Here is an 84082-nt window from a genome sequence, read left to right on the forward strand (position 1 = left end):
AACCGACGAGACCACCCTGCCCACCGAACTCACCGCATAGCCTCAAAACGAGATCACCGAGTGGCCGTCGATACACCACTCCAGCGGACGTGACCGTGACGGCTGGCAGTTACACGACAAGCCAGCGGGCTGCTCGGCGCGCTGCTACGCTCCACCCTTGCTTGATCGTTTGCAGACCGTCCACCGGGGGAGGCGGCGCGTCGCCTCAACACCCCCATGATGTAAGGAACTAGGGGCGTAGAGCATGAGGACCGGGACGACGGTGACGTCCGTACTGCTGGCAGGTGCGCTGCTCTGCACCCTTTCCGGCTGCACTTCGGACGGCGGCGCCACCGACGGCGACGACGCGCATGGCGGTGGTACCGGAAGTGCGGGCGGCGCTCCGCTTTCGAGCAAGATCACTGCCCCGGCCGCCTTCGACGCCGCCAAGGGCTGGGAGATCCAGGCTGCATGGCTTCCCCAGGGTCAGCCCCTGCCCTACGCGGTCTCGCACAAGGCCGGCACGGTCGCGTATCTCGACAAGACCGGGCAGGGCTATGTCCTGAACGTCCGCGAGGCGTCGTCCGGCAAGGTGCTGTCGACGAGCAAGCCGTGGAGGGGCCCCAAGCTCACCGAGGAGCAGGCCGACGAGCAGTCCGGCAAGCTGGCGGTCCCGCAGATCGCTCTGGTCCCCGGCCAGGACCGCGAGTACTTTGCGGTGTGGGCGCGGGGCGAGGCGCGCAAGGACAAGCTCCACGAGTACAAGGAGGTCGTCTCCGTGGCCTTCTACCCGGCCGATGCCTCCGGACAGGGCATCGCTCCGGCCGGGACGGGCAACGCGGAGGCGCCGGACGGCAAGTTCGACCGGCCCATCATCCTCCCCGGACCGGGAGGCATGGTCGTCACCTCGTACGGAGGCGACAGCATCCTGGTGTCCCCCGACGGCAAGGCCACCGACACCAGCGACGCGAAGGTCACCATCAACGGCAAGGCGGTCGACCCCGACTACCTGATGTCGTTCCAGGGCCCGAAGGGACTGGTGACCAACGGCGAAGAGGGCACCGGGGGTGACGGCGGCTTCGGCGCCGACGGCGGCTGGCAGAGCACGAAGGTGGCTCCGCCCGGGGTTGAAGCCATCCGCAAGTACGAGAACGTCGGCTTCGGCATGGAGGAGACACCGAACGGCCGCATCGTCGGTGCCGCCGGCAACTACGTGATCGCCAACTGGCTCAAGGCGAAGGACGACATCTCCGCCGTGCACGACCTTTCAACCGGCGCTGTCCGGGCCACCGCCGCTTGCCGTACCAGGGACACCGAGTACGCCATCCGCATTCCGAGCCCGAAGGCGGAGACGAAGCCGGCCCTGTCCCCCAACGGCCGCTTCCTGGTCAAGGGCGGGAACGTCTTCGACCTGAAGACGGGCAAGGGCACGTGCACCGACAGCGGTAAGGGAGCCAAGAAGATCAACCTCGCGTCCGTCGGCGACGACGGCACCGCCTACGGCTCGGCCGGCGAGGACGCGCCGCGGACCCCGGTCTCCGTCTCCGCCACCACGGGCGCCGCCACCCCCCTGCCGGGGAAGACCATCACCCCTGACGCCATGGCCAAGGGCGCGGGCGTGTTCGTCACATACGCCGGCACAGACACCATGCGCCTGATCATCCTCAACCTGAAGAACTGAACGGACGAATCGCACCCTTGTAGGGGCTGACGCCGCGCGCGGTTGCCCCCTCGTTGAATCAATGCCGTGCTGGCCTGGCGGCCTGCTTCCAGTGAGGCGGCCACTGAACTTGATCGGGTGATGTCGGCCCTGTTCGTCGGATCTCGGCCCCCGCTCATCCGGCCCGGCCATGGTCGGCAGCGGGGGCCGCGGCGGCCATCTCAAGGCCCTCCAGTAGGTACCCTGCGTCGACTCGAATACCCTCATCCTGATCAGAGTTTCGAATTTCCTCTGCGATTTCCCGCAACTCTGTGCTGACTGTCGCGTAGCCAATGCCCACAAGCACGGCGCGTCGAACTTCCCGATCCGGATGTCGAATTGCTGACCGAAAGGCCTCCGAGACGACAGGGACATCCCTCCGCGTCGCAGAGAGTGCGCCGACATAGATGCCTTGAATAATGGCGTCGCTGTCGCTTCCGGTGGAAATGAGACGCATGCTGTCCTGGAACGTCCAGGTAGCCAGGCCCGTGCGGACCGCTTCGCTTAGGTGGGCGATCCTCTCGCCTCTGATCGTGATGTAACTGACGCCTAGGGTCGGATCTTCAAGATAATCGAGACTCGTGGTTTCGTCGCAGGTTTCCCAGCCGAACCTGGTCGGGGTCTCATCCTCTCGGGTTGCCTCCACGATATTCAAGTTTTGATTCCATGCAAAAGCCTGGACATCTCGCAGACTTGCATATGCCTTCAGAGCAATCCTTGTCCCGACACTCATTGCGCCATCCTCTCCCCTTGGTCAACCCGTGATCAATACCAGGCGACGAACGACTACTCGGCGTGGACGCACCCGGCAGCCGGAGTCCGTGGGCGTCAGGCCACGGCGGGTGTGTAGTGGCCGGCGCCACCGCCTTCGATGGCGCGGCTGGAGGCGCCGTCGACGCCCACTGGAGCGTCCCCCGCGACGGTCACCCGGTGCAGCAGGCGCGGCAGGTCGCCGTAGTCGTCGGGGGCGTAGTGCTGGGTGACGCGGTTGTCGAACAGGACGAGGTCACCCGGTGTCCGGGCCACCCGGACGATGTTCTCCGGCCGCGTCACGTACGACTGGAAGATGCGCAGCAGGTCCCGGGACTCGGACGGGCCGAGGCCCACGATGGTCTGCGCGAAGCCGCCGATGAAAAGACCGCGTTCCCCCGTCTCGGGGTGCACCCGTACCGCCGGGTGCGCGGTGCGGTACGTGCGTGAGACGAACTGCTTACGGTGCTCGGCCTCCTTGTCGTTCTTCGGGGCGGCGTAGTCGTAGTCGTTGGTGTGCACCGCCCACGGTTCGTCCGCCAGTTCGCGCAGCGGCTCGGGCAGGTCCTGGTAGGCCCCGGCCGAGTTGGCGATCAGAGTGTTGCGGCCGTAGGGCGGGACGACGATGCTGCGCAGGGTCGACGCCTTCGGGGGCGTGCGGACGAAGGTGACGTCGGTGTGCCAGCGGTTGGCGCGGATGCCCTCGTCACCGTCGACGGGCAGGATGTTGGGCTGGCCGTTCACGGACCGGACGGTGGGGGGTGGTCACCAGTCCGTGGGCGATCTGGGCGACCAGCACCGGCACGATCGCCGTGGCGATCCAACGGCCGGGTCTGCGCAGCGGCAGCACCCGCTGTGCCGCCAGTGGCCGCGGTGCGGTGTCGTCACCCGGCCGTTCGGCCTCGCCAGTACGTGCGGTACGAGGCTCGGGGGAGGGGTCGGGGGTTGCCTCGGCAGGAGGCGTTGAGGCGAGCAATGCAGCAGCGCCAGGGGGTTCACTCATGGAGGACTCCAGCGAATTCGGACACCCCGGACCGCCGGATGCCGCAGCGGGACGGCCCAGCCGGGGGCCCTGTGTGACGATGCGTACGGGGACGCGTGGAACGGCGCGAGGGCAAGGAGGGCGCGCACCGCGACGGCGGTGGCGTCAGAGATTCAGAAGACCGTCAGCCTTCAGCCTTGGCAGACGGCACGGCAGGTGCCGGTACACAGAGCGCTGTTGACGCGGAGCAGGTCGACTGACCGGTTCGCGCACAGCAGCAGGCAGCCACGGCGCCGCCGTCACCGTCTCTGTTCCGGCCCAACTGGCCTCGCGCTTACCGAAAGTCTTCCGGTCCGGTCGTCACCTGGGGCACCCCACCGCGGCGCGAGGGTTGCCGGTCAGCAAGCCAGGGCTTGTCGCTGACACTCATGACCGATCTGCGGCGTAGGTTAGACAGACCTCGGACATGTTTGTCAAAGCCTGCCCGGCCTCTGGGACGACGAAACGAGTCCGAACAGACCTGGCGGAAGGCGCGGCGACGGCGCCCAGCGGAACTCCTCGATGCACCCGGGAACGACAACGGCAAGCCCCCGCCTCTGCCCGCTGGGCAGAGGTCGAGGGCAGAGTCCCGACGCCCGAGACAGGCGTCGCAACGACGGTGGCCAGCCGGTGGCCGGACGCCACCGCAGGTGTAGCGCGGCAAAAGGCGGGAATGCGGGCGGTCCGGTTGTGCACAGGCGACGGCAGCATCAGTGCCGACGGACGCCGAGCCAGGGGCGATCAGCCCGTTGGCTGTCCATCGTCGGGACTGTGCCGGCGTATGACTTCGGCTGCGAGTTGGACGCGCGAGGTCATGTCGAGTTTCTTGAGGATGTTGGACACGTGCGTGCTGACCGTGCGTCGGGAAATGGTCATGAGGGTGCCTATCTGGGGGTTGGAGTGGCCGCGGGCGACGTGACCGGCGACGATGTGTTCGGTGGTGGTCAGGGCGTCCCAGCCGCAGCGGGCGTCATCGTGCGCCCTCCGTGGGCTTCGGGTGATGGAGCGGAGGCGGAACAGAGCGCGAGCGCTGTCCCGACTGGCACCCAGGGAGTCGTATATCTCCAGGGCTTGGCTGAGGCGTGCGCGGGCCTCGGCCGGCCGTTGGATGTGGGCGAGAAGTTCTGCGGCGTCGGCGTACGCGTGTGCCTCGTGCAGGGGACGTGAGGCGGTGTGGTAGTGGCGGGCGGCTTCCAGGAGCAGGTGAGGGTCCCGAGCCACGAGCCCTTGGCATCTGTAGACGTCACCGAGGTGATTGGGCGCGTTGCTGTGGTCGGCTCTCCTCTGGGCGGCTGTGGTGACGCGGTGGGCGGTGGTGGTGTCTCCGTGGGCCAGGGCGAGTTGGACGATGTCGGGTGCGAGGAAGCCGAGGATGAGTTGGCCGGGCAGGTGGCCTATGCCCTGGTCGAAGGCGGTTGCGAGTTGGGAGTATGCGTCCTTGGTGTTGTTGTGTGCCTCGTCGAGGCGAACGCTTGCGGAGAGCGGTAGGTACTCGTAGAACCGGGCGATCGATCCGGGGTCCTGCGTGGACGCGGTGGCGTTGAGGTGCGTTTGGGCGATGTCGTGTTGGCCGCGGTGGAGTGCGATGAGTGCGGCGATTGCCCGCAGGGGTCGGCTCATCGCATACGGCTGTGCGAGATCCAGTCCTGCCTCGACGTCCGCCAGGGCGTCGTCCCATCGGCCCGTGTTGAAGGCCAGGAGTGCGCAGGAGAGGTGGTACCAGGGCGAGAAGAGACCGCCGATGTGTTCTGTGGTCGTGCGGGCGGCGGCCAGTGTGTGGTGGGCTTCCTGGCTTCGGTCGAGTTCTGTGTAGAAGTTGGCCAGGGCCAATTGAAGTCCGAGGTGCTGAGCCGGGTGGATGGAGTGCGGAGGCAGCCGGACTGCCTGCCGAGCCAGCTCCAGTGCTTCGGCGCCCGGTGCTTCGAGGAAGCCTTTGGCCGCCAGAATCTGCAACGCGTAAGCCAAGGCATGGGGATCGCCGGCATCTTCAGCGGTGCGCCGGGCGGCCATCGCGCGCGCCCCGGCCTGTTGCACCTCGCCCATCGCGAACAGGCACACCGCGCTGAACGCGTGGAACCGGTTCCTCTCGATGGCGGGCAGCCTGGCGCTTGCGCGGGCGGCTCGCGACTCGATCAGCGCCACGTCCGGCCGGTCGCTGGCGAGGGCGGCCTGAACGATGACCCACCGCATGGCGCATTCCATGCCGGGGTCCTGAGTTCGGGCCAGTACGTGGCGGGCCTCGTCGTCCGCTTCGGCCAAGTGGCCGCAGGACAGGTGGGCTATGACGTGATGCAGCCGCAGATCACCGTAGTGCGGGTCGGCCGGGTCGGCGATGTCCAAGGCCCTGTCGAGCAGACGCAGGAGGAGCGCGGGGGAGCGCGTGGTGAGGCGCGGCGCCGACTCCACCAGCCATGCGATCAGGAACTCACCTTGTGGCGCTGCGTAGAGCAGGTGCTCGGCGACTCGTTCGGGGGCGGTACCCGCGCCCGCGAGCACCTGCGCCGCTTTCAAATGCACCATGGAGCGGACGGGGCCGGTGACCGCGTCGGCCAGGGTGTGCCGGATGAGGTCATGGCGGAAAGCCAGTCGATCGCCGGTGTCTCGCAGGACTCCAGCCGCTTGGGCTTCCGTGATGATGCCCAGCACCTCATGGGGTGGTCTGCCGATGACCGCACCGAATTCGCCGAGCGTGCAGTTGTCGCCCACCACGGCGGCGACACGCAAAGCGTGCAGCGCGTCATCGCTGAGGCAAGCCAGCCGGTGCTTGATCAGGTTGGGCAGTGACGGCGAACACCGCGCGGTGGTCTCCGCGGTCCCACCTCTTATGTCGATCGCCCGTTCGCGCGCCAGCGCGTCGACCAGCTCTCTGAGGTACAAGGGGTTTCCTGCTGCCCCCTCGGCCATGCGACGTAGGCGTGGGCCGGGTCGGCCGCCGGACAAGGCCGCCAGCATCTGTGAGACGTCGGGTGGGCTGAGCGGCGTCAGTTCCACAACGGTGTGGTTGCGTACGCCGATGCTATGGACGAGCAGGTCCACCTCCCTGACCCTGGGCACCGGCCGACAGGCGCCGATGATCAGCAAGGGCAGCTGATGCACCGAAGCCATCAATCGCCGCAGCACCAGCAGACTCGCCGGATCCGCCCACTGCAAGTCATCTAGGATGAGCGCCGCTGGTCCTCGCGCGCACAACTCCTCGACCAGACCCAGCATCGCCTCAACCGTCGCCGCGTCCGCAGCACCGATTGCGCCCGGTAGCCCGTACCGAACCTCGCCCCGCAGGATCTCGGCAACGCGAGCTCGATCCGGGTCGGTTGGCGCCGCGTCGACCGCCAGGCAGGCCGACATGACAGCGAACGGATGCTGCCGCTCCACCTCCTGCCCGGCATGACACAGCACCTGCATGCCCAGGCTCTCGGCGTGCGCGGCCATCTGCTCCACCAGGGCCGTCTTGCCCACCCCCGCCTCACCGACGACGAACGCAGTCTCCCCTTCACCCGCTACGGAACGGGCCGCCAACCGGGTAAGCGTCGCTGTCTCTTTTTCACGCCCCAGAAGGCGGTTTGGATGCGTCATGCCCTGTACCTCTGTTCTGGTCAGCGACCCAGGGCGACTTCGCCGCCCGCCATGGGGCGAGCAAATCGAAGGTACCAGGGGTCTTCTGACCTTTGGAACCGATCTATTTGCGTGTTGGCGCCTTCCAAGCTACGGAGGGTCAGCCCTGTCGTCACCATTACGTGACCGTGTCGCAGATCACATCCGCGCGTGTCGAGTGCACCGCCGCTGCATTCAGGTGTATCCGCGATGTCAGCCCGATTCAGGCAGTCACGGTTCTGATCGCCCGAACAGGCACGGGTGTGCAAGGGGGCAGGACCTATGAGGGCCGTAGAGGCCGGCTGGCCCCGAAATTGCCAGCAGAGTTCCCTCCGGGTTCCGGAGCGAAGCCCCTAAGGGCGTGGGGGTGGAATCATTCCGTCTTAATGGAGCCGAGGAGGTCCAGATTCGCCGCCCTCCGTGCGGGCCAGCTCGCCGCCAGTACGCCCACCAGGGCCGCCAGCGGGAGGAAGAGCGCGATTCGCGGCCACGGAATGACCATGACATACCCCTGAACGTCCGGGGTGATCGCATGGCCTGCCGCCCAGGCGATGAACAGGCCAAGCACTACACCGGTCACCGCACCGAAGAGCGAGATGACCACCGACTCCAGCCGGATCATCCGCTTCACCGCGCCGCGGTCGAGGCCGACCGCGCGGAGCATGCCGATTTCGCTGCGCCGCTCGAAGACGGACATGGCCAGGGTGTTGATGACACCGAGCACCGCGATGATCAGGGACATGCCCAGCAGCCCGTACATGATGTTGAGCGTGGTGTCGGTCCGGCCGCCGAAGGCGTCTCGGATGCCCTGCTGGTCCATGACCGAGATGGCGGGGTTGTCGCCGAGGCCGTCGGTGATGGCCTGGGCGGTCTTGGCGTCGGCCCCACCGGAGACGGTGACCAGAAGCCGGTGGATCTCGGGCCTGCCCAGGTGCGGTGTCACCATCTGGTCCGGCATGACCACCGACGAAAGCACGAGGTTGTCGGCGAAGGTCCCGCCGACCGTCATGCGGGCCTTCGTACCGTCGGGGTAGTTGACGTGGAGTGGTGCGCCCACCTTCCAACCGTGCTTCCTGGCGACCTGGTCGTCGACCAGGAGCTTGCCGTCGCCCAGCGCGTTTTGCGAGCCGTGGACCGTCTTGATCTTGACCGTCTTGGCCAACCCGTCAGGGTCTGCCGCGGTGACCGACCGCCGGTCGCCGCCCACATCAACCTGAGCCTGTCGCAAGGCGGTTGCCGCGGTGACGCCTGGCACCTTGGAGATCTGGCTGGCCGCCGATTCCTCGATCGACGTGCCGTTGAGTGCCTGAACCATGTAGTCGGCCGACAGGTTGTCCACCGTCCTGTGGTCGACGACCCGGCCGACGGAGACACCCAGCACCGTAAGACCGGTGACCAAGGTCAGTCCGATGGTCAGCGCCGAGGCGGTGGCGCCGGTACGGCGCGGGTTGCGCCGGGCGTTGGCGGCGGCGAGGTTGCCGCAGACCCCGAACATCCGCGTCGACGGCGGCCGAGCGGCGGCGATGGCCGGCTGCGACAGCAGCGGTGCCAGCGTGATCACACCGACGAGCAGCAGGAATGACCCGGCACCGATGAGGTACGCGGTGCCGTTCCTGAGGGTCGACGCACTGCCTGCGGCGATCAGCGCGGCACCGGCCACAGCCAAGAACGCTCCGACCGCATTTCGTATCGCAAGGGACTTGGTTGGTGCGGGCAGGGAGGAGCTGTTCATCGCCGCCACCGGCGGGATCTTCGCGGCCCGGCGGGCGGGCAGCCAGGCGGCCGACATGGTGATCAGCACACCCACCGCGAACGTCGCGACCACCGTCGTCGGCGCGACCACCAGCGGACCCGAAGGCACCTTGAAGCCCAAGGAACCAATAGCCGAGCGCAGTGCCACGGCGATCCCGACGCCGCCCCCGAAGCCGGCTGCCGACGCGGTGGCTCCCACGATCAGCGCCTCGGTGAGCACCGAGCGGCTCACCTGGTGGCGGCTCGCGCCCAGCGCCCGCAGCAGTGCCAGCTCCTTGGCGCGCTGCGCCACCAGCATGGTGAAGGTGTTGGCGATCAGGAAGATCCCGACGAACACCGCGATGGCGGCGAAGACCAGCAGGACGATGCCCATCAGGCTGAACTGCTGCTCGATGTGCTGGGCCTGCTGGTCGGCGAGCTGCTTGCCGGTCTGTGCGGTGGTACTGCCGTCCTTGGGCAGCAACGGGGTGACCTCGTCGAGGATCTTCTGTTGTGAGACGCCCTTGTCGGCGGTGACGGTTACGTCCGAGAAGTGACCGGGGGCCAGGTAGAGCGACTGGGCGCTGGCGGTGTCGAACAGCGCCAGTGACCCGCCGGCGCTGACCGCGCTGTCGTCGGTGGTGAAGACGCCGGTGACGGTGTACGTCTTGACCGGCCCGTTGGTGGCGATCCGCGCCGGGTCGCCGACGTGGAGGCCGCCCGTGTCGGCGGTGTCCTTGTCCAGCGCGACCTCACCGGTGCGCGCCGGGCCGCGGCCGGAGACGAACGCGTAGCGCGGGTCCCTGCCGTTCGTGCCGGGCGCGAAGTTGGTACCGGAGTTGACCGAGGTGGTTCCGATCAACTTGCCCTTGGTGTCGGCGACTCCGGCGAACCCGGAGACCTGCCCGGTGGCGGAGGCGACGCCGGGCAGCTTGCCGATCCGGTCGACGGTCTGTTGGCTGATGCCCTCGTCGTGCTTCTTGCCGCGCGGCGGGCCGGAGGGGCTGCCGGAGGAGGTGATGGCGGCGGCCACGTTGTCGTACGACTTGGCCGACTGGTTCTTGTAGGCGTTGCCGAGGGTGTCGGTGAAGACCAGGGTGCCGGAGACGAAGGCGACGCCGAGCAACACGGCGAGCACCGTCATCAGCAGCCTGGCCTTGTGCGCGAGCACATTGCGCAGGGCGGTGCGGAACATGGTTCAGTCCTGGGAGTACGGGAGCGGATCGGTGGTGCCGGCGGTCCGGCGTGCTCAGCCGGTGCCGTCCTCGGCATCGAAGCGCCTCATGCGGTCCAGGACGTCGTCCGCCGTCGGGTTCCGCAGCTCGTCGACGATGCGGCCGTCGACGAGGAAGACCACACGATCGGCGTAGGAGGCGGCCACCGGGTCGTGGGTGGCCATCACCACGGTCTGCCCCAGCTCGCGAACGGACTCCCGCAGAAAGCCTAGGATCTCGGCTCCCGAGCGGGAGTCGAGGTTGCCGGTCGGCTCGTCCGCGAAGATGATCTCCGGTCGGCTTGCCAGCACGCGAGCCACGGCGAGCCTTTGTTGCTGGCCACCGGAGAGCTGGGAGGGGCGGTGCCGAAGCCGTTCGGAGAGGCCGACGGTCCGCACGACCAGGTCCAGCCACTGCTGATCGGGCTTGCGGCCGGCGATGTCCATGGGCAGCGTGATGTTCTCGACGGCGTTCAGCGTGGGGAGCAGATTGAACGCCTGGAAGATGAAGCCGATCTTGTCCCGGCGGAGCTCGGTGAGCCGTCGGTCGTTGAGGCCGGACAGCTCGGTGTCACCGATCCGGGCAGATCCGGTGGAGAAGGTGTCGAGCCCGGCCATGCAGTGCATCAGCGTCGACTTGCCGGAGCCGGACGGTCCCATGATCGCGGTGAACCGGCCGCGCGCGAACTCCACGGACACCGAGTCGAGGGCGACGACGCGAGTCTCGCCCCGGCCGTAGACCTTGCTCAGATCCGTGGCGCGCGCGGCCACGCCGGAGGGGGCCCGGTGGGTTGTGAGGGTAGCTGCTGCCTGCGACATCAGGGCTCCTGGAGAGGGCGGTCAACTCCCTTCCAGCGTGGCCGCGCAGGCGCCACGGATCCGTCCCTCTGATGGAGGGAATGAGTGGCCTACCGAAGGACATAGCGGCAGCGGGGCGTACGCCTCGCGGACCACAGGGCCTCTACCTTTGGGAAGAGATGTCCGAGACCTTCCCCGAGGCGGCCTTCCGACTCTGGTCGCCACCTGGGAGCTCTTGCGGAGGCTGCCCAAGGGCCAGCGGCGCCCCGGGCGCGGCGGTGCCGCACCTCGGACACGGTCCGAGGCAGGGGCCTTCAGCCCATGAGGCCGGCCTGGTGGGCCAGGAGGGCCGCCTGGACCCGGCTGCCCGACCCCGTCTTCTCCAGGATCGAGCGGACGTGCGTCTTGACCGTCCCCACACCGATACCGAGGCGCTGCCCGATCTCCAGGTTGGACAGCCCCTGCCCCAGCATGACCAGTACCTCGCGCTCCCGGTCGGTCAGTCCCGCGAGCCGAAGGTCCGGTGCTGCGGCCCCAGCCTCTGCGGCGGCCCCGCCGCGCAACATCCGCTGGATGACAGCTCCGGTGACGCCGGGCGAGAGGACCGCGTCCCCCGCCGCCGCGGCCCGTACCGCGCTGATCAGCTCCTGCGGCCCGTCGTCCTTGAGGAGGAAGCCAGTGGCACCGGCCCGCAGAGCCCGGATGACGTTCTCCTCCTCGCCGAAGGTGGTGAGTATGACGACCTGCGGCTTGGGGGCGAGGGTGACCAGCCGCTCGATGGCCGCGAGCCCGTCGAGTACGGGCATATGGATGTCGAGGAGTACCACGTCGGGCCGGTGCTCGGCGGCGAGCCGAGCGGCGTCGGCGCCGTTGGTAGCCTCGTCCACCACCTCGATGCCGTCGGCATGCCGCAGGATCAGCCGGACACTGTGACGGATCATCTCCTCGTCGTCGGCGACCAACACCCGGACCGTGGAACCCGTTCCGGGACTCGCCACGAAATCGTCACCGTCGGTGCGGTCAGTCATGCGCCCTGCTCTCGTGGGGCCTCTCGGCCACCGTAGGCACCGTAAAGCGGTCGATCGCGATCAGCGTGTCGGAGCGGAAACAGTAGCGGACGATCGCGAGCCGCCCGCCCTGCGGCTTGCTCCGAACGTACGGATAGAGGCAGTCGGTGGCGGACTCGGGTCGTTCGGGCTCATGGCCAAATGCAAGCGCGCGCACTGCGCTGTCGTCTCCGGTCAGGAAGTGCTCCACCTGCTGCTTCGACATCCCTACCTGAGGTGACGTGAGGTGGTGTCCGAGTCCGGGCTGGGCCGCGTGCACCATCACCACCCCGAACAGCATCATCAGGCTCACGCACACCAGGCCGAGCAGGCCGGTGACGGCGCTGGTGAACCGCCGCTGGACGCGGGAGAGCCCGCTGGCGGGCCCAACGGTGCCGACCGCCGCCGCCTCGTACGGTGCCGCGTCGGCCGAGACCCCACTGCTCCCCGGATCCGCGGGGATCTCCGCCGCGACGGTGAACCCGCCGCCCGGCATCGAGCCCGCCTCAAAAGTGCCACCGAGCAGCGTCACCCGCTCCCGCAGGCCGATCAGCCCGCGCCCGGAACCCAGACCCGTAGGGGCGGCGGGATCCTGGTCCGCAACGCCGTTGCGGACCAGGATCCCCACCCGCTCGTCGGCGTGCGTGACCGCGACGGTCACATGGGCCCCGGCCGCATACCGGTGGACGTTGGTCAGCGACTCGCGCACCACCCGGTGCACCGCCCGCCGCACACGGGCCGGCCGCGCGTCGAGATCCTCCCCCTGCCACGAGAACTCGACGGGAATGCCGCCGCCGCGTGAATCCTCAACCAGTGCCTCGATGTCCGAGCGGGTGCCCGTCGCGTCGGTCAGCACGTCGGTGCCGGTGTCCCGCCCCAGCGGGCCGAGAACCCGCAACGTCTGGCGCAGCTCCTGCATCGCCTCACGGGTAGCCCGGCGCACCATCGAGGCCTCCTCCCGCAGCTGCGGCGACTGCTCGCGCAGCGCCATCTCCAGACCGCCCACATGCAGCGAGATCAGGCTCAGCCGGTGTCCGACCAGATCGTGCATCTCCGCGGCGATGCGCGACCGCTCGTGCATGCGCGACTCGCTGTCCGCAAGCCGCCGCGCCTCCTCGGCGGCGGCCGCACGCTCGCGCAGCGCCTGCAACAACCGGTCCTGCTGCCCGCCCGCCGTGCCAACCAGGCCCGGCACGAGGACCGTGGTCGCGGCGAGCACCGCACCGAGCGCGAGCCCGGACGACCTGCTGCCGATACCGGTGTCAGGAGCTGATGCAAAGCAGGCCAGCATGGCCAGCGCGACTGCCGCGAGCAGCAGCCCGGCGCGTCTCCGCGGCGCCTCCGTCTGCCGGGCAAATGTGTACGCGGCCACCGCAGTCAGCAGCCCCATGGGGGGTTGCGCCATAAGCGGCTGGAGGCCCATCAGCGCGGACAACCCGAGCATGCTCACTGCCGGAAACCGGCGCCGTACCACCATCAGCCCGACGCCGATGAACGCCAGGAACACCGCGTACCCGCTCAACCGGACCGTCAACATCAACGCCTCAGCCACAAATGTGAGCAGCACCAGCAGGCCGGCTGCAACCGCCTCACCCGCGGCCCGCCACAGCCACCACCGCCGACCTCCGGGCCCGGCGAAGGGGCCCCGAGCGACCAGACGGTGTGCGAGGACCGACGGAGCACGGGAGGACATATCGCCGATTATGCATCCCACCCGAATCGGGCTGTGCGCCGTGCCGAGGACCGTCCCCCACCGCAAGAGGCAGGGCTGACCCGGTCCAACATCTGCCGATCACGCTCCAAGACCTCATCTAAGGCAGCCAGATCGGTCTGCGCGCGTCGATGCCCCGTCCATGAAGGATGCTCGCTCGCGTGTTCGATGCGATCGATGGCGGGATGAGTGAATGGTGAGGGGCGATAGAGAGGAAACCCGGCGAGCACGGTGACGCCGGGCCCGCATTCTGGTCATGCGCGGTGCCGGTCCATCGCGACCTTCTGGCGGCGAAGGCACTGGCGTACGACCCGGGTGGCTTCACCTGCTCGCAACCAGTTCCGGAAGCGGAGAGCGCGGAGTATGCGGCGTACGTGCTTAGTCTGGACGGCCGTGATCTCAGGTTCCGTGCCGCGGAGACCGCGCCGACAAAGGTCGGTCAGTTCGTAATGGCGTGGCAGAGGTCCCCGGAAGGGCTGATGCGTCCGTTCGACACCGAGGACCGCGTTGAGCTGTTCGTCATCAGCACCCGTGACGATCAGCATTTCGGGCAGTTCGTCTTCCCTGGGGCGTCCTCCGAGAACGCGGCATCGCGGCAACCAACGCTCCGGCGGAAAACGGGCGTTCCGCGGCTATCCGCCGTGGGGGAGGGATCAGTCGATCGCGTCCGCGCCAAGGCGCCCTATCGCCCTTGAGTGACCTACTGGCAACGTGTTGAGGAGACCAGGAACCGGGACTTGGTGAGTAGGGCAATTGCTAGGGGAAACAAGGAAGGGACCTGCCAACCGATCCGGCCGCCTCCCAGGCTGACTTACACTTCGTACTTCGTTCAACTTCAAGCACCCTCGCCCCCCGCCGCCGCACCGCGCGCTTTCACGCGCTGTGTGCAGCCGCCGCATGACCCCGCCAACATCACCAACAGGGTCATGGTGTTGCAGCTGGAGTACTAGCCGAAAGGCCTGTACGTCAGATGACGGATGCATAGCTCCAGGCGCCGACATACTGTTTCGCTGCGTGGTGGACCATGAGTCGCATTCGTGGATTGACTGGATACTCGCAATGCAACCCAAAACTAGCCCCGGTAAGCCTTTCGAGGCGAGACATAGGATGTTCCCAGATTCGCTGGACAGGGCGAAGTGACACAGCTCCACGAGCTCAAGAAGCGTTCCGAATAAAACTGCGGGCACGTAGTGCAGCTCGTTGGACAGTTGTGGCCAACCTGGCAGCCGTGGCTGGGGCTACTTGCCCGGTCGCTGGCCAAGCGCATCGCCCGAGGCCAACAGCGGTTGAGCAGTTGTGAACCCCGGCGGGGTTCTTGCACGCCAGCCGAATACCGTAGCCGAATACCAGCGGCCGAATACGAGTAGCCGAATGGACTGGACCACTTTTGGCTGACCCATACGCCGACCACATGCCCAGATCCTCAAGACCCCTTTCCGCCCACCGGCATACGGTGGGAAAAGCAACCCCCACATCAGCTGAGGAGAAGTCACACATGGCTGAGCTGTTCTACGACGACGCCGCCGACCTGTCCATCATCCAGGGCCGCAGGGTCGCGGTTCTCGGCTACGGCAGCCAGGGCCACGCCCACGCGCTCTCGCTGCGCGACTCCGGTGTGGACGTGCGGGTCGGGCTGCCCGAGGGCTCCAAGTCCCGCGTGAAGGCCGAAGAGCAGGGGCTGCGCGTGGTCACGCCGGCCGAGGCCGCTGCCGAGTCGGACGTCATCATGGTCCTGGTGCCGGACCCGATTCAGGGCAAGGTCTACCGGGAGTCCATCGAGGACAACCTCAAGGACGGCGACGCGCTGTTCTTCGCGCACGGCTTCAACATCCGCTTCGACCTGATCAAGCCCCCGGCGAACGTGGACGTGTGCATGGTCGCCCCCAAGGGCCCGGGCCACCTTGTGCGCCGCCAGTACCAAGAGGGCCGCGGTGTGCCGTGCATCGTCGCGGTCGAGCAGGACGCGAGCGGCAATGCGTTCGCACTCGCGCTGTCGTACGCGATGGGCATCGGCGGCACCCGGGCGGGCGTCATCAAGACCACTTTCACCGAGGAGACCGAGACCGACCTCTTCGGGGAGCAGGCCGTCCTCGCCGGGGGCGTGTCCGCGCTGGTCAAGGCGGGCTTCGAGACCCTGGTCGAGGCGGGCTACCAGCCGGAGATCGCCTACTTCGAGTGCCTGCACGAGCTGAAGCTGGTCGTCGACCTGATGTACGAGGGCGGTCTGGAGAAGATGCGCTGGTCGATCTCGGAGACCGCCGAGTGGGGCGACTACGTCACCGGCCCGCGGATCATCACCGACGCCACCAAGGCCGAGATGAGGAAGGTCCTCGACGAGATCCAGGACGGCACCTTCGCCCGGAACTGGATCAACGAGTACAACGCGGGCCTGCCCAATTACAACGAGTACAAGAAGACCGACGAGAACCACCCCTTGGAGACGACCGGCAAGAAGCTGCGCAAGCTGATGAGTTGGGTGCACGACGAGGTGTGACGCGACCGGCGCGGTTGGGCTAGCTGGATGATTGAGTCCGCCACCTCAGAAGCCGTTCCTGGCACCAGCGCACCCCACGGGCCCCGGTCCAGGCGGGAGCTCGAAGGGCTCGGGCGATTCAAGAGGTCACCGCGCGGCGGGTTCGCAACACGGAGATCAACGAGCGAGTAACGCAGCACGTGGTGGTCACCAGGGCGCCGAACGTCACCGTTCTTGCAGTGGGCTTCATGCACCGGGCGTGGGAAAGGCATCCGTCCGGCGCCCACGCGACCACCATCATCAGCACCAGGACCGCGTACCGCTCTGACGGAAGGCTTCAGAACCCGGCTCGGCGAAGGCATCACGGTCCCAGCACTCGAACAGCCCCTTCAGCGAACCCACGCTGGAGGCTGTCCTCCCGACAACATGCGGATCCAGTCCGGGAGATGAACAACAGAGTCCCCCTGCTAGGGTGCGCCGATATCATCGATCAAGCAGTTCCAAGTCACCTTCGACTGCGCAGAACCTGCGCGCCTCGCCGGTTTTTGGTGCGAGGTGTTGGGGTACGTCGTACCGCCGATCCCGAAGGGGTTTGCCACTTGGGAGGACTACCACCGCTCGCTGCCGCCTGAGGATCAGGTCACCCACTTCGCATGCAGTGATCCCTCGGGTGTGGGCCCGCGCCTGCTCTTCCAGCGCGTTCCCGAAGGGAAGATCGTCAAGAATCGGGTGCATCTTTGCGTGCGGGCCGGCACCGGACTCGTGGGTGAAGAGCGCCTCGCCACACTGGAGGCCGAATGCGCACGGCTGGTGGCGCTTGGTGCGGTACACGTGCGAACGCTGCTTGCCGATGACGACAACGAGTCGTGCATCGTGATGCAGGACATCGAGGGCAACGAGTTCTGTCTCGACTGAGCCCCCTCCGCGACGGCGAGATCGGGGGAACCGTCTCCCTCGGGTTTCGGGACACCGACGGTGGGGTGCAAGGTCTGCCGGTGTTCCATAACGCCCATCCCGGCTCATGGGACGCTGCCACTATGGCCGACCGCTCCTCGCGGAACCGCGGACCGGCGGGCGTCTAGCGATCTGCGTGCTGCCCGTGCGAGGTCTCGGGCTGCCGTATCCATGTGGCCAGTAGCCGAAGCGCCTCTTCGGAGCTGGAGCCTGCCTCGGCGGTGTAGACACTCAGCCGCTGGTCCGGGTCGGCGGGCAGGGTGAGGGACTCGTAATTGAGGGTGAGCGGGCCGACGATCGGGTGGTGGAAGTGTTTGCTGCCATGCGTGTGCCGATACACGTTCTGGTCGGCCCACCAGCGGCGGAAGTCCTCATCCATGATCGAGAGTTCGCCGACGAGTTCGGCCAGCAGTGGATCGTGGGGATGGCGTCCGGCGTAGAGCCGGAGCGAGGCGACGATGTCCTGGGCGTGGGTGTCCCAGTGGGTGTACAGCGAGCGGGCGGTCTCGTCGCAGAACATGAACCGCACCAGGTTCCGCCCGCGGTGCGGCAGCGCGTCGAAGTCGGTGAGCAGCGCACGTGCCATCTGGTTGGACGCAAGTACGTCCAGTCGCCGCCCCAGCACAAGGGCGGGGGTGTGCTCGAGGATCCGGAGCAGGTCGCGCAGCCCCGGACGGACCGGCTGTGGACGCGTCGCCGTGCGGCGGGGCCCGCCTGCGGCGGGCTTGGCGAGCTGGAACAGATGGGTGCGTTCGACGGGATCGAGGCGTAGCGCGCGGGAGATGGCGTCCAGCACGGTCTCGGAGACGTTCAGTCGGCGTCCGCGTTCCAGGCGTACGTAGTAGTCGACGCTCACGCCCGCCAGTTGCGCGATCTCTTCGCGGCGCAGTCCTGGCACTCGCCGAGAGCCGCCGTCGTCGGGCAGGCCCGCCTGGCGCGGGGTGATCCGTGCCCGCCGAGAGCGGAGGAACTCACCGAGATCTGTGTTGCGGTCCATGCCGTTCACGATAGGGCCCAAGATCGCCCCGACGGCCCGCGAAAGGGGGACTGGCAGTGCCCCGGTCCGGCTGTCCCCGGGGCGAAGCGGACCCCCCGGAAGTCGATCAGCAGCCGATTCCGGTGCTGAAGTGGAACGTGTCGAGACCGACCGGACCCTGACCGCCCCGGTCGGCCTCTGTTCGCATCGCACGAAGGGACCTCCAGTGTCGGACACCAAGACATTCCTGATCACCGGCGTCAGCACCGGCCTGGGCCGCGCACTCGCGCGCGCGGCGTTGGCCGCGGGCCACCGGGTGGTGGGCACGGTGCGCACGCACGCCGACGCACGGGCCTTCGAGGCGCTCGCCGGCGACGCGCACGGCCGCATCCTGGACGTGACCGACCATGATGCGGTGGACACGGTCGTGGACGAGACCGAGCGCGACCTGGGCCCGGTCGACGTACTCGTCGCCAACGCCGGGTACGGCCATGACGGACTCTTCGAGGAGTCGTCGATGGATGACCTTCGCCGTCAGTTCGAGGTGAACGTCTACGGAACCGTGGCGGTGATCAAGGCCGTGCTGCCGCACATGCGGGAGCGCCGTTCGGGCCACATCATCGCCGTCACCTCGATGGGCGGGCTGATCACCATGCCGGGCCTCAGCTTCTACCACGGCAGCAAGTTCGCGGTGGAGGGCATCCTCGAAACGCTCGGCAAGGAGGTCGCCGATTTCGGCATCCATGTCACCGCCGTCGAGCCGGGCAGTTTCCGGACGGACTGGGCCGGCCGCTCGATGATCCGCGCACCCCGTGTGATCGCCGACTACGACGAGCTGTTCGAGCCGCTGCGCGCCCGGCGCATCCACGGCAGCGGGCACCAGCCGGGCGACCCGGACAAGGCCGCGGCCGCGGTGCTGCGCATCGTGGCGGCTGACCAGCCGCCGACGCGGCTGCTGCTCGGCACCGACGCGCTTCGGCTCGTCCGGGCCGGACGCGACGCCTTCGAGCGCGACATGCTGGCATGGGCCGAGCTGTCGGCCTCCACCGACTTCGACGACGTCAGCCGGTCCGCCTGACGTCACTCGCTGTCGGGCCCCCAGCGCGGAGCCTCGACGGCGGCCGTCATCACCAAACTGGCCAAATCGAACTTCCTGGTTGGGACTGACCTTATCGGAATCGGCTACGTGCACCGCGCTGGCCTGTGCGACACACGACCTGGCACCTCATCAGGAAGGGCGTCAGATGAGCGTCGAGACAATGTCGAGAGCGTCATTTCGGCGTCACGATATCGGCGCCATACCGCATACCGCATACCGCATACCGCATCCGCATACCGCATACCGCATCCGCATCCGCATCCGCATACGGTGCACATTATGCACACCTATCAAAATCGCAGGACAGTGGCGCTTTCAGTGAGTTCGAAGACCGCCATACACTCCATATGATGGATGATCCGGAAAGTCGGACCTTTTGGAACGTCTATTCCCGGCCGCTTTGGTAGTCCGAGGCGGCCGGGAACGAAAGGTCCAGCTAGGCGTAAACGGTCTAGATCAGGCCATCAGTGACACTTACCCTCATCGCCACGTGTAGGGAAGTGAGTCGCTTCATGATTCACAGCCATGAGATGAGTAGACGAGCTTCGCCTTACGCGGTTATGGCGATTCCGTTGACTAGACGCCGGCAGGCCTGGTCGACGTACACATGGCATCCGTGGATGCGGTGTCGCACTGAGTGAGGATCTCGGTGTAGGTCTTGCCGGACGCCGGATCCGTCACGCTTGACATCGGCATGTTGACGGTTGCCTGATGCTGCCACTGAACCCCGATGTCACTGGTGAAGGTCCATGTTCCGGTGCTCGACTGTATGGGCAGAGACCGAACTACCCAAGCGGTCCTACCGGGGGGAACGGTCAGGTTGTAGCTGGAGCCGGATGTCGTAGTGGTGGTAGAAGTCGTCGAGAATCCGAGTTGGGCGGAGACGTCGGCCTTTACTGGGCTGTCGACAACGGAGCCCGGGCCGAGCGTCAGGCTGAGGCCGGCGGACTCAGTGACGGCGTCCGCCGTGGACTGTGACCATGACATGCTGCACGAAAAGTTCCCGCCGCCAGCTCCGGCGCTGTTCTGGCACACCGCCCCTTGATTCGAATTTCCACCTTGATTGGAGACGAGCGTGAAAGGCCCCTGAGAGGGGCTGGGCTGCGGGTCTGACTTCGTGTATGAAGCCGAGCTGATGACGCCGGATCGGTTGTTGTACTGATTCAGTGCGTAGTAGGTCGCCAAATCATCGAGGGTCGGACCACTGTCACCGGATTGCGAAGAGCTGATGGTCAGTGGCTGATTGCCGGATGCAGATGCTCCGTTGACGCTGTGAACGCATCCCTGCAACGTGGCTGCGAGGGAGCTGATTTGGTTTCCGGTGGCGGCGCTGGATACGCACTCGTCGTTGCTGACGCTCCTGAGCAGATAGGCATTGGATGATCCGGACGGCTGGACGTAGAACTTCTGACTGCTCTGCGCCGAGTTACAGTTGGGGTTCAGGGTCAGCCCGTTGTTCTGGACATCGACACAACCGGCCTTTCCTGGGTCGTTGTTACGGATCTGGAAGCTGCCGTCCAATACCCCGTTCACCTTGACCGGCTCGAAGTTCCAGTTGTATGCGGGGCTCCCACCCTTCAGAACAAGGTCGTTGCTGTGTGAGGAACCGTCTCCGTTGAGCTGCAAGATGTAGTTCGGAGAGTGTGCCAGGCTGATATCGAGGCATCCGGTGTTGGAGTTTCTACCACACGTGGAACTATCCGCGTGGGCCGGCTCGGCGGAGAGTGCCAGCAGCGCGGAGAGCGACAGCGCGCTCAGTGCGGCAATCGATCGCACTTTGTAGCGCGGGGCTCTATCAGCGGTCATGAGTTGTCTCCCGTTTCTTTTCGTGTTCGCGCGCGGACGTAGCACGCAGGCCGCTCTTCGCGGACCTCATCTTTCGCGTGGTCAGTCGCGCCGCCGTCACCTTATGGCCCGATTTCGGGCTATACATCGGTCAATTGACGTATCTCAAGGAATGTCTGCCCGGCTACGCGCCGGCCGCCGGCTGCTGCCGGTGTTCAATCGGTGTTCGCGCTGTGTCGGCGTACGACTTCGGTTGCGAGTTCGACATGTGAGGTTATGCCCGGCCTTTTGCGGATGTTGGATACGTGGACGCTGACGGTGCGGCGGGAGACCGACATGTGGGTGGCTATTTCGGGGTCGGAACGGCCGCGAGCGATGTGGTCGGCAACCATGCGTTCGGTGATCGTCAAGGCGCCCCAGCCGTAACGGGCGGCGTCGTGCCATCTTCTCGGGCCTCGGGTGGCGTGCCGGAGGTGAAATAGCGCGTGCGGGCTTCGGCAGTCACACGTTCAGCGGTTTGGGTGTCGTCGTGGGGCAGGGCGAGTCAGGCGATGCCGGGTGTGAGGAAGCCGAGGATGAGGTGGCCGGGCAGATGTCCGATGCCCTCGATCACCGGCAGGACGCCCAGTTGTGCGGCCCAAGCCGAGCGTGGGTCAGCCTCGGGTGGAGTCGGTCGGTACACGACTCCGATCGGGGCCGGCACTACAAGCCCCGCAAGCTTCATGCCGATAAGGCCTACGACAGCCCGACCTGCGGAAATGGGTGCGTGGCAAGCGGATTGACGTGCGGATCGCCCGCAAAGGCATGGAGTCCGGTAAGCGTCTGGGGCGCCACCGTCGGGTGATCGAGCGCACGATGTCCTGGCTGTCCGGCTACCGCAGACTCAGCCCCCCGATACGAACACCACCCGGCAACTACCTGGCATTTCCCGGCCTCGCGGCCGCCCTGTGCTGCTACGGGCGACTCGGCTGCCTCACCACATAGGGCACGGTCTTTAGGGGCACGCCACATGCGAGTAGGCGCAAGGAGCCCCTCTTCGCGGCTGACGACTCCCCGAGCCTTGGAAGAGAGCGCCGGACCGGAAGGCCGCCCTTGCGCGGGCACACGGAGGAAGTCGGCCTCTGAACTGCGCCTTCGTACTCGGGGGCAGGGCCGTGGCGGTGTGGAATTGCCCCTTGTTCGCCGCGGTTGTCCGCCCTTACGGGTACGCGGCGGGCGTGGAGTCAGGGAGCGACCGAGCCAGGGCAGGATTCCCGACATGGACAGCAGCGCCTCCAACCGGGACCCCGCCACTCCCGACAGTTTCCTCACACCCGTCGACAGTGTCTTCACGCGCAGTCATCTGGGCCCTGCACCGGACATCGACATCAGGTCCTGGACCCTGACGGTCGACGGCCTGACGTACCTGAAGGACCTTCCCTTGCAGCAGGCCCACGACGAGGTCGTGCTGGCCCATACCGTGAACGGTGAGCCCCTCCTCGCCCGCCACGGCCTTCCCGCCGCCCGGTGCGCGTGATTCGGTGTGCGAGATCGAGGTGTGGGCCGGTTAGCCGATCGCCTCGGCGAGGGCGAGGGCGTCCGACACGGCGGCGGGGATGTCGCTGATCGGGAAGCGCGCGTGCCGTACGACGCGGTCCGGTCCGATGACGAGGATGAGCCGCTTGATGCGCAGGTTCTGACCGGCTCGGAAGGTCGGCAGGCGCAGCGTCGCGGTGAGCTGGAGCCGGTCGTCGGACAGCAGTGGGAAGGGCAGTTCCTCGGCCTGCGCGAAGGCGGCCTGCTCCGGCACCGACTGGGTGCTCACTCCGTGGACGGCGATGCCGGTGGCTCGGAACCGCGGCCAGGCGGCGCGGAATTGGCGGTTCTCCAGTGTGCAGCCCGCGCTGCCGGGTACCTGGGGTCCTGAGAGGTCGGCGGGGATGCCGGGGATGCCGGTCGCGGGGTAGGCGAACAGGACCGTTGCCCGGGCGTCGGCGGCCACGGGGTGGTGCTCCTCGCCGTCGGTTCCTGGTAGCCGCAGATCGGCCGGGACGGGTTCGCCCACGAGGGCCGCGACCCGGCGGGCTTCGGCTCCCTCGTCGAGGGCCCCGCCGGTGAGCGTGCCGTCGCCCAGCAGCCATCGGTCGGCCCAGTCCTGGAGCGAGACCAGCACCGGGACGAGTCCGCGGCCCTGCTCGGTCAGCACGTACTCGTAGCGCGGTGGACGATCCTGGTAGCGGCGGCGCTCCAGCACGTGGTGGTCGGTCAGGGTGCGCAGTCGATCGGCGAGGACCTTGCGGGAGACGGCCAGTTCGTCCGCGAGCCGGTCGAAGCGCACATGTCCGCGGGCGATCTCCCGCAGCACCAGCAGACTCCACCAGTCGCCCACCACGGCCGCGGCCTGCGCGATGCCGCAGGCGTCGTCGGCCACACGTCGTGGACTCATCGCCGCTCCCCGAGAAAACCTTTGACAGACCGTCGGAGACACATAGTAGGTTCCCTTTCGGAACGGTAGTCCATATCGAAAGGGAACTCACTGTGTCTCAGCAGACCTGGACCGCTGTAGACGACTACTTCAACGGCCTGCTGGTCGAGGAGGACGAGGCCCTGCTCGCGGCCGCCGCGGACAGCGAGGCGGCCGGGCTGCCGCCCCACCAGGTCGCTCCCAACCAGGGCAAGCTGCTGAACCTGCTGGCGACGCTCAGGGGAGCCCGCACGATCCTGGAGATCGGCACCCTCGGCGGCTACAGCACCATCTGGCTCGCCCGGGCGCTGCCGTCGGACGGGCGCCTGGTCACGCTGGAGGCCGACGAGCGCTGCGCCGCCGTGGCCGCTGCCAACGTCTCGCGGGCCGGGCTCGACCGCACCGTCGACATTCGCGTCGGGAAGGCCCTGGACTCACTGCCCCGGCTGGCGGACGAGGGGGCAGGCCCGTTCGACCTGGTCTTCATCGACGCCGACAAGCCCTCCAACCCCGCCTACCTGGAGTGGGCGCTCAAGCTCACCCGGCCGGGCAGCGTCATCGTCGGCGACAACGTCGTCCGCGACGGCGCGGTCACCGACCCCGCCAGCGCCGACCCCCGCGTCCAGGGTGTCCGCCGCTTCACCGAGCTGATCGCGGAGCATCCCCGGCTCACCGCCACCACCGTCCAGACCGTCGGTGCCAAGGGCTACGACGGCTTCACCCTCGCCCTCGTCACCGCCTAGCAGAGCAGGAGGGCACGGCATGGCCCGCATCGTCGAGTTGTCGTACTACCCCGTCAAGGGGTGTGCCGGGGCGTCGGCCCGCAAGGTGCTGCTGACGCCTGCCGGTATCGCGCACGACCGCAGCTTCATGGCCATCAGCGAAGAGGGCGTGTACCGCACCCAGCGCCGTCATCCCCGACTGGCCCTGATCAAACCCGCAATCAGTGACGACGGCGAACGACTCACCCTCCGCGCGCCGCACGTCGAACCGCTGGATCTCTCCGTGGACGCAACGGGCGCTCGCCGACCGGTGGACCTGTTCGGAGCCACCTACCAGGGCATCGACCAAGGTGTCAGGGCCGCCGAGTGGCTCTCCGACGTGCTCCGCGTGCGCAGCCGCCTGGTACGGGTGCCGCCGGAACACGACCGGGTGACCGACGGCCGGACACCGGGCACCTCCGGCTATGCCGACAGCTGCGCCCTGCACGTCCTCTCCCGCTCCACCCTCGACCTGCTCAACCAGAAGCTGGCCGAACGGGGTGCCGCACCACTGCCCGTGAACCGCTTCCGTCCGAACATCGTGATCGACGGCTGGGACGAGCCGCACACCGAGGACCGGGCCCACGGACTGAGGGTGGGCACTGCCGAGCTGGGCTATGCGAAGCTCGCCATCCGCTGCGCCGTCACCATGGTCGAGCAGGAGTCGGGGGAGAAGGCGGGCCCCGAACCGCTGCGCACCCTCGCCGGCTACCGGCGGGCGGCTGAGGGCGGAGTCGCCTTCGGCACGAAGCTCTCCGTGCTCCGTCCCGGCAGAGTACGCGTCGGTGACAACGTGACCGTCACCTCATGGGGCGAGTCCGAGCTGCGCCCCTCCCACCGCATGGCCGACCGCCGAGCGGTCCCGGTGGTGCGGCCCGCACCATGACATTGCGAAGCCCCCGACCCTGCGCCGGCGACGAGGGGTACGGCCGCCTCTGCGACCAGCCTCTCCTGAACGGGCGTTGGGCGAGGTGTGTGCCGAGGTCGCTGCACTCGGCGATCACCAGATCGGGCCGCGCCCGTGCCCATGTGGTTGCTGAAGGCCGCGCGGGCGTGGGTGTTCCCCCGCGACGATGGGTTGGCTCGAATTGGGCCGACGACCCGAGCGTGCGCGACGGCCTTTCCAGGTCGCCGCAAGAGCCGGACAGTTCGGGAAGACGGAATGTGAAAACTGCCCCTGACCGGCAGAAACACGACACGCTTGAAATGTTGGAACGGGACGCCGCAGGACAGCAGGCCGCTCAGTCGAGGGCCCCGCTCGCGGGCTGGCTCGGCGCGACGGTCGGACTCTGGTCGGCCGTCATCGCCCCTGGGACATGAGCTGGGCCTCAGCGCCGCCCCGGCCTGTCGAAACGCTCACGTCAGTAGTTGGTATGCGTCGACCTGCCCCGAAGGTCCCGCCGGTGTCGGGAACTGACACGCAGCGGGCGGTGGTTGAGGCCGACAGGGGAGGACAAGGTCATTTCGCATGCATCGGTCATCGAGCCGTCCGTCCGTACGACTACCGCGGGGGATGCGGCAAGATGTGCGGATGCACAACAACAAGATCATCACCGGGGTGGCAGTGGCCGCAGCCGCGCTTCTCCTCACCGCATGCTCCGGCGGCAGCGCCCCCTCGTCCTCCCCAGAGGCTGTGGCCCCCGCGCCGAGCGTCGCGCCCAGTCCGGACGCAACCCAGCGGGAAGAGCTTTACCGGGCCCTCGAAGCCATAGACCGTGGGTACGTCCGTCGGACAGGCCCCGCGCAACGCCACAGCATGGAGGTTTGCGCCGACATCGTTGCAGGCAAGGACCCGGCAACCACGGCCAAGAACGCGGAGGCATCCTTCCGCGGGATTCAGGAGGAAGAATCCGGGCCTGACAGGGGGCAGAAGATCGTAGATGCGGTCAAGCGGACCTTCTGCCACTGAAGCCGGAACCCCGGCACCCCGCTCGTCCACCGAGGCCGTTCCTGCTGGCTCTTGGACGGTGTCTCGGAGCCAGATGACGATCGCCGTGACGGTCAGGGTGCGGTCGAAGGTGTAGTCACCGTCGTACCTGACGGCGTCAGCGCGGTGCTGCTTCCACTTGCTGACACACCGCTCGACGGCGCTGCGGTGACGGTAAAAAACTGGGTCTTGGCGCAGGTCGGCGGACGTCCGCCAGCTCGGCCCTGCCACTGAAGCACTGGATCTCGAACCTGTCCGCAGACCTTCCCGCCAAAGACCTCGTCCGCCTGGCAAAGCCCTGCTGACGGATCGAACACGACTACTGGGACACGACTACTGGGAAACGAAGGCCGCCCTGGGCCTGGACCACTTCGAGGGGCGCTCGTTCACCGGCCGGCATCGCCACGTCACCCTCGTCACCGCCGTCCACCCGTCCCTGACTGAACGGCGGAAGTGGCTCTGTGGCGACGGTGCGGGTGAAGGAAGTGAAGATCAACGACTGTCCTGCACGGTCCGGCAGCCTCGCTCTTCCTGCCTGCACATCCTCATTGAGATCAGTTCGCGCAGCTGCCCCTCCCACTGCTGCTGCGCGCCCCAGTACAGCGCGTACGGCAGGTGGAAAGGAGAGCGGGACGGGCTGGGCAGCGCTCGGTGCGGCGGGGATCGGGCGGCCTGGAGCTGGTGTTGCGCGTCGGCGGAGCGGCGCCACGCTCCGTGCCCTACTGAAGGCGCCTCAGATCACCTCGTCCTACCCGTTGGCACGGTGTCGTCAGCGGTGTCGTCAGCGTCCGGCCGCGTGGGCGGGGCCTGGCTGGCGGACACCGCTTCCGCTTCGCCGATGTCCTGCGGCGTGAGGTCGAGGTCGGAGGTCTCGTCGTCGTCGGGTCCCGCTGCCTCTGTTCGGGCCCTGCGCCGGTCGTTGAGAAGCGAAAGGACAACGGCGGAGAAGTAGAGCACCCAGATCGGCGTGGCCAACGCCAGCATGGTCAGCGGGTCCGTGCTCGGCGTCGCCACAGCCGAAAAGACCGCGATCCCCATGATCATGCCGCGCCAGCGGCCGAGCATCCGCCGGCCGGACAGCACTCCGGTGAGGTTCAGCATCACCAGCAGCAGCGGCATCTCGAAGGAGAGACCGAAGACCACCACCATGCGGGTGACGAGGTCGAGCAGATCGTCCAGCGGCAGCAGGTTGTCCACCCCGTGCGGGGTGAAGCCGATCAACACCTTCGCGGTCGTGGGCAGCACCTTGTAGGCGAAGAAGGCACCGCCGAAGAACAGCGGGACGCCTGCGCCGACGAACGCGTAGGCATATTTGCGCTCGTGCTTGTGCAGGCCGGGGGCAACGAACGCCCACAGCTGGTACAGCCATACCGGCGAGGCCAGCACGACGCCAGCCATCAGGGACACCTTCAGCGCCAGGGTGAAGGGCGCGAGCAGGCCGTTGATCGTGATCCGCGCGCAGGTGGTGTGCGCGGTCTGCTTGGCCAGATCGGCGAACGACGTCGGGCAGCCGACCGAGTCCAGCACCGGCCTTGTGCAGAAGTTTATGATGCCCTTGTAGGAGAAGGCCGCGGCGATCGTGACGACCAGGATGGCGAGGACGGCCTTGGCGAGCCGGTTGCGGAGCTCACGAAGGTGCTCCACGAGCGGCATCCGCCCCTCGGGGGCCTTCTCGTTGTTGCGGACTGACTGAGGCACGCCACGTCCTCATTTCGTGCGGCAGACCCGGGACTACCGGCCCTGCGTTGGTACTTGATCGTCTCCGTCACGCGGTGGGGCGCGAGCTCGCCACGGCGCCGGTTGCGGCCGGTGGCGTGTCCAGGAGGCGGTTGGTCCAGGTCGGCACCACTTGCGGCGAGCCGATCTGTCCTGCCCGGCCCGAGGGCGGGTTGCCCACGAAGGTCCTCGGGCCGTCCACTGTCACGCGCTGCGCTCGGGCCAGGAAACAGCGTTGCTTCGGCCAAGACGCCGGCCGATACCGCAGACAACGGCGCGGGCGGCCCGACAGGGCAAGAGGTGAGCCGGCCGGGGAGCCTTCGGGCCCTGTCTCGTGCGGGGACGAGCCGGGGGCGCGCCGGACCGGGCTCAGACTCAGGCTCAGACTCAGTGGCTGGTCGTGCTGTCCGTGGGCGCGGTGCGGGCGGTGGAGGTGTCTCCAGGAGCGCCCGAGATCGTCCGCGGTCCCGGTCCCGGTCCCGGTCCCGGTCCCGGCTCAGGCTCGGGGCGTGGCTCGTTCGAGGCGCCGTCGTCCTTCATGGCCTTGGTCTCGCTCTTGAGGATCCGCATGGACTTGCCCAACGCCCGGGCCGTGTCGGGCAGTTTCTTCGAGCCGAAGATCAAAACCACCACCGCGACCAGGATCAGCAGGTGCCAGGGTTCCAGCGCATTGCGGAACATCGTCACATCACCCCTTCGAACATGTCGGTCCTCGTATCTGCTTCGGTGATCCGTGCCGCGTGTTCCTGCGCGGCAGCGGTGGGAGCGGGAGCGCCCGCGGACTCGTGCACGTGTGCCTGGGAGGAGGTCTCCCGGCGCACTTGGCACGGCGGTTTCACCGATGCCCGCCGCCCGCGCCATCGGCAGATTCCCACGGCGTCGTCCAGCCAGGTCTCACAAGCGAACGTGTCGCCTGTCGCCGTCGCGACCACGGGGAGCTCGGCCGTCAACAGGCTTACCGCGAGGCGCAGTTCCACGCCTGTGACCTGCATGGCCGCCTGTGTCGGCTGCCCGGCCCGCGGAGTGTGTGGGGGCGTTTCGGCCGGATGGACGCCCAGCTGCTGCCCTTGGGAGCAACCACGTTCGGGCACCTGGAACAGCCGATGGGTCTTCGCGTTCGGCCAGGGTGCGTTCATCGGCTGTCGCCGGCGTGACCGTTCCTGTCGCCGACCGGCGTGATGTTCACGCGTGGCTGTCGGGCATATGAGGCGAGGGGAGTGGAGTGGGCCGGCTGCCGTGAGGGCGCGCCGGGTGTCGATGTCCTTGTGGGGCATGTGTCCTTCTCCTTGTCGGATCGGGGTCGATTCAGGTTCCGGGGCGCCCGGCAGTCGTCCAGGCGGCGTACTCCTGACGGACGTAGAGGCGGTGGCTGGGGGCGAGCGTGATCGCGTTGGCGTGGTGCGGGCCGGCAACCAGGTCGGGATGGCGACGGTCGTGCAGGACGAGTTGCTCGGCGGTTTCTGCGGCGGCTGCGACTGGGCCGGGGCCGGGGTCGTCGAGGGCCATGCGGTCCATGAGGGCCGCCCGTCGGAGCAGCCGGGCGCGTTCGGCGGCTGTCGCATCGATCAGGGGGCCGGTGACGGGCCTGGCCTGGCGGCCGTCGCGTTCGGCTCCGAGAGCGAGCACTTGGTGCATCTCGCGGCGCAGGTCCGGCGCGTGCGCGTATGCCTCGTGCGGGGGCGGGGCGCTGATTGCCTCGCCGCTGTTCGGGGTGGTGTGCATGCTCACACCTCCGCCGGTGGGCACGGGCCGGCGTCGCAGCCTCGACACGGCGTCGTGTCCTGGTCAGGGTCGCGGTGATCGAGGGCCGGTGAGTGTGCCGCGGACCGCTGGGCAGCCGGGCCGGGCCCGAGCAGCCATCGACGGGGAACGGCTTGTGAGTTGCGAAGGCCCACTTGGCGGGGCCGTCGCGTGATCCGGCGCCGCAGCCAACCCCGGTGACGCGTCGCTGCGCTGCGGTGTCGACCTTGGCAGGGGGCCGGCAGTGCGTGCGGAACGACCGGCCCGGTCATGGCGCGCACCTGAGGCAGGCGCGGACTTCGCGGCCGCTGCGTGTCTGATGGACCTCGGTCGACTGGGCGAGGTACTGGACGATGCCGGTGCCGCGGCCGTGTTCGTCGGGGGCGATGTCGGGGCGATGCCGCTCCACTGCCATGCCGGAGTCAGTGACCGCGATGTGCAGAGTGCCGTCGTCGAGGACGAGCAGCAGGGTCATGCGCTCGCGGCCGTACTGGGCGGCGTTGGCGGCGAGTTCGTCGACGATGAGAACGGCCGAGTCCCGCTCACTTGCGGGCACGCTCCAGGTCTCCAGCAGATCGGCCGCGAAGTGACGAGCGGCGGAGACGTGCGCCTCCTGCGCGGGCAGGGTGAGCAGCGCCTCGTGGCGGCAGGGCCGGTCGAGCAGTGAACTCGGGCTGGGGGAATCGATCACAAACATGGTCTTCTGGCTCTTCTGTGGATGTGCGGTGAGCGGAACGGGGGAGACCACCAACAACTTCGGGGGCTGTCGGTGAGCCGGCTCCTGAAGGGGCGCGCTCATTCAGTTCCACGGGCGAAGCATGCCGAACGGTTCGAGTTGTTTGCCCCTTTTGCTCGACTTCTTACGGGCTACGGTTACGTCCATATCGGCGGCCTGGCTGGGCTCAATCGCCTCCGCCAGGGCTCAATGCCGTACGCGGCCGGATCGGGCACCGGCAGCTCATTCCCTCGCCCGTGCTCTTCCGGACGGCCCCGCGGGCACGTCGCGCCGCAGGGCCGGAAGAGCGTCCCTGCCCGGGTCTCGGCTCGGCCGCGGCCCTCGGCATGGAGACATCCTTGATCATCTTCTCCGCGCTGCACGGACTTCGGAGGAGGAGGCGAGTTGAGGTCGCCGGCCGTTTGGTGAACCGCATATCTCTGCTTGCGCGCGGGACGGGGATCACTTCGGCCGGGCCCTTGCTGAGGCCCAGGGCGGCACCCCCGGCCGCCCGGAGGGGGAGTGCACGCCCCGTCGGCGCACTCCCGCATCAAGTCGGCTGAGGACGCAGCCGCTTCGACCACGAGCCGACTCGGCATGCGTGGCGCCGATCAGCCCGTCGGCCACGAAGGCGCCGGTGTCGGCTTCAGAGCGACATGACGACCCCGGCCTCGCCTCACGCCCGGATGGTGACCATCTTCTGACCGTTGTCCGCGAGGATCTCGAAGTGGTCGATGGCTCCCGGGGACATGGCGACCGCCCCTGGGATCGTGGTGCCGGGAGGGTACTCGCCTGCCCGCCAGGTTGCGCCGTCCTTCCTGACTCCGCCGGATCCGACCGCCTGTAGCCGGCAGGTGATTCCGGCGGGTGCCCCTTTGGCGGAGACCACCTGAAGGGCACTGCCCCAGGCGGAGGGCGAGACCTTCACCGAGGCCGAGACGCCGGTGGTGGGATCGCTTCCGGAGAAGGTGCGCCAGGCAGCCGGTGCGGTCGGCCCGGGCGGGGTCGCCTGACTGCTCACGGATCCGACGGCCGCCAGCCACGTGCCGCCGGCCGCTGCCGCGATGAGCGTCAGTGAGGCGGCCGCGCCGGCCAGTTGCAGACGCCAGGTCCTGCGTCGCCGGGCCGCGGCCTGCTGGAGGAGCCTCTCCAGCACACCCCCTGCCGGCGCCTTCGACACCGCGGGCGCGGCGGGTCGTTCGGGCAGGGTGCCCTGCGCACTTTCGGCTGCCCGTGCCACCAGCCGGTCGGCCAGGTCCCCGTCGGCCGTCGGCACTGTCCGGCCTGAGGCTTCGGCTTCGGTCACCATCGCCAGCAGCGCAGGCAATCCCGCCAGCCGGGTGTGTTCGGCCCGGCATGCGGTGCATTCCGCGAGGTGGATGCGCACCCGTTCCATCTCCGCCGAGGGCAGCGTGCCCAGGACGTATCCCCCCAGCGCCAGCCGGAGGGCGTCGTGCTCCGCACTCATGGTCGCCACCTCCTGCCCGCCACGGTCATGGCTCGATGCCCCGTTCCTGGAGTGCCAGCCGCAGGGCGTGCAGGGCGTAGTGCGTCCGCGACTTCACGGTGCCCAGCGGGATGCCCAGCACCTGTGCGGCCTCCGCCATGGTCCGGCCCCGGTAGTAGGTCTCCAGCAGGACGGCGCGGTGGTCCGGGGACAGCGACCGGACGGCCTCGGCGACCGCCCAGCTCTGTAGCGCCTGCTCGATCTGGTCCTCGCCCGGCGTCTGCTCGGCGGCCCGCTGAAGGGCCTCGCCGCCGGCCTCGGCCGGTCTGGCCTGCCGGGCCCGGTGGGCGTCGATGACCAGGTGCCGGGCGACCGTGCACAGCCATGCCCGGGCCGGGCCGCGTGCGGGGTCGAACGCGGCGGGATGCTGCCACGCTCGCAGCAGCGTCTCCTGCACCACATCCTCTGCCCATTGCCAATCTCCCGAGGTCAGACGCAGCACGTAGTGGAACAGGGCTCCTGAGTGCTCCGCGTACAGAGTGCGGAGCAGTTCCTCATCTGCGGTCGAAAGTGCCCCTCTACCAGAGACACGGTGCGCGGAGCGATTCGGATCGGTCCTTGGACCACCACGTTTTCGGGAACTCCAGGGCATAAGTCGATCATCGCGCAAATGTACTGCTTTGTCCCGTAACGCATGGCGCAGTGCAGGTGACGCTCTGTGTGTGTTGCGGCCGATACGCCCCGGTCGGGCCTTGTGACGCCACGAGGGCCAAGCGTGCGCGGCGGCTGGGAGGTCGACTGATCTGCGGCAATGCCAAGAAGTCGCACAAAAAGTGCATATCTGTCGAACCGTGGGGCTCCCGCCGTCCGTGGAGCCGGACAAGAGCCGACTCATGCGCAGCTCCTCATCGATTCCCCACATCGATTCCCCACGCGACAAAGGACGGATCGGAGATGGCAGAGACAAACCGCGCGACGGACACGCTCCTGGTGGCGGCCAAGCTCACCCCGTCCCCGTGCATCCAAGTAGGCGCCACCGCGCAGTTTCCGCCTGTGGCCGGCGCGCACCATGGCGACGGCGCTACGCGCACAGTGATCGACGGCCGCGCAACCACCGGGACGGAACTCCGCCCGGCACGGGGTGCGCACCACCCGTACGGGCACTGCCGACCTGCCTCGACGAGTCACTCGCGGCTCCCCACAGCGGGAACTGCCGCATGTCGCCCGCCCCTTCGCGGCGCGCGGGGGCGGATGTGCAGCGCGGGGCACGTCGAGGCGAGCCGCCGGCCCGGAGCGGCACCCATGCTCGTTCGCCGGGTCCCTGAGGGGCGCGCGCCCATGAACACGGCATCCACCACATGTTCCTGCGGCTACATGCGCCGAGCCGGCGCAGTCCCCGTCCCCGCCTGATCAGTAAGGAACGGACACCATGTACCTGAACCTCCGCACACCAAGCCGGCGACCACGTGCTGCGGCCGGGCTGGCTGTCGCCATCATCGCCACTGCCGGCGCGGTGGGGCTCCTCAGCTCGTGCGGCCAGTCGTCGCATTCCTCGGTCAGCGGAGCCGGCGCCATCACACCCGGTCCAGGTCGGCACCAGACGGCAGGGATGCCCGGGGCCACGGGGCCGGGGAACGGCTCCGCTCCCGGTGCCTCGCCGATGCCCGGAACGGGCATGTCCATGAGTCACTCGAGCACGGGCGCGACGGCCGCGCCGGTAACCGGGGACGCGGCGACGATCAAGAACTTCGCATTCTCCCCGGCCACGCTGAAGGTCAAAGTGGGCACGAAGGTGACGTGGGCCAACCAGGACACCGAGGCCCACACCGTCACCAGTGCCGGATCGGGTGGCCCGCTGCATTCGGCCGCCCTGGCCCCCCATGGCACCTACAGCTACACGTTCACCAAGCCCGGCACCTATGCCTACCTCTGCACCATCCATCCGTTCATGACCGCCACTGTGGAGGTGGCCCGATGACCGACTACTACGACAGTCACGACGGAGCGCTGGCCGACGACGCCGGTCGGCCCGACGCCGAACACGGTATGACTCGACGTCAACTCCTCAGGCACGCAGGGTGGTTCGGTGGCGCGGTGGTGCTGACCGTGGCCAGTGGAGAGGTGATAAGCCACATCGCCGGGTCCCTGGACACCAACGCCGGGGCCGTCGCAGCGGAAAGCGGCGCGCTGCGGTTCGTGCAGGTCTCCGACAGCCATATCGGGTTCCAGGGCCCGGCGAACACGGATGTGGTCGGCTCCTTCGCCGAAGCGATCAAACAGGTCAACTCGCTCGGATTCAGACCCGACTTCGTCATGCACAGCGGCGATCTGACCCACCTGTCCATGGCCGGGCAGTTCGACCAGGTCAAGCAGATGATGGCCGGAATGAAGACAGACCGCGTCTTCACCGTGCCGGGCGAGCACGATTCCATCGGCGATGCCGGCCGCGCCTACCGGCGGACCTTCGGCATGGGCACGCTCGGCGACGGCTGGTACAGCTTCGACACCCACGGCGTGCACTTCATCGCCCTGGTCAACACCCTGAGCCTGGAGAAGCTCGGCCACCTCGGCACCGACCAGATCGACTTCGTTCGCAAGGACATCGCCGGACTGTCGTCGGACACCCCGATCGTGGTCTTCAGCCACATCCCGCTGTTCGCCATGTACCCGAAGTGGGGCTGGAGCACCGACGACGCCCTCAAGGTCATCGCCCTGCTGCGCCGCTTCTCCTCCGTCACCTGTCTCAACGGGCACGTCCACCAGTTGTTCACCAAGACAGACGGCAACATCACCTTCCACTCCGCCACCACCACCGCCTACCCCCTGCCCAAGCCGGGCCGCGCCCCCGCCCCGACCCCGCAGGTCGTCCCCGCCCGGCAGCTCAAAGAGGCACTCGGCATCCGCAGCGTCGGCTACCGCCAAGGTGACCGCGAACTGGCCATCAAGGAACAGAGGCTGGCATGAACACCCACAGCCTCCTCGCCCCCGCCCTGCGGTCGATGACCGCCGCGACGCTCGCCGTCAGCGGATACATTCACGCCCAGCTCTACATTGACGGGTACCGCTTCATCCGCATCATCGGCCCCCTGTTCCTGCTTCAGGCCGGCACTTCCTTCGCCTGCACCGCCCTGCTGCTGATCGGTACACCGCCCCTGCTGCTGAGGGCCGCCTCGGCAGGCGTCGCTCTCGGCGCTCTCGGCGGCTTCACTGCTTCGCGCACCGTGGGAGTGTTCGGATTCGCCGAGCACGGTCTTCAGCCCGAGCCACAAGCCGTCCTCAGCCTCCTCGCCGAAACCGGCACGCTGCTGCTCCTTGCCGTCTGGCAGGTGACCATGACCGGACAACCCCGCGCTGCCCGACCGCCCCTCAGGACACCCAACTGGGCCACCGCCCGCACACCACCCGACTGAACCGCCGCCACGCAGCCGCTCGGGGTGCCTGAGTCCTGGTTCGGGTTGCTGCGCGAGCCGCAGGCCGACAGCGGTGTGAATGCCGTACGCGGACAGACAGGCCAGCGGGGCGCACCCGTCTGCGTCCCGCCGACCGGCACCGCCCCCCCGCCGTGCCGCGGCTACAGCACAGCCCGCCAGCGCACACCGACACCGTCGAGAGGCGGGCCAGTCGCAACGCTTGAGACATCGGCTTCGCCGCCGAACAGTCCGTCCACCTCACCGGCGCTGTCTGCGCCGCCCGCACCTCATTCCGGAACCGAGGAGTGCCCCATGTACCTGGAACCGCGCCCAGGAATCGCCTGGCCGAGCCTGCCCCTCCGCGAACTGAAGGGTGCCGGGAAGATCGTCGTCGACACGACGAATCAGTTCGCCGCGGCCAATCCCTGGCGGGGCCGGTACGACGTCGGTGACCTCACGGGCAGCGAATGGGTCGCCGAGCGCCTTCCCGGAGCACGGATCGTGAAGGCGTTCAACACCCTGTTCGCCGCGTTCATCGCCGGGGACCCCCGGCACGAGGAAGGCCGCCAGGCGGTCTTCTACGCGGGCGACGACGCCGACGCGAAGGCGGCCGTGGCCGCTTTGCTGGACGAGTTCGGTTTCGCCGCACTGGACCTCGGTGGTCTGCGAGAGGGCGGGCGGCTGATGTAGCACGACGGCCCGCTCAGCGCACGGCACTTCCTGCTTCAGGATGCCGGCTGACGGTCCAGCCCTCGGCCACCCCGGGCGCGCACGCCCAGCACACACAGGACGAGCGTCATGAGCCGCCGTGTCGTCGAGCCCGGCGCGCGGGTGGCGGTCTTCCCGCACCCGGGCGCCTGGTTCCAGTGGATCACCGCGGCGGCCCGGGTGGTGGTCGCCGTACCGGCACAAGTGCCGGACGAGGTCGCCGCGCAGATGCTGGTGAACCCGATCACCGCAGTGGTGCTGCGCCGCGAGGCGGAGGCGCACGCCTCCATCGGGTACGACGGCGTTCTGCTGCAGACCGCCGCAGGCTCGTCGGTCGGACGACTGCTGACCGCCGTGTGCGTGGCCCACAACATCTCGATCGTCAACGTCGTCCGGAGCGAAAGCGGTGCCGCGGAACTGCGTAAACGCTTCCCGGACGTGCCGGTGGTGGCGACGGAGCATGCAGGCTGGGCCGATGACGTCCGCAGCGCGGCCGACGGCCGTCCGGTGGACGTGGCCCTCGATCCGATCGGCGGAAGACTCACCGAGAGCCTTCTGGACCTGCTGACGCCGGGCGGAAAACTCATCGGCTACGGGCAGATGGCCGCGGAGCCGATCTCATGCAGCTACGCCTGCGCGAGCGGCCAGTCGCAGCGGACCGATGTGGTGCTCGCGTCGCCGGTGGAGGATCTGTTCCTCCACCACGGTGGAGGTGCGGCGTGGTTGGTGGTGGGGGCGGCTGGAGCGGTCTGCCATCCCGGCCCGGCCGTGCAGGCGGTAGCGGCCGGCCCAGTGGGCGGCGGTGGTGAGGCTGACCTGGAAGCGTTCTGCTGCCCGCCTCGGCGGCCAGCCGTCGTCGACGACGCACCGGGCCGGACGCAGCGTGCCGGTTGGGGTCAGCGGGGCGTGACGGTGGATCACGAGGGCTCCTGAGCATCGATGCAGACTTCGCAATCCACGCCGAAACCAGAAGGCCCTCACCCCGTTCAAGGACCACTCACGGCGTGTCGCCTGTCACCAACGCCCCCGGACAACACATCTAGCCCGTACCGGCGGGCGGGTCGGCGTAGACGCCGTGCAGCATGCCGGTGGCCTGCCCGACTTCGATGAGATAACCGTCCGGGTCGCGCAAGTAGCACCGCATCTCGGCCTTGCGATCGACGGGTGGCGTGAGGAATTCGGCGCCCTTCGCACTCCACTCTCGGTGACATGCCTCGATGTCGGCGACGCGGAGGTTGAGGAAGCTGCTGACCGTGCTCGGGTCGGTGGGCGGACGCAGGGTGACGTCTGGCTTGTCTGGGGTGGGGCCGCCGCCCGGGTTCATGATGATCCATGCGTTGGCGAGCTTGACGGTGCAGGGGTTCTCCTCGAGCACCACCTCACCGCCGAGAACATCGGTGTAGAAGGCGCGAGATCGGGCCACGTCGGCCACCGTCAGAAAGTGAGTGACGAGGAGCCCGGAATCCGGGGCAGGAAATCCATCACGGTGCATGCGAGACCTCCAGGCGAATCGGATGTTTCCCCCCCATGGTGGTGGATGGATGTCCGTGGGCACGCATGAACACGGCCGGGAGGGGAGCCGGCCGTGCCGGCCGGGGACCGTCCGCTGCCCTCGAGCCCGTGCCGCGGAATGATCCGGACGCCACTTCCACGTTATGGCGTCGACGTTCGAGTCAAGGTCGTGGTGCGGGTTACCGGTGAACTCGCCCTCGCAGGGGCCGGCGGATCAATTACCCGGTCGACCAGCCGAGCCGAGCCACTAGCTCAGGCAGCACAGCATCCCCCACGCCGTGGTGATCGGACCGCTGACGAACACCTGCATCAACTGCACCATCCGATTCGACGTGGGACTCGGCTGTCACGTGAGCCTTTTTTGAATCTGCAATATGCCGTGGATACTCCACTCGGCGGCTGGAGGCGGGGGAGTTCCTGGCGACTTTGGCACGGTGGCTCGTCATCCCTCGCCGGCTGTCACGTTCGGATATTGGTCACTTTATGCCGCAGGTCGGAAGCAAGGCGCGTGCAGCCATCGGTGGGCTGCTTTCACATGGCAAATTACGCCGCTTGGCGTGAGCTGCCGCCCCCATGGAGACCAGGGGTGCCCGCTAAGATGCCCCGAGAATGCAATCCTCCTCATATGCGAGCTATCGGCCTTCGGGGCGCTGATATTCGGGAAGGTGCGAGCGAACCGAGCGCCCGGATGGAAAGGACGCTGTGTGAGCGTGCAACGGGTGGGCGTCGTCGTCCACGGGGGCCGTCCCGGCGCCGTGGCGGCCGCCGATGTCGTCCGACGGTGGTGTGAACGCCAGGATGTCGGCTGCGTCGCCATCGACGTGTGGAGTCAGGACGAACTACGGCGAGATGCGCGGGAAGAGGTCGGTGCTGCCGGCAGCCCCGATCTGATCGTCACACTCGGAGGAGACGGCACCTTCCTGCGCGGGGCCCGCCTGGCCGCACAGAACGACGCGCTCGTCCTCGGTGTCGACCTGGGCACCCTCGGCTTTCTGACCGAGGTCCCGGTCGACGATGTCGAGTGCGCACTGGACACCATCCATCGCGGCCAAGTGAACATCGAGACCCGCCTGATGCTGACGATGCGGGCGTCCTGCCCGCTACAACTCCCCGAGGGTATGGAGGCCCTCCTGCGCTACGGCCGGGGCCCCGCGCTACCGCCTCCGCCGGTGCGCCCCGAGTGTGCGGTCGCGCGGGACTGGGGGGTGGCCCTGAACGTGACAGCTCTCAACGACATCGTCCTGGAGAAACTGGCACGCGACCGGCAGGTCTCCCTCGGCGTGTACCTCGCGGGCCGACTGCTCGCCTCCTACTCCGCCGACGCCGTCCTGGTGGCCACACCCACCGGATCCACCGCCTACAGCTTCGCCGCCGGCGGCCCCGTCATCTCCCCCCAAGCCGACGCCATCGTCTTCACCCCCGTCGCTCCGCACATGGCCTTCAACCGCTCGGTAGTTGCCGCACCCGACGAAGCCGTCGCCCTACGCGTCCTGGGACATTCCGGCCGCGCGGCGGTGAGCGTCGACGGTCAGTTGCGCGGCGTCCTGGATCCAGGGGACTGGATCGGTGTCTACGCGGCTCCGCAGCGCCTGCGCGTGGTGCGGCTCGGGCCAACCGACTTCTACGGCAGGCTGCGTGAGCGCATGCGCCTGACCGATGCCCCCGCGACCGCCGACGCCGACATCGCCCCCATGTGGCCCCACACCAGCCCACCCCCGGATGACCTCGCACACCTGCGCATTCCACCCCTGCCCGCGCACATCGACTGACCTGCTTCTCCCGGCCCCAACGCCGCGTCGCGGCGCAAGTGCACCACGGCCCCCTGCGACAGCCACGCACCGGGCCTTGGGGGCGGCCGCTTTCCCGCTGTCGGGGGTGCCGGGGGTAAAGATGAGATGCCTCCGTCGTACGTTGCGGCGATGGCACGGTCGCCCCTGGGCCGACGTGCCGATGAGCTCATCGGCGACCCACCGTGCGACGTCGACGGGGTAGGGCGCCGCCAGTCCGAGGACGATGTGCCGGAACCCTGCGTCGATCGCGTCGCCGATCGCTTCGCGCGTGGCGCTGGGCTGGTCGTAGGAGACGGGCAGGTGGATCGAGCGGGTGACCGAGGCGGGGTCGCGGCCGATCTCGGTGCAGTAGCGCCGGCTGCGTCGCTGGGGCGCGCTGCCGAGGTTCGAGCGGCACGTGTTTCCGGAAGGGTGCGGAACTTGATTCGCTCGGTCGATCGCAATGGAGGTGTGGCGTTCACCCGCGATGAGTTGCAGCACGTCCCCTTCGGCGGGCGCCGGCGAGCCGGAGGATGAACAGCTTCTCGTCGGGCACGTGCGATTCCCGCGGACTCGGGAACGGAGGGCGGAGAGTATGGGGAGACTGTCTCTCGGACGGTCAGCGGCGCCGCAGTGATGGGTCGAGCAGCGCGGGCGGGGTGTCGAACTTCTCGTGTGCGGCCAGGTCGACACCGGGGGCGACGATGGCGTCGAGCACGTCGGCGGAGAGCACTGTGTCGGCGGCGGCGAGTTGCGAGCGCAGGTGGTCCAGCGTGCGAGGGCCGATGAGCGCGCTGGTCACGGCAGGGTGCGCGGTGACGAATCCGAGCGCGAGCTGGATCATGGTCAGGCCGGCCTCATCGCCGACTTCGGCCAGCTGCTCGACGGCGTCGAGTCGGGCGCGGTTGGAGGGGATGGCGGTGTCGAAGCGTTCCGGCATGAACGTCGAGCGGCTGGTGGTGATTTCACGGCTCTCGCGTATCGCGCCCGACAGCCAGCCCGAAGCCAACGGGCTCCACACCAGCACACCGAGCCCGTACTGCCCGGTCACGGGCAGTACGTGGGTCTCGATCCCGCGTTGCAGGATCGAGTAAATGGGCTGTTCGGTGACGTAACGGCTCAAGTGGCCGTCCCGGGCGGCCCATTGGGCTTGCACGATGCGGTGGGCCGGGAAGGTCGAGGAGCCGAAGTAGCGGATCTTTCCCGCGCGTTGCAGGTCGGTCAACGCTGACAACGTCTCCTTGTCGCCGGTGCTCGGGTCCCAGCGGTGGATCTGGTAGAGATCGATGTGGTCGACGCCGAGGCGGCGCAGGCTGTTGTCCAGCTCGGTGACCAGCCAGCGGCGCGAACTGCCCTGATGGTTGCGCTTGTCGCCCATCGGCATGCCCGCCTTCGTCGCCAGCACGACGTCGTCGCGGCGGCCCGCGATGGCCTTGCCGACGATCTCCTCCGACTCGCCGCCGCTGTACATGTCCGCGGTGTCGATGACGTTGATCCCGGCCTCAAGGGCGGCGTCGACGATGGCGGTGGCCTCGTCCTGGGTGGTGCGCCCGATCTTGCCGAAGTTCATCGCGCCGAGCGCGAGGGCGGAACAGTGTCCCGTTTAGCAATCGCGGTAGTGGAGGGAACGGCGCGGTGAACGACAGCGACCAGGGCGCGGGACACGTGGTCGCGCCCAAACGGGCGGACGCCCGGCGCAACAAGGAGACCCTGCTCGACGCGGCCGCCGCGGTCTTCGTCAGGTCGGGCGTGGAGGCGCCGGTACGCGACATCGCGGCTGAGGCCGGCGTCGGGACGGCCACGATCTACCGCCACTTCCCGACCCGAGCGGATCTCATCATCGCGGTCTACCGGCACCAGGTCGACGCGTGCGCCGAGTCCGGTCCGGCCCTGCTGGAGACCAGTCCGACTCCGCACGCCGCACTGGGGAAGCGGATCAACCAGTTCGTCGACTTCCTGGTCGCCAAACACGGACTCGCCGCCGCGTTGCAGTCCGACAACGCCGGCTTCGACACGCTGCACGCCTACTTCCTCGACAGCCTCGTGCCGGTGTGCACCCAACTGCTCGAAGCCACAGCCGTCGCCGGCGAGATCCGCTCCGACATCGATGCCTACGAGCTCATGCGTGGCGTCGGGAACCTCTGCATCGGCGCGGACAGCGATCTCCGCTACGACGCACATCGACTGGTCGGACTCCTCATCGCAGGACTACGCCGACCGAAGTGACCATCGGCCAGGCAACTGATGCAGGGCGGCCGCCCCACCCGCGATCAGCGCCACGTCGCGTGCTCTGTTGACCCCGTGTCCGCTGAAGCGGTGCCGCGGGTGCCCGCCGCTCCGTCGGCTCGGGTGCCTGGTCGAGTCGGTCAGGCGGAGTGCTCGGTGCGGTCGCCGCCCCAGAGGGTGTGGAAGGCCCCGTCACGGTCGGTGCGTCGATAGGTGTGTGCGCCGAAGAAGTCCCGTTGGCCCTGGATGAGCGCCGCCGGCAACCGCGCTGAACGCAGGGCGTCGTAGTAGGCCAGCGCCGCCGAGAATCCGGGGGCGGGAAGGCCCAGTTGGGCCGCCGAGGACACCACCCGCCGCCATGCGTCCTGCGCCGCCTCCAGCGCCTCCCGGAAGTAGGGTGCGGTCAGCAGCGTCACCGGCTGGTCCATGCCGCTGTAGGTCTCGGTGATCCGGTTCAGGAAGCGGGCCCGGATGATGCAGCCGCCGCGCCAGATCTTCGCCACGGCTCCCGGGGCGATGCCCCACCCGTACTCCTGGCTGCCGGCCTGGATCTGGTGCACGCCCTGTGCGTAGGCGACGATCTTCGACGCGTAGAGGGCCTCCTCCACGTCGTCGGCGAAGGACTCGGCTGCCGACCCGCCGAGGCTCCGGCCGGCCGGGCCCGGCAGCCCCTGCGAGGCGTCGCGGAGGTCGGCGTGGCCGGACAGTGAGCGGGCGAAGACGGCCTCGGCGATCCCACTCACCGGTACGCCCAGGTCCAGTGCCGTCTGCACGGTCCAGCGGCCCGTCCCCTTCTGCTCTGCCTGGTCGAGTACCACGTCGAGGAACGGCTTGCCGGTGGCGGCGTCGGTGTGCCCCAGGACCTCGGCGGTGATCTCGATGAGGTACGACTCCAGGCGGCCCTGGTTCCAGGTCCGGAAGACTTCGGCGATGCGGGCCGGACCCATGCCCAGCGCCCGACGCAGCAGGTCGTACGCCTCGGCGATGAGCTGCATGTCGGCGTACTCGATGCCGTTGTGCACCATCTTCACGAAGTGGCCGGCACCGTCGGGCCCGATGTGCGTGCAGCACGGCTCGTCGTCGACCTTGGCGGAGATGTCCTCCAGCAGGGGGCCGAGCGATGCGTACGCCTCGGTCGAGCCACCGGGCATGATGCTCGGGCCATGGAGCGCGCCCTCTTCGCCGCCGGACACGCCGGTACCGACGAAGTGCAGCCCTCGCTCCCGCAGTGCGGCCTCACGCCGTCGGGTGTCGGCGAAGTGCGCGTTACCCCCGTCCACGATCATGTCGCCCGGTTCGAGCAGCGGCGCGAACTCGTCGATGACCGCATCCGTGGGCGCCCCCGCCTTGACCATCACCACCAGCCGTCGCGGCCGTGTCAGAGAGGCGACGAACGACTCCGCCGACGTGGTGGGCACGAAGTTCCCCTCGTCGCCGAATTCGTCCATCAGCGCTTGAGTGCGGGCCTCGGTGCGGTTGTGGAGCGCGACGGTGTGCCCGTGGCGTGCGAAATTACGGGCCAGGTTGCGGCCCATCACCGCGAGCCCGGTCACGCCGATGTCCGCCTGCTCAACCATGATCATCAACTCCTGCCGTTCCCGACACGCCTGAACGTCGTTTCCGTCGAACGCGGCGCAGGGCTGGTCCGCCGCCGTCTCCCGGCCGACAGCAGTACTTCCGATCTTGCATATCAAATCACGATGATCACTCATAAAGGGGACAGTGCTGACGCACTGGCGTGCCGTCAGGCACGTGAAGTCGGTGCGGAAGGGCGAGCGACCGGGGACGGTTGCCTGTGGACCAGGATGGCGGTCCGGCGCGGACCGTCAACCTGACCGTGGACGACGGCCCGGGCACGTCAGGGTGCCGTCCTCGATGCGGAGGAAGCCGACGGCGGGTCCGGCCTCATGTCCTTGACGTGCAGGTACGTCCTCCTCGGCGCAGGCGCGGTTCGGGTGACGTTGGGGGATCACCACTGCGGATTCGCGAAATCCAGCACGAGGCGCCCGCGCACGGCACCGGCGACCAGGCGCTGGTGCGCCTCGGCGGCGCGGGACACCGGCCTCCGGGTCGGAGGCCGGCGTCCCTGGCCGGTGGCGGGCCTGCTCGGCACGGTGGGCGCCTTGGTCGGACGCCAACGAATCCACGACATGGCGGGCGGCACCCGGTGAGAGGTAACGGCCCCGGTCCGGTCGTGAGGAGGCGTCGGCCCGGATCGCCCCGCTCCGGCTCCCGGCCGTGCTGCGCATCGGCCGGCGCTTCCACCGTCGCGCGGGGTGGACCTGGCGGGCGGTGATCCTGGTCGGTTGGGATTGAGCAGACCGGGCGACCCGGGGGCGAGAGTGGTGGAAGACAGACGGGTTCCGGTCCTGGTCGGACGGCAGCGGGAGACGGAGCTGCTGACCGCGGCCCTGGTGCAGGCCGAGGACGGTGCGAGCGGGTCCACGGTGCTGCTGCGCGGTGAGGCGGGCGTAGGCAAGAGCATGCTGCTGGCCTGGGCGGAGTGCGTGGCGCGCGACCGCGGATTCACCGTGCTGCGCGCGGTCGGCGTGGAGGCGGAGACGGACCTCTCGTTCGGGGCCCTCCACCAGGCATTCTGGTCGTTGCTCCAGCGGTCCGTCGCCCTGTCCGCCCACCAGCGGGACGCCCTGGAGAGCGCGCTCGGCGTCCGGTCCGGCACCCCGAGCGGGTTCGCCGTCGGCGCCGCCACCCTGGTGCTGCTGGACGAGGCGGTGCGGACCGCCCCCGTGCTGCTGCTCGTGGACGACCTGCACTGGATCGATTCGTCGAGCGCGGCCGTATTCGCCTTCCTCCACCGGCGGTGTGCCGAGCTGCCGTTGGTGATCGTCGGTGCCACCCGCGCGGATGGCCCGGCCACTCAGACGTGGTCGGCCGAAACCGTCGATGTGCGGGCCCTGCCCCGGGCGGACGCGGCCCTGCTGCTGGGCACCTGCTACCCCGAACTGGCGGCGCCCGCCAGGGACCGGGTCCTGACGGAGGCGGCCGGCAACCCCCTGGCGCTGGTGGAGTTGCCGCGCCAGCTGGCGGCCGCCCAGCAACGGGGGACCGCTCCGCTGCTGGAACGGCTGCCCCTGGGGCGGAAACTGGAGCGGATGTTCGCCGAACGGCTGGGAGCGGTGACACCGGAGATCGGCCGTCTCCTCCTGCTGGGCGCACTGGCCACCGGACCGGAGTTCAGCAGCGGCGTGTGGCTGCGTGCCGTCGCCGACGAGGACATCAGTGAGACCTTGGAACGGATCGAGGCGGACGGTTTGGCCCGGCTCGACGCGACCGGACAGCTGGTGTTCCGTCACCCCTTGGTCCGCACCGCCGTGGTCTCCGCGGCCTCCGACACCGCGCGCCGAGAGACCCATCGCGCACTCGCCGAAGCCCTCGCGCCGGACGACCCACGGCGGCGCAGGATGTCGCCCCGCTGTTCGCGTACGCGGTGGTCTACGCCGACCAGAGTCACCACGTCGACTTCGAGTCCTCCGCCGCACTGCTGCCCGCAGCCCTCGACACGCTGACGGCACCGGGCGCCGACGACTTCGGCGGGCTGGCCGAACAGGTCTACTTCAAACTGCTGCTGGCCGCCACCTACACGGACGACCCCTGGGCATGGCGAGCCCTGGAACGGCACCGGGAGAACGTCTCCGAGGCGGGTCGGCTGTGCCTGCGGGCCTGGACCGAACCGGGCCCGGACGTGGCCGCCACCCTGCGCGCGGTGGCCGGGAACATGACCGAGGAGCAGGAGGCCGGTGCGGCCTGGCTCCTGCTGTGGACCGCCTCCGCGCTCGACTGTCCCGAGGGTGACCTGTGGCAGCGCTTCACCGGGCTGCACGGCTATGCCACCCAGGGCTCGGTCGCGAAGGCCAAGTGCCACCAGGACTTCCTGCTCGGACACTGGGACCAGGCACCCGTCTGCCTGCGCGAAGCCGAGATCGCGGACGAGCTCGGCTATCACTGCAACGCCCTGATGTTCCGCCAGTCCTACGCCCACTTCCTGGCCGGCCGGGGCGATGAGGCCGGACTCCAGGAGGTCGAGCAGGCCATCAGGCCGACCGCCACGCGCGCCCGTATGCGGTACGTCCTCGACCGTCTGACCCACCTGCGCGGCCTGGCCGCGCTCGCCCACCGGCGCTACGAGGAGGCGTACGCGCACTTCTGCGAGATCACCCCGCCCGGGCGGTTGTCCAGCGGCCTGCCCTGGCACCACGCACTGGTCTTCGACCTGGTGACGGCCGCCGTGCACACCGGCCGGCACGAGGACGCGCGGGCGCACCTCGCGGCGGGACGGACGGCACGCTCCGCGGAGATCTCCGGCCGCCACACCTTCCTGTTCGCGGCCGCCACCGCCGTGGCCGCCGAGGACGACGAAGCCGACGCCGTCTACCGTGCCGCGTACGCCGTGCCGACGCCGAGCGGTGGGCTTTCGACCTCGCCCGGCTGCGGCTCGCCCACGGTTCGTGGCTGCGCCGACGCCACCGGCCGGGAGCCCGCGAGGTGTTGCGCGTGGCCCACCACGTGTTCCGCCGCCTCCAGGCCGCCCCCTGGGCCCACCGGTGCGAGGAGGAGCTGAGGGCCTCAGGCCACTGTGTGGCCCTGCCGCCGGGCGGGCCGGCCGCGGAGCCGTCCGGCCTCACCGGCCAGGAGCTGCGCATCGCCCAGCTGGCCGCGACCGGTCTGACCAACAAGGAGATCGGCCGGCAGCTCCAGTTGTCGCCCCGCACCGTCGCGGCCCACCTCTACAAGATCTTCCCGAAGCTCGGCATCACCTCGCGGGCCGCGCTCGCCTACGCCCTCGACAACGGCTGACCGGCCGGAACACCCGGCCGACCGGTCCTTCGCAGGCACCGGCCGGGTACCGCGGCGCACCGCCCCGAACGCGGCAGTCAGATGACCTAACGGGCCGCCGCGCCCGCGGTCCAGGCTGAGACCGCGCAGGACTTCGGAGGAAGGGCGGTCGGATGGGTTTGCGGGTGACGACCGCGACGGTCGCGGACGACGACAAGGCGGCGTTCTGGAGCGGGGCGGTGTCGCGGTCGCTGGAGCCGGTGGAGGTGCTCCCGCTCCCCGGACGGCCGTTCGACGGGCTCCTGGTGTCCCACCGGCTCGGGTACGTGCGGATCTCCACGCTGGAGGCGGACGCCGCCCGGCTCTCGCGTACGGAGGCGCTGATCGCGCGGGCCCCACGGAGCGAGCCGCAGGTCGGGGTCGGCGTGCAGGTGTCGGGCCGGGCGGTCCTGGAGCAGGACGGGCGCCGCGCGGAGGTGCGGCCGGGCGCGCTCGTCCTGTACGACACGGCGCGCCCGTACGTCGTCGACTACCCGGAGCGCTTCCGCACCCACCTGTTCCACCTGCCGCGCCGGCTGGTGGGAGTGCCGGAGCGCGACCTGCGGCAGGCGTCGGCGACGGCCGTCGGCCCTGCCGAGGGGTGCGGACCGGTGCTCCTGCCGTTCCTCGGCATCCTCGCCGCCTCCGCGCACTCCTACCCCGCCCCGGTCGGCGACCGGCTGGCCGGCAGCGTCGCCGACCTGCTCAGCGCACTCGTCGCCCAACTGGCCCTTGCCAGGGCCGCGGAGGAGCCGGACACCCCGAACGCCCATCTGGTCCGCAGGGTGCGGGCGTACATCGACCGCCACCTGGGCGATCCGGAGCTGTCGCCCGAGAGGATCGCGCATGCCCACCACATCTCCGTGCGGTACCTGCACCGGCTCTTCGAGGGCGAGGGAGTGACGGTGAGCCGGCTCGTCCAGCAGCGCCGCCTGGAGGCGTGCGCCCGCGAGCTGGCCCGGCGCGGCCGCACCGCACCGACGGTGTCGGCCGTCGCCCAGCGGTGGGGCTTCGTCAATCCGGCGCACTTCAGCCGGATCTTCCGTGCCGCGTACGGCGTCTCGCCGCGCGAGTGGCGCGCGCTCCGGAACGACGATGCCGGCTGACGAGCCGTCCAACCGCCCGCCTACGGACGGAAGCCGTGCACGGTCGGGCCACCCCGGCCGTCACCCGGGCAGTGCGGTCGCGCGAGACGGCCGTACCGCTGGGAGGCCCGCACGATGTCCGTCCAGTGCACACCGGTTCCGGCCAGGGCGCACACGGCGCCGCAGTGCGCACCGACCGAAGCCAGGAGCGACGCGTTGTCCGACACCACCCCCCTGCCGGACCGGCGACCGGTACTCGACCGGGTGCTCCAGGACTTCCTGGACATCCGAGTCGGCCGGTCCGCGACGGAACTGCCGGACCTCTCTTTCCTCACGTCCGACGGCGTTCCGAACGGCAGGCCGGCCGACGACCCGGACGACCCCTACGGCACCACGGCGGAGTGGCTCGTCCTGCCCTGCGGACCGACCGGGCGGGTGCGTGTCCAGGTGACCAGACCCGTCGGCGCCACCGAGCCGAGCCCCGTGGTGCTGTTCCTGCCAGGTCTGGGCTGGTCGCTCGGCGACGCGGCCTCCTACGGTCGGCTGGTTCGGGAGTTCGCGCTGGGCACCGACGCCGCCGTGGTGTACGTGGACTACGCCCGGGCGCCCGCGGCGCGCTACCCGGTGGCCGTCGAGCAGTGCTACGCCGTGGCCCGGTGGATCCAGGCGAACGGCCACGAGATCGGACTGGAGGGGCGGCGGACGGCCGCCGTCGGCGACTCCGCGGGGGCCAACCTCGTGGCGGCGCTGACGCTGCTGGCCCGGCAGCGCGGCGACGTACGGCTGCTCCACCAGGTGCTGCTGTGCCCGGTGACCGACGTGGACTTCGACACCCCGTCCTACCGCCGGTTCGCGACCGGGTACTTCCTGCACCGCGACCACATGCGCCGGTTCTGGGACGACTACCTGCCGGAGACCCAGCGGCGGCGCGAGGCCACCGCCGAGGCCGACGTGCTGCGGGACGAGGGCGAGGCATACGCGGCCAGGCTCCGCGGGGCGGGGGTGCGCACCGGGGGCGACCGTCACCGAAGCCGTCCGAGCCGTCCGAGCCGCCCACGCCGTCGCGGTGTCCCGGCCGAAGGCCATGGTGGACGGCGTGAAGCCCCGGTTCCCCGTGCTGTTGGACGGGGAACCGCGCCTCCGCCTCTGCGTAGTGGCTGTCCACGACTGCTTCCCCGTGTGCGCGCCTACTCCCTCGGGTGCAGGTAGAAGATTTCGTTGGCCGCAGGGTTGGGCCAGTTGGGGCCCAGTTGGTACGGCCACTGGATGGCCCAGGCGCCGTCGCCGGTCGCGTTGCGGTTGATGTTCGCGTACAGGCCGGTCGAGTTGTCGCGCAGGACGGTCAGGTTCGGGAACGTCGGGTTGGGGTGTTCCAGGGTGAAGTTCTGGGTGTCGCGGCGCGGGCCGCCGGGGCCGCCGACGAGAGGGTGGCAGTCCCAGATGTTGAGGTGGTCGCCGGCGTGGGAGCCCTGGCCGTTGGCGACGTCGACACACTTGCCGGTCTGCTTGCTGACGATCCGGTACATCGGCTTGCCGGTGTCGCCGAGTATTCCGAGCCAGCGCAGGTACCAGCGCTGGTTGTCGGCGCCGTTGTCGTGGTACTGGATCACGTGGGTGCCGTTGGTGCTCTCGCCCTGGTACACGTCCAGGAGGCGGTCGCTGTTGTCCGCGTGCATGGTCAACTCGGCGGGTCCGGCGGATGCTTGGAGGGCGCCGAAGCGGATGGGCCAGTGGTCGCTGCCGTAGTTGGGCAGTACGCTCGCCTGCCAGCGGTCGGTGTCGACGTCGGAGACCATGTAGTCGAGTTCGTTGCTGGACTGCTGGGTGGCCTGTCCGCCGTTGTAGATACGCGAGCCCGAGGGCAGGTTGAGCGCGGGCAGGTCCTGCGGTGAGCGGTTGAAGTCGCCGAGCGCGGCCCAGTCCAAGAAGCCCTGGAAGAAGGCCGCTTGGGCGATCCGGCGCAGCAGGGCGCCGGCGTCGTTGCCGCCGCCGGAGGCCGCGTGGACGGAGGCGAAGAGGATGCCGTCGGCGCGGTTCACCACCCCGAGCGCGGGGCGGTAGACGCCGTTGACAGGTAGGACGTTGTCCGGCTGCCACGACGTGACCATGCCCAGATCGCGGCTGGTGGTGCGCAGGATGTACAGGTGGCGCAGCGGCCCGTTGTCGCCCTGCACCCACAGGTAGTGTTCAACCCCGTTGACCATGCCCTGGTAGTACGAGCCGGCGGGCTGCCCCTGCGGCACCTCCTGCAGGGCCACCACGTCGTGGGTGCGGGCCAGGTTGTACGCGCCCGCCCAGCGGTCCGGGCCGGCCTGCATGTTCCAGGTCGCCGCCACGTGGCTGTCTGGGGCCGCGGCCTGCGCCGTACCGCTGCCTGCGACCAGCCCCGCACAGGCCAGGAGCAGGGCGGCCAGGGCGGCCACCAGGCGGCGTAATCGGGTCGTGGATCTCGGCCTGCCCAGGCGAGCGGCTCTCTCCGTGCGTCCGGTCGATGTCATGTGCTGACCTTCCCAGTTTGCGAGGGTGAGCGTCTACAGAGTCCTTCGGGACAGACGGCCGAGGGACATGGGCGCGCATCGAGCCGCCGCGGGTTCGACCGGATCGGTGCACAGGGGTGGAACGGCCCCGAGACCGCTGCCATCCTGCATGACGTCGCCATGCCTCAAGGGCGGGCGGGGTCTACCTGGCGCGATCCGGCGGAGCCGGTGATGCGGCGGAGCCGGTGATGCGGCGGGCGGACGAGATGGAACTGGTCCGGGCCTCGCCGGTGGGACAGGCCGCTCTCGTGGTCCGGGACCCGGAGCTGCCGGATTCGTGGTGGGCGGCGCTGAACGCCTCGCTGGACGCCCTTGCCAGCCAGCGCACTCCCCGTGTCGGAACGCCGGACATCCAGACCGCCACCCAGGAGCCGGTGACCGCGACCATTCGGGAGACCTTCCCCGAGGTGCCCGACACCAGGGTGGACGAGTGGTTCGCAGCGCATGCGGGCATGACATGGGCGAACGTAACGGGCCCGGACGTCTGCATCATCGGCTGGGAGGACTGGGGCGGGGCGCCGCGGGGTTCGGACGCCGCGACGTTGTGGGGGAATCCCCTCGCCGTTCCGGCTCCGGCGGAACAGGTGTGGCGGAACAGGTCCGGCGGAACGAGCCTGGCGCGAGCGTCGGCCGGACCTGGAGTCCAGATCCGGCCGACTGATGGCGCTGTTCTTCTGCTCGAAGGTCGCCGGGCCGCATGCGCACCCGGAGGATCTCCGGCTGGCCCCCGCCCGGAAGGAAGCCGCGCGGCCCATCACTGAGCTTCACGCCTCGTGACATGAGCCCCAAAGCAGCTGGCGCTACTCGTCCACCACGCTGCTCAAGGAGGCGGTCAGCTCTCGTAGATGTGCGGGGTTGTCCGTGCCGACCGCGTCCACGGCCGGGGGATGGTGGGCGGTCCGGAAGGCCGCCTGAGTGCCCATGTGCCGAGTCCGGTACGTCGGTTAACCGTGTCGCAGAACTCGTCGAGCTCGGGCGTGTTCCGCCTGTGCATACCACTTCTCCTGCCGCCGCCAGGGTTCGACCTTCTCGATCGTCCACGCCGGTGTCGCACGCGGGTTGAAGTGCGGGGTCGAGGCGGGATCGAGCAGGCCGAGATCACCGTAACTCCGCCATTTGTTGCCGCATTTGGAGGCGCATGCTCGCGAGATTCACATCTCGGCGGCCACGTGTGAGATGGGGCGGGTGCGGCAGCGTTCAATGAGCCGCGGCCGACCCTCCACCGTAAGAAGGTGCGTTACCGTGCGACACAACTGGATCCCTCCGCCGGCGGCGGTAGCGGATCGCCGGGCCGGTCGGCCCGGGGCGGCGTTGACGAGGCCGGCTGCTCGTACCGTGCCGTGTGCCGGGGCGGCGCACAGCGCGGCGTATGGGGAGCGCGGGTTCATCGGGTGATCGGGGTGGCGCCGGTCGCCGCGAGGGACAGGTCCCAGAGCCGTGCGGCAGCGTCGGGGGCGATGGCGTACGCGCGGACACCGCCGTCGTCCATCGGCTGCCCGGGGGCGGAGACGCGTGCGACGTCGCAGTCCTCCAAGTAGAGGCCGCCGCGGCCGTCGAGGAGGGACGACGTGGCTGCCCACAGGCCAGTGGCGGCGCCCTGGGAGGGGGTCTTGAAGTCGGCGCCGATCACGTTGCCGTGCTTGTCCACCCATCCGCGGTCGATCTGCTCCTGGAGACTCATCTCCCGCTGGAGCCCGGTGATGATCTTGCCGGGGTGGAGGGCGAACGCCTGGACGCCGTCATCGCGGCCGAGGGTGTCGAGGTGCACGGCGAAGAGGGAGTTGGCGGTCTTGGACTGGCCGTAGGCCAGCCACTTGTCGTAGCCGGTACGGAAGTGCGGGTCGTGCCAGCGGATGTCGGTGAGGGTGTGTCCGGCCGAGCTGTTGACGATGACGCGTGCGCCGTCGGCAGCGGCCAGGAGCGGGTAGAGGTCGCAGGCGAGTGTGAAGTGTCCGAAGTGGTTGGCGGCGAGCTGGCCTTCCCAGCCGGGCCCGATGCGCCGTTCCGGGGTGGCCATGACGCCCGCGATGGCCATCAGAATGTCGAGCCGGTCGAGCCGGTCGCTGATCTGTGCGGCGGCGGTGCGCACGCTTGCGAGGTCGGCCAGGTCCATGGCGATGACTTCGCAGCCCTTCACGTCCTGGAGAACGGCGCGGGCGGTGTCGGGGCGGCGTGCCGGAACGATGACGTGGGCTCCGGCAGCGGCCAGGCTCCGGGTGGTCTCCAGGCCGAGTCCGGAGTAGCCCCCGGTCACCACGGCGGTCGTGCCGGAAAGATCCAGGCCGGCCATGACGTCCTCGGCGAGGGTGGACGCGGAGAAGGGCGAGCCGAGCGGTTGCTGGTCAGTAGTGGTCATACCGCTGACGCTACGATCTAGAGCAAGGTCTAGATCAAGTTCTGGATTGGGGCGGCATGACGACCAATGTGACCCATGCGGAGCCACTGAGCATCGGTGAGGTGGCCGAGCGGACCGGACTCAGCGTGCACGCACTGCGCTTGTACGAGCGCGAGGGTCTGCTGGTCAGACCGGTCCATCGCACTTCGGGCGGCCGACGGCGGTATACCTCCTCCGAAGTGGACTGGCTGCTGATCTGCGTCAAGCTCCGGGAATCCGGGATGCCACTCGCCGACCTCAAGCGGTTCGCGGAACTGGTGCGGCGCGGTCCTGGCAACGAGGCGGAACGCCTGCGGCTCCTCGACACCCATCGACAGCGCGTCGACGCACAGATCGAGGCGCTGGAAGAGTGCCGTTCCGTCATCACCTGGAAGGTCGGCGTCTACGCCGAGCACCTCGCCCGCGGTGAGGCCGGGGGGCTCTGGGATCCAACAGCCTGAGGCAAGCACGGACAGCCGTGCCGTGTGAGACGTGCCGACGCCAGCGCGACAAACCACGGATCCGCAGACTTCCATAGGCTGCTTGACCGACAGCGTCAACAACGTCCTGGCCTGCAACACCTCGGGCCTGTCCGGCGGTTCATGCCTGGGACGCGGTGGTCCGGCACGCCCCTCTTCAAGGTCGTCGTCAGGTGAGGGAGGAGAATGAGCGGCATGGCCATGGTGAAAGACATCGATGTCCGCGGCATGCAGCACTGCGAGACGACGGCGCTGGGCGTGCTTCTGCGGCATGAGGGACTCGACTTGTCCGAGCCCATGCTGTTCGGGCTCGGCTCCGGGCTGTCCTTCATCTACTGGGACAGCAAGGCCATGGGTTTTCCCTTCCTGGGAGGTCGGGTCAAGCCGTTCGAGCTCACCAGGAACCTGGCCGCCGCCCTCGGGCTTGAGCTGCTGATCGGGGAGACCACCTCCCCGCGCAAGGCATGGCAGAACGTGGCGGCACCCATCGACGCCGGTCGGCCGGTCGGCCTGCAACTCGACAGCTACCACCTGGACTACTTCACCACCAAGGTGCACTTCGGCGGGCACGTCGTGGCCATGTACGGCTACGACGAACAGGCCGCCTACCTGGTGGATACCGACCCGCAGGGCGGAGCCGTCTCCACCAGCCTCGCCGGACTGGCCAGAGCCAGGGCGGAGCGCGGCCCCATGACCGCCAAGCACCGCTCCTTCACCATCACAGCGCCCAGCAGCCCGACGCCACCGCAGGACCGGATCATCCCCGCGATCAGGACCTGCGCCGAAGCCTTCCTGAATCCGCCCATCGCGAACCTGGGCCACAGGGGCATCGAGAAGACCGCCAAGCAAGTGCCGAAGTGGCTGCGGCGCAGCGACAATCCGCGGGAAGACCTGCCACGGACCGCGGTCCTCATGGAGAGGGCCGGCACCGGCGGCGCCCTGTTCCGCAATCTCTACCGGGACTTCCTCGCCGAGTGTGCCCAGCTGATCGACAGCAGTCACCTGCGCACCGGCCACACCCTGTACAGCGAAGCCGCAACCCTCTGGAAACAGGTGGCCGCACTCGTCGCGGCAGCCGGCGAACCCGGCGACGCGAAGCACCTCATGCAGGCCGGCTCCATCCTCCACGAGCTCTCGCGCATCGAACGCGATGCGATGCAGGCGCTCAGCATGCTCTAGGTGTTCTGTCCGGCGGGTCATGTGCGGAGCCAGAGTCGGATCGAGGCGACGGTGACGCTGCCGTGGAAGATGGAGGCGCGTTTGTCGAACCTCGTGGCCACGGCTCGGAAGTTCTTGAGGGCGTTGATTGTCCGCTCCCCTTCGTTCCTCCGCTTGTAGATCGTCTTGTCGGAGCCGGCGGGAGCCGACGTTCTGGGGGCGCGAGCCGAGCCTTTGAGTATGTCCGGGCCTGAGAGCCCTGTTGATAAGACGAGGTTGGCTCGCGCCCAGCAGTGTGGGCGGAAAGTGCGCAAGACCGTGTGCAGTTCGGTCTGCATCGGCGTCGAAACCGTCCAGTTGGCGCGGGCCGGTCCATCTGTGGTCGCTGGGCGGTTCGCCGTCCGCGGTCCGAGCCGGTTGTGCGGATCACCTCTCAGCTCTGCCTTGAGCTTCCAGCTCTGACGCGGACCGAGGGCCGTATGACTCGCTCGGGTTGCGAACGGCTGGTGGGATGACGTGCCTTGAGCACTTCCCTCAAGGGCTGGCCCGTAAATGATCTCCAGGCGGAAGGGGGCACGGCGGCCCGCCCGGGGCCGTACGGTCTCCGGCGGGGAGCTCGCGTGACCCCGGTCGCACGAGTCGCACTTCCGGGGTCGCTGCGTCTGGCTCCTCCATGAGCGACGGTGGGGCCGGCGCCGATCATCCACACGGCAGGAGTTCGACCGGAGTTTCTGGAACGGGGCGTGGGTGCTTCGCCCGATCAATCGATCAACCGGTCCACGCCTTCCTCCTGGCGCGTGCCTGTCTCCTTGACTTGGTACAGCTCGGGCACGGAGACCTTGATCGGCTCTTGCGTGGTCCGTGCGATCACGACGACCACGGGCTCGTCCGGGTCGGGATTCTCCTCGCGATGCGGGACGAACGGGGGGACAAGCAGGAAGTCGCCAGGATCGGCGGAGATCCGTACCTCCTGTACGCCGTCGTGGAAGACGAACACGGGGTGACCGCTGACCACGTAGATCCCCGCCTCAGACTCGCCGTGATGGTGGTTGTCCGTTGCACTCAACGGCGCCTTCTCCACCAGGCCCATCCAGAGCTTCTTCGAGCCGACTGTGCCGCCACTGATGGCGGCATGGCCATCCAGCTCGCCAGCTCGAACGTGGTGGACGCGGTTGCCCAGCGGCCCGTCGCCGTCTGCGCTCAGTGCGGATCCGACGCCTTCGTGGGTGGTCATGGTGTGGCCTCCTCATTGTTGTCGACGGCCTTTGGTCGAGCATCAGGCTGTGACCACCGCGCTCAGAACGGCAACTATTGTTGCTGTAATGGCAACGCGCATCAACTCTTCCTCGCTGTCGGACGAAGTCCACAGCGCCGGGGCCCCGGGGCAGGTCAGTGGCGCTGGAGATTCCCAAGGCCCTGGTACCACTCCCGCGCGACGTGGCCCGCCGGATAGTCGGGACGCCTGGCGAAGGCCAGGAGGTGCTGTTGCCGTGCCACCCGGGTGCGCGAGTAGGGTCGGGGGCTGCGTGATGGCTGAGGGCTGCACCCTGGCCTCCCGGCCCTTGTGAGGGCACGTACGTGGCCTTCCCGGCCCCACCCGGGAAGGGCGCATGGCATGCGCACGTACGGGAACCGTCCGTACGCGCCGGGCACCGGGATGCGGCTCCGACGTCTCACGGGCAGTACAGCGGACCCCCGGGTCCGTCCCCCCACACACAAAGAGTCGCGCGTGCGCGGCCGCAGATCAGGAGCACCAGTGCAGGGCATCCCCCACATAGCCAGCACACCGCACGACGGGCGATTGTCGTCCGTACCCCCTGCCCGCAGGGAGCAGTACACGGGGCAGCACTCAGGGCGGGACATGACACAGCGCATGCCGCACCGGGGCGCGGTGCCTCACGTGACCCCGGCGGCACGGCCTCCCCAGGCTGCCGCCCGCCAACTCCCCGTCTTCATCGACCAGTCGGGCTGGCGCAGGCGGACGCTGCAAGGCGTGGCGCTGGCCGTGGGATGCTCCTGCCTCGGGTATCTGCTGTTCGTCGGCACGCTGATCAGCGGACTCCGGCAGCCCGTCGGCACGCACCCGCCGAGCCTGAACGGACCAGCGCCTTCCGGCCCGGACACCGGCAAATCGCAGCACGGCCATGGCGCACCGGACCGAGCCGAGGCACACCGGCCGCCGGCCAGGGCCCACGCGGACCGCGACGACCACCGGCGCCCGCCGGCCGGCAGATCCGCCCCGTCGGCCGGAGGCCCGGAGCAGTGAGCCGGCACTCCGCTGTTCGGCGCCCGCCGCGCGGACACTGGCTCGTCCTCCTGCTGGTCCTCCTGGTGGTCGCCGTCACCCTCCTCTTCGAGGGCTGGACGACCCACCAGGTCGACGCCGCGCGCACCAAGCCGCCGTGCACCCGGCCGATCCCGCGCGAGGCGGACGACGGGAAGCCACTGCTGCGGTTCGGCCCGAAGGGGGTGGCCACCGCGGCCATGCCGCCGGGGACCGTCGCGCTCACCTTCGACGGCGGGTTCGACCCGGTGTGGACGCCGCGCCTGCTCGACCTGCTGCGCAGGCACCACGCGCGGGCGACCTTCTTCGTGTACGGGAAGGACGCGGCCCAACACCCGAAGCTGATGCGGCGGATCCTGCACGAGGGCCACGAGATCGGCTCGTACACCTACAGTGGCGGCGACCTCGGTGTCGCCTCGCCGCTGCGCGCTCGACTTGAGCTGTCGCTCACCCAGAGCGCTCTCGCGGGTGCGGCCGGTATCAACACCACCCTGCTGCGGCTGCCGCACACCACGGCCGCGGACACGCTCTGCGGCCCCCAGTGGCCGGCCGCGAAGCGCGCGGCGGCGCAGGGGTACCTCGTGGTCGCGTCGGACCGCAAGGACCGCAAGCCGTGGCGGGGGGTGGTGACGCAGCACAGCCAGACCGACCTGGGCTACCACGAGGCCCAGGACCTGCTGCGGGACCGCAGCGCGAAACGGTTCATCACCATCAGCGGCGGCCTCGGCCGTCCCTCCTTCCTCGACGAGGTCCCGGTCGCCCAGGAGATCAAGGGTGAGGGCCTGATCTGGTCGCAGCGGCTCGGGCACGCCTTCCTCACCGTGATGGTGTGGACGCTGACCCTCACGGGTGCGCTCGGCGTCCTGCGGATGCTGCTGTTCGCGGTGTTCGCCCGGCTCCATGTGCGCAGGCTGCACCGGTTCCGGCCCGGCGCACCACGGCTGCGCGAAGTGCGGGACCCGGTGACGGTCCTGGTGCCCGCGTACAACGAGGAGGCCGGCATCGCCTCCACCGTGTACTCGCTGCTCGCTTCCACCCACCCGCACTTGCAGATCATCGTGATCGACGACGGCTCGACCGATGCCACCGCCGACATCGCCGAGGACATCGACGACCCGCGGGTGACGGTGATCCGGCAGCCCAACGGCGGCAAGCCCAGCGCCCTCAACACCGGTCTGGCGCACGCCCGGCACGACATCGTCGTCATGGTCGATGCGGACACCATCTTCGAACCCGCGGCGCTGGCCCGGCTGGTCCAGCCGCTCGCCCACCCGGCGGTCGGTGCGGTCAGCGGCAACACCAAGGTCGGCAACCGGCGCCGCCTGCTGGGCAAATGGCAGCACCTGGAGTACGTCCTCGGCTTCAACCTCGACCGGCGGATGTTCGAGGTCCTGGAGTGCATGCCGACGGTGCCGGGGGCGATCGGCGCCTTCCGCAGGGACGCGCTGATGGGCGTCGGCGGCGTCAGCGACGAGACCCTGGCCGAGGACACCGACCTCACGATGGCGCTCTGGCGGGCCGGCTGGCGCGTCGTCTACCAGGAGTCGGCGGTCGCCTGGACCGAAGTGCCCAGCTCCGTGCGGCAGTTGTGGCGCCAGCGCTACCGCTGGTGCTACGGCACCCTCCAGTCGATGTGGAAGCACCGTCACGCGGTGACGGAGGTCGGCCCCGCCGGGCGCTTCGGCCGGCGCGTGCTGCTCTACGTCACGCTCTTCCAGATCGTGCTGCCGCTGTGCGCACCGGTCGTGGACCTGTTCGCCCTCTTCGGGGCGCTGTTCCGCGACCCCATGGAGGCCGCCCTCGTCTGGTTCGGGTTCCTCGCCGTTCAGTTGATCACCGCCGCGTACGCATTGCGGCTCGACCGCGAACGGCTGCGCGTGCTGTGGGTGCTGCCGCTCCAGCAGTTCGTCTACCGGCAGTTGATGTACCTGGTGGTCATCCACTCCGTGATCACGGCGCTGCTCGGCACCCGCCTGAAGTGGCACAGCATGAAGCGCACCGGAACCGCCGACCCGTATCTGCTCGAAGCGCCGTCCGCAGAGACGTCCGGAGGTCCGCTCGAGGAGCTGCCCCCGCGGCGGGGCCGGTCGTCGCAGTGAGGGGACGGAGGGGACGGGAGGGGAACCGGCGAGCGGCCGCGCGAGTCGGACCCGGGACATGACCAAGGGAGTTGACCATGACAGACCCGCTTGACCAGCGGGCCGGACCCACCACACCCACAGGGGAGCAGGGCTGGCACGGCGACGCCGGGAGTCGTCCCGTGCGCCGGGGGCCGGTGCGGGTGACGGGCGAGCTGTGGCGCCCGGAGCCGGGGGACGGCCGGGGACCGTACGCCGAGCCGGAGCTGTACGCCGATCCAAATCTGTACGCCGATCCGGGTCCGTACGCCGGCCAGGGCCCGTACGCGGCCCCGGAAGGCGCCGCCCCACGCGCACGGTTCGCCGAACGCCCCAGCTCGCGCTACGGGCCCCGGCGCGCCCACGCCCGGCAGCCGAAGAAGCGCAGGAGGCTGCGGCGGGCGGTGCTCGTCCTGCTGGCCGTTGTGGTCGTCGCGGCGGGCGGCACGTACGGCTGGGCCGAGACCCGGCTCCAACGTGACGTCGACCTCGGCGCGTACGGGGACCGTCCGCCGCCCGGCGAGGGCACCAACTACCTCATCGTGGGCTCGGACAGCCGCGACGGACTCTCCGAGGACGACGTGAAAGACCTGCACGCCGGCGGGGGCGGCGGGCGGCGCACCGACTCGATGATGCTGCTGCACACCGGGGCCCACGGAACCAGCATGGTCAGTCTGCCGCGCGACTCCTGGATCACCGTGCCCGGCCGCCTCGACACGTCGACGGGCAAGACCAAGCGGCCCGAGGGGGACAAGCTGAACGCCGCCTTCTCCTACGGCGGCCCCGAACTGCTCGTGCACACCGTCGAGAAGAACACCGGGCTGCGCATCGACCACTACGCGGAGATCGGCTTCGCCGGGTTCGTGAACATCGTCGACGCCATCGGCGGCGTTCGGATGTGCCTGGACCGGGACATCAAGGACCAGAAATCGGGTGCCGATCTGCGCAAGGGCTGTCACACCCTGAACGGCAAGCAGGCGCTCGCCTTCGTCCGCGAGCGGCACCAGGAGAAGGAGGGCGACCTGGGCCGGTCGAGGAACCAGCAGAAGTTCCTGTCGACCCTCGCCCACCAGGCCGCCCGGCCCGACACCCTCTTCGACCCGCTGGAGATCGGTCCGGCCATGCAGGCCGGGCTCGACACGCTCATCGTCGACAAGGACATGAGCCTGCGCGATCTCAGCAGGATCTTCCGCGCCGTGCAGAGCGTCACGGGCGGACACGGCAAGCAGATCAACGTGCCCGTGTCCGGTATCGGTGTCCCCACGCCCAAGGGCAACGTACTGAAGTGGGACGCCAGGAGGTCGGCCCGGCTCTTCGACGACCTGCGGTACGACCGGCCGGTGACGGAGACGGGGGAGACGTCCCGGCACCGGGCCGGTGCCGTCGGCCGCGCGCCGTCACGTGACGACCGCCCACAGCAGCAGGAAGAGCAGCAGGCCGAACGGTGACAGCAGGATCGTGAGGACCAGGAGCGGCCCCATCACCAGTGGGTGGGCGTCGAGCCGCCGCGCCTCGCGGTGTACAGACGGCCGCGCCATCAGCTCGCGGAATCCGTCGCGGTCCGGGCTGCCGACCGCAGCCCAGAGTTCGGGGAAGACGGAGCGGCCATGGCCAGTGTGTACGCTCATCGCTGCCCTGCCCTGCCCTGGCGTCTGTGCTCGGTGCCGTTCCGCCTCGTGCACCGACTGCCGAGGCGCCAAGGACGCGCGGACTCGTTCAGGTCGCGCCCGCCAGAAGAAGGCGGCCCGACGGCCCGGACCGTCTGTGCTCCGGGCCGTGGTGAGGCCACTCGCCGCTCAGCCTCCAGCAGACATCAGCCGTCGTTCTCCGAGGAAGGCAGGTACGCTCCCGGCACATCCTGCGGCGCGAAGATCTTGTTCTCGCCCGGGTACGGCTTGTTCCAGTTGTGCGTCTCGTACCAGGTGAGGTGGTTCATCTGGGCGGGGTTGGCGTAGTCGGGGACAGCGTGGGGGCCGGTCAGTCGCTGCCTGGACTTCCACTTGTCCCAGGTTGCCGCCAGGTCCTGCTTGTCCGCGGGTACCTTCGCGGGCGGGACGGCCGCTGCCCTGGGGCTCTGCGGTGCCGGGTTGTCCGAGCCGCAGGGCGGCTGGGTCTTCAGGCCGTCGGTGAGCGGGAAGCGGTTGGGCTGCGCCTTGAACGGGGTGGCGTCCGGGTGGGCGGTGAAGGCACGGCTCATGGGGCTGGCCGCGCTGTCCTTCTGGTTCATCGGGTGGATCCCGAGGATCTGCTCGATGGTCCGGATCATCGTGATCTGGGTGTAGTAGTGGCTGTCGGTCTTGCCGTGCTGTGCCCAGGGGCTGATGATCTGGATCGGGGCCCGGTGCCCGTCGACGTGGTCGAGGCCGGCCTGGGAGTCGTCCTCGACGACGAAGACGGCCGAGTCCTTCCAGTACTTGCTGTGCGAGATCTTGTCGACCATCTTGCCGACCGCGAGGTCGTTGTCCGCGACCTGGGCGGACGGGCTCGCGGGACCACCGGTGTGGTCGTTGGAGAACCAGAACATGTTCAGGTTCGCCGGCCCGTTCTTCTCGAAGTCCTGCTTCCAGACCTGGTACTTGTAGATGTCCGGGACGTCGAGGTCGAACATCGGGAAGCCGGGCACCGACACGTCGTTGAGCGAGGGGATCGCCGACCCGGTCTTGATGGGGTAGGCCGTGGGCTGCCCGGTTGCGTCCATGGTCTTGGCGTCGCAGTACAGGTTCTGCCAGGACGCTCCGGACGGTTTGCTCTCCATCGACTGGAACTCACCGAAGTCCTTGACGGACTTGCCCGCAGCCTGCGCACCGGTCCACAGAAGACCGGACTTCTGGTGGCCGAGAGCGTCGTTCTCGGTGTCGTAGCTGCGCTGGTACTCACCGGCCGAGGACTCGGTGTACTCCGGATTGTCGCTCTGCATCAGCCAGTTGTGGCCCTCGGCAGAGTTGGTGCCGATGTCGTAGGTGTTGTCGTACAGCCCGAACTGCTTGGCCATCGCATGCTGGTTCGGCGTCACGTTCTCGCCGAACTGTGTCAGCTTCGCGTCGCCGTTGCCCTGCGGGATGTCGCCGAAGACCTGGTCGTAGGTCCGGTTCTCCTTGACGATCAGGAAGACGTGCTTGATCGTCGAGGGGTCGCCGAGCCGCTGCGGGACCGCTATCGGCTTCCTGTGGCTCTTGCCGTCGGTCTTCTTGACCGAGTTGCCCGTCCAGCCGTTCTGCTTGAAGACCTTGGCCGTCTCTGACCTGATGACGCTGTCGTCCGGCAGGGTGAACCGTTGCAGGCTGGAGGTGGTGTCGTGGGTGCCGTGCGCGCCGCTGGGGTTGGCGCGACGGGCGTCGATACCACGGGTGTTGGAGACCAGCACCTGGTTGCCGACGGTGGCGATCTCCGCGGGGAAGTAGTCCGTGGGGAGCAGGCCGACGTAGCCGACCGGCTCCTGCGGGCTCTTGTACTTGTACACGGCGACCGCGTTGGCGCGGCCGAGCGTCACCAGCAGATGACCGTCGTCGGTGAGCGTCACCGCGTTGGGCTCGTAACCCACCGACGCCTCCGGCCACGGACGGGTGGCGATGGTCTGCACGACCTTGTCGCCGGCGGTGCTGATGACCGACACGTCGTTGGTGGCGGTGTTGGTGACGAACAGCGCGCCGCCCTTGGCGTACAGGGCGGTCGGGTGCAGACCGACGTCGATGCTCCCGACGGCGGCATCCGGCTTCGCCAGGTCGATGACGCTGACCGTGCCGGTGGTGGTGGCACCGGTCTTCAGGTCGGCAGGAACCTGGGTGTTGTAGGAGTTGATCGTGGTGTCGCCAGGCTTGGCCGGACGGCCGCCCTCGTTGCTGACGTAGAGCTTGTCGCCGACCTTGACCATGTCACGCGGGGCGTTGCCGACGTCCCAGCTGTGCTTGACGGCCCCGGTCGCCGCATCGAGGGCAACCACCTTGTTCTGGCCGTTGACCGCGGCGTACACGGTGGAGCCGTCGGACGAGAACACCGGCTCACCCACCAGCGCGTGCTTGGATCCGTCCGCCGGGATCTTGATGAACGTCGGGTCGGTGACGCTGCCGTCCGGGTTCACGGTGAACTTGGTGTAGCCATCGGTCTGGCCCAGCCACAGCTGCTTGCCGTCGGGTGAGTACGTGGGGCCTTCCTGGCCCACGGAGTTGCTGCTGATGCGCGGGACCGACGATGCGGAGGCGCCGACGAGCTGCTGCACCTTCCAGTTCTTGCGGTCGACGATGGCCAGCGCCGCTCCGCCGTCGGTCAGCGAGGCCGCGACGTGGGTACCGTCCGGGCTGACCGACGACGACATGATCTTGCCGTTGTCGATGACGAGGCGGTCGCCGTACGGGGCGATGTACTGGTCGCTGGAGACGACCTGGCCATCAGCCGTCTTCTGGCCCACCTGGTCGGTGCCGAACTGGTGGGTCTGGGCATAACCGATGCCGGCGGTGGCGGCGAGCACGACCGCGGTGGCCGTTGCCAGGGCACCGCGGCGGCTGAAGCGCCTGAAGCGTCTGTCGAGAAAGCCGGCACGGTCGTTCTCGTCATGCCGACGGCGGCGTATGACCTGCATGGAGTCATCCCTTCGAGGTGGAGACGAGTTCGACATTGCCGTCGAACTGCCACAGCGGGTTCGGTGCGTCCCCCTCCGGGGTCCGCACCAGGAAGTAGCCGTTGACTTCCTTCGGCCCGTCGCCATCGGCCATGAAACGCCCGTCCGGGGTCACGTCGAGCTGGTAGACGGCCTGCCCCGCGGCCTGGACGCCAGGGAGATGCCAGGAGACGACGCAGCGCCAGTCGTTGCCCGGCCCCTGCGCGGCGACCTGGAGGCTGCCCTTGTTGCACGTCGCCGTGGCTCTCAGCTGGGCCTCGGTAACGGCGGGCCGGTGGAGCTGCTCGGTCTGCATGCGGTACAGGTGGGCGAATGCCGTGGCGACCGAACTTTGCACCTTCTCCTGACCGATCCCGGAACCGGTGGCCGTGGCCGTGGCCGTGATCGACGTGGTGAGGACCGCCACCGTCATGGCGACCAGCCCAACCAGCGGCAGCACTCCGACCGTCACCGCGCGGCGCCCCGAGCCGTCGTAGCTCAGGTTCGTGAAGTCGCGCCGCAGGAACAGCAGATAGGCCAGCGCTGTCGCCAGCACGGCCCACGCCAGGCTGACACCGATGCCGATCAGGAGCGGGGCGAGCTGGGCCGGGCCGGTGAACAGACCGTTCCAGGCGATGAAGGCGTAGCTGGGCAGGGCGAGGCGTACGGCGACGGGCAGTGGCATCATCTGGGCGAGCTGCATCGCGAGGGCGACGAGCACGGGCAGCAGCAGTCCCATCGGGGAGCGCCCCAGCGCGACGGACCCGAGCAGTCCGATCCCGGCGAGGGCGAGGGTCGGAGCGAGGACACAGACCCAGGCGAGCAGGACCTTTACGGCGGCGTCCGCCGACGTCAGCAGGTGGCCGTCGAGGCCGACCAGCGGCCGGCTGCCGACCGCCACGACCCCACCAGCCGCGCTGGAACAGGCCAGCCCCGCCACGAGCAGCAGGAGGACGGTGAGGCTGGCGAACGCCTTCGCGGCGAATATCCGCCTGGGCGACCGGACCGCCACGAGCAGGTGGCGCCAGGTGCCGAGCCGGTCCTCGGCGGCGAACACATCGCCGGCGACCACCGAGGTCAGCAGCGGAAGCGCCCAAGTGCCCGCGAAGCCGAGCATCACCAGCGGTCCGGCCCATCCCGTGGCGTGCATCCAGCGGCCGAAAAGCGTGTCGACGGGGAGCGTGCTCTGTTGGCCCACCGCGGCGACGAAGAGCGCCGGCGCGATCCAGCAGGCAAGAACCAGCAGGCGGATCCGCCACTGCGAGACGAGCTTGACCAGCTCGAAGCGGTAGACACGCGCCACCGAGACGCGGCGGGTACCGGCACCGTGGGGCTGGGCATGGGCGAGGGCCGCGGTCATCGTCCGGCCTCCCCGGGGTCGGTGAGGGCGAGGAACGCTGCCTCGAGCGGCGATACCACGGGGGAGAGCTCGCGTACCGCGATGCCCGCCTGCACCAGCCGCACCACCAGTTCGTCGAGGGCAGGCGCCAGCGCGCGCACGACGAGCAGCTGCGCGTCGTGCCGTGCCCCGGCGTCATCGACGAGCCGGATCCCGGCCGTTTCGGCAGCCAGTTGGCGGGCGGCGTGCGCATCGGAGGTGCGAACCCGGTAGTCGAGCTCCTGCTCCTCGGCGGCCAGCTTGCTCAACGGACCGGAGAAGACGACCCGCCCGGTGGCGAGGATGGTGACGTCGGAACACAGGGCCTCGAGGTCGTCCATGCGGTGACTGGAGAGCACGATGGCGGTGCCGTCCGTCGCGAGCCGGGTCAGGACACCGTGTACGTGTTTTTTGCCGGCCGGATCCAGACCGTTGGACGGCTCGTCAAGCACAAGCAGCCGGGGCTTGGTGAGCAGCGCCGCGGCCAGCCCCAGCCGCTGTCGCATGCCGAGGGAGAATCCGCGGGCCCGATCGTCGGCCACATCGGTGAGCCCGACCTGCGCAAGCGCGTCGTCGATCGCCGTCGTCCGCGCGTCGTCACCGCGGAGAGCGGCCAGCGCGGCGAGGTTCTGCCGGGCGGTGAGTGAGGGGTAGAGACCGGGTCCGTCCACGAAACCCGCGACACCGTCGGGTGCGTCGAGCGCCCGCCCGACCGGTGTACCCCGAATGTCGAGGCTGCCGCTGTCGGCGACGGCCAGCCCCAGCAGGAGGCCGAGCAAGGTCGTCTTGCCGGCGCCGTTCGGTCCGACCAGGCCGTGAATCTGCCCCTGCGTCACATCCAGGTCGACGCCGTCGAGCGCGAGGACATCACCGAACCACTTGGTGATCCCGCGAGCCCGGACTGCGAGCAGTGCATCCATGAGTCCCTTCCTTCGAAAGCCTCCAGGACCGTAGAGGCAGTGCACAACAACGATCAGGAGCAGTCAGTTGAATGCTCATGAAACGGTTGACGACCGGCGTGCACCCCGACGATGCCCGGGAGGGGTGCCGAGGAGCGCCGGGGTGTCGGCAGCGGCGGGCCGTTCCCAGGGGCGGTGGAGGCCTTCGGCAAGGGGGCGGGCGAGGCGGAGTTGGGTGTGGGCGGCGATGATCGGCCAGGTCCATGGGTCGGCGGTCTGGGGGCGCGGACCTTCGGCACGGTCCAGCCCAGGGGCTGTTTGAACAGTCGGAGGGTATGTTCCAGGTCGAATCTGCGGAGGAACGCCTGCCAGCGCAGGTCGACATCCTGGCCGGTCATGCCGGTGCACGAGGACCACAGCCACGCCGGCTTCGGATCACGGTCGCCAGGTAGGTGCTCGACCTTCAGCCGGATCAATGTGCCGTGAATCAGGGCGAGTTCGCCGCAGTGGTCGAGCCAGGGGCTGCGGGAGGTCAGGCGGGGGGTGCATCTGGTCCCGGGCGAACACTTCGGCCAGACGGAGCCGGTCAGTGCACGCTCCGCCCGGCGGCGTTCGCCTGCCACTCGCGGCCGATGGAGCGCAACAGCGCCGGGTACACCCCGATGTACCGGAAGGGCTTGATGGCGGCCATGTAGAGGGTGCCGAACAGCCCGTTCGGCTTCACCAGGACGGCCATCTGGCCGCGGTAGCCGCCGGACCCGTCCGGGACCCAGCCGATGTGCATCACCGCGTGCACGGTCTTGTTGCCCATCTCGGCGGCCCACTCGTCGTCCCTCTGATAGAGGGAGGTGAACGGGGACGAGCCGAGGTCGGGACCCTGGGGGCCCTCGCGAAGGTCCGCCGGCAACCGGTCCCGCAGGGAAGGCACTCGGGTGCTGATGCCGGTACCGGACTTGTCCCAGCCGAGCAGTGCTCCGAGCTTCCAGCGGACGGCGAAGAGCACGCGGGAGACGGGGCCTTCTCCGTTCACCCCGCTCCTGATTCCTTCGGCGATCTGGCGCACCAGCCACAGAAGGTCGTCGGGTCCGCCGGGGGTGGGCAGTGCCCAGACGTCCTCGACCGTGAAGTCGTCGGCGATCTTGTGGATCCGCCAGGGGCGGTCGGTGTGGGCGGTTCGGGGAAGTCGCATCAGCAGGCCCCTATCTATACGGTGGCGTATATTTCCAGCATAGAACCCTCTATACGCCCCCGTATACTCGGGGGAGACGTGAGGAGGCACACATCATGGGCGCGACCCGTACGCCACGCGGCAAGTGGATCGAGGAAGGCTTGCGGGCACTGGTCGCAGGCGGCCCCGAAGCCGTCCGGATCGAGGCACTGGCGCAGGCACTCGGCGTCAGCAAGGGTGGCTTCTACGGGTACTTCCGCAACCGGGGTGCGCTGCTCACCGAAATGCTCGACACCTGGGAGTACGAGGTCGCCGAGAGTGTGATCGAGCAGGTTGAGAGCGGCGGGGGAGATGCCAGGGCCAGACTGGAGCGGCTGTTCGCCATCGTCGCCGCTGCCACCGAAGGGCCGGTGCGGGGCACCACCGCCGACATGGCGATCCGCGACTGGGCCCGCCGCGACGCGGCCGTCGCCGAGCGCCTGCGCCGCGTCGACAACCGCCGTATGGACTATCTGCGTTCCCTGTTCTCCTCCTTCTGCCCCGACGAGGACGAGGTCGAGGTCCGCTGCCTGCTCGCCGTCTCGGTGCGCATCGGCAACCACTTCAACGCCGCCGACAACGGCAAGCGCAGCCGCGCGGAAGTGATGGAGTTGATCAGGCAGCGGCTGCTGGAGTAGCCACCCCCGCCATCGTCACCAGCACCTGGCGTCACCCTCACCTGGCTCAACGTGCGCTTGGTCAACGCAGCGCCCTGGTCGAGCCGGGTTCGCCCGGCTCTTCCAACGCTTCGGGCGCCACCTCAACTACCGCGGCCGCCAAGCCGTGGACGCCGAGATCAAGCTCCTCGCCACGGTCCACAATCTCAACCAACTGATCAAGCACGCCTCCAAGAGGGGCTGTTGACGTCCACCGAGCAGGAACTCTGCGACAGCCTCCCGCCCGTGCGAACGCCCGCCCGATCTGTGGGATGGCCGATTGCGACATTCCGTGGTCGCGGCCATCGGCTTGGTCGCCCAGTGGGTTCTCGAAGGCCGACCGGCATCCTCCGCGTGATGCCTGCGGACGAGTCGGGGAACGGCTGGATGGTGTCGCGCAGCACGCCGGGTGGGACGCGGTCGCCAATCACCGGCGTGGTTTCCGCACGTGCGGGTGGGGCGCCCCTGGGTTCCCCGGCCCCGCTCGCCGTTGCCGAGTGCTCACCGGGATGTACTGCCGGACAGCAGGGTGATCGTGGCATGCGCGGCGTCCGAGTCGCCGTCGTAGGTGCACGTGAGCAGCCCGACCTCGCCGAGCTGCGCCAAGGCCGCGGTGAGGGCCTCAGGGGACGTGCGCAAGGCGAGTGCGGCGGGGTGCACGGGGAGAGTGATGATGTGCGCCGTGGTGCGTCCCAGCGCGGGGGCGGCGGTGGCGAGCTCCGCAAGGAACGCGGCCAGCGGCCCCCCTTCGAGGGCCGAGTGGGCCTTCGCCACCCACGGAGCCAGCCAGTCGTGGGCCAACAGCGTCACCGGTACCGCTCCTTATCAGTGGGGATTGAGAGCAGCGTGGGCCAGAGGCCCGACGCGACGCACCGCGCGGGCGCCCGAACGGGTGACCCGCCTGCGGTCCGCCGAGAGGAAGCCGTAAGCGCCCACAGAGGGAGAACAACCCGTTTGCCACTAATCCTCGCTGGGTGTCACGGGATGCCGGATATTCGCATGGAGAGGGCGAGTGAGCCCTGCGGGCAATTCCCGTGGTCCGTGCCTGCCGGGGCGGAGGCATGCGGCATGCGGCACGAGGTGCATGCCACCCGGTCCCCCGCCCCGGCCCCGGCGGTGGAAGGGGGGAACGAAGGACGAGGAACACATGGTTGAGCTGGTGTCGGGGCGCATGGTGCGGGAGCACAACCCTGGCGGTGAACGCGCCGACGGCCCTCCCGCTGTGTTCGGCGGACGCACGGCTCCCGCTGCGCGGACGCTCCTGGACATCCTGGACGTCACCGTCCTGCTCCATCCGCACGAGCCGGCTCTGGACGACGGACGGACCTCGCTGAGCTACCAGGAGCTCGCCAGCGAGGTTGATGCGCTGCGGCGTCGGCTGGCGTCAGCCGGGATCGGAGTGGGCGACCGCGTCGGTGTGCGCCTGCCGTCCGGCACCAATGACCTCTACGTCTGCATTCTGGCGGTGCTCGCCGCGGGTGCGGCGTACGTACCGGTGGACGCGGAGGACCCGGACGAACGGGCGGATCTGGTGTTCGGTGAGGCGGCGGTGAGCGCCGTCCTGGAAGGCGGACGGCGTCTCAGCATGACGGGCGGCCGCACCACCGGCCCTCAGCGCCGCCCTGGTCCCGCGGATGACGCCTGGATCATCTTCACTTCCGGTTCCACCGGCGGCCCCAAGGGCGTCGCCGTCACCCACCGCAACGCGGCGGCCTTCGTCGACGCCGAGGCGGAGCTCTTCCTCCAGGCGGAGCCGATCGGCCCGGGTGACCGGGTGATGGCGGGTCTCTCGGTCGCCTTCGACGCCTCCTGCGAGGAGATGTGGCTCGCCTGGCGGCACGGCGCCTGTCTGGTTCCCGTGCCTCGTTCCCAGGTGCGTGACGGAGCCGGTCTCGGCCTGTGGCTCGCCGAGCAGGACATCACGGTCGTGTCCACGGTCCCCACACTCGCCGCCTTGTGGCCGACCGAGGCGCTCAACGAGGTGCGGCTGCTGGTCTTCGGTGGTGAGCCGTGTCCGCCCGAGTTGGTGGAGCGGTTGGTCACCGAGGGGCGGGAGGTCTGGAACACCTACGGTCCGACCGAGGCGACCGTGGTGACCTGTGCCTCGCTGCTGACCGGCAAAGGACCGGTCAGGATCGGCCTGCCGTTGGACGGCTGGGACCTGGCCGTGGTGGACCAGGCCGGTGCACCGGTCGCCATGGGCGGCAGCGGTGAACTGGTCATCGGCGGGGCCGGACTGGCACGTTACCTGGACCGCGACAAGGACGCCGAGAAATACGGTCCGCTGCCGTCACTCGGCTGGCTCCGGGCCTACCGCAGCGGTGATCTCGTACGGGCCGAGCCCGACGGTCTGGTCTTCCTGGGACGGGACGACGAACAGGTCAAGCTCGGTGGCCGGCGCATCGAACTCGGTGAGGTGGACGCGGCCCTCCAGGCGCTGCCCGGCGTGAGCGGTGCCGCGGCCGCCGTCCGGACCGCGCGCGGCGGCAACCCCCTGTTGGTCGGCTATGTGCTGGTCCAGGACGGCTGGGACCGGAGGAAGGCCGTCGAGCGGCTCCGCGCCCAACTGCCCTCCGCCCTGGTGCCGTTGCTCGCCCCCGTCGATGCCTTGCCCACCCGTACCTCCGGCAAGGTGGACCGGGCCGCGCTACCCTGGCCGCTGCCGTGGACGGCAGTGCCCGATCCCGGCGCTCCGGGTTCGGCCGGGCAGCTCACCGGCACCGAGGCGTGGCTGGCCGAGCAGTGGCGCGAGATCCTCGGTGTGCCGGTCGTCGACGCCCGGGACGACTTCTTCGCGATCGGCGGCGGCAGCCTCGCCGCCGCCCAGCTCGCCACCCTGCTCCGTGACCGCTACCCGGCCACCGCCGTCCGCGACATCTACCGGCAGCCCACCTTGCGCAAGTTGGCCCGGCTGCTGGAGCGTTCCTCACGGGACGAGCGCGACGACACGCGCCGGGTGACCCCCGTCCCGGCCGCTGCCGGCATCGTGCAACTGATGCTGTTGCTGCCGCTCTTCACGTTGGCCGGGCTGCGATGGACGCTCGGGCTGTTGGCTCTGGGCAATGTCCTGGCGTGGTGCGGCGGCTATCCGTGGGCGCCGACGGCCTCTTGGTGGTGGGTGGCAGCCGGCGGCCTGCTGTTCTTCAGCCCGCCAGGCAGGCTGGCGATGGCAGCCGGTGGGGCGCGGCTGCTGCTCCGGGGGCTGCGGCCGGGCAGCTACCCCCGCGGCGGAAGCGTACATCTGCGGCTGTGGACCGCGGAGCGGCTCGCGGAGTTGAGCGGGGCCGCCTGCCTGTCCGGGGCGTGGCTGGTCCGATACGGCCGTGCACTGGGCGCCCGTATCGGGCCGGATGTCGATCTGCACTCGCTGCCGCCGGTCACGGGGATGCTCAAGCTGGGCCGGGGGTGTGCCGTCGAACCGGAGGTGGACCTGTCCGGCTACTGGCTGGACGGGGACCGGCTGGAGGTCGGCCCGGTGAAGGTCGGCTCCGGCGCAGTGGTCGGTGTCCGCAGCACTCTCTTCCCTGGCTCCCGTGTGGGCAAGCGGGCTCAGGTCGCTCCCGGCTCCTGCGTCACTGCCAGGGTGCCGACCGGCCAGAGCTGGGGCGGTGCGCCCGCCGTCAAACTGGGCAAGGCCGAACAGCGGTGGCCCGAGCGGCGTCCCCCACGCCGGGCCCGTTGGGCGGCGCTCTACGGAGTGAGCGGCCCGGCGCTCGGACTGCTGCGCCTGCTGGCCGCGGTCCCGGCACTGGTGGTGGCGGGCTGCTTCGTCCGTGCCGGGGACGGTCTGGGCGACGCCGTACGCGGAGCGCTCATCGCGCTCGTGCCCGCCACCTTGGCCTTCGGACTGTCGTACACCGCCCTGCTGATCGTCGCTGTCCGGTCGCTGAGCCGTGGCCTGCACCCCGGCTGGTATCCGCTGCACGGCCGGATCGGCTGGCAGGCCTGGACCGTCAGCCAGCTCATGGACCTGGCCCGTGACACGCTCTTTCCGCTCTATGCCGGCCTCATCACGCCTGTCTGGCTGCGCACACTGGGAATGAAGGTCGGCAGGCGCGTCGAGGTCTCCACGGTGCTTGCGCTGCCCAGTCTCACCACGGTTCGCGACGGCGCCTTTCTGGCCGATGACACCCTGGTCGCCCCGTACGAGCTGGGGGGCGGGTGGCTTCGGATCGGCGCGGCCGAGATCGGCGAGCGGGCCTTTCTCGGCAACTCCGGCATGACCGCGCCGGGGCGTGCCGTCCCGACGCGAGGCCTGGTGGGGGTGCTGTCAGCTACTCCGGAGAAGGCGAAGAAGGACAGCTCGTACCTTGGTATGCCGCCCATGCGTCTGCCGCGCTCGGCCTACATCGGGGACCGCCGCCTGACCTACGATCCACCGACCCGGCTGCTCTGGGCCCGAGGACTGGTCGAAGGGTGCCGGCTGGTGCCGGTGCTGGTCTCCGCCGCCCTTGCCCTGCTGGCGGCGGCCGCGCTGGCGCACGTGGCCGAACACTGCTCGCCGGCGGTGGCGGCGCTGCTGTCCGGCCTGGTGCTGCTGTCCGCGGGGGTCGTCGCCTGTGGGGTGTCCATCGCTGCCAAGTGGCTGCTGGTGGGCCGGTTCCGCCCGGCGGAGCACCCTCTCTGGAGCGGCTTCGTATGGCGTACGGAGCTGGCCGACACCTTCGTCGAGGTGCTGGCCGTGCCGTGGCTGGTCGGTCCGGTGCCGGGCACGCCGCTGATGAATCTCTGGCTGCGGGCTCTGGGAGCCACCGTCGGCCGGGGTGTGTGGTGCGAAACGTACTGGCTGCCGGAAGCCGACCTGGTCACCCTGGAAGGCGGGGTGAGCGTCAACCGGGGCTGTGTGCTGCAGACCCACCTCTTTCACGACCGCATCATCCGGACGAACACCGTGGTTCTCCGCGAGGGCGCCACGCTCGGCCCCGGTGGCATCGTGTTGCCCGGCAGCACCCTCGGGGCGCGCAGCACGCTCGGGCCGGCGTCGCTGGCCATGGGCGCGGAAACCGTCCCGGACGACACCCGGTGGCTGGGCAATCCGATCGCGGCCTGGCGAGAATGAGGCAGGCGACGATGGGCCGTCAGCCCACTGATGCCAGGAGGGAGGGAGACTGTTGAATCACCAGCCGGTCTCTGCTCCCGGTACGGACCCGTACTTCCCGGATCACGGGGATACCCGCTACCGGGTCCACCACTACGAGCTCGACCTGGACTACCGGCCCGTGTCCAATCGGCTCAGCGGCTCGGCCCGGCTCAGCGCGCTGGCAGGCCCCGCGCCACTGGAGGACATCGCACTCGACCTGGCCGCATTCAGAATTCAGCGGGTGCTGCTGGACGGCCGGACCGTGCGCTACACCCACCGGGCGGGCAAGCTGCGGATCCGCCCGGCGGAGGCGCTCGCCCCGGGCGCAGGCTTCACCGTCGAGGTGCGTTACACCGGCAACCCTCAGCCGATGGGCAGCCCGTGGGGCGGCCTGGGCTGGGAGGAGCTGACCGACGGTGCGCTGGTGGCCAGCCAGCCGGTCGGTGCACCATCCTGGTATCCCTGTAACGACCGGCCGGCCGACAAGGCGTCGTACCGGGTATCGATCACCTCACCGTCCCCGTACACCGCGGTCGTCGGCGGCCGGCTGGTCACCCGTACTACCCGGGCGAGCAGCACCACCTGGGTGTACGAGCAGCCGGCCCCCACCTCCACCTACCTGGTGACCGTCTCCCTCGGCAAGTACATGGCCGTGCCGCTCACAAGCCCGGTCCCGGCGGAGGGACGGCACCCGCTGGTGCCGCAGATCGCCTACCTGCCCGCACGACTGCTGCCCGAGTTCACCGAGGACTTCGCCCGGCAGACCCGCATGATGCAGTTCTTCGAGGAGGTGTTCGGGCCGTATCCCTTCGGTGAGTACACGGTCGTGGTCGCCGACGAGGAACTGGACATACCGGTGGAGGCCCAGGGCATGGCCACCTTCGGCACCAACCACGTCGACGGCGCACGCACCTCGGAACGCCTGATCGCCCATGAACTGGCCCACCAGTGGTTCGGCAACAGCGTCTCGGTCGCCGACTGGCAGCACATCTGGCTCAACGAGGGCTTCGCCAAGTACGCGGAGTGGCTGTGGTCGGAGCACGCGGGAGGACGAACGGCAGCTGCCCATGCCGCGGCCGCGCACCAGCTGCTGGCGGCGCTTCCGCAGGATCTGCGGCCGGCCGACCCGAGCAAGGAGCTGATGTTCGATGATCGGCTCTATGAGCGGGGAGGGCTGACGATCCACGCGCTGCGCTGCGCCCTGGGCGAGGACGCCTTCTTCCCCATGCTCAAGGACTGGACCAGGAGACATCGCCACGGCACGGTGAGCACCACCGACTTCACCACGCACGCCCAGCAGTACGCAGTCGGCCCCCTCGACGGACTCTTCGACGCCTGGCTGCGGGAGCCCTCCCTGCCCCCACTGCCGCGCCCCACAGGACCACACTCTCCCGCAAACCGACAGGTCAAGCCACTCTCGCAAGACTGACCGCGACGCCGTGACGTCGGCACGACGCCACGCGCCAGTCGACGCCGTGACGTCGGGCGCGCCTGGCCGGCGACGAGTTCCGGCAGCCTTCACATCCGTTCCTCGGTGACGACACCGAGACGAGGGCCGTCGGCTGGGCAGGACCGGGGCGGCCCAGCCGACGGCCCGGCTCACCGCCACCGAGGACGGTGGTCGTGATGAGTGTCGACCGGGGCGCAGCGCTCCACCTCGATCCACTCCCGGACCGTTTGAGGCGGCAGTTGGGCGTCCTCGGCTATGACACGCGATGAAACCTCGGCGTGGGAGGCGGTGAGCACCGCATGGCGCAGGTCAGAGGCGCGGGCGGCGAGGTCGGCGCGGAAGGCTTCGGCGGAGGCCGCCGTCAGGGCGGTTGCTTCTTCGGTGAGTCGGTGCGCGGCCTGCCGTACGGCTCGCCGCTCCGGACGCAGGGTGGCGGTGTTCATGCCACGGCCTCCCGTTCGGCTTCGATGGGGGTGGCGTCCAGGTGCCAGTGCATCGCCGGCGCTGGAGATCCAGGAGGGGTTCTGGCGGGTGACGTCGATGACCATCCACTGCCCGGCGTCCTCATACCGATGGTAGCCGTGGGCGTGCGGCCCGGGGATGTCAGTCCGGGTGCCCGGAACCATGGTCGTGCAGGTGGAGCGGCCGCAGGATCCGCCGCTTCACCGGCGCGAACTTCGCCGGCTTGGACAATGCCAGCCGTACCAGCTCTTCGGGCTGGTAGGTGTAGATCCGCTTGTCCACCCACTCCTTGCCCTGCCACGGGATCCCCGGCACGTACGTCCCGTCGTCGTAGACCTCGCCGCCGGCGAAGTCGAACAACCCGCTGGTGTGCTGCGACAGCATCCGCACCGTGATCCGCCGGTCGAGCTTGAACTCGGTCAGGTGGTCGGCTACCGGCCCGTCCAGCCTGACCGTGCCGTCGGCCGCCAGTTGCAGCATCAGGGTCGCGACGAAGTTCTTGGTGGTGCTGCCGATCCGGTAGCGGCCGTTCGTCGGTGGCTTGGCACTCTGGCCCAGCTTGCGCACCCCGGCGCTGCCAACCCATTCGCACCGTTGATCGTTCACGCGCATCTGCATCCCGGCGTAACCGGCTTCGACGAGGGCCTGTTGCGGGTGGTGCGGAAGCGTGGTGGCGACGGGCCCGGAGATGGTCGGCCGTGGTGTCTGCCGCTGGCCGAGCGGGTGGTTCTGGTGGCCGTGTACCACCGCACCAACCTCACGATGCGGCAGCTCGCCCCGCTCTTCGGGATCTCGCCGGCTACCGTCTGCCGGGTCATCCAGCGGCTCGGGCCGTTGCTCGCGCTGGAGCCGGCCCCGCGGCCCGTCGCCGATGTCGAGCGGTTGTGGATTGTGGACGGCACCCTCATCCCCGTCCGCGACCGCACGGTGGGTGCCTCGTCGCGCAACCACCGGTTCTCCGCGAACGTGCAGGTCGTCATCGATGCCGACACCCGCCTGGTCGTTGCCACCGCCCGTCCGGCACCCGGCAACAAAGCCGACGCCCATGTCTGGCGAGCCTCCGGCCTGCCCGCCCACTGCGAACACCACCGTCATCGCCGACGGCATACCTGGGTACCTCCTCCGCGACTGCCGTCAGAAAGGATCCGGCCTCCACCACGCCGTCCAAGCAGTCGCCACCATGCGCAACCTCGCCCACTCGGGGTGAACAAGCAGGTCAGACAGCACTCCGACCTGCCCCCACCCACCCTTCTGCAACACCCTCTAGCTAGGGCGTGTATTCGGCCTTGTGCCTGCGCTTGTACATTTCGCGGTCGAAACCGGGTGACCGGCCGCCCGCCGAGCCCCGACGGAGACGGTGTCCGGCCTGGTCCCGTTTCTCCGGGACGGTGTGCGGGATCTGCCGTCGGCGCAGAAACTCGCGGATCGCCCGGGACGAGTACGCCCGGTCGGCCAGGACGCGGGCCGGCCGGGTGCGCGGGCTGCTCTCCGGATCCGGATACCAGTTATCACGGCACGTCAATCGTGCAGCAGGTGAACCGGACCAATCTCGACTACGCAACGCCCTTGTGTGACGAGCACGTCCCAGACGGCCATCCGGACGGCACGGAATCGGCGGGACCAGATTAAGCCATCACTTCACTGTCGCACATTCTTCCGGTCGAAGGTTCTGCCGGTGACGCGAGGCTCCAGGGGATAAGATATCGCGCGCTGCGCGCGATGGCGGTCGGTGAGGTCGGGGTGGGGGCGAAGGCGCCGTGATTGAGCTGCAAAAACACGCAACCGAGGGCGGTCCGGCCCGAAGTCATGAACGCGTGTTTGCTTTTCCTGGCCCGCGGCGCTTACAACTCACCAACAATATCCTCATGTGATCACCATAAAGCGGTCCACGCAACGGCAGTGGGCCCTTTTCCTTCCGTGGCGTTCGCGACCGGCGTCCGCGCCTGGGGTCACGAAGTGGACGTGCAGCAAGAAGCGGGTGCTTCGTTTTCACGACAAGAGAAGTGTGGAGTGTGATGCCATGAACCGACTCGGCAGAGACTCGCGCCGGTTAGCCTGGAGGCTTGTTGAGCCGCCGGCGCGCATCGCGTTATCTGTTCTTTTGCTGGCAGGCGGCGCCGTGGGAGCGACGGCTGGACCGGCCGCCGCTTCGACCGCCGACGGCACGCTGACGGTTGAGGTGCTGCGCGACTTCTTCGGCACCGGCGTGATCAACGCGACGATGGACGTGCCGCAGCGGGGCATGAAGGTGCAGATCTCCGACCCCGCTGGGCACGTTGTCACCGGCGTCACGGATGCCACCGGAAAGGTCGTGGTGTCGCGGTCGACCGTACTGAGCGGCGGCCAGTACCGCGTCGACGTCAGCATCCCGGCGCCGTACAGCGGCTATCTACAGGCGGCGCCTGCGTCGACAGCGGGGAACCACTTCGACAGCTTCACGTCGTTCGTGGATGTGTCGGGCGGAAAGAACGCCTCGGTGGTGACGGGGGTGTGGGATCCGGCCGACTACGCGCTGCCGGATTCGCGGTACTTCGTGCCGATCCACAACGGTGCCAACGGGACCGACAACCGGGCGTTGGTGGCGTTCGGGACGAAGACCCGGGGCACCTGTCCCACCGATGTGGCGTGCCCGACGACGCTGGCCACGCAGGACCAGCTGGGCACGACGTTCGGGTTGGCGTACGACAAGGACCGGACCCGGCTGTTCCAGAGCGCGTTCGCCCGCCGGTACGCCCCGTACGGGCCGCAGGGCGGGGGCGCGATCTACACGGTGCCGGTCAACGGCACGGGGGCGCCGGAGCTGTTCGCGCCGGTGCCGGATGCCGCAGTGACGCGGCACGAGACCGCCAACATGATCAAGGATCCCGGGTTCACCGACGCGCCGGGCAAGGAGAGCATCGGCGGCCTGGCCCTGTCGGAGGACGGCTCCACGCTGTACGCGGTGAACCTGCGGACCCGCAGCCTGGTGAGCTTCGACGCGACAGGGGCCACCGCCGCTGCGCCCGAGTCGACGGTCCCGATCCCGGACCCGGGGTGCGCGAGCCCCGACGACTGGCGGCCGTTCGGTCTCCAGGTCCACAACAACACGCTGTACGTCGGCGGCGTGTGCAGCGCGGAGAGCACGCAGCAGCGCGCGGATCTGAAAGCCTTCGTCTCCACCTACGACGGCAAGCGGTTCACCACGGTGCTGAGCCACCCGCTCACGGACGAACGCGGCAGCGTCTTCGGTTCCGGCGACAAGGCCACCCACTGGAATCCGTGGAACACCAGCCTGGACACGTGGGACGACCGGAAGACGGGCAACGTCTTCATCGATCCGCAGCCGGAGCTGGCCTCCCTCGCCTTCGCCCGCAACGGCTCGATGATCCTGGGTTTCCGCGACCGGTTCATGGACGTGCTCAGTTGGGGAGGGCTGGACCCCCGCCCGGGGAACGACACGGCAGAAAACGGCATGTCCGGTGGTGACATCACCATGGTCTGCGCCACTCCCACCGGTGAATACCAGTGGGAAGGCACCGGGAGCTGCCCCAACCACGCCACCCCCGCCAACAATGGCGGCCAGGCCGCCGATGTCGTCGAATACTTCCCGGGCGACTTCTACGCCAACGCACACCAGGAGACCGCGCTGGGGTCGGTGGCCTATATCCCGCAGCAGCAGTGGGTCGTCAGCACGGAGTTCGACCCGGTCGTCAACGTCGCAACCTCAGGGACCGGGTACCACAACATCACGACCGGTCAGGGCCCGGGCAACAACCCGACCGCCAACGGGTTCCAGTTCGTCAGCCGGGAACAAGGCGGGTTCGGTAAGGCCGGCGGGCTCGGTGACATCGCGTACGCGGCGGCGAACGCGCCGATCCAGATCGGCAACGTCGTGTGGTTCGACGGGGACCACAACGGGATCCAGGACCCGGGGCATGTGCTGCTGCCGGGGGCGACGATCAACCTGCTGGACGCGGACGGCAAACAGGTCGCCACGACCAGGACCAATGCCGCCGGCGAGTACTACTTCGGTGGTGTCGGCGCCGCGTACGAACTCACGCCTGGCGCGAAGTACACGGTGCAGTTCGACGTGTGCACCGCGGACACCAGCCAGGTGCCCGAGCAGCCCCCGGCGAGCGAGCTGAGGTTCACGCTCCCGCGGTCCGGTGCCAACCGTGCGCACGACTCCAATGTGACCCCGCCGACCACCGGACCGTTGTGCAACGGCTACGCGCCTGTCACGGCGCCGGACAAGCCGGGCGGGGTCGATCACACGATCGACGCCGGGGTGTACATCCCGAGGGAAACGCCGACCCCGACCCCGACCCCGACCCCGACCCCGACCCCGACGCCGACTCCCACACCCACACCGACTCCGACGCCGCCCGCGGCCTCCACGTCGCCGTCGCCCGCGCCGTCTGCCAACCACCCGGCCCCGGCCGGTGGAGGCGGGGGTTCGCTGGCGAACACCGGTACGCCCGAGCTGGCGAAGATGATCGGCATCGTCGGTCTGCTGGTGGGTGCGGGCCTGGTCATCGCGTTCGTGACCCGGAATCGGCGTGCCCGGCAACACTGAACGAACCGCACAACGGTGATCTGCCCGTCCGCGATCCGGACGGCGCGGACGCAGACCACGTCTCGGCCGGTCCACGTGGGCCGACCTTGGCGTGGTCTGCCACCGGACTGCCGAGTGCCGCCGCGAGCCCGCGGCGGCCGGACGGTGTGGTGATCGAAAGGATGAGCCGGAGAGTGTCACCCTCGAACCGCGTGCGGAGCGTGAGAATCCGGCAAGCCCCACCGGGTCGTCCGGCTGACCGGCGCCGATGGCCGCGGTCGCGCCGGGCCGCGGCCGTCATCGGCATCGCGGCCGTCGCGATGGCCGCGGTGGCCGCGTTCCTGGTCGCCGACGGCGGCTCCGGTGCCGACGGTCCGCGCCCGCTGACGACGGATGAGGCGAGCCGGCTGGCGATCACGCGATTCCGTAACTACCGAGCGCAGGGCCGCGCGGTGACGATCACCGTGCCGGGCACGGTCGGCGGGCTGACCGTCACCGGGTCAGTCGACTATCGGCGCAAGGTCGGTTACGGCGTGGTGCACGGCACCGGGCGCGTCAAGTCCAGCGACGGGCTGATCCAGTGGACGCCAACCTCGGTGCACGTCCGTCCGATGCCGGACGCCCCGGCGCACGCACCCGCGTCGCCACCCCGTTCGGGCTGGTACGACCGTCCGCCGCTGTCGTCCGGCAGCGCGCTGGACACCTCCCTGTCCATCGCGCTCGGTCTCGGTGGCGACCGGCCGGACAACGCCGAACTGCTGTCGCAGAACGGCGCCGCCTGGTGGGGGCGGGAGCAGGTGGACGGGCGCTGGGCGGACGTCATGACCGGGCCGTCCTCCCCTGACCGCTCCGGTACGGCGGGCAACGTGCGCTACTGGATCGGCTCCGACGGCACCATGTACCGGGTCCGCGTCAGCGTGGGTTCGCAGCCGGAGCCGGTAGTCATCGATTTCGACACCCACAAGTACGTTCCGGTCAAGCCGGTACCCGGAACCATCCCGACCCGGTAGCCGCTGTTCAGGACGTCTGTACCCGCGCGTTCGCAGCGAGCAGGTGCGCCGGCGGCAGCCGGATGTCCTCCGTCTTCGGCAGGGCCGGGACGGGCGGGACAGCTGTGGCGCCCGCGGTGGCGGCGTCGGGGAACTGCGGCTGCGGAGCAGGCGCCGCGACCTCGGTGAACGGGATGCCACCGGGTGCCGTCGGCGCCGCCCACGTGCCGGCCGGCGAGGACGGCCCGGCCGGAAGCGGGCAGGCCGCAGTCGTCGCGAGCCGGGCGGGCACGGTGGTGCGCAGATCGTTGCCCCGCAGGCAGTTGCCCCGTCCCCGCGTGGCGGTGGGGAACGTCCAGCCGACGTCGACGCCGTTGCCGGTGAACGTGTTGTGCACGATCTGGTTGCCGACCGGAGGTACGTCGGCGGTCGCGGTGATCACCAGCCCGGCGTTGCGGTTGCCGGCGATGCGGTTGCGGATGAACTGGTTCTCGCTGCCGCCGTCGATGCCGACGCCGATGCCCCACCCGCCGTCGGCCTGCTCCGGGGTGGCCGTCTGCTGGTTGGCGGCGATCAGATTGCCCGCGATGACGGAGTCCTTCTGCGGGAGCAGTTTCTCCTGGTGGTCGGAGTTGGCGGTGAGTCCGACCCGGTTGCCGACCAGGCGGTTGCCGACCACGTACATGTCCTCACTTGCGTTGGTGCCCTCGTAACCGACCGCGTTGAGTTCGGCGACGTTGTCCCGCACCACGATGTTGCAGGGCCTGCACTGGCCGACATAGATCCCCGAGTCGGCGCCGCCCGACGCGTACGAGTGCTCGATAGCACCGTTCTGGGCGGAGAACGCGTAGATGCCGTACAGACCGTTGCGCGTCGAGGTCACGTGGGAGACCAGGAACGACTTCAGGAAGGTGACGGGCTCGTCGCCGGTGTCGTAACCGCCGCTTCCCCCCGGCAGGCCGGCGGCCGCCTTCGCCGAACCGGTGACCAGGACCCCGTTCTGCGTGTTGTTCTCCACGGTCAGGTTCTCCACGGCCACCCCGGGCGCCGAGACGACGACGCCGTTCGGCTGCTGGAGCCGCCCGTCGATGACGACCTTGTCCCGGGACAAACCGCGAAGAGTGATGCGCGCCGTGTCGATCTTCACCGACTCGTGGTACACGCCCGGCGCGACCAGCACCAGGTCACCGGGCCGAGCCAAGGACACCGCATCCGAGATCGTCGGGGCATCGGCAGGTACTCGGATCGTCACATGCGCACCGGCCGGACGCCGGCCTTTGCCCGATCCGCCATCGCCGCCGCAGCCTGCCACCAGTGTCAGCGTGCCCACTACCGCCGCCAACATGCGAAGGGTTAATCGAGGCATGATCCCAGTCTGGCATGACGCCCAATTCCACGCCAGAATCCCGAGGTTGACCGGCACGCGCGATTCGGGTGTGGCACTCTGCACCCCATGCGCCGAGCCGATCACCACCCGTCACGCCGCACGTTCCTCGATGTCACCGGCGCCATGATGGCCGCCGGTCTGACCGCCGGGTGCACATCGGACTCCGCCCACGCAGGCAGGCACGCCCCTACCCCAGGGGCCACGCCAAAGCCGGTTGCGGCGACGGGCCGCCATCAGGCAGGCATCACGCTTCCTCAGCCGGCCCAGCCCAACCTGCTCGCGGTGGTGGCCGACCTCGGTGCCACCGTGGCTCCCGGCCCGTTACTGGCCGAACTCGGCCAGGCCACGCGCACTCTCACAGCGGGGACCGACACGCGGCTGCTGGGCCTGCCGCCGGGCGACCTCACCGTGACCGTCGGCGTGGGCCCCCGGCTGGTGCGCATGGCCGGTGCCTCGCTGCCCGGCGCGGCCGACCTCCCGCGATTCTCCCGCGAGCGGATCGCCCCGCAAGCACGCGGCGGAGACCTGCTGATACAGATCTGCGCCAGCGACGCGCTGCTCTTACCGGTCGTCGCCGCCGCGCTTCTGGACCAGGCCGGTGACCGCATCCGCGAACGCTGGCGCCAGTCCGCACGCCGCGGTACGAATGTGCCCGTCGGCAACGGCCTTACCACGCCACGCAACCCGCTCGGTTTCATCGATGGCATCGTGGGCCCGCACACGACCGCCGAACAACAACGCGACCTGTGGCTGGTGGGGCCCCCTGCGGTCGCCGGCGGCACCCTTGCCGTACTGCGGCGTATGGAGCTCGACCTGCCGCGGTTCGCCGCCCTGTCCATAGCCGAACAGGAAGCGGTCTTCGGGCGGCGCCGGGCCAGCGGCGTCCCCCTCTCCGGCGGCACCGCCGCCTCGGGCCCGGAACTCGGAGCCAAGACACCAGACGGGCGCTACCTCGTCCCCGCGGACGCCCACGTGCGCAGAGCGCACGCCACCGTGGTCGGGGTCGGGCTCATGCTCCGCCGCTCCTACAGCACCGACGAGCCCGCCCCCGGCCTGCTCTTCATCAGCTTCCAGAACGACCTGCGGACCTTCACCGCCACCCTCACCCACATGGACACCTCCGACGCACTGCTGCCCTTCACGACCACGACTGCCAGCGCGGCATTCCTGATCCTCCCCGGCTTCGACCGGCAACACCCCCTCGGTTCGCGGCTGTTCGGCTGATCACGATCAACTTGAAGGCGGGGAGACCGCGATGCCCCACACTGCCTGTCGATTTGCCTACCCCGACGCACAGCTGACTGTCCTGGCCTCGCCAGTCGCCCGGCCCGCAGGGGCTCGTTCTCGGCCACGCAACGACCGCACCGGGGCCATTGCGGAGGGCGTGGCCCTGCTTGGCGGACACTGCGCGCACACGCCTGACGGCGGAACGCGACCGTGGTCCCACCCAAACGGGAGAGCGCAGAGGCAACCCGCAAGCGTCCCGATTGCGAACACGTCGGTCGCTACCCGGCTGTCGCCCCCGCCGAGTTGCTGTGGCGGGGCACTCGCACCCGTAGCGGCCGACGATAGGTCAGCTCCGCGCCGACTTCCCGCGCTGCCGGACACCCCGACCCATCAGCAGATCCTGGCCGCCCTCGCCGACGGCCGCTCGCCCGGGACCTGTGCCACGGCACCCGCCGGCCCCAGGGCCGGGTCAGCAGAAAACGCCAGCAGGACCACCACGCCGTCCATTGCCACAGTGAGTCCAAGGACATTGAGCACCATCAGCGAGTTGCCGTCCCGGCGCAGCGCACTGCTCTCGGGGATGCCGATACGGCTCCCGGCGACCCAGGGGACCTTGAGTGAGAGGTACGGGAGGCAGGCGGCAATCGCGGTCATCCGCAGCGCAACGCCAACGCCTTGGCGCGAGGAGGGAGCCGGGGCAGGAGACGGGGCGGCGAAAGCGCGGTGGCCCTGGCTCCAGGAATTCGAGCCGGTTGCCCACCGGGTCCTTGGAGTAGAAGCGCGACGAGATTACGCCCAACTCCGGCACGCCGGGCTTCCGGTTGCAACCGCCACGGTGACGTTGCTTGATCAGCGGGGACGGTGTTACAGTCTTACTGAGCCCCGTATGGGCCTACGCATGGAGGTAGCGGCTACTCAGCCATTACAGAGATCGGCACGGTCCGTCTCTCGCAGTTTGTCAATCCCGTTCCTGGGATTGCTGCGCCCATCTTCACTGCGTAGGTATGCGGGGTATTTCTATGTCGATTTCCGGTTGCATGGCATGACGTGGCCCTCCTTCGCGATCAATCGACGCGGAAGGCAGTACATGAGCAAGGAACAGGCCGAGACCTGGGAAGAGCAGGCCGAGACCTCGGCGGGCTTCGACGTCAATGAGTTCCAGCGTCAAGTCATCGCCGAGTTCCGGGCGAACAACGGGAAGATGAGCGGCATGTTCGCGGGCTGGACGCTGGCCGTGCTGACGACCGTCGGAGCCAAGAGCGGCCTGCGCCGGGAGAGCATCCTGGGGTATCTCGAATTCGACGGAAAGGGCATCGTCGTCGCGTCCGCAAATGGCGCCGACAAGCACCCGGCGTGGTACCACAACATCCGCAAGAACCCGGTCGTGACGGTCGAGACGGGCACCGACACCTATCAGGCGATCGCCGCCATCCCGCCGGGCCAGGAGCGCGACAAGCTCTTCGACCGTGTGATCTCCGAGGCGCCCGGCTACGCCGACCACCAGGCCAAGACGACCCGGGAGATCCCGGTCGTCGTACTGCACCGGATCGGCCCCAAGGCCGGCGACGAGCGGGTCAAGGGCATGGGCGACTGGATCGTCGAGGTGCACGACTGGCTGCGCAAGGAGCTCGACACACTCCGCGCCCAGGCAGACCAGGTGATCGAGGGCGGCGCGGACACGATCGAGCGCACGCCGCCGGACCTCGCCCAGCAGATGCGCACCCACTGCCTCAACTTCTGCGGGGCGCTGAAGAAGCATCACGGCGGCGAGGGAATGGCCATGTTCCCGATGCTGGCCACGCAGTTCCCCGCACTCGCTCCGGCGCTGGCGCAGCTCGGCGAGGAGCACAAGGTGGTAGCGCGGCTGCAGGATGACATCCAGCAGCTCGTCGACAGCTTCGTACCCGGTGAAACCGACCCCGTACAGCTGCGCGCCAACCTGGAGCGGCTGGCGCACCAGCTGGAGTCCCACTTCAGATACGAGGAGGAGACGATCGTGACAGCGCTCAACGCCACGGCCCCGGCTCCCAACTTCGGCTGATCATCCACCAGCGCTCCCCCCCCCGTTATCTTCTCCACGGCCCCGCAACGGGGCTCCCGGCCTCCGGGCCCGGCATGACTTCTCCCCCCTGTTGGACCACATGATCCGGGG

68 protein-coding genes, 13 pseudogenes and 1 riboswitch are annotated in these 84082 nt (G+C 69.1%); of the genes and pseudogenes, 37 read left to right on the forward strand and 44 right to left on the reverse strand.

Annotated features, from left to right (window positions below):
* Positions 1-244 precede the first annotated feature (244 nt).
* Positions 245-1660 (forward strand): hypothetical protein, encoded by a 1416-nt coding sequence (locus AB0C96_RS32065; protein WP_362922297.1) that lies wholly within the window; start codon positions 245-247, stop codon positions 1658-1660.
* A gap of 154 nt (positions 1661-1814) precedes the next feature.
* Here the strand turns inward: AB0C96_RS32065 and AB0C96_RS32070 are convergent, their stop codons facing one another.
* The 8 genes and pseudogenes from AB0C96_RS32070 to AB0C96_RS32105 form a co-directional block, all read right to left on the reverse strand.
* A complete protein-coding gene (locus AB0C96_RS32070; protein WP_362922299.1) occupies positions 1815-2411 on the reverse strand; it encodes a hypothetical protein in 597 nt (198 codons plus the stop codon).
* A gap of 95 nt (positions 2412-2506) precedes the next feature.
* A pseudogene (locus AB0C96_RS32075) lies at positions 2507-3187 on the reverse strand (TauD/TfdA family dioxygenase); the annotation flags it as partial.
* Positions 3186-3431 (reverse strand): annotated as a pseudogene (locus tag AB0C96_RS32080) (hypothetical protein); the annotation flags it as partial. The pseudogenes AB0C96_RS32075 and AB0C96_RS32080, both read right to left, overlap by 2 nt.
* 304 nt (positions 3432-3735) lie before the next feature.
* A riboswitch (SAM riboswitch) is annotated at positions 3736-3844 on the reverse strand.
* Between the two features lie 346 nt (positions 3845-4190).
* Positions 4191-7022 carry an AAA family ATPase gene (locus tag AB0C96_RS32085; RefSeq protein WP_362922301.1) on the reverse strand — a complete coding sequence of 944 codons (2832 nt, stop codon included), beginning with the start codon at positions 7020-7022 and terminating at the stop codon, positions 4191-4193.
* A gap of 391 nt (positions 7023-7413) precedes the next feature.
* Positions 7414-9966 (reverse strand): FtsX-like permease family protein, encoded by a 2553-nt coding sequence (locus AB0C96_RS32090; protein ID WP_362922303.1) that lies wholly within the window; start codon positions 9964-9966, stop codon positions 7414-7416.
* A 54-nt stretch (positions 9967-10020) separates the two neighbouring features.
* On the reverse strand, positions 10021-10803 hold the full coding sequence (locus AB0C96_RS32095) for an ABC transporter ATP-binding protein (protein ID WP_362922305.1): 783 nt from the start codon (positions 10801-10803) through the stop codon (positions 10021-10023).
* 293 nt (positions 10804-11096) lie between these two features.
* Positions 11097-11810, reverse strand: a complete 714-nt coding sequence (locus AB0C96_RS32100; protein WP_362922307.1) for a response regulator transcription factor — start codon at positions 11808-11810, stop codon at positions 11097-11099.
* The gene (locus tag AB0C96_RS32105) at positions 11803-13380 is read right to left on the reverse strand and encodes a histidine kinase (RefSeq protein WP_362922309.1); all 1578 of its coding nucleotides are present in this window, start codon (positions 13378-13380) and stop codon (positions 11803-11805) included. Before AB0C96_RS32105 ends, AB0C96_RS32100 begins: the two co-directional genes overlap by 8 nt.
* A gap of 422 nt (positions 13381-13802) precedes the next feature.
* On the opposite strand from AB0C96_RS32105, the gene AB0C96_RS32110 reads away from it, so the two are divergent.
* The 3 genes from AB0C96_RS32110 to AB0C96_RS32120 all read left to right on the forward strand — a co-directional run bounded on the left by AB0C96_RS32110 (position 13803) and on the right by AB0C96_RS32120 (position 16927).
* Entirely contained in the window at positions 13803-14234 is a 432-nt protein-coding gene (locus AB0C96_RS32110) for a MepB family protein (protein ID WP_362922311.1), read from the forward strand.
* Between the two features lie 800 nt (positions 14235-15034).
* The gene (gene ilvC, locus AB0C96_RS32115) at positions 15035-16033 is read left to right on the forward strand and encodes a ketol-acid reductoisomerase (RefSeq protein ID WP_362922312.1); all 999 of its coding nucleotides are present in this window, start codon (positions 15035-15037) and stop codon (positions 16031-16033) included.
* 459 nt (positions 16034-16492) lie between these two features.
* Positions 16493-16927 (forward strand): VOC family protein, encoded by a 435-nt coding sequence (locus tag AB0C96_RS32120; protein WP_362922410.1) that lies wholly within the window; start codon positions 16493-16495, stop codon positions 16925-16927.
* Between the two features lie 163 nt (positions 16928-17090).
* On the opposite strand, the gene AB0C96_RS32125 is transcribed toward AB0C96_RS32120, so the two are convergent.
* Positions 17091-17963: a helix-turn-helix transcriptional regulator gene (locus AB0C96_RS32125; RefSeq protein ID WP_362922314.1), complete on the reverse strand. Its 873-nt coding sequence runs from the start codon at positions 17961-17963 to the stop codon at positions 17091-17093.
* A 205-nt stretch (positions 17964-18168) separates the two neighbouring features.
* Here AB0C96_RS32125 and AB0C96_RS32130 point away from each other — a divergent pair, with 205 nt between their 5' ends.
* The gene (locus tag AB0C96_RS32130) at positions 18169-19020 is read left to right on the forward strand and encodes an oxidoreductase (protein ID WP_362922315.1); all 852 of its coding nucleotides are present in this window, start codon (positions 18169-18171) and stop codon (positions 19018-19020) included.
* Positions 19021-19617: 597 nt separating this feature from the next.
* On the opposite strand, the gene AB0C96_RS32135 is transcribed toward AB0C96_RS32130, so the two are convergent.
* From AB0C96_RS32135 to AB0C96_RS32145, 3 genes are all read right to left on the reverse strand, one after another.
* Positions 19618-20847: a hypothetical protein gene (locus AB0C96_RS32135; protein ID WP_362922317.1), complete on the reverse strand. Its 1230-nt coding sequence runs from the start codon at positions 20845-20847 to the stop codon at positions 19618-19620.
* 194 nt (positions 20848-21041) lie between these two features.
* A complete protein-coding gene (locus AB0C96_RS32140) occupies positions 21042-21236 on the reverse strand; it encodes a LuxR C-terminal-related transcriptional regulator (RefSeq protein WP_362922318.1) in 195 nt (64 codons plus the stop codon).
* Positions 21237-21370: 134 nt separating this feature from the next.
* Positions 21371-21508, reverse strand: a complete 138-nt coding sequence (locus AB0C96_RS32145) for a hypothetical protein (RefSeq protein ID WP_362922413.1) — start codon at positions 21506-21508, stop codon at positions 21371-21373.
* Between AB0C96_RS32145 and AB0C96_RS32150 the strand changes: the two are divergent.
* Together AB0C96_RS32150 and AB0C96_RS32155 are read left to right on the forward strand one after the other, a co-directional pair.
* A pseudogene (locus AB0C96_RS32150) lies at positions 21497-21810 on the forward strand (transposase); the annotation flags it as partial. The gene AB0C96_RS32145 and the pseudogene AB0C96_RS32150 overlap by 12 nt on opposite strands.
* A gap of 274 nt (positions 21811-22084) precedes the next feature.
* Positions 22085-22342, forward strand: a complete 258-nt coding sequence (locus tag AB0C96_RS32155; protein ID WP_362922320.1) for a molybdopterin-dependent oxidoreductase — start codon at positions 22085-22087, stop codon at positions 22340-22342.
* Positions 22343-22372: 30 nt separating this feature from the next.
* On the opposite strand, the gene AB0C96_RS32160 is transcribed toward AB0C96_RS32155, so the two are convergent.
* Positions 22373-23251, reverse strand: a complete 879-nt coding sequence (locus AB0C96_RS32160) for a winged helix-turn-helix transcriptional regulator (RefSeq protein WP_362922321.1) — start codon at positions 23249-23251, stop codon at positions 22373-22375.
* Between the two features lie 92 nt (positions 23252-23343).
* Here AB0C96_RS32160 and AB0C96_RS32165 point away from each other — a divergent pair, with 92 nt between their 5' ends.
* The 4 genes and pseudogenes from AB0C96_RS32165 to AB0C96_RS32180 form a co-directional block, all read left to right on the forward strand.
* Positions 23344-24012, forward strand: coding sequence for an O-methyltransferase (locus AB0C96_RS32165; protein WP_362922323.1), 669 nt, complete (start codon positions 23344-23346; stop codon positions 24010-24012).
* A 19-nt stretch (positions 24013-24031) separates the two neighbouring features.
* Positions 24032-24916, forward strand: a complete 885-nt coding sequence (locus tag AB0C96_RS32170) for an MOSC N-terminal beta barrel domain-containing protein (RefSeq protein WP_362922325.1) — start codon at positions 24032-24034, stop codon at positions 24914-24916.
* A gap of 645 nt (positions 24917-25561) precedes the next feature.
* Complete coding sequence (locus AB0C96_RS32175; protein WP_362922327.1) at positions 25562-25939, forward strand: hypothetical protein; 378 nt, start codon at positions 25562-25564, stop codon at positions 25937-25939.
* Positions 25940-26193: 254 nt separating this feature from the next.
* Positions 26194-26408, forward strand: a pseudogene (locus AB0C96_RS32180) (IS701 family transposase); the annotation flags it as partial.
* 287 nt (positions 26409-26695) lie between these two features.
* Here the strand turns inward: AB0C96_RS32180 and tatC are convergent.
* The 7 genes from tatC to AB0C96_RS32215 form a co-directional block, all read right to left on the reverse strand.
* On the reverse strand, positions 26696-27655 hold the full coding sequence (gene tatC / locus AB0C96_RS32185; protein WP_362922328.1) for a twin-arginine translocase subunit TatC: 960 nt from the start codon (positions 27653-27655) through the stop codon (positions 26696-26698).
* 405 nt (positions 27656-28060) lie between these two features.
* Positions 28061-28354, reverse strand: coding sequence for a Sec-independent protein translocase subunit TatA (gene tatA / locus AB0C96_RS32190; protein ID WP_362922330.1), 294 nt, complete (start codon positions 28352-28354; stop codon positions 28061-28063).
* Positions 28355-28356: 2 nt separating this feature from the next.
* Positions 28357-28650 carry a hypothetical protein gene (locus AB0C96_RS32195; protein WP_362922331.1) on the reverse strand — a complete coding sequence of 98 codons (294 nt, stop codon included), beginning with the start codon at positions 28648-28650 and terminating at the stop codon, positions 28357-28359.
* Positions 28651-28978: 328 nt separating this feature from the next.
* Positions 28979-29395: a hypothetical protein gene (locus tag AB0C96_RS32200; RefSeq protein ID WP_362922333.1), complete on the reverse strand. Its 417-nt coding sequence runs from the start codon at positions 29393-29395 to the stop codon at positions 28979-28981.
* A gap of 286 nt (positions 29396-29681) precedes the next feature.
* Positions 29682-30212 carry an ATP-binding protein gene (locus tag AB0C96_RS32205; protein ID WP_362922334.1) on the reverse strand — a complete coding sequence of 177 codons (531 nt, stop codon included), beginning with the start codon at positions 30210-30212 and terminating at the stop codon, positions 29682-29684.
* A gap of 592 nt (positions 30213-30804) precedes the next feature.
* A complete protein-coding gene (locus AB0C96_RS32210) occupies positions 30805-31596 on the reverse strand; it encodes a zf-HC2 domain-containing protein (protein ID WP_362922335.1) in 792 nt (263 codons plus the stop codon).
* A gap of 25 nt (positions 31597-31621) precedes the next feature.
* The gene (locus AB0C96_RS32215; protein ID WP_362922336.1) at positions 31622-32497 is read right to left on the reverse strand and encodes a sigma-70 family RNA polymerase sigma factor; all 876 of its coding nucleotides are present in this window, start codon (positions 32495-32497) and stop codon (positions 31622-31624) included.
* 507 nt (positions 32498-33004) lie between these two features.
* Here AB0C96_RS32215 and AB0C96_RS32220 point away from each other — a divergent pair.
* The 5 genes and pseudogenes from AB0C96_RS32220 to AB0C96_RS32240 form a co-directional block, all read left to right on the forward strand.
* A complete protein-coding gene (locus AB0C96_RS32220) occupies positions 33005-33553 on the forward strand; it encodes a cupredoxin family copper-binding protein (RefSeq protein ID WP_362922338.1) in 549 nt (182 codons plus the stop codon).
* Positions 33550-34539: a metallophosphoesterase gene (locus AB0C96_RS32225; protein WP_362922340.1), complete on the forward strand. Its 990-nt coding sequence runs from the start codon at positions 33550-33552 to the stop codon at positions 34537-34539. The genes AB0C96_RS32220 and AB0C96_RS32225 overlap by 4 nt, the downstream gene beginning before the upstream one ends.
* On the forward strand, positions 34536-34985 hold the full coding sequence (locus tag AB0C96_RS32230; RefSeq protein WP_362922341.1) for a hypothetical protein: 450 nt from the start codon (positions 34536-34538) through the stop codon (positions 34983-34985). Before AB0C96_RS32225 ends, AB0C96_RS32230 begins: the two co-directional genes overlap by 4 nt.
* A gap of 312 nt (positions 34986-35297) precedes the next feature.
* Complete coding sequence (locus tag AB0C96_RS32235; protein ID WP_362922342.1) at positions 35298-35675, forward strand: hypothetical protein; 378 nt, start codon at positions 35298-35300, stop codon at positions 35673-35675.
* A 246-nt stretch (positions 35676-35921) separates the two neighbouring features.
* Positions 35922-36242 (forward strand): annotated as a pseudogene (locus AB0C96_RS32240) (dehydrogenase); the annotation flags it as partial.
* A gap of 135 nt (positions 36243-36377) precedes the next feature.
* Here the strand turns inward: AB0C96_RS32240 and AB0C96_RS32245 are convergent.
* Positions 36378-36614: pseudogene (locus tag AB0C96_RS32245) on the reverse strand (leucine zipper domain-containing protein); the annotation flags it as partial.
* Between the two features lie 118 nt (positions 36615-36732).
* On the reverse strand, positions 36733-37185 hold the full coding sequence (locus AB0C96_RS32250; protein ID WP_362922343.1) for a VOC family protein: 453 nt from the start codon (positions 37183-37185) through the stop codon (positions 36733-36735).
* 724 nt (positions 37186-37909) lie between these two features.
* On the opposite strand from AB0C96_RS32250, the gene AB0C96_RS32255 reads away from it, so the two are divergent.
* Positions 37910-38974, forward strand: coding sequence for an NAD(+)/NADH kinase (locus tag AB0C96_RS32255; protein ID WP_362922345.1), 1065 nt, complete (start codon positions 37910-37912; stop codon positions 38972-38974).
* A gap of 168 nt (positions 38975-39142) precedes the next feature.
* Here the strand turns inward: AB0C96_RS32255 and AB0C96_RS32260 are convergent.
* Together AB0C96_RS32260 and AB0C96_RS32265 are read right to left on the reverse strand one after the other, a co-directional pair.
* Positions 39143-39349: pseudogene (locus AB0C96_RS32260) on the reverse strand (LLM class flavin-dependent oxidoreductase); the annotation flags it as partial.
* A 244-nt stretch (positions 39350-39593) separates the two neighbouring features.
* Positions 39594-40559, reverse strand: a pseudogene (locus AB0C96_RS32265) (aldo/keto reductase); the annotation flags it as partial.
* 50 nt (positions 40560-40609) lie between these two features.
* Here AB0C96_RS32265 and AB0C96_RS32270 point away from each other — a divergent pair.
* Positions 40610-41200 carry a helix-turn-helix domain-containing protein gene (locus AB0C96_RS32270; RefSeq protein ID WP_362922347.1) on the forward strand — a complete coding sequence of 197 codons (591 nt, stop codon included), beginning with the start codon at positions 40610-40612 and terminating at the stop codon, positions 41198-41200.
* Between the two features lie 140 nt (positions 41201-41340).
* On the opposite strand, the gene gndA is transcribed toward AB0C96_RS32270, so the two are convergent.
* The gene (gene gndA, locus AB0C96_RS32275; RefSeq protein ID WP_362922349.1) at positions 41341-42777 is read right to left on the reverse strand and encodes an NADP-dependent phosphogluconate dehydrogenase; all 1437 of its coding nucleotides are present in this window, start codon (positions 42775-42777) and stop codon (positions 41341-41343) included.
* A 768-nt stretch (positions 42778-43545) separates the two neighbouring features.
* Here gndA and AB0C96_RS32280 point away from each other — a divergent pair.
* The 5 genes from AB0C96_RS32280 (at position 43546) to AB0C96_RS32300 (ending at position 48327) form a co-directional block, all read left to right on the forward strand.
* Positions 43546-44727, forward strand: coding sequence for a BREX system ATP-binding domain-containing protein (locus AB0C96_RS32280; protein WP_362922351.1), 1182 nt, complete (start codon positions 43546-43548; stop codon positions 44725-44727).
* A complete protein-coding gene (locus AB0C96_RS32285; protein ID WP_362922353.1) occupies positions 44649-45779 on the forward strand; it encodes a hypothetical protein in 1131 nt (376 codons plus the stop codon). Before AB0C96_RS32280 ends, AB0C96_RS32285 begins: the two co-directional genes overlap by 79 nt.
* 17 nt (positions 45780-45796) lie before the next feature.
* The gene (locus tag AB0C96_RS32290) at positions 45797-46015 is read left to right on the forward strand and encodes a helix-turn-helix transcriptional regulator (protein WP_362922355.1); all 219 of its coding nucleotides are present in this window, start codon (positions 45797-45799) and stop codon (positions 46013-46015) included.
* Between the two features lie 164 nt (positions 46016-46179).
* Complete coding sequence (locus AB0C96_RS32295; protein WP_362922357.1) at positions 46180-47139, forward strand: helix-turn-helix domain-containing protein; 960 nt, start codon at positions 46180-46182, stop codon at positions 47137-47139.
* Positions 47140-47334: 195 nt separating this feature from the next.
* On the forward strand, positions 47335-48327 hold the full coding sequence (locus AB0C96_RS32300; protein WP_362922359.1) for an alpha/beta hydrolase: 993 nt from the start codon (positions 47335-47337) through the stop codon (positions 48325-48327).
* On the opposite strand, the gene AB0C96_RS32305 is transcribed toward AB0C96_RS32300, so the two are convergent.
* A complete protein-coding gene (locus AB0C96_RS32305; protein ID WP_362922361.1) occupies positions 48306-49616 on the reverse strand; it encodes an RICIN domain-containing protein in 1311 nt (436 codons plus the stop codon). The genes AB0C96_RS32300 and AB0C96_RS32305 overlap by 22 nt on opposite strands.
* 227 nt (positions 49617-49843) lie before the next feature.
* Here AB0C96_RS32305 and AB0C96_RS32310 point away from each other — a divergent pair, with 227 nt between their 5' ends.
* Complete coding sequence (locus AB0C96_RS32310) at positions 49844-50416, forward strand: hypothetical protein (RefSeq protein ID WP_362922363.1); 573 nt, start codon at positions 49844-49846, stop codon at positions 50414-50416.
* Between the two features lie 39 nt (positions 50417-50455).
* Here the strand turns inward: AB0C96_RS32310 and AB0C96_RS32315 are convergent, their stop codons facing one another.
* The 3 genes and pseudogenes from AB0C96_RS32315 to AB0C96_RS32325 form a co-directional block, all read right to left on the reverse strand.
* Complete coding sequence (locus AB0C96_RS32315) at positions 50456-50578, reverse strand: hypothetical protein (RefSeq protein WP_362922365.1); 123 nt, start codon at positions 50576-50578, stop codon at positions 50456-50458.
* Between the two features lie 72 nt (positions 50579-50650).
* A pseudogene (locus tag AB0C96_RS32320) lies at positions 50651-50908 on the reverse strand (leucine zipper domain-containing protein); the annotation flags it as partial.
* Between the two features lie 131 nt (positions 50909-51039).
* The gene (locus AB0C96_RS32325; protein ID WP_362922367.1) at positions 51040-52011 is read right to left on the reverse strand and encodes an SDR family NAD(P)-dependent oxidoreductase; all 972 of its coding nucleotides are present in this window, start codon (positions 52009-52011) and stop codon (positions 51040-51042) included.
* 56 nt (positions 52012-52067) lie between these two features.
* Here AB0C96_RS32325 and AB0C96_RS32330 point away from each other — a divergent pair, with 56 nt between their 5' ends.
* Together AB0C96_RS32330 and AB0C96_RS32335 are read left to right on the forward strand one after the other, a co-directional pair.
* Entirely contained in the window at positions 52068-52490 is a 423-nt protein-coding gene (locus tag AB0C96_RS32330) for a MerR family transcriptional regulator (RefSeq protein WP_362922369.1), read from the forward strand.
* A 213-nt stretch (positions 52491-52703) separates the two neighbouring features.
* A complete protein-coding gene (locus AB0C96_RS32335; protein ID WP_362922371.1) occupies positions 52704-53687 on the forward strand; it encodes a BtrH N-terminal domain-containing protein in 984 nt (327 codons plus the stop codon).
* Between the two features lie 17 nt (positions 53688-53704).
* Here the strand turns inward: AB0C96_RS32335 and AB0C96_RS32340 are convergent.
* Both AB0C96_RS32340 and AB0C96_RS32345 read right to left on the reverse strand, forming a co-directional pair.
* Positions 53705-53857: pseudogene (locus AB0C96_RS32340) on the reverse strand (IS5/IS1182 family transposase); the annotation flags it as partial.
* Positions 53858-54426: 569 nt separating this feature from the next.
* On the reverse strand, positions 54427-54900 hold the full coding sequence (locus AB0C96_RS32345; protein ID WP_362922373.1) for a cupin domain-containing protein: 474 nt from the start codon (positions 54898-54900) through the stop codon (positions 54427-54429).
* 666 nt (positions 54901-55566) lie between these two features.
* Here AB0C96_RS32345 and AB0C96_RS32350 point away from each other — a divergent pair.
* The 3 genes from AB0C96_RS32350 (at position 55567) to AB0C96_RS32360 (ending at position 59515) form a co-directional block, all read left to right on the forward strand.
* Positions 55567-55932: a hypothetical protein gene (locus AB0C96_RS32350; protein WP_362922375.1), complete on the forward strand. Its 366-nt coding sequence runs from the start codon at positions 55567-55569 to the stop codon at positions 55930-55932.
* A complete protein-coding gene (locus tag AB0C96_RS32355; RefSeq protein WP_362922376.1) occupies positions 55929-58049 on the forward strand; it encodes a bifunctional polysaccharide deacetylase/glycosyltransferase family 2 protein in 2121 nt (706 codons plus the stop codon). The genes AB0C96_RS32350 and AB0C96_RS32355 overlap by 4 nt, the downstream gene beginning before the upstream one ends.
* A gap of 77 nt (positions 58050-58126) precedes the next feature.
* On the forward strand, positions 58127-59515 hold the full coding sequence (locus tag AB0C96_RS32360; protein WP_362922378.1) for an LCP family protein: 1389 nt from the start codon (positions 58127-58129) through the stop codon (positions 59513-59515).
* Here AB0C96_RS32360 and AB0C96_RS32365 read toward each other — a convergent pair.
* The 6 genes and pseudogenes from AB0C96_RS32365 to AB0C96_RS32390 all read right to left on the reverse strand — a co-directional run bounded on the left by AB0C96_RS32365 (position 59465) and on the right by AB0C96_RS32390 (position 66127).
* Positions 59465-59695, reverse strand: coding sequence for a hypothetical protein (locus AB0C96_RS32365; RefSeq protein WP_362922380.1), 231 nt, complete (start codon positions 59693-59695; stop codon positions 59465-59467). The two genes, AB0C96_RS32360 and AB0C96_RS32365, sit on opposite strands and share 51 nt — an antisense overlap.
* 185 nt (positions 59696-59880) lie before the next feature.
* A complete protein-coding gene (locus tag AB0C96_RS32370; RefSeq protein WP_362922382.1) occupies positions 59881-62643 on the reverse strand; it encodes a bifunctional YncE family protein/alkaline phosphatase family protein in 2763 nt (920 codons plus the stop codon).
* 4 nt (positions 62644-62647) lie between these two features.
* Positions 62648-64021, reverse strand: coding sequence for an ABC transporter permease (locus tag AB0C96_RS32375; RefSeq protein ID WP_362922384.1), 1374 nt, complete (start codon positions 64019-64021; stop codon positions 62648-62650).
* Positions 64018-64959 carry an ABC transporter ATP-binding protein gene (locus tag AB0C96_RS32380; RefSeq protein WP_362922386.1) on the reverse strand — a complete coding sequence of 314 codons (942 nt, stop codon included), beginning with the start codon at positions 64957-64959 and terminating at the stop codon, positions 64018-64020. Before AB0C96_RS32380 ends, AB0C96_RS32375 begins: the two co-directional genes overlap by 4 nt.
* A gap of 156 nt (positions 64960-65115) precedes the next feature.
* Positions 65116-65480: pseudogene (locus AB0C96_RS32385) on the reverse strand (transposase); the annotation flags it as partial.
* Between the two features lie 44 nt (positions 65481-65524).
* A complete protein-coding gene (locus tag AB0C96_RS32390) occupies positions 65525-66127 on the reverse strand; it encodes a DUF2867 domain-containing protein (RefSeq protein ID WP_362922387.1) in 603 nt (200 codons plus the stop codon).
* A gap of 95 nt (positions 66128-66222) precedes the next feature.
* On the opposite strand from AB0C96_RS32390, the gene AB0C96_RS32395 reads away from it, so the two are divergent.
* On the forward strand, positions 66223-66783 hold the full coding sequence (locus tag AB0C96_RS32395; RefSeq protein WP_362922389.1) for a TetR/AcrR family transcriptional regulator: 561 nt from the start codon (positions 66223-66225) through the stop codon (positions 66781-66783).
* A 61-nt stretch (positions 66784-66844) separates the two neighbouring features.
* On the opposite strand, the gene AB0C96_RS32400 is transcribed toward AB0C96_RS32395, so the two are convergent.
* Entirely contained in the window at positions 66845-66988 is a 144-nt protein-coding gene (locus AB0C96_RS32400) for a hypothetical protein (RefSeq protein ID WP_362922391.1), read from the reverse strand.
* A 314-nt stretch (positions 66989-67302) separates the two neighbouring features.
* Positions 67303-67611 (reverse strand): hypothetical protein, encoded by a 309-nt coding sequence (locus AB0C96_RS32405; protein ID WP_362922393.1) that lies wholly within the window; start codon positions 67609-67611, stop codon positions 67303-67305.
* Positions 67612-67948: 337 nt separating this feature from the next.
* Here AB0C96_RS32405 and AB0C96_RS32410 point away from each other — a divergent pair, with 337 nt between their 5' ends.
* The gene (locus AB0C96_RS32410; protein WP_362922394.1) at positions 67949-71860 is read left to right on the forward strand and encodes a Pls/PosA family non-ribosomal peptide synthetase; all 3912 of its coding nucleotides are present in this window, start codon (positions 67949-67951) and stop codon (positions 71858-71860) included.
* Between the two features lie 52 nt (positions 71861-71912).
* Positions 71913-73310, forward strand: a complete 1398-nt coding sequence (locus AB0C96_RS32415) for a M1 family metallopeptidase (RefSeq protein ID WP_362922396.1) — start codon at positions 71913-71915, stop codon at positions 73308-73310.
* Positions 73311-73480: 170 nt separating this feature from the next.
* Here AB0C96_RS32415 and AB0C96_RS32420 read toward each other — a convergent pair whose 3' ends face one another.
* Together AB0C96_RS32420 and AB0C96_RS32425 are read right to left on the reverse strand one after the other, a co-directional pair.
* Complete coding sequence (locus AB0C96_RS32420; protein WP_362922398.1) at positions 73481-73774, reverse strand: hypothetical protein; 294 nt, start codon at positions 73772-73774, stop codon at positions 73481-73483.
* A gap of 160 nt (positions 73775-73934) precedes the next feature.
* A complete protein-coding gene (locus AB0C96_RS32425) occupies positions 73935-74411 on the reverse strand; it encodes a serine hydrolase domain-containing protein (RefSeq protein ID WP_362922399.1) in 477 nt (158 codons plus the stop codon).
* On the opposite strand from AB0C96_RS32425, the pseudogene AB0C96_RS32430 reads away from it, so the two are divergent.
* A pseudogene (locus AB0C96_RS32430) lies at positions 74388-75000 on the forward strand (transposase family protein). The gene AB0C96_RS32425 and the pseudogene AB0C96_RS32430 sit on opposite strands and share 24 nt — an antisense overlap.
* Positions 75001-75081: 81 nt before the next feature.
* On the opposite strand, the pseudogene AB0C96_RS32435 reads toward AB0C96_RS32430, so the two are convergent.
* A pseudogene (locus AB0C96_RS32435) lies at positions 75082-75273 on the reverse strand (IS5/IS1182 family transposase); the annotation flags it as partial.
* A 639-nt stretch (positions 75274-75912) separates the two neighbouring features.
* Here AB0C96_RS32435 and AB0C96_RS32440 point away from each other — a divergent pair.
* A complete protein-coding gene (locus tag AB0C96_RS32440; RefSeq protein ID WP_362922400.1) occupies positions 75913-78348 on the forward strand; it encodes an SdrD B-like domain-containing protein in 2436 nt (811 codons plus the stop codon).
* 308 nt (positions 78349-78656) lie between these two features.
* Complete coding sequence (locus AB0C96_RS32445) at positions 78657-79337, forward strand: hypothetical protein (protein ID WP_362922412.1); 681 nt, start codon at positions 78657-78659, stop codon at positions 79335-79337.
* Between the two features lie 7 nt (positions 79338-79344).
* On the opposite strand, the gene AB0C96_RS32450 is transcribed toward AB0C96_RS32445, so the two are convergent.
* Positions 79345-80682 (reverse strand): right-handed parallel beta-helix repeat-containing protein, encoded by a 1338-nt coding sequence (locus AB0C96_RS32450; protein WP_362922402.1) that lies wholly within the window; start codon positions 80680-80682, stop codon positions 79345-79347.
* Between the two features lie 87 nt (positions 80683-80769).
* Between AB0C96_RS32450 and AB0C96_RS32455 the strand changes: the two genes are divergently transcribed.
* On the forward strand, positions 80770-81927 hold the full coding sequence (locus tag AB0C96_RS32455) for a Dyp-type peroxidase (protein WP_362922404.1): 1158 nt from the start codon (positions 80770-80772) through the stop codon (positions 81925-81927).
* A gap of 393 nt (positions 81928-82320) precedes the next feature.
* Here the strand turns inward: AB0C96_RS32455 and AB0C96_RS32460 are convergent, their stop codons facing one another.
* Positions 82321-82584: a hypothetical protein gene (locus tag AB0C96_RS32460; protein ID WP_362922406.1), complete on the reverse strand. Its 264-nt coding sequence runs from the start codon at positions 82582-82584 to the stop codon at positions 82321-82323.
* 433 nt (positions 82585-83017) lie between these two features.
* Between AB0C96_RS32460 and AB0C96_RS32465 the strand changes: the two genes are divergently transcribed.
* On the forward strand, positions 83018-83971 hold the full coding sequence (locus AB0C96_RS32465) for a nitroreductase/quinone reductase family protein (RefSeq protein WP_362922408.1): 954 nt from the start codon (positions 83018-83020) through the stop codon (positions 83969-83971).
* Positions 83972-84082 lie beyond the last annotated feature (111 nt).

The sequence above is a fragment of the Streptomyces sp. NPDC048506 genome (assembly GCF_040651315.1).
Taxonomy (GTDB): domain Bacteria; phylum Actinomycetota; class Actinomycetes; order Streptomycetales; family Streptomycetaceae; genus Streptomyces.

Bases quoted from the DNA above. Each gene is read 5' to 3' on its own strand.
- AB0C96_RS32065 (WP_362922297.1), top strand. From the start codon at position 245: ATGAGGACCGGGACGACGGTGACGTCCGTACTGCTGGCAGGTGCGCTG.
- AB0C96_RS32070 (WP_362922299.1), bottom strand. From the start codon at position 2,411: ATGAGTGTCGGGACAAGGATTGCTCTGAAGGCATATGCAAGTCTGCGA.
- AB0C96_RS32085 (WP_362922301.1), bottom strand. From the start codon at position 7,022: ATGACGCATCCAAACCGCCTTCTGGGGCGTGAAAAAGAGACAGCGACG.
- AB0C96_RS32090 (WP_362922303.1), bottom strand. From the start codon at position 9,966: ATGTTCCGCACCGCCCTGCGCAATGTGCTCGCGCACAAGGCCAGGCTG.
- AB0C96_RS32095 (WP_362922305.1), bottom strand. From the start codon at position 10,803: ATGTCGCAGGCAGCAGCTACCCTCACAACCCACCGGGCCCCCTCCGGC.
- AB0C96_RS32100 (WP_362922307.1), bottom strand. From the start codon at position 11,810: ATGACTGACCGCACCGACGGTGACGATTTCGTGGCGAGTCCCGGAACG.
- ilvC (WP_362922312.1), top strand. From the start codon at position 15,035: ATGGCTGAGCTGTTCTACGACGACGCCGCCGACCTGTCCATCATCCAG.
- AB0C96_RS32125 (WP_362922314.1), bottom strand. From the start codon at position 17,963: ATGGACCGCAACACAGATCTCGGTGAGTTCCTCCGCTCTCGGCGGGCA.
- AB0C96_RS32135 (WP_362922317.1), bottom strand. From the start codon at position 20,847: ATGACCGCTGATAGAGCCCCGCGCTACAAAGTGCGATCGATTGCCGCA.
- AB0C96_RS32155 (WP_362922320.1), top strand. From the start codon at position 22,085: ATGGACAGCAGCGCCTCCAACCGGGACCCCGCCACTCCCGACAGTTTC.
- AB0C96_RS32160 (WP_362922321.1), bottom strand. From the start codon at position 23,251: ATGAGTCCACGACGTGTGGCCGACGACGCCTGCGGCATCGCGCAGGCC.
- AB0C96_RS32170 (WP_362922325.1), top strand. From the start codon at position 24,032: ATGGCCCGCATCGTCGAGTTGTCGTACTACCCCGTCAAGGGGTGTGCC.
- AB0C96_RS32175 (WP_362922327.1), top strand. From the start codon at position 25,562: ATGCACAACAACAAGATCATCACCGGGGTGGCAGTGGCCGCAGCCGCG.
- tatA (WP_362922330.1), bottom strand. From the start codon at position 28,354: ATGTTCCGCAATGCGCTGGAACCCTGGCACCTGCTGATCCTGGTCGCG.
- AB0C96_RS32200 (WP_362922333.1), bottom strand. From the start codon at position 29,395: ATGCACACCACCCCGAACAGCGGCGAGGCAATCAGCGCCCCGCCCCCG.
- AB0C96_RS32205 (WP_362922334.1), bottom strand. From the start codon at position 30,212: ATGAGCGCGCCCCTTCAGGAGCCGGCTCACCGACAGCCCCCGAAGTTG.
- AB0C96_RS32210 (WP_362922335.1), bottom strand. From the start codon at position 31,596: ATGAGTGCGGAGCACGACGCCCTCCGGCTGGCGCTGGGGGGATACGTC.
- AB0C96_RS32215 (WP_362922336.1), bottom strand. From the start codon at position 32,497: ATGTGGGGAATCGATGAGGAGCTGCGCATGAGTCGGCTCTTGTCCGGC.
- AB0C96_RS32220 (WP_362922338.1), top strand. From the start codon at position 33,005: ATGTACCTGAACCTCCGCACACCAAGCCGGCGACCACGTGCTGCGGCC.
- AB0C96_RS32225 (WP_362922340.1), top strand. From the start codon at position 33,550: ATGACCGACTACTACGACAGTCACGACGGAGCGCTGGCCGACGACGCC.
- AB0C96_RS32230 (WP_362922341.1), top strand. From the start codon at position 34,536: ATGAACACCCACAGCCTCCTCGCCCCCGCCCTGCGGTCGATGACCGCC.
- AB0C96_RS32235 (WP_362922342.1), top strand. From the start codon at position 35,298: ATGTACCTGGAACCGCGCCCAGGAATCGCCTGGCCGAGCCTGCCCCTC.
- AB0C96_RS32250 (WP_362922343.1), bottom strand. From the start codon at position 37,185: ATGCACCGTGATGGATTTCCTGCCCCGGATTCCGGGCTCCTCGTCACT.
- gndA (WP_362922349.1), bottom strand. From the start codon at position 42,777: ATGGTTGAGCAGGCGGACATCGGCGTGACCGGGCTCGCGGTGATGGGC.
- AB0C96_RS32305 (WP_362922361.1), bottom strand. From the start codon at position 49,616: ATGACATCGACCGGACGCACGGAGAGAGCCGCTCGCCTGGGCAGGCCG.
- AB0C96_RS32310 (WP_362922363.1), top strand. From the start codon at position 49,844: ATGCGGCGGGCGGACGAGATGGAACTGGTCCGGGCCTCGCCGGTGGGA.
- AB0C96_RS32315 (WP_362922365.1), bottom strand. From the start codon at position 50,578: ATGGGCACTCAGGCGGCCTTCCGGACCGCCCACCATCCCCCGGCCGTG.
- AB0C96_RS32325 (WP_362922367.1), bottom strand. From the start codon at position 52,011: ATGACCACTACTGACCAGCAACCGCTCGGCTCGCCCTTCTCCGCGTCC.
- AB0C96_RS32330 (WP_362922369.1), top strand. From the start codon at position 52,068: ATGACGACCAATGTGACCCATGCGGAGCCACTGAGCATCGGTGAGGTG.
- AB0C96_RS32335 (WP_362922371.1), top strand. From the start codon at position 52,704: ATGGCCATGGTGAAAGACATCGATGTCCGCGGCATGCAGCACTGCGAG.
- AB0C96_RS32345 (WP_362922373.1), bottom strand. From the start codon at position 54,900: ATGACCACCCACGAAGGCGTCGGATCCGCACTGAGCGCAGACGGCGAC.
- AB0C96_RS32360 (WP_362922378.1), top strand. From the start codon at position 58,127: ATGACAGACCCGCTTGACCAGCGGGCCGGACCCACCACACCCACAGGG.
- AB0C96_RS32365 (WP_362922380.1), bottom strand. From the start codon at position 59,695: ATGAGCGTACACACTGGCCATGGCCGCTCCGTCTTCCCCGAACTCTGG.
- AB0C96_RS32370 (WP_362922382.1), bottom strand. From the start codon at position 62,643: ATGCAGGTCATACGCCGCCGTCGGCATGACGAGAACGACCGTGCCGGC.
- AB0C96_RS32375 (WP_362922384.1), bottom strand. From the start codon at position 64,021: ATGACCGCGGCCCTCGCCCATGCCCAGCCCCACGGTGCCGGTACCCGC.
- AB0C96_RS32380 (WP_362922386.1), bottom strand. From the start codon at position 64,959: ATGGATGCACTGCTCGCAGTCCGGGCTCGCGGGATCACCAAGTGGTTC.
- AB0C96_RS32390 (WP_362922387.1), bottom strand. From the start codon at position 66,127: ATGCGACTTCCCCGAACCGCCCACACCGACCGCCCCTGGCGGATCCAC.
- AB0C96_RS32395 (WP_362922389.1), top strand. From the start codon at position 66,223: ATGGGCGCGACCCGTACGCCACGCGGCAAGTGGATCGAGGAAGGCTTG.
- AB0C96_RS32410 (WP_362922394.1), top strand. From the start codon at position 67,949: ATGGTTGAGCTGGTGTCGGGGCGCATGGTGCGGGAGCACAACCCTGGC.
- AB0C96_RS32420 (WP_362922398.1), bottom strand. From the start codon at position 73,774: ATGAACACCGCCACCCTGCGTCCGGAGCGGCGAGCCGTACGGCAGGCC.
- AB0C96_RS32425 (WP_362922399.1), bottom strand. From the start codon at position 74,411: ATGCAGATGCGCGTGAACGATCAACGGTGCGAATGGGTTGGCAGCGCC.
- AB0C96_RS32450 (WP_362922402.1), bottom strand. From the start codon at position 80,682: ATGCCTCGATTAACCCTTCGCATGTTGGCGGCGGTAGTGGGCACGCTG.
- AB0C96_RS32455 (WP_362922404.1), top strand. From the start codon at position 80,770: ATGCGCCGAGCCGATCACCACCCGTCACGCCGCACGTTCCTCGATGTC.
- AB0C96_RS32460 (WP_362922406.1), bottom strand. From the start codon at position 82,584: ATGACCGCGATTGCCGCCTGCCTCCCGTACCTCTCACTCAAGGTCCCC.
- AB0C96_RS32465 (WP_362922408.1), top strand. From the start codon at position 83,018: ATGAGCAAGGAACAGGCCGAGACCTGGGAAGAGCAGGCCGAGACCTCG.